The sequence below is a fragment of the Bordetella genomosp. 12 genome (assembly GCF_002261355.1).
Classification (GTDB): domain Bacteria; phylum Pseudomonadota; class Gammaproteobacteria; order Burkholderiales; family Burkholderiaceae_B; genus Bordetella.
Window position 1 is genome coordinate 1,069,996 of record NZ_NEVU01000002.1, and the last position, 113,649, is coordinate 1,183,644.

The window sequence follows — 113,649 nt, forward strand, 5'->3', positions numbered from 1 at the left end:
CGCTGTGGCTTTCGATGATCTTCAGCTTGATACCGGGATAGCGCAGGCGTGTGGTCTGGAGAATCGGCAGTGTGGCCACCAGCGCGACCGTCGTCGGCAAGCCGATGACCACCTCGCCGCGCAGATCCTGTTGGCTTTGCTGGACGGCATCGCGCGCTCTTTCCACATCGGCCAGGACAACCCGGGCGTGTTCAAGCAGAACCTGCCCGGCCGCGGTCAGAGACATGCCCCGATTGGAACGGACAAACAAGCGCGCGCCTAACTCGGCCTCCAGCGCCGCCATGCTCTGGCTCAAGGCCGGCTGGGCCACGTGCAGGATGCGCGAAGCGGCCAGCACGCCGCCGGCTTCATGGATGCCGATCAGATAGCGCAGTTGGCGCAGTTCCATGCTATTGATTCAATCAATATTGAGTAGATATTTAATGTATTTTACATATATCAGCCTATCCCGGACACTGGCGCCAAGGAGCACAAAAATGGAAGAAACCTCTTTGAATGGCGCCGCCCCGGCCATGCTGGCCGACCTGCGTGTCATCGATCTGTCGCGTCTGGTGTCGGGCAACATGCTCACCCACGTTCTGGCCGATCTCGGCGCGGACGTCATCAAGGTCGAGCCGCCCTGCAAAGGCGATGAGTTGCGGGCCTGGCAACGCGCGGGCATGAGCACCTATTGGCTGGCTTACGGCCGCAACAAGGACAGTGTCGAGCTGGATCTGAGATCGGCCGAAGGCATGGCGGCGCTGCGGACGCTGATCGCAGGCGCTGATATCCTGGTGGAGAACTTCCGCCCCGGCACCTTGGAAAAAATGGGCTTGACGCGCCCTGCCCTGCAGGCCCTGCGCCCCGGCCTGGTCTTGGTGCGGATCTCGGGATGGGGCCAGACGGGCAGCTATGCCGGCAAGGGAGGCTTCGGCTCCCTGATCGAAGCCATGAGCGGGTTCGCCGCCATGAACGGCCACGAAGACCGGCCGCCCGTGTTGCCTCCCTTTGCGATGGCCGACTCGGTGGCGGGGATATATGGCGCGACGCTGGCCTTGGCGGCCGTGCGCCGCCGCGACCGCGAGCAAGCGCCGGCCCTGCAGGAAATCGATCTGTCCTTGTTCGAGCCGCTGTTTTCGATCCTGGGGCCTCAGGCTGCCGAGTACCAGTTGACGGGCAAAGTGACGCCACGCTCGGGCAGCCGTTCGCCCACCCATGCGCCGCGCAATGTGTACCGCACCCTGGATGAGCGCTGGGTAGCCCTGTCGGCAGGCATGGAAAACACGCTGGCCCGGCTGTTCGAAGGCGTCGGCTACCCGCAGGGGCTGCAGGATCCGCGCTTCGCCACGCATGAAGCGCGTCTGGCCAACATCGATGCGCTGGACGCGCTTATCCAAAGCCATATCGGCACGCTTACGCTGGAGCAGGCACTGGCGTTTTTCGCCGCGCGCGATATTACCGCCGGGCCGGTGTGCGATATCTCGGATCTCATGGCGCACCCTTACATCACCGAACGCGGCCTGTTGGTGGATCAGCAGGCGCCCGACGGGCGCACGGTCAAAGTGCACGCGGCGCCCTATCGGATTAACGGCCAACGCCCCGCCATCCGCCGGCCCGCACCTGTGCTGGGGCAGGACAACGCCAAATGGCTCAACGCGGCCGCCGCCGACACCCAACCGGCGCCGAGGCAGTCATGACGCACCCGGCCATTATCCGTTCCCTGTTGTTCGTGCCGGCAGCCAGCGACAGGCTCCTGGCAAGCGCGCTGGGCCGCGACTGCGACGGCGTCATCCTCGACCTCGAGGACGGCACCCATCCCACCCTGAAAGAGGAGGCCCGGCGCAAACTGCCCGAAGCGATCGGGCGCCTCAAGGCCGCCGGCAAATGCGCCGCCGTGCGCATCAACGGCGAATGGGTGTCCGCCTGCCGTGACCTTGCCGCGGCCATCACGCCCGGGGTGGATATCGTGGTGCTGCCCAAGGTGGAACACCCCCGCGATGTGCTGATCCTGGCCCGAATGATGAGCACCTTCGAGAGCCAGGCGGGCATGCCGCCGGGCGAGGTGCGCTTGCTGCTGCAGATTGAAAGCGCGGCGGCCTTGCCGCAGCTCTACGACATCGCTTCGGCCTCTCCCAGGGCCATGGGGATGATGTTGGGCAGCGAAGACTACTCGCTCGACGTGGGCGCTCTGCCCACGCCCGATGCCCTCTTCTACCCCAGCATGATGGTGCTCAACGCGGCGCGGGCGGCAGGCATTCAGCCAATGGGTTTCATCGGCTCGATCGCGCAGTTGGGCAGCCCGGAGGAGTTCGCGGTGACGCTGGAGCGGGCCAAATCCCTGGGATTCCGCGGCGCGGTGATCGTGCACCCGAAGTTCATCGACGTGGCCAACTGCTGCTATAGCGCCAGCGACGCCCAATTGGCCGATGCGCGCCAGCTGGTCGCGGCCTTCGAAACCGCGATGGCGCAAGGCCAGGGCGCTATCAAACTGGGCGACATCATGGTCGACAAACCGGTCTATGAGCGCGCGCTGCGGCAATTGGCCGAAGCCGGCCGCTGAACGCGCCAGCCGTCCGCCTACGCGGGCGGCGTGTAGCGGGATGGCGCTCCGAGGCGATGCTCAGAGCACTTCTTTATCGACGTGTTGCACCACCAGATCGATCACCCGCGGCGTGTTTTTGGAGGCCAACGCCTCGATGATGGCGCAGTGCTCCTGGTGCAGCGTCTCGCGGCTCTCCGGCACAAAACCGTAGATGCGCCAGGCCTGCGTCCAGAGTTGATGGATCTGGCGTTGCATCGCGCTCAGGATAGGGTTGCCGGCGAGTTCGGCCACTTTGGCCTCGAAGCTCAGGTCCAGGCCCGCGTTCTCTTCGAACTCATCGTTGGCCGTTTTGTCCTGGGCATTCTCGTCGATCAACTCTTTGAGGACGCGGATACTGCCTTTGTTGGCCTTGACGGCATAAGCCTCGAAGACCGCACGTTCGACCGCGGTGCGTGCCGCGATCAGGTGCTGCATCAAGTCCTTATTCACACCCTGAGACAACATCTCGTTCAGATTGCCGGCGGTCGCTGAGTCGAGTCTTTTCTCGACCAGAAACGTCCCGCTGCCTACACGCGTCTCGATGCGCCCGGCGGCCTCGAACACCTTGAGCGCCTGGCGGATGGACGAGCGGCTTACGCCAAAGCTCTCCGACAGTTCTCGCTCCGAAGGCAGTTTGTCGCCCACTTGCAGTTGGCCACTGTTAAGCAGGTTCTCCAGCTGCTGGCACACCTCCTGGAAGATGTCCGTGCGTTTGATGGGGAGCATTGAAAAAGGCGTCTTGCTCATAAAACCTGCCGTCGACCGTCCGAAATTCCTGAACGCGAACTTTAGCATTCTTTGCTGAATTGGTCCGTCCACTTCTCAATAACGCAAAGCTCTTCCTCGCGCAATTAGGGATTTTCTCGGCAAACTGGATAGTTGTCCGACCACTTTCAGTCGGATAGCATACCAATCATCGCGTGCACCCGATTTGCCAGGTGCTGCGCCAAAGCGAGGATTGGAGACGTGAGTCATGTACAGAAGTAATTTTGAACCCGGGTCTACCCGTTGGGCCGTGCGCCGCAGTCAATGGCGCAGCATGGGCATCCGTGAAGAAGACATGGAAAAGCCCAAAATCGCCATTATCAACACGTCCAACAAGCTGTCGAGCTGTTACGTGCACGTCGACGATATTTGCGCCATTGTCCAGGATGCCATCCGTGACGCCGGCGGCCTGGCCTTCGAAGTGCGTACCGTGGCGCCGAGCGACTTTGTCACCAGCGCGGGTAAGAAGGCGCGTTATCTCATGCCGACGCGCGACCTGATGGTCAACGAGGTCGAAGCCATGATGGAAGGCGCCGTGCTCGATGGCATGATCTGCCTGTCTTCGTGCGACAAGACCACGCCCGCGCACCTGATGGCTGCCGCGCGCCTGGATGTCCCTTCCCTCTTGCTGACCTGTGGCTATCAGATCGGAGGAAAGTGCTCCAATGAAAAGTTCGAGGGCCAGTTCTTCGATATCGATGATGTCTATGAGCAGATCGGCGCGCTGGCGACCCGCAGCATCACGCTCAAGGACCTGACGGACATGACGGACGTGGCGATTCAGTCGCCGGGCGTGTGCGCCGGCCTGGGCACGGCCAACTCCATGCATATCGTCGCCGAAGCCATGGGCATGACGCTGCCTGGCAACTCCCCGATCTGGGCCAACGGACGCCGCCTGCGGGAGTACGCCCAGGCCGCGGGACGGCAGATCGTCGAATTGACGCAGCATGGCGTGTCAGCGCGCAAGATCATCACCGAGCAGGCCATCCGCAACGCGGTGATGATGGTCCTGGCCGTGGGGGGATCCGTCAACACGGTACGCCACATCGCCGCGGTGGCGACCGAGGCGGAGCTGCCGCTGGACGTGGTCAAACTCTATGAAGACTATGGCCAGGCCATCAAGCTGCTGACGGCGGTGCGGCCCAATGGCCCCTTCCGCACTGAGGATCTGGAAGCGGCTGGCGGCACCCCTGCCGTCATGAGCCAGCTGCGCGAGCATCTGCATCTGGATGCCTTGACCGTCACCGGCAAAACCGTGGGCGAGAATATCACCCAGGCGCGTGTCAAGGACGCCAAGATCATCCGCACGCTGGGCGACCCGGTGAGCCAGCGCCCGGGCGTCGGCATTCTGCGCGGCAATCTGGCTCCCAACGGGGCCATCGTGAAGCTGTCGGCCGTGCCCGGCGAGCGCGCCGAGTTCTCCGGCCCCGCCAACATCTATGAGGGCGAAGACGAGGCCATTGCTGCCCTGGGCGAAGACAAGATCAACAAAGGTGACGTCATCGTGCTGCGCAACATGGGCCCCACCGGTGGTCCAGGCACCGTCTTTGCCTGCAGCTTCGTGGCGGCGCTCAATGGCGCAGGCATTGCCGAGCACGTCGCGGTCGTCACCGACGGCGAGCTCTCGGGCCTGAACCGCGGGATCATCGTGGGCCAATTGATGCCCGAATCGGCCGCAGGCGGCCCGTTGGCGGTCGTGCGCCAAGGCGAAACCATCCACATTGATTTCGTCAATCGCAAGATCGACATGGACGTGCCTCAGGCCGAGATCGACCAGCGCCTGAGCGAATGGCGTCCGCGCGAGCTCGAATTGGGCGGCGGCAACAGCACCTATCTCCTGCAGTATGCGCAGTTGGTGCAACCCATCGAACAAGGCGCCGTGCTGGGCAAACGCAAAGTGCACGCTCAACCCACCTGAACCCAGGGGCGCGTCCTGCGCCCCGCTCAAAAATCATAACAACGACGCAAGGAGACAGCCATCATGTCCACGTTGGCAGCGGCGCAGAAGGCCCGCAAAGCGGGTATCGCAGCATTTATCGGCACCGTACTCGAATGGTACGACTTCATCATCTATGGCACCGCCGCGGCGATTGTCCTGAACCGGGTGTTCTTTCCCAACAGTGATCCGACAGTCGGCACGCTGGCCGCTTTTGCGACCTATGCGGTGGGGTTTCTTGCCCGGCCGCTGGGCGGCCTGTTTCTGGGTTACCTCGGCGACAAGGTCGGGCGCAAGTCCGTGCTCGTTCTCACATTGTTCCTGATGGGTGGCGCGACCACGGCCATCGGCCTGCTGCCCGGCTATGACACCATCGGCGTCTGGGCCCCGGCCTTGCTCGTGCTGATGCGCTTGATCCAGGGCTTTGGCGCGGGCGGCGAGTACGCCGGCGCCGTGGTGTTGTCGGTCGAGCATGCGCAAAAGGGTAAGCGCGGCGCGGCAGGCGCCTGGGCGCCGCTCGGGTTCGCCGCGGCCACCCTGTTCGCCAACGCGGTGTTCTTTTTCTTCCTGACGGTGCTGAGCGAGGAACAGTTCATGGCCTGGGGCTGGCGGATTCCCTTCCTGCTGGGCGCGGCCTGCATGCTCGTGGGCTATCTGATCCGGCGCAATATCGAGGAACCCCCGGCTTTCGAGAAGGCACAGCAAGCCGGCCAAGTCAAAAAGATCGGCCTTTTCTCGGCCATCCGGCACAATCCGCGCAGCTTCTTTATCGTGATCGGTACGCGGATGGGCGAAAACGGCTTTGCTTATCTTTACCCGGTTTTCTGCGTCTCGTATGTGGTGACGACGCTGAAGATGGAAAAGTCCATGGCGCTGTGGGCCGTCATCATCGCCTCGGCCATCCAGTTGGTGACGATCCCCTTCTATGGCGCGCTGTCTGACCGCATCGGCCGTAAGAAAGTCTATCTGGGCGGCATCATCTTCTCGGTGCTGTGGCTGGTTCCCTTCTTCATGCTGCTGGATATCCAGGCGTTCTGGGCGATCGTGCTGGGTTTTGCCGTGGGTCTGGGCATTGCCTACCCCGCCATGCTCTCGCCCCAGGCCGCCTGGTACGCAGAACTGTTCGACACCGAGTTCCGGCTGGCCGGCTTTGCCTTCTCCCGTGAACTGGGCTCCTTGCTGGCCGGCGGCCTGGCTCCCTTTATCGCCACGGCGCTGTATACCTACTATCACCATTGGTGGCCCATCGTGGTCTACATGGGAAGCATGGGCGTCCTGACACTGATCGCGCTGGCCCTGGGTCCAGAAACCGTGCACAAAGACATTGAATGACCGGAAGACAGCCGCCTCGAAGGCGGCTTTTCACCGACAAGGAGACAACATGAGCCCCACTCCCGACGTTTTTCCAGGCTGGCGCCTCGAGCACCGCTACGAGTCCTTGCCAGATCTGCCCGTGTTGGCTGAAGTCGATGTGCTGGTGGTGGGCGGCGGCGCCGCCGGCGTGGCGGCGGCCACCACGGCGGCCGAGGCAGGCATGCAGACGCTGATCGTCGAACGCTATGGCTTTTTTGGCGGTGCCGCCGTGGCCGGCATGTCCGGCACCCTATGCGGCATGTATATGGCCAGCGATACGCGCAGCGATCCCGAGCAAGTGGTTACCGGCTTTACCGAACGCTTCCGGGCCGCGCTCGAGGTGCGGGGGGGGGTGACCGGCCCGCAACGCTATGGCAAAACCTGGACCGTGACCCATGATCCGCTCATGTGGCGCGAGGTTGCGGACCAGCTCGTCGAAGCGGCCGGGGCGCGGGTGTTGTTTCATACCAGCGTCAGCGGCGTCATCATGCGCGGCGACGCCTGCATCGGCGTCGTGCTGGAGTCGGCCGCGGGCCAATCCATTGTCCTGGCCCGTTGTGTCATCGACGCCTCGGGCGACGCCGCCGTGGTGGCTCGCGCCGGATTGGGCTATGTTTTTGGCGACCAAGGAAAAATCCAGAATCCCACCATGTTCTTCCGCCTGGGCCAGGTGGATATGGCCAGGTTCCTCGACTATTGGGGCGAGGACACCATCAATCCGCCCAAGGTCAGCGAGGCCATCACGCTAGCGGATGAGCAACACCGTTATGCCCTGCCGCGCAAGAAAATCTGGATCTTTCCCACGACGCGGCCGGGCGAACTCCTGGTCAACGCCACGCGGCTGACCTCGCGCGATGGTCACATGATGAATGTGATCAATCCTGCGGACATCACCGAGGCGGAGATCGATGGACGCAAACAAGTCCGTGAATACGCCGCCTTTCTCAGCGCCTGCGTGCCGGGCTGCGAGGCCAGCTACGTGGTCGATACCGGCACCCAGGTGGGTGTGCGGCAAACGCGCAGCATCGTCGGCGTGGCGACGCTGAGCAATGAAGATGTGCTCCAATGCCGCAAACGCCCCGACGGCATTTGCCGGGTGCCCTGGCCCATTGAGCTGCACGCCGGCGAGAAGCCCAAACTGCATTGGTTGCTGGATGATTACTACGAAGTGCCCTACCTCGCGCTGGTGCCCGAACACGGCGAGAACCTGATCGTGGCGGGCCGCTGCCTCAGCGCCGAACATGAGGCTTTGGCATCGGCCAGGGTCACCGCGCAATGCTTCGAATACGGCCGGGCCGCCGCCTTGGCCGCCGTGTTGTCCCTGCAAACAACGCGCCGCTTGCGGGATATTCCGGGCGAGGAAATCCGTGCTGCCATGCGCCAATTGGGCAGCAGCCTGTAACGGCGCCAGCCTGTCTGGCCGCCCCAACACACCCAAGCTCGGTTAAAGTTGCGGCTATGAGCAGAAATAGCAAGCAAAAACCCGTGAGCAAGGGCGGCGGCCGCTCGCCCAACTCCTTTTATGACGCCGAGGCCATGGAGCACTTCATGGCCCTGATCGGCCTGCAATGGCGCCCGGGCTCCGTCCAGCGCGCCGAAGTGCGGGCCAGTTACCGGCTCGGCCCGGCCCGGCCGCTGATCATCGAGCATACCGAGGTCGAGTTTCATTGCGACGAACGCCGCGCCAAGGTCTGGGTGCCGGAGTTTCAGCGCACGAGCTTTCACCAGTGGTTCGAAGTCCCCTACCAGGAATTCGAATACACGCCCGGCGGCTCCATGCTGAAGATCAAGGCGCCGGCACGCGGCAACGCCCCGCCTTACAGCGTCGGCCTCAAACCGCTGGGCTGAGGCCGGCGCGCTGGCGGCCCGGTCAGAGCGCAATAAGCACTTTGCCGGCGAATCTGCCGCTCTCGACCCGCTCGTGCGCCCGGACGATCTCGTCCAAGGGATACACCTCCACGGCGTGGTGCGCCAGGCGCGGCAGACATTCCTGGAGATCCGCGATCGCGGCCTGGCGCGCCCGGGCCGTGAGGGTATAGACCAGAAAAAAGTGCAGCGAAATCGCCCGCGGCAGCCAGGCGGCAAAATGGATGGGGATGTCGCCCCGGTCATTGGAGCCGTAGCACACAAAACGCGCGTGCTCGGCCAGCGCCCCTTCACGCACCAACTGCGCGCTGCGCGAGAAATCCAGGTCGATCAGGGCATTGGCTCCCCTGCCCGCGGTCCATTCCTGCACGCGCACGGCCACGGCTTCGCGCTTGTAATCGATCAAACGCCGGAATCCCAGCTCATGCAAGGCGGCGGCCTTGCCGTCTCCGCCGACCGTGCCGATCACCTCTGCCCCCGCCAGGCGGGCCATCTGGGCGGCGTAAAAACCCACATTTGACGCCGCGCCCGTCACCAACACGGTATCGCCCGCCGATATGTCGGCCAGCCGCAGGGCGTGGATCGCAGTCAAGGCCGGAATGCCCAGCGCGGCCCCGGCCTCCAGGCTCACACCATCGGGCAAGGGCACGGCCTGAGCGGCCGGCAGGCAGACGTATTGCGCGGCAGTGCCGTCGCGGCGGCCATACTGTGCGTTCCATATCCAGACCCGCTGGCCCAAACGGGCTGGGTCCACGCCGGCGCCCAGCGCGTCGATATGGCCCGCGCCGTCGCTGTGCGGAACGACGTACTCCTGTTCGACGCGGCGGCTGCCCGCCCGGGACTTCACATCCGAGGGGTTGATGCCGGAATAAACGACCCTGACCCTTACCTCTCCCGGACCGGGCTCGGGATCAGGCAAGGTGACAAGCTCGAGCACCTCGCGGGCGCTGCCATTGGATCGATACCGGGCGGCATGCATGTCTGATCTTCCTTGTGCGGACGAAGCGGTCCCTGAGTGTACCCAGTCCCGACCGGTAAGTGCCGGGGTTTCCACCGCCATGGCCACCTTGCGCCTTGGCGCAGGCCGGCGCCGGACTCCCCCGGCGCGGCGGCGCGGCCACGCCTCGGTCATTTGGCCGCGCCGCGTCGCTGGGCTACACTCTGCTGCCTCGCAGACTTGCGGGTACCGCTTCAAGGCCGGCTCCGCCGGCCGTTGCATTTCCGGAATCTCCTCCTTTGCAACACGCGTCAGCACCCCTGACCGCGTTCCCGCTTTGAGCGTGCCCCTGGCCTGCCGGCAGCCTCACGCTCCTACCCGGATCAGGCCGTCGTGCGCCGTCGCGCTTCCACAAGCCGTGCGCCGCCGCATACCCAGAACCTGCGCGCCCCAAGGCGCGCCCCGTTGTTATTGACCGACCGAGCTGCTTTCCCATGTCTTCGCTTCCCGCCGCCGGCGCCGCAACGTCCGCTGGCCGCCGCAATTCCCCCTTTCAGGTTCTCACCGCCAGTCTCATCGGCACCACCATCGAGTTTTTCGATTTCTACGTGTACGCCACCGCGGCCGTCCTGGTGTTTCCGGCGCTGTTCTTCCCCAACAGCGATCCGATGACCGCACTACTGGCCTCTTTCGCCACGTTCTCGATTGCCTTTTTCGCGCGTCCCGTGGGCGCCCTGGTCTTTGGCCACTATGGCGACCGGATCGGCCGCAAGAAAACCCTCATCGCCGCGCTGCTGACGATGGGCATCTCCACCGTGGCCATCGGCCTGCTGCCCACCTATGACGCCGTGGGCGTGGCCGCGCCGCTGCTGCTGGCTTTGTGCCGTTTCGGTCAGGGCTTCGGCCTGGGCGGCGAATGGGGCGGCGCCCTGTTGCTGGCCACGGAGAACGCCAGCGAGAAAAACAAAAGCTGGTACGGCATGTTTCCGCAGTTGGGCGCGCCGGTCGGCCTGTTCCTGGCCTCGGGCGCCTTCTGGGCGTTGATGCACTTCATCTCGCAGGAAGCGCTCTTGTCCTGGGGCTGGCGTGTTCCGTTTCTGGCATCGGCCGCGCTGATCGCCGTCGGCCTGTGGGTGCGCTTCTCGATTACGGAAACCCCCGAGTTTGCGCGCGCCGCCGAGAAGCACGAGCAGGTAGCCGTCCCGGCCATGGAGCTCTTCAGCAAGCACAAGCGCAGCCTCTTTCTGGGCATCTTCCTGGGCCTGATGACCTTCGTCATGTTCTACATCTGCTCGGCCTACTTGCTGTCGTACAACGTCAAGTCGGCCGGCATGCCCTTTATCGAAGCGCTGACCATCCAGCTCTACTCATCCATTTTCTTCGGCGCGGCCACGCTGCTGGCCGGCCTGCTGGGTGATCGCCTGGGGCGGCGCCGCGTGCTCATCGGTACGGCGATTGCCACCGGCGTGTTCTCTTTTCTCGTGGGCCCGCTGCTGACTTCCGGCGAGGTGGGCATCATCGTATTCGCCATGCTGGGCATGACCATCTTTGGCCTGAACTACGGCGTCATGGGTACGGCGCTGGCCGAGCCCTTCCCCACCCGCGTGCGCTACACCGGCTCGTCCATTGCGTTCAACGTGGCCGGTATCCTGGGCGCCTCTCTGGCGCCCTACATCGCCACCTGGCTGCAATTGCACTATGGCATTCAATCTGTCGGCTACTACCTGCTGGCCGCCGCATTGATCAGTCTGTATTGCATGGTGGTGTCGCCCGCCAATAAGCTTTGATATCCGCTACGACACGAGCACTCGGCAATCATCGCGTTGCCGGCGCCTTCGGATGATGTAGCGCTCCCTGCAATAGATTGCCAGGCCGTCTTTGACGGCTTGGCTTTTTTTTGTTTACCGATTGCTCCCGGTGGAACGATCCTGACACCTGTGGCGCATGAGAACCATGCGGATTGCCCTGGCCGCCCGCTCGCGCTTTGTCAGGAAAACCCGAAGTCTTGGCAGTGTCCCCCTATGAGACTTTGGAATATGGAAATAAATAATAGAAAGTTCCCTAGACACGTCGGCGTTGTTACCTTATTGTTCGGATCAAATTCCATTATGTCCGGTCAATTAAATTTGAGGAACGACAATGAAAAAGGGATTGCAAGCTGCATTCGTGGCCGCTGGTTTCTTGACCGCGTTTATGGTGCAGGCGGAGACACTGAAGTTGGGAGTGGTGGGCGGCATGACCGGCCCCGGCGCCCCATGGGGGCTGGCCGTCGATGGGGGCGTCAAGATTGCCGTGGACGAGGTCAACAAGGCTGGCGGCCTAGACGTCAAAGGTAAAAAGTACCAAGTGGAAGTCATTGCCTACGATGACCACTACAAAGCTGCAGACGCGGTGACGGCGACCAATCGACTTATTGATCAGGATGACGTGAAGTTCATTATCGGTCCGATCGGCTCGGCGTCGGTCATGGCCATGAAGCCTATCACCGAGCGCAACAAGGTCGTACTGCTGTCGAACAGCTACTCAACGGAAATCCTGGACGCGAACACCAAGTATCTTTTCCGCGTTCTGCCCACGACGAACGAATACAACGGCCAGTTGATCGGCTGGCTCAAGAAGAACCATCCTGAGCTTAAGCGCGTTGCAATTCTCTCGCCCAACGATGCGACGGGCTGGAGCACACAGAAAACACAGAAAAAGGCTTATGAGGACGCCGGATACACCGTGGCCGAAGCCAAGTTCTTCGAACGCTCCCAGAACGATTTCCGCACGTTGCTAACCAGCATCCTCGCGAAGAACGTCGATTTCATTGAGTTGGATACCGTGCCTCCCGGCCCGGCCGGGATCGTGATCCGGCAGGCGCGCGAGATGGGGTTCAAGGGGAAGTTTACGAAGTTTGGTGGCAACAACGTGGCGGAGACGGTCAAGTCTGCTGGCGCTGACAACGCCGAAGGAACGCTGGTCTATCTTTCGGCGGATCCGGCCAGCGCGCCTTATGCCCGACTGAGCGCGGAGTACGCCAAATTCCATAGCAACAGCATGGATGACTTTGCGTTCTATTTTTACGACGCGACCAAGTTGCTCTTCAAGGCCATGCAAGCAGCTGGTACGGTCACAGACACGTCTGCGATCGTTAACAAGATAGAGTCCAGTCCGAGTTTTGAAGGCATCCAAGGCAGTATCGTCTGGGGCGGTAAAGAGGCGTACGGAGTCAACCACCAGATCGCGACTCCTGCCTATCTCGGCATTATCAAAGGTGGCAAGGCCCAGGTCGTCGAGAAGTTCGACGCACGGTAATCGGGGAAGTAGCCCGCGCTGTCAAAGCGCGGTCGCTTGACTTTATCGGCTCATCACTATGCAGATTACTTTGCAGATCGTCATCATCGCGTTGATGTCGGCCTTCGTCTACGCACTTGTGGCCCTCGGTTTCACACTAGTTTTCGGCATTCTTCGAGTGGTCAATTTCGCGCACGGCGAGTTCTACATGCTGGGTGCCTATGCCATGTTCATTTTCTATGGGGCGCTGTCCTGGCCCTATTTGCCCGCTCTCCTTGCTGCCTCTCTGGCCGTCGGCGTCCTTGGCCTGTTGGTAGAACGCGGGCTGTTCCGTCGCTTCTCCGGCGATGAGATGGGGGGGATGATTATGTCGCTGGCGTTGGCTATCACCCTGCAGGCAGCGATTTCACTGCTGTTCTCCGTGGACGAACAATCGGTAAGGCGTCCCGTCGAAGGTGCCTGGCAGATCGGTCCGGCTTTCTTCGCCAAGGATCAACTGTTGATTGTGGCCGTGAGCGTCATCGCTCTGGCAGCCTTCTACTATCTGATCGAGCGTACGCGCTTGGGCATCACGATCAGGGCAGTGGCGCAGGACCGCGAAGTCGCGCGGCTTCAAGGGGTAAGTTCGCGCAAAATCATGGCGTTCACGTTCGCGCTCAGTTGTGGCCTGGCCGGCCTGTCTGGGGCACTTATGGCACCCGTCTACACCATACATCCCTATATGGGAGAGACAGTGGTGGTCAAGGCTTTCATCATCGTGGTTCTGGGTGGGCTGGGTAGCCTCCCCGGGGCCGTGGTGGCCTCCCTTATCCTGAGCTTTACGGAGGCGATCGCCGCGACGTTCTACAACGCCACGGTCGCCACCATGGTGTCGTTCTTGATAGTCATGGCGGTACTGATTGTCAAACCCAGTGGCCTGATGGGTAAAACAACATGATCTCCTCACGTCACTTGCCGCTCTACCGCAAGGACGGGCCGCTGCAATGGGCCTGGCATAGCCTCGTCGTGGTTCTCTTGTTCTGCTGGCCCTTGTGGTCCGGGCAGCCACGCTTTCATTTGCATCTGGCGATCATGGTGGCCATTTATTCCGCTCTCGCCATGAGCATGAATCTGCTGCTGCGGATTGGACAGTTGTCGCTCGCGCATGGCGCCTTGTTCGGCCTGGGAGCGTATACCTCTGCGATTCTGAGCCGCGACTATGGCTTGTCGTTTCCTGCCGCCTTTGTGGCCGCGGGACTGATGACCGCGCTGGTGGCCGGGCTTGTGGGCCCGGTGTTCATGCGAATAAAGGGCGTGCATTTCGCGCTTCTGACATTTGCGTTAGGGGAAGCCATCGTGCTGTGCTTCATCGAGTTCCACGGCTTGTTCGGCGGAAATAATGGCTTTGGCGATATTCCCCCGGTCTCGGCAAGTCTTCCGGTTCCCGAAGGCCGTTACGGCGTTTATCTCGTGGCGATTTCTTTCGCTTTGATGGTCTATTTTGGCCTGCGTCTGCTGTATCGCCGTGAATGGGGCATGATCGCCGCGTCACTGCAACAGAATGAAGCCCTGGTGACGGCGGGCGGACTGAATGTGCTGGCCTTCCGGGTAAGCGTTTTCGTTCTGAGTGCGGCCATCGCCGGTTGCACTGGCAGTTTGTATGCACATTACCAAGGCTTTATTTCACCGGACGCTTTCGGATTCTGGACTGCCGTCAACGCGGTCATTATGAATGTGCTGGGCGGTGTGGGTGCGCTAGCTGGTGCTGTGGTCGGCGCCGTGATTCTGGTCCCGCTGCCCGAACTGCTGCGTGGTCTGCAACAGTATCAACGTCTCATCTATGGTTTGACATTGATCCTGCTGCTGCTCTTCATGCCGCAAGGCCTGGCCGCTTTGGCGCGAGATGCCATGCAAAAACTGCGGGGAGCACGCACATGAGCGCCGAACTCGACGTTCAGGGCCTCAGCCGCGTCTATGGCGGCATCCGCGCTCTGGAGGGCGTGAGTTTCAGGACGATACCTGGGCAGATCACTGGGGTGATCGGCCCCAACGGCGCTGGAAAGACCACATTGTTCAACCTCATTGCCGGAGCGGTGCGTCCCTCTTCAGGATGCGTGCGCATGAATGGCGAGTTGCTGACCGGAGCTTCGGCAGCGGCCATCGCCCGGCGGGGTTTGGTGCGTACGTTCCAATCCACCAGCGTGTTTGCCGGGCGCAGTGTGTACGAAAACCTGTATCGAGCAGCCCTATTTCGTCAATTTCCGTCGCCGCTGTCTTTGTTCCGTCCTTGGAGCTTGCGGCAAGGACGATGGCGAGCAGCGCGCCAAGCAGATGAGGCACTTGATCGCATAGGCATGAGCAGCTTGGCTGCCGCGGACGCGGGCGCTCTGCCCTACGGGCTGCAGAAGATACTGGGAGTAGGCATGGCTTTGACAGCCATGCCCGCCATGCTGCTGATGGACGAACCCGCCGCCGGCCTGAATCCCGTGGAGACCGTGGCCATGGCGGACCTCATCGAACGTATTCACGCCACCGGTATCGATATCGTCGTCGTCGAGCACGACATGGGCCTCGTCATGCGCCTATGCCAACGCCTGGTTGTACTGGTCAACGGAAAGCTGTTGGCCGACGGTGAGCGCGGCCAGGTGCAACAGGATCCTCAAGTGATCGAAGCTTATCTTGGAGCCGATCTTGACGATGCTTGAAATCGATCAGCTCTCCGTGAATTACGGAGCTGTCCAGGCGCTGGACGAAGTCTCGATGAGCGTTAAAACCGGCGCCGTCTGCGCAGTAATCGGCGCAAACGGCGCAGGAAAGTCGACGTTGATGAAGGCTATCGTCGGTTTGGTCCCGTCGCGAAGCGGAGATATTCGCCTGCAGGGAAGCACGATACAGGCCTTGGGGACGGAAAAGCGAGTGGCCCTCGGTTTGGCGCTCTCTCCGGAGGGCCGGCGACTGTTCCCTGAACTCACTGTCCGAGAGAACCTGGTCATGGGTGCCTACTTGCGCCAGGGGCGGACCGGCATCCATGCCGACATCGCGCGTGTCTACGAATACTTCCCAAGGCTCAAGGAACGCGAGAATAGTCTGGGACGTCACTTGTCGGGCGGCGAACAGCAAATGTGCGCGATCGGTCGCGCGCTCATGTCCAGGCCGCGCCTGCTGTTGCTCGATGAGCCGTCGTTGGGCCTTGCTCCGGCCGTCACGCTGGAAGTCGCGCGAGCTATCCGTCAGATCAGCCAAGACGGCACCACCATTGTTCTGGTCGAGCAGAACGCACGTCTGGCACTCAAGTTGTCGCAACAGGCTGTCGTGCTGGAGACGGGCCGCCTGGTCATGTCGGGCGACAGTACTTGCATCGCGAGCAATCCCCAGATGGCTGCGGCCTACCTGGGCCATGGATCCGAGAACCCCCGCCATGCCTAATATCTATCAGGTCGCCATGTTTAACGCGCAACGGCATCCCGACAAGATCGCCGTCTCCGATGAACGCCATCAACTCACTTTCGAACAACTGTGCGCGCGCGCGCGTGCACTTTCGTACTACTTGGGCAGCTTGGGCGTGCAGCGGGGGGACCGTGTTGCGGTCATGACGGCAAACTCCATCGACTATTTAGCACTGTTGCATGCCACCGCGTTCAGTGGCTTTTCAGTCGTGCCCATTAATACGCGTTACGGCCTGTCGGAATTGAGCCATCTGTTGAGTGATGCTCAACCCAGGGTCTGCCTGTATGACTCGACCTACCAATCTTTGGTGGATGACTTGATACGGCAGAACGCCCTACGGGATCAGCCGCTCTGGATCGATGCTTTCCCTGATGACTTATCTGAACCGGTCAGCACGGACCCGGTGGCACGGCGTTTTGGCTCGGTAGACGATGAAGAAGTGGCCATCATCATGTACACCTCGGGTACCACCTCCACCCCCAAGGGGGCCATGCTCACACACGGCAATCTCTCGGCTAACTCAGTCAATTACATAATGGAACTCGGCATAGATGCCGACGCCCGCTCACTGCTGGCCACGCCGTTGTTTCACATCGGCGGATTTGGTGTCGTGAACGGCCCCATTCTTTATGCCGGCGGCAGCCTGCATATCTTGCCGCGCTTTGACATTGACGTGGTCATTCAGGCATTGGATGAGCACCAACCCACCCATGTCTTTTTGCTCTCTACGATGTGGGTCGGGCTGACCGACCACCCCGATTTTGCTAAGCGCGTCTGGCCGGCGGCCCGTTTCGTGCAAACGGCTGCGGCACCGCTAGGCCAATGGCGTCAGGAGCTCATCCGCAAGGTGTTTCCCAATGCGGAGTTCAGTTGGGGGTTCGGCATGACGGAAAGCTGCGTGACCACCATCAAGAACAGGTACACCCGTGAGATCCTGGAGCATCCTGGCTCCATCGGCTATCTTTGGCGCCATGTGCAGTACCGTCTCGTGGACGGCAATGGTCAGGTGCTGGCCGATCAACGCGGCCCGGGCGAGTTGCAGGTTCGCGGCCCGACGATCTTCAAGGGTTACTGGCGACAGCCGGAGTTGACTGCCCAGGTTCTGGACGCACAGGGCTGGTTGCACACCGGGGATGTCATCCGCATCGACGAGGACGATTTTTCATACTTCATCGGGCGTAGCAAGGATATGGTCAAGACGGGTGGCGAAAATGTCGCCGCACTGGAGGTGGAGAATTGCCTCACCAGCCATACCGATGTGCGCGAAGCTGCGGCCTTCGGCTTGCCGCATGAGTATTGGGGTGAAGAACTCGTGGCGGCCGTGGTGGCGGCCGCCGGGCGCAGCCCGAATGCGGACGCTTTGCGTGACCATTGCCGCAGCCAACTCTCAGGATTCAAAGTCCCCAAACGCATCTTCATCGTTGACGCTCTGCCCCAGTCGTCCTCGGGAAAAGTCCAGAAGTTTCGCCTCAAGGAGCAGTTTTCACTATGAGCGCCACGCCCGATCTGTTTGAACCACGGGTGCTCGAGGCATGGGCAAAAATGGCGTCGAGCGATGCCTTCGTGGCCAAGAACGCAATTCTTGCGGACCTTAGGTTCGGCCTGCGTAACGCTGACACCGACCAGGCGGTGTGGCTAGCGGTGGAGGGCGAGCAAGTGAGCTCTGGCACCGGCTTGGACAGTACGGCCTTCGCTTTCGAGGGGCGAACGGATGCCTTCTCAGAGCTTGCCCGCGGGTTTCCTTTCAACAGGCTGATACGCCAGCACCGGTTAACTATCGTGGGAGATATGCGTCGCTGCGTACAAAACTGGCTGCTGATCTACGCGGTCACCCGTCTGACCGGCCATCTATATCGACAACGCGCAGAGGACTGACATGCCTTATGTCACGACGGCGAGTGGCGTTCGCGCTTACTACGACCACGCGGGTGAAGGGCCGGTCCTGGTTATGGTTCACGGTGCGAGTCAGGACTCTCTCTCCTGGAAGCACGTCCTCGCCCGCTTTTCCCAGCATTACAGTGTGTACGTACTGGATCTGCCTGGACATGGAAAGAGCGATTTGCCTGCGCATGGTGCAAATAAGACGACGCCAGATAATGCGCGGTATGTCGTGCAGTTCCTTCAAGCACTGCATCTTGAACGCGTCACTCTAATGGGGCACTCCATGGGGGGTGGCGTGGTCGCTCAGGTAGCGGTCTTTGCGCCGGAGCGTGTCGCGGGGCTGGTGCTTGTCGATGGCGCGTCGGTAAACGTCGTGAAGTCTTCCGGTTATAACCCCCATATCCTCAGCATGGCTCAGATTAATCCCGGAGATTGGTTTGAGGTCACATTCCGGACGCTTATGGGCAGCGCTGTCAACGATGAGCGAATCGAAGACCTGATCGCAGATGCCCGCCGCTGTAACCCTGCGGTTGCCTTTGCGGATATTTGCGCGTTTGGGGGCTTTCGCATGGAAACGATTCTGGCAGCCATACGCTGCCCTGTCGTTATCGTCGAAGGCGCTCAGGATTGGTCGGTTCCGCCAGAGTCCGCGCGCGAAGTACTGCGCCAGCTGCGCGGCCAGGTAGCGGTGGAATATATAGAATGGCAGAACGTCGGGCATTTCCCTCAGAGCGAGTGCCCCGAGCTCTTCTACCAGGACACGCGCGCGGCCATGGCCCGCCTGTCGCTATAGCCGATCAATGAATGACGCAGAACACGCCAAAAACCACGCCAAAGCCCACGCTTTATCAAAGCATCAGCGACCATCTTCTGGAAATGATCAGGGATGGACACTTCCCCGTGGGCTCCAAATTGCCCACGGAAATGGAGCTATGTGATCAATTTGGCGTGGGACGTCATACCGCACGTGAGGCCGTGCGGAAATTGACGGATCTGGGTGTGGTGGAGCGCCGCCGGCGGGCTGGCACCACCGTGGTACGTCAGCATCCTCGAGCGCAGTTTGGTGTCGAACTTGAAACAACCAACCAGCTGCAGCGATATCTCGAAGCGACAGATCTGCATGTGAATAAGATTGTCATGGACTTGGCCAAGATGCCTCGTGAGACGGCATTGGAGGGAGTGCCTTCAGATTGGTTCAAGGTCGAGACCTACCGTTGCGTTCCTGGCACCAAACGCGCCATTTCCTGGACCGACATCTATCTGCGCAAGGAGTATCAGTCAATTGCCGAGCACATCTCCACCAAGCCAGGTGGCGTCTACCCCTTGCTTGAGACCCAATGCGGCGAAGTCGTCGAGGTGATAGAGATGGAAATTTCGGCGTCGCGGTTTCCTCCTCGCGTCGGCCGTTTTCTCCAGTACGAGGCGGCCGATCCGGCGCTGCTCATCATCCGTTCATTCCGCAACCCGGCCGGGAAACTGCTCGAGGTTGCTGTCAGTTTTTATCCACCTTACGAGTTCCGCTACGCCACTCGTCTGTCGCGCCGCGACGGACAACATAAGACGCGCAGCTGATCGTTTAATGCAGGCAGACAAAAGAAATGAAGCGAAAGTACGGCAAGAGCGTCAGCGTCCGAATTTCGGGTTCGGAGGCATTAGTGCGGTTCGACCGCGGCGTCAATCGCAATGCGATCGACCAAGACACGCTACTGGCGCTGACCCAGGTCGCGCGGGATCTTGCCGAATCCTTGGTGATACACACGGTCGTGCTCACCGGGGCGGCCGACATCTTCTCCGCGGGAATCGACCTCAAGGATCCGCAGAAGTGGCAGGAGGACGATACTCAGCTTCTCTTGCGGCGAGACACAGCCCAGCGCGGCGCCCGGCTCTGCCGTCTTTGGGAAGAGTTGCCCCAGATTACGATCGCGGCTATTGAAGGTGCCGCAGTCGGCGGCTCGGTGGCGCTCGCGCTGGCCTGCGACTGGCGAGTTGCCGCAGACGATGCCATCCTCTATTTGCCCGAAGCGAAGGTGGGTCTGAATATGGGATGGGGCGCAATCCCACGGATGGTCAACCTCATTGGCGCGGCGCGCACCAAACGAGCCATCCTTTTGGCAGAAAAACTTGGGATGGCCCAGGCCCAAGCTTGGGGAATTGTCGACGAAGTGGTCGCGCCTGGCGAGGCCGTGGCTAGCGCTCGAGCGCTAGCGGCGCGTGCTAGTCAAACTCCACCGGCCATCCTGCGCATGACCAAAGAGTCGGTGAATATGCATGCGAACGCGCTAAACCGGCTCGGGATCTATATGGATGCCGATCAAGCTCTAGTCTGCAGAGACAGTGACGAAGGAAGCGCTGCACGCGAACAGTTTCTGAGGAAATGACCTGCACTTTCTGCGCTGAAGCAGTGCGATGACTCGTTGTGGCCGCCGCCGATGTCGGGCAAAGCCGCGCGACACCCTGGCTGGCTATTAGGCACGGCGGCTCAACCCACCGCCGCCACGGGTTCGCGCTGTGGCACTTCTTCATTGGCGGCGATGCTGCGTACCGGCCCGATGGCTGCCAGCACGCTGGCTACCGCCTCGTCCAGGCGTTCCTGAATGGCGTCGGTGATGCGCAAGGCGCCTGCTTCGTCGAAACCGACTTCTTTGTCGGTGGCGTAGACCCCCGCGAGGATGTGACGCGCGCCCAGGGCGGACAGCACCGGTTTGATGCCGTACTCGAGCGCCAGCAGATGGGCGGCGCTGCCGCCCGTGGCGATGGGCAGCACGACTTTGCCCGCCAGCGCTTTTTCGTCCAGCAGATCCAGCAGCGCTTTCAGGCCGCCGGCCAGAGAGGCTTTGTAGATAGGGCTGGCGACGATCAGCACGCGCGCATCGGCCACGCGCGCTCGCAACGCAGCGGCGGCTGGGCTGGCGTAACGGCCTTCGATGAGGTCCTGCGCGGGCACGTCCTGCAGCCCGAGCTCGTCGATGTCATGGCCGTGCCGCGCGAGCGCCTGCCCGACATGGCGCAGCAGCGAGGTGGAACGCGAGCGTTGCGAGGGGCTGCCTGCCAGAGTGATGATGGTCATGGTTGCGAATGACGGGTTCGTGCCCGTTAGAGAGAACGCGATGCCACCCATTCTGGCAGGGCGAGCCGGGCCGAGAAAATACTTCCTCGGCATGTCTTTATGCGAGCGGGCCCGACGCCCCTTCGCGCAAAGACGCCCGGTCAGGCCAGGCCGCGGATGTTCACCGTGACCGGCGCGCCTCGCGACACCGACCCGTAGATGGGGCAGATGTTGAGATAAACGCCAACGAGCGCCCTCGCCTCTTCCTGCGTGGCGCCCTCGAGTTCGAAATCCAGCCGCACGAAGGCGTAATGGCCGGGCCGCGCCTCGTCGGCCTCGGCCTCGCCGTGGACCCGGACGCAACGCAAGACCACGGCCTGCTCGCGTGCGCTGGATTCGATCACTGCCTGGGCGCAAGTGGCCAGGGCGGCCAGTAACAGCTCGGCGGCCAGCCATGCCTGGCCCGGACCACCCCGCGATGGCGTGGCGTCGGCCACCAGATGCTGGTCGCGCGCTGACAGAAGGTAACGGCCTTGCAGGCCGATGGTGGTGCTGCGTAGCGTGGGCATGCAAGTCTCCTTATTCAGGGGCGGGCCAGGCCGAGATGGTCGCGCAGGGTGCTGCCGCTGTACTCGCGGCGAAACAGCCCGCGATCCTGCAGCTCGGGAATGGTCAGGCGCACGAATTGCTCCATGCCGCCCGGCAGATAGGAGGCCTGGATCATGAAGCCATCGCAGGCCTGCCCGCGGTACCAGGCTTCCATGGTATCGGCCACGGCTTTGCCGGAACCCACGAAGTCGCGCAGCGTGCCCACCCCATAGCGATGTCCCAGTTCGGACAAGGTCAGTCCTTGCTTGCGTGTGAGTTCCGCGACCTCTTTGTAATGGCCCTGAACGCCGGGCACATCCATGTCGGGCAGGATCTCATCCTGCGGGAACTGGGCCAGATCGATGTCCAGGTGATAAGAGAGCGTCGACAGCCCTGCCTGCGGCACAGCCAGCGCCTGCAGTTGGCGGTCGGCGGCTTGTGCCTGCGCGTCGCTTTCTGCCACCACCGGCACGATGCCGGGCAGAATCTTCAAGCTGGCGGGGTCACGGCCGTGCGATGCTGCCCTGCCCTTCATTTCCGCATAGAAGGCCTGGGCCGACTCTAGCGAGGAGTGGTTGACGAAGATGACATCGGCCCATTTGGCGGCGAAGTCGCGCCCGCGCCCCGAGGCGCCGGCCTGAATGAAGACGGGCCGGCCCTGGGGGGGGCGGCTTACGTTCAGCGGGCCCTGCACGCGGAAATACTTGCCTTGATGGTTGATGGCGGCCACTTTGGCCGGGTCCGCGAAAAGCGGCGCGGCCTTGTCGCGGGCGACGGCGCCGTCCTCCCAGCTATCCCACAGCTTGCACGCGATCTCCACGAACTCTTCCGCGCGCTCGTATCGGGCTTCACGGGAAAGCTGTTCGGACAGCCCGAAATTGGCGGCCTCGGCCTGCTGGAATGAGGTCACGATGTTCCAGGCGGCACGGCCGGCGCTCAAATGATCGAGCGTCGCCAAGGATCGGGCCACGGCGAACGGCTCGAAGTACGAGGTCGAAATGGTACTGGCCAGGCCCAGATGACGAGTATGCGCGGCAACGGTGGCCAGCGTGATCAAGGGTTCCAGGCGCAGTGCGCCAAGCGCGCCGTAGCGCAACTGGCTGTCGAGGCTGCCTTCGAAACGCTGTGGCACCGCAAGGATGTCGGCCAGAAACAGCAAGTCGAAGCGGCCCTCTTCCAACAGTTTGCCCAGCCGGGCGTAGTAATCGGCCGACAACACGTCGGTGTCGGCGTCAGGATGGCGCCAGCCGCCATGATGGCCGGAGACGGGGCCGGCCTGGACGAAGGCGGCCAGATGCATCTGGCCAGTGCTTAATGAGTCGGACATAGGTTAGAAGGGATCAAGCCCTGAAACTGAGAAATATGAATACAAGCTGCAGGAATTCTAAGAAGGTTTTTTATCGTGTGCGGCTATAAGCGAATAACCATTACGTCCTTGGGTATGGCGTGGTGAGCGCGCAGAATCTTTGGTTTTTCGCACCGCGCCAGGTAAATCAAATGCGCAAGACATTCGCCGCTTTTATCGCCGCCACCGCCTTTGCTGGCGCGGCGCATGCCGCCGACACGATCAAGATCGGTACCATTCTCTCCACCACCGGGCCCGCCGCTTTTCTGGGCGAGGACATGAAAGATGGCATGGAAATTGCCATCGATGAGATCAATGCCGCAGGTGGGGTCAACGGCCGCAAGCTCGAATGGAAGTTCTACGACGCCGAAAGCCAAACGGCCAAAGCGCTGTCGTCGACCCGCCGGCTGCTGTCCCAGGACCGGGTGGATATCCTGGTCGGCGGCGGCAATATGAGCGGTATCGCCCAGGCCATGGTGCCCCTGGCCCAGCAGGCTAAAACGCCCTTCATCTCCACGGAGGGAGCGGCCACCATCGCCAGTCCGGCCGAGCAACGCCCCTGGGTATTCAAAAGCACGGTGGACGACAGCCAGGTTTTCGAGCGCCTGGCCGACTATTTCAAGAAGCAAGGCATCACCCGTGTCGCGCTGCTGCATGACACCAGCGGCTTTGGCCAGGCCGCCGCCGATGCGTTGCGCGCCGTGGCACCCGCGCATGACCTCAAGGTGAGCTATGAAGCCTTCGCGCCTTCTGACACCGATCTCACCTCCCAATTGACCAAGATCCGGGCCAGTGACGCGCAGGCCATCGTGTGCTGGACGGTCACGCCCGCAGGCGTGATCTTCATGCGGCAGGCTCGCCAACTGGGCCTGAATGACCGCAAGCTCATTCATAGCTATGGCTTTGTGTCCCAGCGCTATATGGAGCTGGCCGGCGCCGATGCCCAGGACGTGCTGTTGGTATCGGTGAAGTTTCCCGTCGGCGCCGATCTGCCCGATACCGATCCGCTCAAGCGCAAAATCGCCGATCTGACCACCAAGTTCAAGGCCCGGTATGGGCGCGATCCCAACCAGTTCGTCGCGCAGACCTATGACGCCATCCAATTGGCGGCCAAGGCCCTGGCCGCCGGCCCCGACAAGGACGCGGTCCGCGGCGCGTTGGAACACGTGCAAGGTTATGAGGGCGTGGGTGGCGTCTTCAACTTCTCTGACCAGCGGCACTCCGGTCTGGCCAAGGAAGACATCGTCCTGGTGAACTGGAAGGATGGCCGTTTCCACCTGGCCGATTACCGCTAAGTCATGGACGCAGCGTTTCTGCAATTGGTGTTCGCCGGCCTGGGCACCGGAGGAATCTACGCGCTGATCGCGGTCGGTTTCAACATCATCTTTAAAGCTACGGGCGCGCTGAACTTCGCCCAGGGTGAGTGGGTGATGTTGGGCGGGATGCTGGCCGCCCTGGCCGTGGTCCAGACCGACGCGCCCGTGTGGTTGGTGACCCTGGCGGCCACCTTGGCCGTCGCGCTGGTCGGCTGGCTGTCGGACCGCGTGGTCATCCGGCCGCTGCGCCAACACGGCGCGCTCACCATCACGCTGGTGTCGGTCGGTCTGGCGATCGCCACCAAGAGTCTGGTCATGCTGACCCTGGGCAAGAATCCCCAGGGTTATGCCGGGCTGTCCGGCGAGCGCGTGCTGGCCATTGGCGGCGCGCACGTCAATGCGCAGACACTGTGGATCTTCGCGATCACGCTGGTGCTGATGGCGGCCACGCATCTGTTCTTCGCGCATACCCGCTACGGCATCGCGATGCGGGCAGCCTGCGCCAATGCCGATGCGGCCGCGCTCATGGGCATCAGCCGCCGGCGCGTCGTGGCCGCGTCGTTCAGCATGGCGGCCTTGTTTGGCGGGCTTGCCGGCGCCATCATCACTCCGCTCACGCTCATGTCGTATGACAGCGGCACGGTCCTGGGTTTCAAAGGATTCAGCGCCGCCATGCTGGGCGGCCTGGGCAATCTGTATGGCGCCTTGTTGGGCGGCGTTCTGCTGGGCCTGCTCGAGACGCTTACCGCCGGCTACCTCACCTCGCAATTCAAGGATGGCGTGGCCTTCCTGATCCTGCTGCTGATCCTCATCATTCGCCCGCAAGGCCTGCTTGGACGCGCCGATGTCATTAAAGTCTGACCCGCTCTTGCCCGACCCGGCGAGCCTGCCGCGCCTGGCGGCGGTCTGGCTCATCCTGGCCGCCTGGCCCTGGGTCGCGCCCAACGACTATCTCGTCAGTCTGGGCAGTACCTTCTTCATCAATCTCCTGCTGATCAGCGGGCTGAACCTGCTGGTCGGGTATGCCGGCCAGATCTCGCTGGCTCAGGGCGGCTTCTTCGGGCTCGGCGCCTATACCAGCGGCATTCTGTCCGCGCAATTTGGCCTGAGCCCCTGGCTGGGCTTGGTGGCGGCCATTGCCTGCTGCGCGGGCGTGGCGCTGCTGGTCGGGTTGCCCACGCTGCGACTGCGCGGGCATTACCTGGCCATGGCAACGGTTGGCCTGAACGCTATTCTTTCGGTGCTGTTCGTGGGCTTGGTCGGACTGACCGGCGGGCCCAATGGGCTGTCGGGCGTGCCCTCTTTCAGTCTGGGCCCCTGGGATCTGGGCGAGCCGACCGCTTTCTTTCTGCTTGCCTGGGTGTTCGGCGGCGTGGCGATGCTCGGTTTGCGCAATCTGTTGCGCTCGCGGGCCGGCCGCGGCGTTCGGGCCTTGGCTGCCAGCGATATCGCCGCGGCCTGCATGGGAGTGCCGGTCTTGCGCTACAAGCTGGCGGTGTTTGCACTCAGCGCGGCGCTGGCCGGGCTGGCCGGCTCCTTGCATGTGCATCAGAACAATTACGCCTCGCCCGAAACCTTCTCCTTTTTCACGTCTGTGCTGCTGCTGGTGATGGCGGCCGTCGGCGGCTTCGGGCGCTTCTGGGGCGGTTTTCTCGGCGCCCTGCTCTTTACGGCTTTACCCGAACTCATGCGCGACATGCACGATGCCGAACTCCTGGTGTTTGGCGTGGCAATGATCGTTGTCGTCGGATTCCTGCCAGGTGGCCTGGCGGGCCTGCGTTGGCCCCGCAGGCGGCTGTCATGAGCGCGCTGTTGCATGCGCGGGGCCTGTCGCGCGCCTTCGGTGGGATTCAGGCCGTACAAGACGTGACGCTGTCGGTGGCGCCGGGCGAAATCGTGTCCGTCATCGGCCCCAACGGGGCGGGCAAGTCGACGCTTTTCAATTTGCTGACTGGCGTGACCCAGCCCGACGCCGGCAGGATAGACTTTGCCGGGCAACGCATCGACAGGCAACCGCCGCAGCGGCGCGTGCGCCTGGGCATGGCGCGGACCTTCCAGAATCTGCAGATCTTTCCTGAACTGAGCGTGCTCGAGAATGTGCTGGTGGGCCGCCATGTCCGCACACGCAGCGGCTTTGTCAGCGGGCTGCTCGGCCTGCCGCTGACGCGCCGCGAGCGGGAAAGCGACGCCAGCCTGGGCATGGCGCTGCTTGAAGAACTCGGGCTGGCCGACCAGGCCGGAAAACTTGCGGCAAGCCTGAGCTATGGCGATGCCAAACTCATGGAAATTGCCCGGGCGATGGCCTCGGAGCCCCGTCTGCTGCTGTTGGACGAGCCCATGGCCGGGCTGCCGGCCGAAGCCGTCGCCCGCGTGGTGGCCGCGATCCGGGCGCTTAATACGCGTGGCGTGGCCGTACTGCTGGTCGAACACAATGTGCACGTCGTGATGTCGCTGTCCGAACATATTCTTGTACTGAACAACGGCCGCCCGATCAGCGAAGGGCCCCCGCAGCGGGTCCGGCATGATCCTGCGGTGATCGAAGCCTATCTGGGAGGCCACGGCGATGCGGCTTGAGGTCAAGACGCTGTCTGCCAGCATCGGCCCGATGCGTATCCTGCATGACATCGCCATCGACGTCGCCGAAGGCGAGACGGTGTGCCTGATCGGCAGCAACGGCGCGGGGAAGTCCACGCTCATGCGCAGTGTGGCGGGCCTGCTGCGGCCGGTGCGAGGAGAGATTCTGCTCGATGGGCAGGCCATTCAGACCCTGCCCGCCGAGCGCATTGTGCCGCATGGGCTGGCTCTCGTGCCGGAGGCGCGCCAGATCTTCGCGCCGCTGACAGTACGCGAAAACTTGCTGATGGGGGCTTATGCCCGACACGGCGATCTGGCCGAACTGGATCGGGTACTGACGATTTTCCCGAAGCTGGCGCAGCGCTTGCAGCAGCCCGGCGGGACGCTATCGGGCGGAGAGCAGCAAATGCTCGCGATAGGCCGCGCGCTCATGAGCGCGCCGCGCCTGCTGCTGCTCGATGAGCCCTCTTTGGGCTTGGCGCCCAAAGTGGTGCAGGAAATCTTCGATGTCATCGCCGCCCTGGGCCGCAACGGCACATCGGTGCTCATCGCCGAACAGAATGCCGCCCAGGCGTTGCGCGTTGCCCAGCGCGGCTATGTGCTGCGTGAAGGCCGCATCGTGCTGAGCGGCCAGGCCGCGACGCTGGCTCAAGACCCCGCCGTGCGCCAGGCCTACCTGGGGGTGTGAGCGGCCCGGCACGGGCCGGGCCGCTACGGCGCCTGATGGCTACAGCCCCTTGATTGCGGCAATCGCCGAGGCGGGCAGCATCGGGCCGTGGCCCAAACCGGGAAACTCCCCCCAGCTCACGGTCAGCCCTGGCTTGCCCTTGAGCAACTGGGCGATATCGCGGCTGTCGCCTTTGGTGGCGCGGCCGGCAAGCTTTTCCTCGCCGCCGACCATCAAACGCAGATCGACCTTGCCCGGGGGCTGCCAGGCCGCCAGCCGGTCCTGCATGTAGGGCGCGTTCCACCACAAGGAGGGACTCGCGGCCACATAGCGTTGAAAGCTCTGCGGATGGGTCAGCATCGTTTCCAGAACGAACAAACCGCCGTACGAGTGCCCATAGAGCGTCTGGCGCCGGGTGTCGATCGGCGCTTGGGACTGCACCCAGGGCTTGACCTGCGTTTCGATGAAATCCAGCCAGGCCGCGGCGCCGCCGTTGCGACGGTTGGGGCCGCGCGGATCGGGCGTGCCGTCCGGGCCGGCGCCCGGCAGCCTGGGGGTGTAGTCCCATCCGCGCGCATCGCCATTGACGCGGCCCGGGGTGTCGTAACCGATCCCGACCACCACCGCCTTGGGATCCAGACCCTCGGCGCGCGTGAGTGCCTGGAACACGGCGGTGCCGTCCAGCATATAGATGACCGGCCAACCGTCGGCCGGCGCCGGTCCCGGCGGCACCCAGAGATAGATACGGGCGGTGGTCAGGCCGTCCGGGCGAGGCATGACCTGCTGCTGCACGAGACCCAGCACGCCCAGGCGTGTCCGCTCGGCCGCGGCGTCGAATGCCTCGGGTTGGCGCGGTTGCGCGGCGACGCTGGCGGCGGCCAGCGTCAGCGCCACCGCCAGAAGACGGGGCGCGCGCATCAGTAGCTCACCGTCATCGTGGCGTAGTAAGCACGGCCGGGTTCGTTGTAGGTCGCAGCGCCGGCGGTGGAAGCGTTGCCTTCGCGGTACTGCTTCTTGTCGAACAGATTGCTCACTCCCACCCGGAAGCGCAGATTCTTGTTGACCTCATAGCCCATGCTCAAGCCGGCTAGCGCGTAGGGGCTGACGGTTTGCAGGCCATCGCCCGACAGATCCACGCCCGTGCGTTCATTGATCGAGGGGCCGGTCTGCTTGCCGTAGTACGTCAGGCTGGCCTGGAACGACAGCTTTTCGGTGTAGAACCAATCCAGCGTGCTGTTGATCGTGTACTTCGGAATCACGCTCAGCGGCTGGCCTGTGCTCTTGTTCTTGGATTCGATCATGTACGTGAAGTTGGTGTTCCAATCCACGTTGTGGGCAAGCGGAATGAACAGGTTGCCTTCCAGGCCCTGGACCAGCGCCTTGCCGCTGTTGGTCCACTGCAGCACGCGCGCGCCGTTGCTCAGGCGATAAAGAATGTCCGTGCCCGCGACGATCTTGTTCTGATAGTCGTTACGGAAGTAGGCCATGCTGGTGCGCCACGTTCCGGGGTCGTACTCGAACCCGATTTCCTTGTTGACGCTGATTTCGGGCGAGAGATCCGAATTACCAACCAGGTAGCAGCCGTTGGTGTTGGTCTCCGACGACAGGCAACCCTGGCCACGGCTGTACAGCAGATAGTTCGGGTTCGACTGATACAGGTTAGGTGCTTTGTAGGCGCGCGCGATGCCGCCCTTGATCTTGAAGGTTTCCGTGGCGGCCCAGGAGGCGTTCAGGCTGGGGCTCCAGTTGTTGCCGAATTCGGAGTTGTGATCCAGGCGCAGACCGGGCGTCAGGATGATGCTGTGGGTGGCCTCGATATTGTCTTCGACGAACAGCGCATAGCTGTTCTGTTTGGCCTTGGTGTCGCGGTTGCTGGCATCCGTGCCGGCGATGGTGCCGCCGGTGTAGGTCTGGCGCAGGCCGCTCGGGTCGTCCAGGGTCTCACGCTCGTATTCGACCCCGATCGTGGCGACCTGGCTCACGCCCAGGTGGAACGGCAGGTTCACTTCGCCATCGGCGCGCCAGGTTTTCAGGCGGGCGGTCGAGAATCCGTTGCCGGTCGGCGCGCCTTCCGGGCCACCGGCCAGGCCTTCCTCGCGGCGCGAGTTGCGCGTGTAGTCGTAACCGACGCTGGCGCGGGTCGTGCCCCAGTCGTAGGTGCCATGGTGCGTCAGCGAGAGGTTGTCGCGATACATGATGTTGGTCTCATGATCGTACATCGCGTCAGACACGACAGTGTTGGCATTGTTCATGGTGTCGCCGGCATACAGGTTGCCCTGCCGGCTAAAGCCCATGTCCAGGTCGAAGGTATTGCTCTTGTCCATTTTCCAGGAGAACATGGTGTTCAGATCCTGGTTGGTGACGCCTTCTCGCCCGGCGGTGGAAGTCACCCCGTCCGTGCCGACCGACGCATGGCCCGCGTTGATGTCGCGCGCATCCGGGTTGGTCTTGTTGTAGTTGCCATAAAAGCGCATGGACAGCGTGTCGCTGATCGGCGTGGCTAAGCGGAAGTTCACACGGTTCGTGTTGCCTTCCTTGCTGTCTTCAGGCTGGTTGATGTAGTAGGTCGCGGAGGCTTCGGTTTTTTCCGTGGGGCGTTTGGTGATCACGTTGACCACGCCACCCATGGCGCCCGAGCCATAGCGCGCAGCGGCCGGGCCGCGGATGACCTCGATGCGTTCGACGTCCTCGGCGGGCACCCAGTTGGAGTCGCCGCGGGTGTCACGGTCACCGTTCCAGCCGTAGCGTACCGAGTTGCGCGAGCTGACCGGTTTGCCATCGATCATGATGAGCGTGTTCTCGGGCCCCATGCCGCGGATGTCGATCTGGCGGCTGTTGCCGCGCGCGCCGCTGGCGCTGTTGCCCGTCAGGTTGACGCCCGGTTCGCGGCGGATGATGTCGGCCAGGTCATTAACCGGCGGGTGGCGCTGGATTTCCTCGGCGGTAATGATCGACACGCCCAGCGACTCCTTGACCTCGTCTTCGGCGGTTCCCAGCACCTGGACGGCCTGCATTTCCTGGACGTGGGAGGGTTCCTTGACCTCGGTCTGTGCCAGAGCGGGTCCGGTCATGGCCAATAGGACTGCGGTACGGGCGTAGTGCCGCGAAAAGCGCGCGAACGACATGCGAAAAGCTCCTGAGTAACGCAACGACCCCGAAATATCTAGGGACAGCACTATCTAATTGGGAATGATTTGTAATACCATTTATGCACAAGATTATGTCAGTTTGAAATTTTCGAAATATTTGCCGTGGCACCACAAACCTTTGCTTCCCCATCAATCCAGGGAACCCCTGCCGCTTGTCACTATCTCAGCGCCCTCGCCCAGGAAACCGCCCGCCTGGAGGGTCTGTGCGAGACGCATGAGCTGGGCGCGGGCCTTCACGTACGGCGTATGGACTGGCGCGACGTACAAGGCGCGGCCCTGCGCAGCCAGGAGGGTCCTGGCCTCTACCTGATGCTGGTGCTCAGCGGCGGTGCGGACCTGAGCACGGGCGACACCGTGCTGACCACGCGGGCTGCGATGGCGGGTCACGCCGTGGTCTGGCGTGCCGACAACGGCTATGAGCTGGTCAGGCAATCCCGCCGGGGGGATGCCGAGCGCGGCGTCATGCTGCTTCTGTCGCCGCTCTGGCTGGCCAGCCGCTTTCCCGCCAACCACTTGTTGCGCCAGTTGCCGCCGCTGCAGCCCTATCGCTGGCAACTCTCGCGCAATGGCCTGGCCCGCCTGCAGCAATTGCTGCATCCGCCGCGGCAGCATCCGGATCTGCTGCCCCTCTATATGGAAGCCCGCGCGCTGGAACTGCTGCGCGAGGCTGGCGCCGTGCTGTGCAGTACCGCCGATGAGGTCAGCACGCTGAACCGGCGCAAGTTTCTACGCATGGTCCAGGTGAGAGAACTGCTTGAGAGCGGCGCGGTCGATGAGTGGTCTCTGGCCCAGATCGCCGCGCGCCACCATCTGAGCGTCAACACCCTGCAGCGGCATTTCCGGGCGGCCTGGGATTGCGCCGTGGACGAATACCGGCGCGATGCCCGGCTGCGCCGCGCCCGCGCGGCGCTGGAGCGCGACGGTGTCAGCGTGGCCCGCGCAGCCGAAATCGCCGGCTATCGCAGCCCCGCCAATTTCGCCACGGCCTTTCGGCGCGCTTATGGCATGGCCCCGCGTCAGGCGAGTGCCAGTGCCCGCATGGTCTGAACCGGCCAGGCGCGCTTACAGCAAACGGGTACCCAGCGGGACCTCGGCATCGGGCACGCACAGGGCGACATGGCCATCGGCATTGTGGAAGCCCGTCACCAGGCATTCGGACCGCATCGGCCCGATCTGCTTGGGAGGAAAGTTCAGCACGGCAACGACCAGGCGGCCCTCGAGCTGGCTGGCCTCATACAGATCGGTGATCTGCGCGCTGGATTTGCGCTGGCCGATCTCCGGGCCGAAATCCACCACGAGCTTATAGGCTGGTTTGCGCGCCTGCGGAAACGGCTCGGCTTTGAGGATGCGGCCAACCCGCAGCTCGACTTTGCTGAAATCATCCCAGGTGATGGGTGTCATGCATGCTCTCCCGCCCCGCTATCGAGGCGCGCCCGGATTCTGGCCCGCGGCCTCAAGACAAGGCCGCGCGCCGTTTACGTTTGATCTCGTACATGCGCGCGTCGGCCAGGCGCACCGCTTCGTCGACGTCTGCCTGCGCCCCGGGCGCGTAGGCGATGACGCCCGCGCTGGCGCCGCCATAGCGCACCATGACACCGTCCAAGGCGTAATCGCCCACGGATTCGGCGTGCATGCGCTGCTCCAGCATCTGCGCCAGCCCATGGGCTTGCGTATCGTCGGCCGGGCCAGGCGCCACCAGCATGAACTCATCGCCGCCCAAGCGGCCCAGCACGTCCTCGGGGCGCAGCGCGCCCGCCACCCGGCGGCCCACCGCACAGAGCAAGGCGTCGCCAGCCTGATGGCCATGTACATCGTTGACCTGCTTGAACCCGTCCAGATCCATCAAGCCGACGATCACGCTCTGGCGGCTGCTGGCCGCACGTTCGAGCATGAGCTCCAGGGTGTCGTACAGAGAACGGCGATTGGGCAGGCCGGTCAACGCATCATGCAAGGCCACGACGCGCAGCGATTCATTGGCATCTTGCAGTTGCCGCATCAGCCGCTCGCGCTCGATAAACCCCGAGATCAGGGTCGAGAAAAGCGTGATGACGGTTTGCGCATCCAGCGACATCGGTTTGACCTCGGCGCTCGCGGCGCAAACCGTGCCGAGCAGCTGCCCTTGCTCGGAGCGCACCGGCGCGCTCAGGTAGGTTTGTATACCCAGGGCCCGCGCCGCCTCGGAGTCGCCCCAGCGCCGTCCGACCTCATTGGTGTATTGGCACTCTTCGTCCAGCGCTCGCTTGCACAGTGTGTCCGACCAGGTGACTTCAAGCCCCTCGGGAATCTGCATATCGCCCTGATTGCGCGCAAAACGCACCTGCTGCACGTTGTGCTGCAAATCGATGGCCGTCAGATAGGTCGATTCCATGCCGGTCACCGCACCCAGCATATCGAGTAAGGGGCGAACGAGCTGCTCCAGGGTTTTTGCCGCGGGCAGCGAAGCGGCAAGCTGACTGATAAGGTTGTCCACGTTGGTCAGGGGCACACAAGGGAGTATGCGCACGATCCTATCGTGCCCGCTGCAAGGCGCGCAAGCGCACGCTATTTGCCCTGCGGGTGATAGTCGCCGCGCGCGATGGCCTCGAGAATCTCCGCGCGGCGCTGCGCGGCCTTTTTCAGGTTGGCGGCGGTGGGCTTTAAGCGCAGCCGCTCCACGCACGCACGGCCCTCAAAGAGGAAGCCGATCTCAATGGAGGACTCCGATGCCGGGCGGACGCCCTCGAACCCGGCGCTCATGCCGTGCCCTGCCGCACCACGGCCTGGTCCAGCCGTAAGGCGCGCCGTTGCGTATCGAGCGTCACGCGTGCGCCCAGCGGCAGCATGAGATTGGGATTCCAATGCCCGCTGGGCCAGCCGGTCAGCACGGGGACGTCCAGGCCGAGCAGGGCATCGCGCAGAATCGGCCAGTACAGGCTCTGGCCGGCCGGGTCGCTGCCCGGCGCGCCACGCGTGAAATTCCCCACCAGCACACCAGCCACGCCTTCTAGCTTGGCCGCGCCTGCCAGTTGCGCCAGCATGCGATCGACGCGGGGCGGCAACTCATTGACGTCCTCGATGAACAGAATGGCGCCGCGCGTATCGATCTCGTCATCGGTACCCATGAGCGCACTGATCAAGGCCAGATTGCCGCCTACCAGCCGGCCGCTGGCCTGGCCCGGCGCCATCGCCGCGACCTGGCTGCCGGCGGGCGCCTCGATCCAGCTGCCCTCGCCCAACTGACCGCTCAGCATGGCCCAGGCCAGACTTTCGGTCGGCTCGCTGCGGCCGGGAATGAAGTCCTGGCCCAGCATGGGCCCATGGAAGGTCACGAACCCCACGCGCCGCTGCAAGGCCAGGTGCAAAGCCGTGATGTCGCTATAGCCGATGAAGGGTTTGGGGTTGGCGCGGATCAGCGCGTAGTCGACCTGATCGAGCAGGCGCCAGGAGCCAAAGCCTCCTTGCAGGCACCACACGGCGCCGACATCGGCCGAGGCAAACGCCGTATGCAGACTGGCCAGGCGCAGGCTATCGGGCCCGGCCAGATAGTCATAGGGCGTGTCCATCCGCGTGCCCACCATCAGGCGGGGCTGGTAGCCCCGCCCTTCCAGCCATGCGGCAGCAGCTTGGGCCGCGCCATCGGCCGCCGAGGCCGGTGCGATCACGGCGACCACGGCGCCCGGTTTGAGCGCCGGGACCGGTCGGGCGCCTGGGGAAGGCGGCGTGTTCATCGCGCCGGCATGCGTGCCTCGGGGCGCGCGGCCGGGCCGGGCCGCGCAACCGGCCAGCGCCAAGGCGGCCGACGCGCCGGCCATGCCGAGAAAACGCCGGCGATCCCAGGCTTCGATCATGACAACTCCTCTATTGCGAATGACGCGATTATGGCGAAACGCGGGCGCATTACCAACCGGGGCCGGGGTCGGCTTCACTTTCCGGCCCATCCTCCGTACAATCGCCGCCCATGCCCCTTCTTGCCCTGGCCACTCGCTTCGACTGCACGCCCGCCCTGCTGCGCGGCGCTTTGTTGCGCGGCCGCCAGGCCGGCATTGCTCCCACACTCGCCGCAGATGATTAAGCCCGGCGACCTCAGTACCTCCCCTCAAGCGCATTTCTCTCCAGGTCGTCGGGCATAGCCCGCGCCCACTCGCGTGCCTTCGTGGCGCGCGCATCGTCCCGCCCGCGGCGGGCGATAGGAATACGCATGGATATCACCAAGGCTTTCATTAAAGCCAAACAACCCTGCGCGGACGGTTTTCGCTGGTACGTCCGCCATGCCGCCCAGGACAGCAGCTACCAGGAACTGCTCGATGCCCTGGTCGCCGACGGCCGCGTCGACGATGCCTGCTGGCTATTGGATCAATTCGGCCCCACGGATGCCGTGCTTACGCTGGACCATCTCAGCGCGGAGGCCCTGGTCTTCGCCGGCACCGTGCGCGTGCGCGGCGGCGTCGACACGGCGCGCGTCCTGCGGGCCGGCCGCGATCTCCATGCCGCGGGCGGCATTATCAGCGGCGGCGCGGTCATTGCCGGAGGCGATATTAAATGCGGGGCTTCGCTACGGGCAGAAGGCCGTCTGCAGGCCGGGGGCCTGATCCAGGCCGAGTGGAACATCGAGGCTGGCGCGGAACTGTCCTGCGAGGCGTTGCGCGCGGGTTGGGAACTGCTGTGCCGCGGTGCGGCACGGATAGGCGGAGACTGTGTCGTCGGTGAAAGCTTGACCGCGCTGGAAGACTTCCGTTGCGCCAAAGGCCTGCGCGTGGGCGCCGCCATCGATGCCGCCCGCCGGCTGCACACCGGGCACGGCATCGAGTGCGGCGGTGACGTGCGCGCCGGCGATCATCTGGATGCCGGCTGGGGTATCAAGGCGCGGGGCGACATCCGGGCCGAAGGCAGTATCCGCGCGGGAGAGAGCCTGGCGGCCGAGGGCTGCATCGAAGCCGGCGCTGGCTATGGTGTCTACGCCGGCGTGGAAGTCTGCGAACCGGCCTGGGAGTCCAGTGCACGGGTCCACGCCAACCTGGTGCCGCGCGAACTGCGCAGCGGTTGGTGGGCCGGTCCCCTGCCCGGCCTGGCGCTCGCGGCATGAGGATAGACGTGAGCTGGGACATGAGCCGGGTGGAATCCGAACTCGATGTCCTGCAAGGCCGCTTGCGGCAGGCCGGGCGGCTCGATCCCGCGCAAGCCGTGCCCGCACTGTTGCCCGCACCCCTGCGGGTCTGGCGTCAGGAGGCCGACGGCGAGTTTTTCCTCTATATCGAAGATGCCCGTTCGGGAGTGCTGGCGGGCTGCATCGTTTTCAACCGGCTCATCGAGGTGAACCGCCGCCTGGACCGGGTGCTGCGCTCGCCGCACGCGCGTCTGCGTGCGGCCTACCAGCGCCGGGGCGTCGCGGCCAGCCTCTATCAGCGCGAGCTGCAGGCGGGTTACTGCCTCCTGAGCGGGGCGCGCCAATCATCCGGCGCGCACGCGCTCTGGGAATCGCTGGCCGCCCGCCACGACTCCGGCTATGTCCGGGTCGCGCAGAAGCGTCTCTACGCCCTGCCCGAGTCGCCCGATCAGGCCTGCCTGGACGATTTGTGCACCCGGCGCCTGCTGTGTGGCGGCGGCTGGACGCTGGCGGCCCTGCTGCGCCTGACCCCAAGGCGGGGCCAGGCCGTCACGGGTGAGCCGACGCGGCCGGGCCTGCCGCCCCAGGAGGCAGGTCTGTCGCGCGCGAGTCCTTCCCAGGTATTACAATCGACAGATGTGGCGGCCCCGCAGCTCTCCAACTCATAAGGAGGCGCGTGCCGGCATGGAAGGGACGACGCTGCCTGTTCAGACGGGATGCGCCCGCTTTTCCGCTCCACTAGAGCGGCCAAGCGAGCGCCTCTCGGCCCGCAACGGTTGGCGGCAGCGCGTCGCCCTGCTTAACACTCCCGACAAACTCTACAGCGTATTGCGCAAAGTATGTCCGGATGCGCGCAGCGCACACGGGCAGTCAACATGACTATGTCTAACACTCCGAAGATCATCTACACCTTCACCGACGAGGCCCCGGCCCTGGCCACCCGTTCGCTGCTGCCCATCATCCAGACCTTCGCCAAGCCCGCCGGCATTACGGTGGAAACCCGCGACATCTCCCTGGCCGGCCGCATCATCGCCGTTTTTCCCGAAGCGCTGACCGACGCGCAACGCGTGGGCGACGCGCTCGCCGAGCTCGGCGCCCTGGCGCTCAAGCCCGAAGCCAACATCATCAAGCTGCCCAATATCAGCGCCTCGATGCCCCAGCTCAAGGCCGCGATCAAAGAACTCCAAGGCCAGGGTTACAAGCTGCCCGAGTACCCGGATGAGCCCAAGACCGACGCCGAGCGCGACGTCAAGGCGCGCTACGACAAGGTCAAGGGCAGCGCCGTGAACCCGGTTCTGCGCGAAGGCAACTCCGATCGCCGCGCCCCGCTGTCCGTCAAGAACTACGCCCGCAAGCATCCGCACAAAATGGGCGCCTGGTCGGCCGACTCCAAGTCGCACGTCGCCAGCATGGAAAGCGGTGATTTCTATGGTTCCGAGAAGTCCGTCACGCTGACGGCCGCCGGCGATCTGTCGATCGAACTGATCGCCGCCGATGGCAAAAAGACCGTTCTCAAGGACAAGGTCGCCGTCAAGGCCGGCGAAGTCATCGACGCCGCCGTGCTGTCGACCGGCAAGCTGCGCAGCTTCCTGCAAGCCCAGATCGATGACGCCAAGAAGCAAGGCGTGCTGTTCTCGGTGCACCTGAAGGCCACCATGATGAAGGTCTCCGACCCGGTGATCTTCGGCCACGTCGTGTCCGTGTTCTACAAGGATGTGCTCGGCAAGCATGCCGACGCGCTCAAGCAAGCCGGTTTCGATCCCAACAACGGGATCGGCGATCTGTACGCCAAGCTGGCCAGCCTGCCCGCTGACCAGCAAGCCGCCATCAAGGCCGACATCGAAGCGTTGTACAAGGCACAGCCTGCCTTGGCCATGGTCAATTCGGACAAGGGCATCACCAACCTGCACGTGCCCAGCGACGTCATCGTCGACGCCTCCATGCCGGCCATGATCCGTGACTCCGGCAAGATGTGGAACGCCGCCGGTCAGCTGCAGGACACCAAGGCCGTCATCCCCGACCGTTCGTACGCCGGCGTCTACCAGGCCGTGATCGAGGATTGCAAGCGCAATGGCGCCTTTGATCCGGTCACCATGGGCAGCGTACCCAACGTGGGCCTGATGGCGCAGGCCGCTGAAGAGTACGGTTCGCACAACAAGACCTTCATCATCCCGGCCAACGGCGTGGTGCGCGTGGTCGATGCCGGCGGTGCCGTGGTGCTCGAGCAGGCCGTGGAAACCGGCGACATCTGGCGCATGTGCCAGACCAAGGACGCCGCCGTGCAGGACTGGGTCAAGCTGGCCGTCACCCGCGCCCGCGCCAGCAATACGCCGGCCGTTTTCTGGCTTGACGCCCAACGTGCCCATGATGCTCAACTGATCACCAAGGTCGAGCGTTACCTCAAAGACCACGACACCAACGGCCTGGATCTGCGCATCCTCTCCCCTGTCGAGGCCACCAAGCTGTCGCTCGAGCGCATCCGCGCTGGCAAGGACACCATCTCGGTGACCGGCAACGTGCTGCGTGATTACCTGACCGATCTGTTCCCCATCATGGAACTGGGCACCAGCGCCAAGATGCTGTCCATCGTGCCGCTGATGGCTGGCGGCGCGCTGTTCGAAACCGGTGCCGGCGGTTCGGCTCCCAAGCATGTGCAGCAATTCCTCGAAGAGGGCTTCCTGCGCTGGGATTCGCTGGGCGAGTTCATGGCCCTGGCCGAGTCGCTGGATCACCTGGGCAGCACCTATGGCAATGCACGCGCCCGTGTGCTGGCCAAGACGCTGGACCAGGCTACCGGCAAGTTCCTCGACACCAACAAGTCGCCCGAGCGCAAGGTCGGCGGCCTGGATAACCGGGGCAGCCATTACTACCTGGGCATGTACTGGGCCCAGGCCGTGGCCGAGCAGACCGAAGACAAGGAATTGGCCGCGCTGTTCGCGCCTGCCGCTGCCGCGCTGGCCGCCAATGAGTCCAAGATTCTGGACGAACTGAAGGCCGCTCAAGGCAAGCCGGTCGATATCGGCGGCTACTACCAGCCCGACGCCGACAAAACCAGCAAGGCAATGCGCCCCAGCGCCACGCTCAACAGCATTCTGGCGACCATCGCCTGAACGCTGTAGCAGTGACGGAAAGCGGCCTTCGGGCCGCTTTTTTTTGCGCCTGAGCGCACAAATTCACCCAACAGGGCCTAACTTTCGTCAAAAAGATCCGCCTTCGGCGATGAAACCTTAAAGAAAGCTTAATGAAAGTTATAGGTATTTTCCCGTAATTTAGCGTTATTTAAGCAATGAATGAAAGCGGAACGGAAGTTTCGGCTTTTAGACTGCTGGCCTTTTCAACCTAAATTCAGTTTGGCTTCAGACATACGTCAGCCAAGAAGAAGGAGACAAAAGGATGCAGCAGGAACCAAGACCCGCGCGCCGCGAATGGGCGGCAGGCGGGACCATGATCGTGTTGGGGTTGGGCGCGTTTGCCCTGGCCACGACATATCAGCTCGGTACGTTGGGACGCATGGGACCCGGGATGTTTCCGGCCATTCTGGGTGTGCTCCTGACGCTACTGGGGCTGGCCATTTCCCGCAGCCGCAGTCCGCAGCAGGAGGAGAGCGAAACCTCGGCTGACGAGGCCGCGCCGCAATGGCGTGGCTGGGCGTGCATCACGGGCGGCCTGCTCGCCTTCATTCTGCTGGGCCAGTACGGCGGTCTGGTGCCCGCCACGCTGGGCCTGGTTTTTATCTCCGCACTGGGCGATCGCCAGCACACGCTGAAGACCGCGGCCCTGCTTGCCATCGGTGTGACCGCCCTGGGCGTGGCCATCTTCTCCTGGGGCCTGCAACTGCAGTTCCCGCTCTTTCGCTGGGGTTGACACGACATGGACATCCTTACCAATCTGGCTCACGGATTTTCGGTCGCCTTCGCCCTGGACAATCTGCTGTGGGCTATCTTCGGCGTCTTCATGGGCAACCTGATCGGGGTGCTGCCCGGCATGGGCGTGCTGGCGGCGATCTCGATTCTCCTGCCCCTGACCTACACCATGACCCCGACCGCCGCGCTGGTGATGCTTTCCGGCATTTACTACGGCTCGCAGTACGGGGGTGGGATCACGTCCATCATGCTCAATCTGCCGGGTACGGCCTCGCATGCGGTGGCCTGCCTGGACGGCAACCCCCTGGCCCGCAACGGCAAGGCCGGTTCAGCGCTCTTCATGTTGATGTTCTCGTCCTTCTGCGGCGCGTCAGTCGGGATCCTGGCGATGATCCTGTTTTCGCCCATGCTGGTCGATGTGGCCTTCAAGTTCGGCCCCGCCGAGTACTTCTCGATGATGATGCTGGGCCTGCTCGCGGGCGCGACCCTGGCCAAAGGGTCGGCGCTCAAGGGTGTTGCCATGGTCGTGGTGGGGCTGCTGTTGGGCGTGGTCGGCACTGACGTCAATACGGGCACCATGCGCTTTCACTTCGGGATACTGGAGCTCAGCGATGGCCTGCAGATCGTCGCGCTGGCCATGGGCTTGTTCGGCGTGGCCGACTTCCTCAAGAACATCAACCGTATCGGCGACGGCGGCAGTATCGCCAACACCAAGGTCAGCATGAGCGCGATGCGCCCGCAGCCGGGGGACATCAAGCAGGCGCGGGGTGCGCTGGTGCGCGGTACCGCCATTGGTGCGGCTTTCGGCATCTTGCCGGGCACGGGCCCGACCATTGCGTCATTCATCTCGTATGCCACGGAGAAAAAAGTGGCGCGCGAGCCGCAACGCTTTGGGCGCGGCGCCATCGAAGGGATTGCCGGGCCCGAGGCCGCGACCAGTGCTTCGACGCAGACCAGCTTCATCCCGACCATGAGTCTTGGCATTCCGGGAGACCCGGTCATGGCGCTGATGCTCGGTGCGCTGATCATTCACGGGATCCAGCCCGGTCCGCAGATGATGATCGAGCATGCGGACATGTTCTGGGGGTTGATCGCCAGTTTCTGGGTGGGCAACGTACTGTTGCTGCTGCTGAACCTGCCCCTGATCGGCATGTGGGTACGCATGCTCAGCGTCCCATTCCGCTATCTCTTCCCGGCAGCGCTGTTCTTCGTCTGCGTGGGTGTCTACAGCACCAACAACAACCTGTTCGATGTCGGCATGGTGACCTTCTTCGGCGTGGTCGGCTACATGCTCATGCGACTGCGTTTTGAGCCCGCGCCGCTGTTGCTGGGGTTCGTCCTGGGTCCCATGGTGGAGGAGAACTTCCGGCGTGCGCTGCTGCTCTCGCGTGGAGACCTGTCGATTTTCGTCAGCCGCCCGATCAGCCTGGGCTTCATCGTGGCCTGCCTGGGCCTGATAGCCCTGCTTGCCGTGTCGGCCCTGCGTCAACGTCAACGCCGCCGGGCATTGGCCTTAGAAGGTTGAGATCGCGGCCAAGGCGGCAGCGCCGCCTGGCCGGCTCTCCGCCCGCCGTGGCTGCACCTTGCGGTGCGGTCGCGGCATTTGCTTCAGAGCATCTGGCCCAGGAAGGCGCGGGTGCGCACCTGTTGCGGGGCATCAAAGAAAGCCCGCGCAGGCGCCTGCTCGACGATGCGCCCCTGATCCATAAAGATCACCCGATGAGCCACCTCACGGGCAAAGCCCATTTCATGCGTGACCACCAGCATGGTCATGTGCTCTTCGGCCAACTGCCGCATGGTCCGCAACACTTCGACGGTCAGCTCGGGGTCCAGCGCCGAGGTCGGCTCATCAAACAACATGATGTCCGGTTCCATGGCCAGCGCCCTGGCGATGGCCACGCGCTGCTTCTGGCCGCCGGACAGGCGTGCCGGATAGTTGTCCCGCTTATTGAGCAAACCGACCTTGCGCAGCAATTCCTCGGCTTTGGGCACGATGGCATCCCGCTTCATGCCTTTGACGGTCATGGGCGCTTCGATGACATTCTGCAGCACCGTCATGTGCGGAAACAGATTGAACGACTGAAACACCATGCCCATCTTGCGGCAGATGCGCCGCACCTCGGCGTCCTTGGCATACTCGCTGCGCGCTCCCGCCACCGCCCGGGCCAACGTCTCGCCCTCCACCGCGATCGAACCTTCGTCGATGGTTTCAAGGTGATTGAGGCAGCGCAGGAAGGTGCTCTTGCCCGAGCCGGACGGGCCGATCACAGCCACGACCTCGCCTTTCTGCAAGCTCAGAGACACACCATCGAGCACCTTGACCGAGCCAAACGACTTGACGATGCCTTCGGCTTGGATCATGAGAGGGCTATTCGTCATACTTGGCATAGCGTTTTTCCAGATGCTGGAAGAACCAGGTCAGCACCAAGGTCATGGTGAGATAAAAGGCAGCCGCCACCAGAAAAGGCGTGGTGGTGAAATCGCGTTGCACAATGCCACGCGCCGTACGCAGGATATCGTTGAGCGCCAGCACGTAGATCAATGAGGTGTCCTTGACCAGGGTAATGGTCTCGTTGCTCATCGGCGGCAGCACCCGCTGGACCATCTGCGGCAGCACGATGCGGCGCAGGGTCTGCAGATACGTCATGCCCAGGACCTTGCTGCCCTCGTACTGGCCGCGATCCACGGACAGAATGCCAGCCCGGAAAATCTCGGCGAAATAAGCCGCGTAGTTCAGGGCAAACGCGACGATGGCAGCCGGAAAATCGGGCAGGCGCACGCCAATGACCGGCACAAATGGCAGGGCAAAGTAGATGAAAAGCAGTTGCAGCATCAGGGGTGTGCCGCGCATCAGCCAGATATAGCCGTTGACCAGCCTGGACAACAGCTTGAACTTGGAGATACGCGCCAGCGCCAGAACCAGGCCCAGCGGCACCGCCAGGACCAGGGTGATGAAAAACAGCGAAAGCGTGACCTTGGCGCCATCGGCCATCGGCCCCAACAGGGATATGACGTAGTCCATGCGGTGTGCGGGCAGCCGCCAGGCCGCCCGCCAGCCTTATTTGATGATGTCAGCGCCGAACCACTGGGTAGCGATGCGGCCCGAAGTGCCGTCTTGCTTCATATCGCCCAGGGTTTTGTCCAGCTTGCCCAACAGTTCGGTGTCATCCTTGCGGACACCTACGCCATAATCTTCCGTGCCGAAGTTCTCATCCAGTACGCGATACTGCCCTTCGCGCTTGGAGGCCAGATACCGGCCCACGACTTCGTCCACGACCACGGCGTCCAGGCGCATGGCGGAAAGGTCCATCAGCGCGGTGACGTTGTCGCCGAACATCTTCAGTTCTTTCAGGCTCTTGAAGACCGCGTCATCCTTCTTGATGGCATCGATGGCGCTGCTGCCGTCCTGAGCGCCCACCACATGGCCGGCCAGGTCGGCGCGGGTCTTGATGGGCGAATCCACGGCCACCAGAATGATCTGATGGTTGGCCATGTACGGGGCCGTGAAGGCGATGTTCTTCTTGCGCTCGTCGGTGATGGTCAAACCGTTCCAGAGCACGTCCACACGCTTGCCGTTGAGCTCGGCTTCCTTGGCGCTCCAGTCGATGGGCTTGAATTCGACCTCCACGCCCATGCGTCGGCTGGCTTCGCGCGCCATATCGATATCAAAGCCCACCAGCTCGTTCTTCTCGTTTCTGAATCCCATGGGCGGGAAGTTGTCGTCGAGACCGACCACGACTTTCTTGGCTTGGGCCGCGGCAGGCGCGCTGGCCTGCGGGGCGTTATCGCTTTGGCCGCAGGCAGCGAGCAAGGCGGACATCATCAAAACAGCGCTGAGTTTTTTCATTTGGATAAGGGCGCATGCGCGCAATAAACGCAAAAACGGATAAATGCCGCGGCCCCACGCCACGGCAACGAACCGAATCCGCCATTATATCGGTCCCGTATCCGCCCCGCCCCCGGCGCTCTGCTACGAGCGGCGCAGCGCCTCGACCTGGATCTGCAGCTCCACCTTGGGCTTGAAACCCATGTCCAGGCCAAAATCCAAGCCAAAATCACGCCGGTTGATCTCGGCAGACACATCGGCGCCGCACACCTCACGCTTTTCCATGGGGTGCATCATGCACTTGAAATCATCGATATCCAGCGTCACATCGCGGGTCACGCCGCGCAGCGTCAGTTCGCCTCGCGCCTTCTCGGGCTTGTCGCCGTCAAACTTCGTGAAGCGTCCCTTGAACGTGGCCGTCGGATACTTCTTGGCATCGAAAATGTCGGCGGCCAGCGCGTGCTGGTTCATTTCGTCGTGCCCGAAGTCCACGGAATTGATGTCGACCGTGATATCGATCGTGCCCGACCTGGCCTGGCGGTCCAGGATGATCACGCCGTTGGTGCGATTGAATTTGCCGCGCCACGTGGACAGCCCGCCCATGTGGTCGGCTTCGAAACTGGGGTAGGTATGGGACGGATCAACGTCATACGTCACGGGGGCAGCTTGCGCCGACAACGCCGCGAAGGCCAGGCCGGCGGCCAGCAAACTCAGGGATCTCATACTGACTCCTTATAGGAATAGGCCAGCCCGGCGGCTGGCCTTTACCTGTTCAGTTTATCGTCAGACTCGTCCCAAAGGCCAATGTGCCGTCAATCCAGCACATCGATCATCATGCCGGCGCCAGCCCCGATCATGGCGCCGGCCGTACCGTCGCCCCCGGAGGCGCGGTCCACCCCGCCGCCGATGAGCCCGCCGGCTGCCGTCGCGCAGCCCGCCAGCATCAGCACCAGGAGGGCCGCCGCAAATTTGGCTTTCCTGTTCATAGTCCGTCCTCCTTGATCAGTGAGATTTCTTGACGAGGTCACGCCAGATCACGCCCATGACCGGCGTGGCCTGCTTGTCGGGGTTGGCTCGGTACCAGGCCGTCACGCGCTCGCTCCATTGCCACAGGTTCATCCCGGCCAACGCTTCGGTAATCGCCTTGGCCGCGCCGGGCACCTGTTGATTGCGTCGCTTCGCATAAGCATTCTCGGCCACGATCATGTTGGACACCCCGACCAGAAAAGCGCGCCGCTCTTGATCTGAGGCTGCCAACCACCCCGTGCCGTCGACGACGATGGCGCTGCGCGGCGCGGGCTGGGCTGCCGCGGCTGGCGGCGCCATTTGCGCTTGCGCCGCCCCCAACGCACCGGCTAAACACGCGCCAGCCAACCAGCATTGCATTCGTTTATGCATGTGGACCTCCCTCTGTGGACGTTCCCGGAGTAGGAACGTTTAGGCCATTCAATTGGCCGTATGTGATCCGCGGCGAACCGCGGATCCCTTTGAACAAAAGTCTTACCCAAGAGATGGTCCTACTATGCCATAGCCCGCCCTGCGCGCCAAAGCCGGGGGCAGATCACCGCTTCGGTCATCCCTGCATGCACGGCCGTCCTTAACTGCGCCGCCTGCGCGCGCACCCGCTCGACTCCAGGCGGAGACCCGATCTCTTTCCATGGCAGCGCGATTGCCAAGGCGGGTGGGCTCGCTCACCGGCGCAAGCGTGATCGGCCCCTGCGCGAATCGGCGCGTTTACGTTCGCTGGACTGCCTCGACGATCGGGGGCTTCCCACCTGGGCGCCCATCGGGCGTGCTGGCTTCCTATCCGGCGCCCTGGTGGCTGGGCTACTATTGGAAAAACAGACGTCAAATAAGCTTATTACATCCATATATGGAATAATCTTTTCAGTTTTACCGGGTTTATCCTAGGTTTGATACGGCGCACAATGCAGTCATTGGGAAACACAAACGAACTTTGACGGCACCTCCGCCAGGTCCGCTCCCAGGAACCTAGACCTAAAGGAAACCGCTATGAAAACCCTGACTTCCGCCCTATTGATGTCGATGGCCATGCTGAGCGCTGGTGCTTACGCCTCGCAGAACGTCGAACCGAACAACGTGCCCTTCCAAGGCGTCTACGGCCAGCAACAGCAAGGCAAGAGCAGCGCCCAGGTGCAGGATGAGCTGGCCCATGCCAAGGCTACCGGCCAGTACACCTTCGGTGAGAACGACTATCCGCCCGCCGTTGCCACGGTGACCTCGGGCAAGACGCGCCAACAAGTCAAGGACGAGCTGGCCCAGGCCAAGGCCAATGGTGACTACACCTTTGGTGAGCTGGACTACCCGCCCCATGCCAACTAAGTAAGTAAGCGCGAGCCACGCGTGACGCAGTAGCAGTACCAGCAAGTGCAGTACCAAGCAGTTGCAATACCAGGTAGTAGCAGTGACGGGCCAGAACATCGGCCCGAGCGACAAACCGGGCCAGAGCATCGGCCCGGTGCAGTAGAGGCCAGAACATCGGCCTTAGCCGGAGTTGCTTCGGCTGGAAACGCCGGCTCCCTCCAGCCGGCGTTTCCGTTTTGGCGATCTGGTCTACTATGCGCGCTCGCCCGGATTTCCCCGACCTGATGCCGTCTTCCCCCACCCCGAATGCCCGGGCCACCGCCATTGGCCTGCTTGCTGTCGTCTGCTGGAGCGCCGTCGTTGGCCTCATGCGCAGTATTGCCGAGGCCCTCGGGCCCGCAGGCGGCGCTGCCTGCCTGTTTTCTGTCAGCGCCCTGCTGGTCTGCCTCGTGCGCGGCTTGCCCGCCCTGTCGCGCTTTCATCCCGTCTATCTCTACGGCTGTGGCGCGCTGTTCGCCGCCTATGAAATCTGCCTCGCGCTGGCCATCGGTTCTGCCCATACACGCGCCGAGGCGCTTGAGCTGGGGATGATCAACTATCTGTGGCCCAGCCTGACGATTGTCGTGGCCGTATTGGCCCGTCAGGCACGAGGCAATGGGCTGTTGTGGCCAGGCGCCGCCCTCTCCTTCTTTGGCATTATCTGGATCACCGGCGCGGGCCAGGCGCTGTCGCTGAGCCGCTTGCAGGATAACGTCGCCAGCAATCCGATCGCTTATGCGCTCGCGTTCGCGGCGGCAGGCCTCTGGGCGGCCTACTCGGTGCTTACGCGCCTCTATGGGCGGGGCGAGAACGGGGTGTCGGTCTTTCTGCTGCTCACGGCGCTGGCCTTGTGGATCAAACACGGCATCAGTGGCGAGCCCAGCGTCGCCACCAGCTTGCTCGCGCATCCCACCGCCGGGCTGCAAGTCCTGGTGCTCGGCGCCTTGGTGGCCATCGGCTATAGCTGCTGGAACCTGGGCATTCAGAAGGGCAACATGGCCTTTCTCGCTGCGGCTTCCTATTTCACGCCCGTGCTGTCGGCGCTGCTGGCGGCCGTGTGGTTGCAGCAAGAGCCCGGTACTGCCTTCTGGCAGGGCGTGGCGATGGTGACCCTCGGCTCGCTGATCTGCTGGTACGCGACCCGGGCGCGGGCCTGAGTCAAATGCTCAGATAGGCCCGGCCGGCCACCGGGTCGGCAGCGAGGTCGCGCATGCTGCCTTCATAGCAGATCTGGCCTTTCTCGAGCACATAGGCGCGATCGGCCACCAGAGCGGCAAAGTGCAGGTTCTGCTCCGACAGCAGAATGCTCGCGCCTTCGGCTTTTAAACGCAGAATCATCTGGGCCATTTGCTCGACGATGATGGGTGCCACTCCTTCGGACGGCTCATCGAGCAAGACCAGATAGGGGTTGCCCATCAAGGTGCGCGCCACGGCCAGCATCTGTTGTTCTCCGCCACTCATCTGTCCGCCGGGCCGCTCACGCAGGCTGCCCAGATTGGGAAACAGCTGATAGAGCGCTTGCGGCTGCCAACTCGGCGCGGCGCTGCCATCGGGCCATCGGCGCGTCGGCTGGCGTCCCATGTCCAGGTTCTCCGCAACGCTCAGGTCAGTGAAGATACGCCGGTCTTCTGGCACATATCCCAGCCCCAGGCGAGCCACCTCAAAGGGCCGCATGGTCGAGACGTCCTGTCCCATGAAGCGGATCCCGCCGCGCCGTTTGGCGACCAGCCCCATAAGACTTTTGAGCGTGGTGGATTTCCCTGCGCCATTGCGGCCCATCAGGGCAATCACTTCGCCCCGGCCCACACGCAGACTGACGTCAAACAGAATATGGGCGGCGCCATACCAGGCATTGAGGCGATCGACCTCCAACAAGGCCTGGCTCACCGCTGTTCTCCAGTTGCCGCAAAGGTACTGCCGCTGCCGAAATACACTTCCTGCACCTTGGGATGATTGCGTATCGCCTCGGCCGCGCCTTCGGCGATGAGCCTGCCGCGTGCCAGCACGAGGATGCGATCCGCATAGCCAAAGACCACGTCCATACTATGCTCGGTAAAGAGCACGGCCATGTTGCGCTCGGTGACGAGCCGCCGGGTGAGCGCCATCAGCGCCAGGCGTTCGGCCGGCGCCATGCCAGCCGTCGGTTCGTCCATCAGCAACAGCGCGGGGTCGCCGCCCAGGGCAATGGCCAGCTCCACCCGCTTGATATCCCCGTAAGCCAGTTCACTGCACGGACGCTCTGTCTGCTCCTGCATGCCAACTTCGGCCAGCAGCGCCAGCGCCTGCCCACGGTAGCGGCGCGCAGCCGCCTTGCCAACCGCAAAGATCTGCCCATGCCGAGACAACAGCGCCAATTGCACGTTCTCCGCCACGGTCAGGGATGCGAAGGTGGCGGCGATCTGGAATGTCCGCCCTACCCCCAGCCGGTATATTTCGCGCGGTTTGCGCCCGATCAACGCCTTTCCCGCCAACTGGATGGAGCCTGAGCTGGCTCGCAGCTGACCGCCCAGCATATTGAACACGGTGGACTTACCCGCGCCATTGGGGCCGATGAGCGCCAGCAACTCGCCAGCGCGCAGATCGAAGCTCACGCCGTCGACGGCGCGCACACCGCCAAACGCTTTGGACAGATCCCTGACTTGCAGCATCATGACCTCGCCTTGCGCTGCGCCCACTGGCGCCATACTCCGGCAATGCCCTGCGGAAACACCAATACCAGCAGCACAATGACGGCGCCAAAGAGCGCACGCCAGTACTCCGTGGCACGCATGACGTAATCCTGCAGCACGGTAAAGCTGGCTGCGCCGACAATCGGGCCGGCCAGGCTTTGGATGCCGCCTAGCAAGACCATGACCAGGCCGTCGACCGATTTGCCCACGGCCATCACATCGGGCGACACACTACCTTTGGAGAAAACGAACAGCGCACCGGCCACGCCGCCAAACATGCCCGCCACGACAAACGCCGCCCACTGCACCGCTTTGACATCGATTCCGATCGCCTCGGCGCGCAGCGCGGAGTCGCGCGCTGCCCGAAGCGCATAGCCAAAAGGCGAAAAGAGCAGGTGCCGCAAGAGCCACAGCGATAGCGCAGCCAAGATGAGCACGAGGTAATAGAAGGCGGCGCCGCTCAACCATTGCGCGGGCCACACACCAATAATGCCGTTGGATCCTCCCGTCAGACCGTCCCATTGGAATACGACCGACCAGGCAATCTGCGCAAACGCCAGTGTCAGCATGGCGAGATACACCCCCGACAGTCGTACGCAGAACCAGCCAAAAACCAGTGCGCCCAGCGCCGCGGCAAGCGGCGCGAAAAGCAACGCGGCTTCCATCGGCAAGGCGGCCGCCTTGAGCAGCAGCGCCGCGCCATAAGCGCCGAGACCGAAATAGGCGGCATGGCCAAAAGAATGCATGCCGCCCGGCCCCATGATGAAGTGCAGGCTGGCGGCAAACAACACGGCAATCAAAATATCCTGCGCCAGCACCATGGCGTATGGCCACGCCTGGGCGGCTAGCGGCAATAGCGCCAGCAGCAGCAATACGCCGCCCAGGCAGGCCAGCATACGGCGCGAGGCGAAACGCAACGGCGCTTCAATCGGCGCGCCGGCCCGGCTGACGGATTGGGGCTTGCCGAACAACCCCCAGGGCCTGAGGACCAGCACGACCGCCATGACGAGGAATTCCACCACCAGGGTCAGTTTGGAGAATGACAGCGTCCAGCCCATCCACTGAACCGTGCCCAGGGCGATGCACATCGCTTTGATCTCGGCAATGAGCAAGGCCGCCACGTAGGCTCCCGGCAAAGAGCCCAGGCCGCCCACGACCACGACCACGAAGGCGTCGCCGATAATGCGCAGATCCAGGCCAAGACTGGCCGGTTCGCGCGGCAATTGCAGTGCGCCGCCCAGGCCGGCGAGCATGGCGCCCAAGGCGAACACCCCCGTAAACAGCCAGGCTTGATTCACGCCCAAGGCACCCAGCATCTCTCTATCCTGGGCGGCAGCGCGCACCAGTCTGCCCCAGCGCGTGCGGGTCAACAGCAGCCACAGCCCCCCCAACACGACCGGGCCGGCGGCGATCAGCACCAGGTTGTAGACGGGGTAACGACGCCCCAGCAGGTCGATCGCGCCTTCGAGCCCCGGCGCCCTTGGACCGAGCAGATCTTCGGCGCCCCAAAGCCACAGGCAAGCGTCATTGATCAACAACACGAGGGCGAAGGTGGCCAGAAGCTGGAACAGCTCCGGCGCGCGGTACAGACGGCGCAGCAGGCAGACCTCGATCAGCGCGCCCAGCGCGCCGACCGCCAGCGCCGCGGCCAACACCGCGAACCAATAGCCGACGGCTCCTCCGCCGATTCCCTGGACCAGGGAATACGCGACGTAGACGCCCAACATATAGAGCGACCCGTGCGCGAAGTTGACCAGCCGGGTGACGCCAAAGATCAGCGACAGGCCCGCGGCGACCAGAAAGAGCGAAGAGGCCTCAGCCAGGCCGTTGAGCAGTTGCGCCAGAAAGGCCATGACATCCATGCCCCTGGCGGACTCAATCCGGCCGACGCAGCTTGCTTACCTCGGCATCCGGCGGCATCACCTCGGCGCCGCCGACGTAACGAAAGTCCGTCATGATGCCCTTGCCGTCCTTGGTCGCCAGCCGGCCGACGTAAGCCCCCATGGTCGACTGATGGTCCAGCGCCCGGTACTCGATCGGCCCGAACGGAATGGTGAGCTGCAAACCGCCAAATGCCTTGATCAAGGCCTCTGTCTCTGCGGATCCCGCCCGCCTCATCCCTTCGGCCAGCGACTTGATGGCGCTATAGCCCACCACCGATCCCAGGCGCGGATAGTCATGGAATTTGCTCTCATAGGCCTTGAGAAAAGCCTGGTGCTCGGGCGTATCAATGAACTGCCACGGATAGCCGGTGACGATCCAGCCCGCAGGCGTCTCATCACGGAAAGTGTCGAGGTACTCCGGCTCGCCCGTCAGCACACTGACGACAGGTCGGTCTTTGAACAGCCCCCGGGTGTTGCCCTCGCGCACGAACTTGGTCACGTCGGTGGCAAACAGCACATTGAAGATCGCATCGGGCCGGGCGTCATCCAGAGCCTGGACCACACTGCCCGCATCCACTTTGCCCAGCGGCACCGCTTGTTCGGTGACGAACTCGATATCCGGCTGGCCAGCCTTCATGAGCGCCTTGAAGGTGGCCACCGCCGACTGGCCGTATTCATAGTTCGGATAGACGATCGCCCAGCGCTTTTTATTCAGCTTGAGCGCCTCGGGCACCAGCATGGCCACCTGCATATAGGTCGAGGTGCGCAGACGATAGGTGTAGCGGTTTCCCTCTTGCCAGACGATTTTGTCGGTCAGCGGCTCGCTGGCGAGGAAGAAAACCTTCTTCTGGCGGGCAAAATCACTTAATGCCAGCCCTATGTGCGACAGAAAAGATCCGGTCAGGACATCGACCTTTTCGCGCGTGAGCAGCTCCTCGGCAGCGCGCACGGCCTCGCCCGGATTGGCATTGTCGTCCCGGATCACCAGTTCGAGCGGCCTGCCGGCGATGCCGCCGGCGGCGTTGACTTCGTCCACGGCCAGCTGCATGCCCTTTTTATAGGGTTCAAGAAACGCGGGTTGCGCTTTATAGCTGTTGATCTCGCCGATCCGGATGGCGCCCTGCGCGCCCGCCAGAGCCGAAAAGGCGGCCATGCCCGCTGCCGCCAGCAGCCGTACGCATCCCGAGCCAAGCTTCATGTTCTTCCCCATTGGTGATTCTGCTGCGCGCCCGCGCGCGAGCCACAGAGTACACCGAGGGCCCGCCCTCAGGCGAGCGGCGAACGTCCCTTGAGGCGATACCACTGGGCAAACGCCTCGGCCCGTAAGGGCTGAGAGACAAGAAAGCCCTGCACATAGCCCACCCCGCGCGCGCGCAGGTAGTCCATCTGAGTCTGTGTGCTCACGCCCTCGGCCACCACCGCCAGGCCGAGCCGCTTGGCCAGGGCCAGGATGAGGTCCAGAATCGGCGACTCCTGCCCCGCTTCCGTGATGGCGTCGATGAACACCTTGTCCACCTTCAGATAATCGACGGGAAACTGCTGCAGGTACGACAAAGAGCAGTATCCCGCCCCAAAATCGTCGATGGCCACGCTCAGCCCGGCAGCGCGCAAGTCGCGGATATGTTGTTGCACCCTGCCGCTGGTGTCCACCAGGCTGCGCTCGGTGAGCTCCAGCACCAAATGCGGCGCATTTGGCGCGACCTGCTCGGCAAAAGCCTCGATATCGGCCGGAAAATCCTCCCGCAACAGGTGCTCGGCCGCCACATTGACGCTCAAATGGAAACCCGGAGGCAACCCCAGGAGTGGCAGATCGCGCTCAATCAGGCGCAGCGCATGACGGGTCAGCGGCACAATGACGCCTTCGGCCTCCGCCGCCGCAATGAAGACCTCCGGGCTGATGACTCCCACGCCCGGCCGCTCCCATCGCATGAGGGCCTCCACGCCTTCCCAGCGCTCGCTGCCGATGCCCTGTATCGGCTGATACTCCATATGGAATTCACCCGCGCGCATGCCACGATGGATCTGGTCGTGAAACGACATGCGCTGCATCTGCAGCCGAAACACGGCCCAGCTCATCAGGCAGCCCAACACCAGCGCTACCGGCAGCGATACCAGCAGCAGATGTTGCCATTCGTCCTGAACCTGGCTCACCGGCAAAAACACGCTGATGTCGATCGGCACGCTTTGCGACAGGAAAGACACGTTCGCGCTCACGGCCCCATAGTCGCGCTGCTCATAGATCAAATCGCGCGCCGGCCGGCTGGCCAGGGCCATGCCGCCGTTTATCTTCAGCTCGATGCGGTGATTGCTCAGGGCCGCCATGGAATCGAGCAAGTCCTGCAGATACTGGCTGTCGATTACCGCGATCGCGTGACGGTCGCCCGGCCCGGCCGTGCCGGCCAGCAGCGCCGGACGCTCCTGCACGAAAGATGAGCCGTTGACCAGGCGTAGCCAACGCCCCGGAGGAATGGCCCAGGGCCAATCTCTGCCGTGGCCGCCCGCCTGAAAGGGTAAGGACGAACAATAAGCCTGGCGCCCCTCAAACAGCGTCAGCGAACGAAAATAAGGCCGCATGCTCATGGTGCGCGTCAGCACAGGCCGGGCCTGATCGCAGCCGATACGCAGCAAGGGCTCCATGGCATCGATGCCGAGCCAGGCCTCGCGCAGAATCCGCTCGACCTGGATGCGCGTGATGTTGGCCTCCGTCTCGGCCTGGGCACGGCTGAGCCGCTGGGCGTTCATCCAGGTCAGCGCCAGGCACGCCACCAGCGGCAGAAACAGCGCGAAGGCCAGCGCGATATACCGCCAATGCCTGCCGCTGCCGCCCGTCAAATCCGCTTTATGCACGCTGTCCTACCGCCCCTGTATCTCGGCAACCTGAAGTTGTGCCGCCAGCGTACCCGAGATTGGCGCACTCAGGCAGCCTCTGAGCGGCGCGAGAGCAGCCAAGCCACAAATATCAGCCCGCCAGCCCCCAGCAGTGCCGCCGCGGCGTAATAAATCGGGCGTGCGCGCAGAATGTGCTCGGCCTGCACGCTGGCGCGCGCAATCATCTTCGCGTCAGCGCCGGCCGCCAGCGGCGTGGGGTCCAGCGGCGCGACGATATAGGCAAACGCCAGCAGGATGGCGCCGAGCAACATCACAAACAGCGCCGCCCAGCCTAGCGCGGCCACCCTGGGCGGGCGAGCCACGGATCGGGCTGACGCCTTGGGCGCCTTGCTATCTTTCTTGGCCGGGCTCTTCTTGGCCGCTTTGGGAGCCCGCGCTGGTTCACGCGCCTGCTCCGCGCGTGGCGTGCGTAGCCGGCGCCACAATCCCGGGGCGGCCGCGGCCAAACCGAGCGCGACGGTCGCGCCCATCAGCGCCGCCGCGGACACATGGCTGTTGCCAGCCAACCATTGCGCCTGCCCGGCGACCAGCGCACTTTTGCCCAGCCAGGCATGCAAGGCATGGCCGCTGGCATAACAGGCGGCCAGCGCAACCATCACCGCCACGAATACCGCCAGTCCGCTGGCCAGGTCCTGTTGGCGTTCGGTCTCGAACGACTGCACGGATCGCCGCACAAGGCCCAGACAAATGACGGCCAGCCCCAGAAAAATCGCCGCGGCGATCCAGGCCAGTGCAAATCCATAGGCAAAACGCGCCAAAACCACCGTCATCGAAGCAATCCTGTCTCTACCAGAAGGCGCCCCCGCTGCGCGAGCACCTAAATTCAATTAAATCAGCGGCTTATTTACCACAATCAAAGTCAAAAATCTAAGAAATCACATCAATATTGCGCATGCCCCGTGGCAGCGCCCCGGCGCTGCCTGGCCGGCCGGCCTGCGAGGGCGTAGACTGGCGCCTTTGCCCGCCATGACAGAAACCATTCAGTTCTATCCGGGCGCGCCAATGGCCGCGCGCTTGCTGCGTCAGGCCCGACGCCACCCGGCAGACCGCCTGCCCGAGACCTGCCGCCCCGCCACCCAGGGCCAGGCGCTGGCCGTCCAACAGGCCCAGGCGGCCTTGCGATTGGTCGAGGGTGACCCCATCGCGGGCTGGAAATGTGGCCTGCCTCAAGACGGCCGGCTGAAACTGGCGCCCATCTATGTCAGCGGGTTGCGCCAGGCCGGCGCCTTGACGCTGGGCCAGGACACGATACGCATCGAGCCCGAAATCGCCTTTGCGCTGATTGCCGATCTGCCGCCGCGCGCTGAAGCCTATACCGCACCCGAGATCGATGCCGCCGTCGGTCAGGCCCGCCTGGCGCTGGAGGTCCTCGGCAGCCGTTATCGCCAGCCCGACACCTTGCCTCACGCTGAACTGCTGGCCGATCATCTCTACAACGCCGGCATGGTGCTGGGCCCGGCCATCGACCGGGCCGCGCCGCTGACGATGACGCTGACCCTGGACGTTGCCGGGCAAGCGGCCCGCGTGCTGGAAGGCCGGCACCCCGATGGCGCCCCGCGCGCCGGCCTGTATTGGTTGGTCAATTTTCTACGTGAAAACGGTATCGGTCTGGTGAGCGGCCAGCACATCATCACCGGTTCTTACGCCGGCTATCTGGACATCCCCGCCCAGGGCCAGGTCAGCCTGAGCTATGGCGACCTGGGTCGGATCACCCTCGATCTGACGGCCGGCCCGCCCCTCTAGGCCGCTCGGGCGGCGCGTTCTCAGCTCAGCTGGCGCGCCTGGACCTGGGCGATGCGGCGCCCATCCAGGCGCCTGACCTCGAATTCCCAGTCGCGCCAGCGCACGCGCACTCCCACTTGCGGCAGGCTATCGGCGGCGCGCAAGACGCAGCCGGCCAGCGTCGCATCGTCGGGGAAGTCCTGCCCCAAGTGGACAGCGCCGATGATCCGTGCCGCTTCGGGCGTCGCCAGACGTCCATCGAGCAGCCAGGAACCATCGGCCAGGCGCGCCGCGCCCGTAATCTGCCCTTCGGCCTGATCGGGCAGGTCGCCCGCCACGGCGGTCAGCAGATCCATCGGCGTGACCAGGCCCTCGCAGACCCCGTGCTCATCGACCACGATCAACAGATGATCGCGCGACTCGCGCATGACTTCCAGCAGTTTGATGACCGGTACGGTCTCGGGCACGTAATGCGGCTCCTGGGCCAGTTCCACCAGGTCGACCGCGCCGGGCGTGCGCAGCGGCACCAGAATGTCCTTAAAGTGCAGCACGCCCACGACGTTGGCGGGGTCGCCGTCACACAAGGGCAAGCGCGAATGGCCGGAAGCGAACTTGTTCAGGACGGTCTGGGTGTCGTCACGCACATCCAGCCACACCATCTCGCCGCGCGGCACCATGATGCTGCGCAGATCACGCTGCCCCATGGACAGCACCCCCTCGATCAGGCTGCTTTCCTCGGGAGCGAAGGCCGCCTCATCGTCGCGCGCCAGCGGTTCGGCCGCGGCGCCCGCGTCCTCGCCCTGGGCCCGCAACAGCTTGAGCACCATCCGGGCGGTACGCTCGCGCCGGCCCAGGCCGTGCTCGTCGCGCTGACGGTTACGCTGCGCCAACTGATTGAAGAGCTCGATCAGAATCGCGAAGCCGATCGCGGCATACAGATAGCCCTTGGGGATGTCGAAGCCCAGGCCTTCGGCCACCAGGCTGAAACCGATCATCAGCAGCAGGCCCAGGCAGAGGATGACCACGGTCGGATGCCGCCCCACGAAGGCCATGAGCGGGCGGCTGGCCAGCATCATTACCGCCATCGCAATGATGACGGCGGTCATCATGATGCTCAGGTCCTGCACCATCCCCACGGCGGTGATGACCGAATCCAGCGAAAACACCGCGTCCAGCACGACGATCTGCGCGATCACTTGCCAGAAGACCGCATACTGCTGCCGACCGCTGGTGGCCTGCGCGTGCCCTTCGACCCGCTCATGCAACTCCATCGTTCCCTTGAAAAGCAGGAACAGGCCGCCGAGGATCAAAATGAGGTCGCGGCCGGAGATTTCCGCGCCGAACACGCTGAACAAGGGTTGCGTCAGCGTCACCACCCACGCAATGCTGGCCAGCAGACCCAGGCGCATGAGCAGCGCCAGCGTCAAGCCCAGCATGCGCGCTTTGTTGCGCTGATGTGCCGGCAGTTTATCGGCCAGGATGGCAATGAACACCAGGTTGTCGATGCCAAGCACGATCTCCAGCACGATCAAGGTGGCCAGGCCCACCCAGGCAGTCGGGTCGGACATCCAGTCAAAAAGCATCCACTATCCTCGAAATAAAAACGCCCATGGCCTCGGGATGAGGCATGGGCGCATGACGAAAAGGCAACGGCCGCAGCAGGCGGCGTAGGGTCGAACGATGAGGTCCGCGCGGGGACCAAGGGGCGCGGCATCGGCCGCGTCTAGACGGAGGTTCTTCGGTCATAAGAGGGGAAGGGCTTCGCGACGACCACCTTCCCGGGTATCTGACAATAAACTGAATAATAGCAAAACTCGGATGCCTCTCAGGGCAGCCTCTCGGGTAAGTCCGCGATCCCACCCCCTGCCCGGCCTGACCAGACCCCGCGGCCCTAAAGTTATGTCGCTTGCGGCCGTTAACGGCGTAATACGCCGTTGCACCCCCTGGCCCGCCGCTTCGCATGGGATCGGTCTTGGATAACGGCATTGCCGATAGAACCCCAAGATTTATCTGATAGTTTGCACGATAGAGGGCAGCCATAGCGGTAATTAGCACGCTTGCTGCCTGGATATTTTCTCGATTCGACACCGCGCCGGAGCCGTATTGTTCCCGCAGTGTCGGGTCCCTCCAACGAGGCATGGCCACGGTGCCAAAAAAATCGGGACACTATCTTGGAAATTTGTGCTCAAACGGATATAAAAACGGATATAAATCGAAGGAATTCTGTCCTAGGCGGCCAGATCTGGCAGCCGGTGACGCCTTTTGTCCCGGTCTGTCCCCTTTCGGCCCCCTCTGCTCTTCCCACCATTGATCGTCAATTTTCCGTATGAAACAGCCGGCCGTCCTCGTGATCGAAGACCATCCCGTGCAGCGGTTGGTTATCGTCCGAGCCCTCGAAATGCTGGGGTACACCCGCATTCTTCAGGCCCAGGAAGGCAGCCAAGCGCTCGAACAACTTGAATTGCACGGCGTGGCCGACATCGTGATCTGCGACGTCCGCACGCCCGGCATGGACGGCACCCAGTTCCTGCGCGAGTCCAGCCAGCGCAATCTCGTCAAATCGGTCATCCTCAGCAGCGACGTTCCCAGCGACCTGACGGCCGCCATTTTGCACATGGCCAGCCTGTGCGGCATCCAGGTGCTGGGAGATCTTGGCAAACCGCTCAAGCTCGGGCGTCTGGAATCCCTCTTGCGGCGCTACGAAACCGACGCCGACATCGCGCGGGGCGACGCGCAGACGCCCACGCAAGCGCTCCCTTCCGCCGAAGAAATCCGCATCGGTCTGGATCGGGGGGAGTTCATTCCCTATTACCAGCCCAAGTTCGACGTGCGCACCCTGCAACCGGCCGGCGCGGAGATCCTGGCTCGCTGGCATCACCCCGAGCGTGGCCTGCTGTCACCGGGCTGCTTCATCGAGGCCGTCAAAGACTGCAACGAGCTCGACCGCATGACCTGGGCCTTAGCCGATCAGGCCATGGCACAAACGGCACGTTCCGTCCCCACGGGCAGCGGCGCCAGCCTGGCGCTCAACGTCGAAACCTGCCAGTTGGGCAGCGCGCAGCTCTTGACGCATCTGATCTCCGCGCTGGAGCGGCATGCCTTGCCCGCTACGGCCCTGACCATCGAGGTCACTGAAACCGGCCTGTTGTCCGTACAGGCCAGCACGCTTGAAACCCTCGTCCGCTTGCGGTTGCTGGGCTGCACGGTGTCTATCGATGACTTCGGAACGGGCTTTTCCTCCATGGAAAGGCTGTGCAACCTGCCCTTTAACCAGCTCAAGATCGATGCCTCTTTCGTCAGCCGGCTGCCTGGCGATGCCCGTAGCGAAAGCGTCATTGCCGCCACCCTGTCGCTGGCCGAAAGCCTGGGGATCACCGTCGTCGCCGAAGGCATCGAAACGGCCGATCAACGCAATGCCTTGCTCGATATGCGCTGCGCCCTGGGCCAGGGGTTTTGGTATGCCCGCCCCATGTCCGGTGACGAATATGCATCGTGGTTGTTCAATCCTATGGTCGCCAATACCTGAGCGCATGATCTGGCAGCACGCAGGCAGGAGCTTATCGACTCAGCTCGGATTGCCCCTGCGCGCCGTTATATCGTCTTATTCGATCTTGCTTAGCGGCGCCGCCGGAGTCTCCCGCGAGGCGGGCGCGCCGCCCTAGCGCCGGGAGCTTCAGCAGATAAGACGAAAAGAACACGGTTGGTCTGAGAACCCGGCCTTGCCCTTGGGGCAGATACTTAAACTAGCCTGATTTTTATTGGGTTCACCGTGACGCGCAGTCTCGCAATACACAGTAGCCAAACGGCGGACTATGCTCTAACTTGTCACCGAATTGGCAGCTTTAGATGTTTAACTTTCAATCTGATCCTGGCCTCGTCCCCAATCCGCCGCTGGCTGACTACATCTTTTCAAACATAATAACGATCATTAAAACTGAAGATTTGTGAGGCAGCAGACGGCCATGCAAAAGCTACTAATTATTGATGATCATCCCGTCATCCGCTATGCGGTCAAAGGCTTGATGGAGAAAGAGGGTTTCGAAGTGGTGGGCGAAACCGACAATGGCCTGGACGGCATCACCATGGCGCGGGAATTGCTTCCCAATCTGGTGATCCTCGATATCGCCATCCCCAAGCTGGATGGCCTGGAAGTCCTGACCCGCCTGCAGGCCCTCGGGCTGCCCATGCATGTTCTCATCCTTACCGGCCAGCAGCCTGCCCTTTTTGCGCGCCGCTGTCTGAACGCGGGGGCCGCCGGGTTTGTCTCCAAACATGGCAATCTGCAGGAGGTCGTGGACGCGGCCAAGGCGGTGGTCGCCGGCTACACCTATTTCCCCAAAACCACGCTGACCGACATTCGTGGCGTCGAGAACCAGGACGACGCCATGATGATCTCCTCGCTTTCCAATCGCGAGTTGGCCGTGCTGCAGCTCCTGGCGCAGGGCCTGACCAATAAAGACATTGCCGACAGTATGTTTCTGAGCAATAAAACCATCAGTACCTATAAAACCCGATTGTTGCAAAAACTCAATGCAACCACATTGGTGGAACTGATAGACATGGCCAAACGCAATAATCTGGGATGACGCGCATGCCGCCCTCGCTGGCCTGGCGCCGCCTGCTCTGGCGGGTGGGCCTGGCTGTCGCGCTTGCAATGGGCTGGGGGCCAGCGGCGTGGTCGTCCCCCGGTGGCCAACCGCTGCCGGAAGGCTCCACGGCCCAAGTGCCCAAGCTCGATGTGGAACTCGACGGCGACGACTGGCGCTGGCTGGCCGCCAAGCGTGAACTCAGGCTGGGCATTTACGCGCCGGATTACGCCCCCTTTCAGTTCACACAGAGCCGCCGTTTTCAGGGCATCAATGCCGATTACCTGAAGGCCATCAGCCACAACCTGGGGCTGATTCCGGTGGTGATCCATTTTCCAGACCGTGACACGGCGCTGCGCGCGCTGGCCGAGGGCCAGATCGATGCGGTCGATGACGTCGCCGGCGGCGCGCTGCAGGGCGACCTGTTCGCGACCACCCTGCCCTATATCAACAACGAGGCGGTCGCCGTCGCGCGGCGCGAACTGGGCAAGATCCCGGCCGATCTCGGCGCCTTGCGCGTGGCCGTCAATCCCCGGTCTCAGCCCGCCGCGCTGCAGCAGGATGCCTCCCATCTGCACTGGACCCGCTATCCGAGCCCGCTGTTGGGCTTGAGTGCAGTGGCCTATGGGCAGGCCGAGGTCTATCTGGGCGATCCGCTGGCCGTGGCCTACTACCTGACGGCCGGCATCTTCAGCGACCTTCAGGTCCAGCGCCGCGACGATCTCGGCCGGCGGGGCAATGTGTACACCGTGCAGCGCGGCAATACACGCCTGCGCCACATTCTGGATCAGACCATCGCCAGCATCCCGCTGGCCTGGCGCCAGAATGTCATCTATCGCTGGGGGCTGCCCACCGGCGCTTTCTTGCCGCCCCAACCCATTGCCCTGACCGACAAAGAGCAGCGCTGGGTGCACAAGCATCCCGTCGTGAAGGTGCAGGCCTTGAATCTTTTCCCGCCCTTCTCCATGCACAGCCAGGGGGATCCCGAGTTATCGGGCCTGTCCATTGCCCTGCTGCAACGCATCGGGCAGCTGACGGGCTTGCAGTTCCGCGTCGAGGGTGCGGACACCTCCGCGGCGATGCAGCAGGCCTTGCTCAATCATGAAGCCGACATGAGTGCCGGGCTGTTCTGGAGCGAAAAGCGCGAGGACGTGCTGGATTTCAGCACCCCCTATCTGAGCACCGCTTTTGTCCTGGTGGGCAAGCAGGACAGCCCGGCGCAGCAGGCGGGGACGGATTTCGCCCGCATGCGTATAGCCAGTGTGCCTGGCAGTACCGCCTCGGATGCCTTAGGCCAGCACTATCCGCAGGCCGAACTGGTGGCGGCGGCCAGCCCCAACGACGCCCTGTTGAAGGTACTTGCCGGGCAAGCGGACTTTGCGGTGCAAACTCAGGTCGCCGCGAATTTCTATCTGCGCCATTATTTCCGCGACGAACTGCGCGTGGTCACGGCGTTGGACACTGCGCCTGCCCGGCTGGCCTTTGCCTTTGCGCGCGACCAGGACGAGCTGCAAAGCATCGTGGACAAGGCGCTGGCCGCGCTGCCGGCCGACGAGCCGCTCTATCTCATGAATCGCTGGCGCCCCGAATCCGCACCGGCCATCAATACCTGGTACGCCTATCGCCAGGAAATCTATCTGCTGATTGCCGCGGCCGTGGCCACGGCGGGGATTTTCCTTGCCTGGGTTATCTATCTGCGGCGGCAGATTCGTAAACGCCGCCAGGCCGAACGGGCCTTGAGCGACCAGTTGGCCTTTATGCGGGTGCTGATCGATGGCATCCCCAATCCGGTTTTTGTCCGTGACACGCAAGGCCGCATGGTGATCTGCAACCGCAGTTATCTCGACACCTTCGGCATCCAGGCCGAGGATGTCGTGGGCCGCACCCTGCTCGAGTCGCCCATGAACGCGGAAAACCCGGCGCAGACCGCCCGGGTGCATGCCCAGTATCTGGACGTGATGGGCCAGGCTGGCGGGCCGGTGTTCCAGGATCTGGAACTCGTACTGCGGGGCCAAACGCACTACCTCTACCACTGGCTGCTGCCCTATTCCGACTCCGTGGGCCAGGTCAGCGGGTTGATTGGCGGCTGGACCGATCTGACCGAGCGCACCCGGCTGCTGCACGACCTGCACGAAGCCAAGGAAGAAGCCGACGCCGCCAATCGGGCCAAAACCACATTCCTGGCCACCATGAGCCATGAAATCCGCACCCCGATGAACGCCATCATCGGCATGCTCGAGCTGGTGTTGCGCCGGCCGCCCGACCCCGCGGCCGATCGCGAAGCCCTGACGGTGGCTTACGACTCGGCCCGTTCCCTGCTCGATCTCATCGGCGACATCCTGGATATTTCCAAGATCGAGGCCGACAAGCTCGAGCTCACCCCCGTGCCGACCGATCTGCGCCAACTGCTCGAAGGCGTGGTCAATGTGTTTCAGGGCATGGCGCGGCAAAACGGGTTGAGCCTCAAACTGCTCATGACGCCTGAGCAACCACCCGGGGTCGCGGTCGACGCGCCGCGTCTCAAGCAAGTGGTCTCCAACCTCGTGAGCAATGCCCTGAAATTCACCGACATCGGCGGGGTGACCGTGTCGCTGCGGGTCGACCCGGCCGAAGCGGGTCAGGCCCGCATCGAGATCGCCGTTGACGACAGCGGGCCGGGCATCAGCGCGGCAGACCGCCGTCGGCTGTTCGAACCCTTTACCCAGGTCCATCAGGAGGCCAGCGCCGACAAGGCCCGGATCGCGGGTACCGGGCTGGGCTTGGCCATCAGCCGCCGCATCATCGAGACCATGGGCGGCAGCTTCGATCTGAGCAGTATCCCCGGCAAAGGCACACGGATCGACGTGCAACTGACTGCCCCCTTGCTGGCGGCCGAGGCCCCGGCGCCTGTCGCGCCGCAGGCGGCCGCACCGGATGACGCCCCTATCGCCCGGCTGCGCGTGCTGGTCATCGACGACCACGCGCCCAACCGCATGCTGCTCGGCCAGCAACTGGCCTATATCGGGCACGATGTTCTGCAAGCTGCGGATGGGCCCCAGGGCCTGGCGCTCTGGCAGCAGCAGGTCTTGGATGTGGTTCTCACGGATTGCAATATGCCCGGGATGAGCGGCTACGACGTCGCGCGCGAGATCCGGCGCCTCGAGCGTGAGGCGGGCCGCGCCCCGACCGTCATCTATGCCATCACGGCCTCGGCGCAGGCCGAGGAGTTCGCGCGTTGCGAAGCCGCCGGCATGGATGGTTGCCTGTTCAAGCCGCTGGATATCGACACCCTGCAGCAACGGCTGCATCCGCTGGCCGTTCTCAAGGCCCAAACTCGTCCCATGCCCGCTTCTCCCACGCACTTCCGGCCTCAGGCCCTGCTCGAACTGACCCGCGGCGATGCCGCCATGACGCGGCGCATCATTGAGGCGCTCATCAAGACCAATCGCGAGGACGCCGTGGCGCTGGCGCAAGCGGCCCAGATCGGGGACAATCCGGCCGTGGCCGATTTGGCGCATCGTATTGCTGGCGGCGCGCGCGTGGTGGCTGCCGACCCGGCCGTCGCCCAAGCCCAGGCGCTGGAAGCGGCCGCGCGGCAAAGCCAGGATGACATGCAAGCTCAGGCCACCGCCCTGACCCAGGCGCTCAGCGCCCTGGAAAGTGAATTACAGGCCTGGTTGGCAAGCCAGGACTGAGCGCTGTACCCAACCGGCTGACGCCAGGCCGTTATTCCACCTGAAGGTGAACAAGATGTTGCGACTCTGGCAACGCTGGAAGGCGTCCCGTACCGCCGGCCACCAATTGGACAGCCTGCTGGCGGCCGCCAGGCCCGAAGCCGATCTGGTCGAGCGCAATCTTTGGGTGATCGAACTCGCGCACTGGATCCGGCGCGGCCGCAGTGCGCCGGGCAGCGCCAGTGAAGGGCACCCGCAATTGGCGCGCTTGCGTTATCTGCTGCACGTCCTTGACCGCCAGCCCGAGACCCGCGAACGGTTCGCGCAGACCTTGCGGTCCGTGGTGGCCGATAACGATGCGCTTTCACTTTTTTGCGACACCGGCGTGGCGTCGCACCCCGGTTTCTGGGGCGAAGTGGTCGAGCGCCTGCAGGCCCGCTATCTGCCCTCCCCGCCCAACCGCAGCGATATGTTCGCGGTGTTTTCGCTGGTATTCACCAGCGAGGATGATGCGCAATGGCTGCGCGCCATCGACGAAGACACCCTCGAGCGCCTGCGTGCGCTGCTACAGGTGCCCGACAGCCGCCGCGACCCCGCCCTGGGTCTGGACGAAGACCGGCTGCCCGGCTTCGAGCAGGCCTTGATCAACAGCCTGCAAGTCTTGGTCAGCCAGGTGCGCGCCACAGGGCTGAGCCAGGCCATCCGCTCGCGCCTGCCCGGCCCGGTCAACGAAACCCCGTTCTTTAAGCTGGCCGCCGCGGCGGCCGAACTCAGCAACCCGACCATCTGGCGCATGCCGGAAGCCTTCGCGCATTCCCTGGCCTATTTTCGTGCGCTGCTCGACGATTGCCGCCTGCAGGCCCGCAAGGTCTACGCGGAATTGGAGCAAAACGGCGTGTCGGTGGAAGTGGTGTTCCAGATCGAACGCATGAAGTCGCGCCTGCGCCGCATAGAACTGCTGCTGGGCGTGTGGGTGGATCCCACCCAGAAGCACAAGCATCTGCACCTGATGGCCGAGCTCATCCAATCCACCCAGGCTCGGCGCAGTGTGCGGCATCTGGCGGCATCCTCCTTCGCGCATCTGGCACGCCGTGTCATGGAGCGCACGGCACAGACCGGCGAGCACTACATCGCGCGCGACAGCCGCGAATACCGGGAAATGCTCACGGCAGCGCTGGGCGGCGGGCTCATCACGGTGGTGACGGTGTATGTCAAGTTCGGCATCTACACCCTGCACGCCGGCCGCTTCATGGAAGGCATTCTGGCCTCGCTGAACTATGCGTGCAGCTTTCTGGCCATCCACTTTGCGCACTTCACGCTGGCGACCAAACAGCCCGCCATGACGGGCCCGGCGCTGGCCCATCGTCTCGACGACACGGGCACACCACAGGGACGGCAAACCTTTGTCGACGACACGGTGGCCATGATCCGCTCCAATACGGCGGCCATTTTCGGCAACCTGGCCGCGGTGTTTCCCGTGGCCTATGCCGTGCAATGGCTGGCTGTCCACCTGTTCAAGCATCCCTTGCTCACGCCGGAAAAAGCGCAACAAACGATAGACTCTTTTTCCATCTGGGGACCCACGCCGCTGTTCGCGATCGCCACCGGCGTCCTGCTGTGGCTGTCCAGCCTGATCGCCGGCTGGGCGGACAACTGGTTTGCGCTGCATCGCGTGCACGATGCCATGGTGTACAACCGCCGCCTGCGTTATGCCCTGGGCGATCGCGGCGCGCAGCGCTGGGCCGCGTTCTGGCAGCGCAATATTTCCGGCATTGCCGGCAATGTTGCGCTGGGCTTTCTGCTGGGATTGGGGCCCGAACTCGTCAGTTTCTTCGGCCCCCAGGTCGAAGTCAGGCACGTCACGCTGAGCACGGGGGCCATGGGTGCGGCCATCGGCGTCTTGGGCTGGAATGTCGTCCACACGAGCGCATTCTGGCAAGCCGTCGCGGGCATTGCCGCAATGGGCGTGCTCAATGTGGCGGTCAGCTTTGCGCTGTCGTTCAATCTGGCGCTGCGCTCCCGGGCACTCAAGCGCAGCGACCGCCGCCAGATCAGCAGCGCCGTGCGGCATGCCATTCTGCGCGCTCCGGGTTCCTTGATTCTGCCTCCCCGGCGCAGGGCGCCCTGAGGCGACAGGCGATGGCGGGGCTGACTTGACAGCCCCGGGCGTGACGGGCGACTCTCGTGTTTCCGGTGGCTCAATGGCTGCCCAGGCAGGAGAGTCATTCCCCCATGTTGCAAGCGCCCTCCGGACAAAACGACCTTCCCCCGGGCACCACGCCCCAAATGGACACCGCGTCGGCAAGCGTGGCCGCCCCGCTGCGGCACCCCGCGTTCCGCACCATCTGGATCGCCAACCTATTCGCCAACCTCGGCATCTGGGCCCAGTCCGTGGCCGCCGCGTGGATCGTCACCACGCAGCAGAGCAGCCCCGTGATGGTCGCCATGATTCAGGTGGCCGCGGCCTTGCCGCTGGTGCTGCTGTCCATCCTCACCGGCGTGATCGCAGACAACTACGATCGCCGCAAGGTCATGCTGGCGGGCATGAGCATGGAGCTCGTCATCGGGGTGATCATCACCACGCTCGCCTTTCTCGGAGTGTTACATCCGGTCAGCCTGATCGTCGCCGTCTTTTTCATGTCGGTGGGCAGCGCCATTGTCACGCCCGCCTGGCAGGCCGCTGTCGGCGAACAAGTGCCCAAATCCGAAGTCAGCCGGGCCATCCTGCTCAATTCCGTCAACTTCAACGTGGCCCGGGCCCTGGGGCCGGCGCTGGGCGGGCTGCTATTGGGCATGTTCGGCGCGCCCTGGGTCTTCCTGTTCAACTGTGTTTGTTACGCCTCGCTGATCTGGGCCATATGGGTGTGGCGGCGGGATCTGCCCAAACGGTCCTTGCCGCCTGAGCGGATATTCGAGGGGATGGTGGCTGCCTGGCGGTTCACCGAGTATTCCAGCGTGACCAGGCTGGTCATGTTGCGCTCCTTCAGCTTTGGGATTTCGGCCAGCGCACTCTGGGCCCTGCTGCCCTTGCTCGCCCATGACCATGTCTCGGGCAGTGCGTCGCTATACGGTTATATGTTGGGCGCCTTGGGGCTGGGCGCCATCAGCGGCAGTTTCTGGATCAGCGGGGCGCAACGCCGCTTTGGCACCAGCCGGCTGATCAGTGCCGGTGCGCTCGTGATGGCCGCATGTCTACTACTTTTGGGCACGGTGGACAGCCTGGCGCTGCTCTTTCCCGCCTTGCTGGTCGCGGGCAGTTGCTGGATCGCCGTGCTGGCGACCTACAACACGTCCATCCAGGTGCTGGTGCCCGATTGGGTCAAGGCGCGCGCCTTGGCGCTCTATCAGATGTCGATGTTTGGCGGCCTGGCACTGGGGTCCTTTACCTGGGGCCATTTCGCCGAAACCCTCGGCGTCAAAGGCAGCCTGGCGGCCGCAGGCGTGACTTTGGCATTTACGGCGCTGTTGTTTTTCCGTTCCCATCTGCCGAGCCTGAACGACACGCAGGATCTGGCTGCCTGGCCTTCGGCCTCGCAATCCCCCGCCCGACAGGATTTCAATCCGCAGCGCGGCGCCATCATCATTCATGTCCATTACCACATAGAAGAAGACAAACAAGCTGGTTTTCTGAGCAGTTTGCGCCCCTTGCGGCGCATGCGCATGCGCAATGGCGCCGATCAATGGCAGGTGTTCCGCGATTTGGCCGACCTGTCATTGTGGACAGAAGTATTCGTCGTGGATAACTGGTTCCAGTATCTACGCATGATGGACAGGATGACGCTGGCCGACAAAATGGTACTGGAAGCCGTTCAGGCCTTTCACGACGGGCCACAGCCTCCACAGGTGAGCCAGGCGGTGAGTTATCTGGCCATACGCAGCCGTGCCGAAGTTAATGAGCCGCCACAACAGGACATACGAGCCGGCACTTGAAGAAACTCAATCCGTAATGAGATCGCGGCGCAGTTGTGATAATTTCGTACCTCAGGCATTATGAATAAATCGGTACCGCAACGGTACCCGGCGTTGTGGCAAACCCCGCGCCATCGCAAGAGACAGTAGACATCGGGAACCGCCGCGCATCGCGTAAATGGCGGTTTGCATAAATCGGCGTTTATGTGAGCCTTACCCTATGAAAGTCAATGCGCTTGTCTGCTTGCCCTCCGCATTCTGCGGGCTCACACCCATGCTGCGCGCCCGCTGTGCGCGGCTGACTCCCTGTACCAAGAATTAAACAGCGCCAGGCTCGAGCCTGGCGTTTGACGTCCGCCCCGGGCGGACATGATCCGGGATTCTCTTTTGCGGCAGCCGCCGAGCAGATCCCTAAACTTGTAGAGCGTGAGCCCTTTCGGAGAATCGAGCATGAGTCAATCCCCTGACCTCTTGACCCCCTACGATCAATTCAATTTTGAAGTCCCTGAAGATCATTTCCCCAAGACGGGGATGAGTTCGCGGGCCGCTCAGGCGATCGTGCTCAGCGATGAGTGGACCGATACCAACCCGATGTTAAACATGTCGTCGTTCGTGACCACCTATGCCGAGCCCGAGGCTCGCGCGGTGGCGCACCAGAACATGTTCAAGAACTACATCGACCACGACATGTATCCGCAGCTCTTCGCCATGGAAACCCGCATGGTCAAGTGGCTGCACGAACTCTGGAATGGCCCCAAAGGGGTCGAACCCTACGGCACGGCCACCGTCGGCTCTTCCGAGGCGTGCATGCTGGCGGGACTGGCGCACAAGTGGAACTGGCGTCAGCGCCGCCAGAAGGAAGGCAAGGACGCCAGCCGTCCGAACATGGTGACGGGCGGCAATGTGCAGATCGTGTGGAAGAAGTTTCTGCGCTATTTCGACGTCGAGCCGCGCATTGTGCCGCTCAAGCCCGGCCAATACACCCTGACGGCCGAAGAGCTCGACCAATACGTCGACGAGAACACCATCGCGGTGGTGGCCATCGCCGGCCAGACCTTCACCGGAGAGGATGACGACATCCAGGGCATCCACGATTGGCTCGACGCCTACGAAAAGAAGACGGGCGTCTCCATCCCGATGCACATCGACGGCGCCTCGGGCGGTTTCGTCAACCCCTTCCTTTATCCCGACTACAAGTGGGACTTCCGGCTGCCGCGCGTGCAATCCATCAACGCTTCGGGCCACAAGTATGGCCTGACGCCGCCGGGGCTGGGCTGGGTGATCTTCCGTGAACGCGAGATCTTCAACGAAGAACTGGTGTTCTACGTCAACTACCTGGGCGGCGAGATGCCGACGGCCACGTTGAATTTCAGCCGCAACTCCATGCAGGTCGCGGCGCAGTACTACCAGTTCCTGCGCCTGGGCTTCGAGGGCTACCGCCGCATCATGCAGCGCACCCTGGACAATGCCGTGGCGCTGCGTAAACGCCTGATCGACAGCGGCTACTTCACCATCATGAACGACACCCAGCGTATCCCGGTCGTGGCCGTGACCCTGGACAAGAAGGTGAAGAAGTTCAGTGAGTTCGACGTGTCGAACAAGGTGCGCGAAAAGGGCTGGGTGTTGTCTGCCTATCAGATGCCGGCCAATGCCGAGTCCGTCAACAGCCTGCGCGTCGTGGTGCGCCCGCATATCAACCACAACGTGTCGATGAAACTGGCCGACGACATCATCAATGCATGCAAGTGGCTCGACCAGCACGGCGGTACCGCCACGCCGCCGGAACTGCATGGCCATCCCGACGAGAAGACCACTCCGGCCAAGTGCTGATGCCGGTGTCGTTACTCGCGTAACCCACAACGCGCTCCCCGTTGATACGGGGGCGCGTTGTTGCAGTCTGGTGCTATCTGGAGCGCAACATGCACTCAGCAATGCAATTCCTTGCGGATAATCCGTATATTTTGCTCTTTTTGACCATCGGCCTGGCCGTATGGGTGGGCAAACTCAACATCAAGGGCTATGGCCTGGGCTCGGTCGCCGCGGCCATCGTCGTGGGCTGCCTGCTGGCCACCGCTGCGGCGAGTTACGGCGTGAAGTTCCATCTGGACGACTTCGCCAAGTCGCTGCTGTATTACCTGTTCATGTACGGCGTGGGTCTGCGTGTCGGACCGTCCTTTCTCAACGCCCTGAACAAAGAATCCATCAATTACGCCATCCTCGCCGTGATTGCCCCGGTGCTCGGGCTGGTGATCGTGGTCTACGGCGTGAATTTCTTCGACCTGCCCCAAGGTGCAGCAGGCGGCGTGTTGGCCGGCTCGCAGACCATGTCGGCGGCCATCGGCTCGGCCGAACAGGCCATCAGTTCGGGGGCCCTGCCTTTGCGCGACAACATGACCGCGCAACAGGTCGACGCCATGATTGCCCTGTCCTATGGGATTACCTATATCTGGGGCACGGTCGGCATCATTCTGCTGTGCAAATACCTTCCCCGAATCTGGGGCGTGGACGCCAAGAAGGCCGCGCATGAGTTCGAAAAGGATCATGGCGTGCCCAATGTGGACGACGCCGGCATCACCGCCTTCCACCCCTTCGACGTGCGGGCTTATCGGATCGTCAACGACGCGCCCATAGGCAAGAGCATCAAGGATTTCCGCAATCGCTGGCCCGAGTACCAGGTCATCAACGTCGAGCGCGACAACCAGTTGCTGGGGGCCGATGAGGCCATCGTCTTCCAGAAGAACGATGTCGTGGCGCTGGGCGGCAATCTGCAGTCCATGACCGACAACATGGGTATCCTGGGTCCGGAAGTCCCGGATGCCAAGGCCTTGAATGTGCCGTTGGATCAAGCCGAGATTCTGGTGATGAACAAGGACACCATGGGCATTCCGCTCAAGGACTTCCGCAGCCATCCCCTGGCCGGCCAGATTCAGCTGCAACGCATCGAGCGCGGCGGCGTGCCTATCCCCATGGGCCTGGAAACCAAGCTGCAAAAGCGCGACGTGCTTTTCGTCACGGGCTTGAAGGTCGCCGTGGACAAAGCGGGCGACATTTTTGGCGTGATCGCGCGCCACAGCTCGGCAACTGACCTGCTGACCCTGTCGGCCGGCATGATCCTAGGCTTTCTGATCGGGTTGATCGAGGTCCCGGCGTTCGGCGCCAAGGTGGGTCTGGGCAATGCCGGCGGCCTGCTGCTTTCGGGCATCATTGTTTCCTCCATCTCTTCGCGCTTGCGCTTTTTCGGTAATACGCCCAACGCCGCACGCAACATCCTGGAGGATCTCGGGCTTATCGGCTTTGTCGCCATCGTCGGCATCAACGCCGGCGCCGAGCTGCTCAGCCAGCTGACCGGCACGATCGCGCTGAAGATCTTCGCGGTGGGCTTCCTGGCGTCGACCATCCCGCCCATCATCATCTGGGCGATCGGGTTCCACATCATGAAGATCAATCCCGCGCTGCTCATGGGTGCCACCGCCGGGGCGCGCAGCCACTCGGGCCCGGCCCGCGAGGCGGCCAAAGAGGTGGGCTCCAGCGTGCCGTGGCTCAGCTTCCCGGTGGGTTACGCCGTGTCGGGTGTCTTGCTGACCGTATTCGGCTACTTCGCGATGATGATGGCCAAGTAAGGCAAAGCGCTGCCCGCAACGGCAGGGCATGAAGAAGGGGCGGACTTTGCGGTCCGCCCTTTTTTCTTGTCGCGTCGGGTCCGGGCCGGCCGCCGTGTTCAACGAATGCTGGCTTTGCGCGCAGGCCTGGGTACAATGCCGCGCTTTCCGCTTACAAGCCCCGCCATGCGCGCAGCCCCTTTCCCGCCATCGATATTTCTCTACACCGAAGAGCAACGCGGCAACCAGCTCGTCGAATCGGAAGTCGTCGGCATGCTTTCGGATATTTCCGGCGCGGAGAAATTCGTGGTGATCCGTGACCCGCACGCCGATCTGCAATATGTCTATCGTGTCGATCATGCCAGCAGCAATCTGGATGCGGTGGCCATGACCCAGGCCGATGCCGCGCATTTCGATGGCAAGCACAGCATCCAGATCAATGCCATGAGCTATCGTCTGGGCACCCCAGCGGCGGCGCTCGCCTTGCTGCGTGGCACGACGCATTGGATTCAGGACAAAGGAGCGCTGTTGTCCGTGCTTTTGCACAATGCGGCCAGCCGCGGCGCCGGCTTCAGCCCTCGGCGTATCCACCGCGAACGCGTGTACGCGGTGCCGCCCGGCGTGCCGATCGAACGCCTGTCCCGGCACGACCCTGGCGAGCAAGACGGCAGTCTCTGGCTCATGCCCGAGGGCGATGAGCGTTAAGACGCCCCAGACGTTACACTTCAGCCTTGTTTTGACCCGCCGGCCCGCAGCGCGCCGGCTATTCAGGGTACCCATGACGATCAAAGACCAGATTTTCCTCGCCAGCCAGTATCTCGCACCGCACCATCTCGTTTCGCGTGCCATGGGCGCGTTGGCCGACAGCCGCGCCCCTGAACTGAAAAACGCCATGATTTCGCGTTTCGTGCGGCGCTACCAGGTCAATATGAGCGAGGCCCTGGTCGAGGATCCACGCGCCTACGCCAGCTTCAACGATTTCTTCACTCGCGCGCTCAAGCCCGATGCCCGTCCGCTGGACGATGATCCGGCCAATATCGTGTCCCCGGCCGATGGCGCCATCAGCCAACTCGGGCCTATTCAGGCCGGCCGTATCTTCCAGGCCAAGGGCCACAGCTTTGGGTTGAGCGCTTTGCTGGGCGGCGATGACGCGCGCGCCGCGCCTTTCGAGGGCGGGGATTTCGCCACGATCTATCTTTCTCCGCGTGACTATCATCGCGTGCATATGCCCGTCACGGGCACCTTGCGTGAGATGGTTCACATCCCGGGCCGGCTGTTCTCCGTCAATCCGCTCACGGCCAGCCATGTGCCGGAGCTGTTTGCCCGCAACGAACGGGTCGCCTGCATCTTCGATACGGAACATGGCCCCATGGCCCTGGTCCTGGTTGGCGCGATGATCGTGGCCTCCATAGAGACCACCTGGGCTGGCCTGGTGACCCCGCACAAACGTCAGACACGCAGCGTGCGTTATGACAGCCCGGCGCGCGAACCCATCACGCTGGCGCGCGGCGCGGAGATGGGCCGTTTCAGGCTGGGCTCGACCGTCGTCGTATTGTTCGGACCGCGGCGCATCCGCTGGCTGGATACGCCCTCGGTGCGCGGCCCGATCCGCATGGGTGAGACCCTGGCGCTGCCCGCGCCGCCTAGCGCCGACGTGCTCGCGATCTGACTATCGTCGTTTCCAGAAAGCGAAAATTCCTTTATTGATTTATTCGCTTTCCGGGCACTGAAGGCACTGATAGATTGCCGGGTTTGGCGCAGATCGCGCCTGTCCGGAGTTCCCATGCCCCTGCCCCGCGCCCTGCCGTCCATCTTGTCGCTGGATGACTTCGAAGACGCGGCACGCCGCCGCTTGCCGCGCCCGATTTTCGGCTACATCGCGGGCGCGGCGGAAACCAATCTCTCGCGTGATGACAACCGGCAGGCGTTCTCGGAATTAGGCTTTGTGCCACGGGTGCTGCGCCAGGTGTCCGGCCGCGATCAGGGCGTCGACCTCTTCGGCACCCGTTACGCGACCCCCTTTGGCATCGCCCCCATGGGCATCAGTGCGCTGTCGGCCTATCGTGGCGACATCGTGCTGGCACGCGCGGCGCGGCAGGCTGGCATAGCCGCCATCATGAGCGCGACCTCCTTGATCCGTCTGGAGGAAGTCGCTGAAGCGGCGCCTGGCACCTGGTTTCAAGCCTATCTGCCTGGCGACATCGAGCGCATCGATGCCCTGGTCGATCGGGTCGCCGCTGCGGGCTTCAAGCAATTGGTGCTGACGGTAGACATCCCGGTATCCGCCAATCGCGAAAACAATATTCGCACCGGCTTTTCCACCCCGCTCAAACCCAGTTTGCGTCTTGCCTGGGACGGGCTGACGCATCCCCGCTGGACGGCAGGCGTGTTTCTGCGCACGCTGGCGCGCCACGGCATGCCGCACTTCGAGAACTCCTTCGCCACCCGCGGCGCGCCCATCATGTCGGCCAGCGTCCTGCGTGACTTCAGTGCGCGCGACCACCTGAACTGGGAACACGTCGCCCGCATACGGGCCCGTTGGCAGGGACAACTGATCATCAAGGGCATCATGCACCCGGCCGATGCGGCCTTGGCGCGCGAGCACGGCGCCGACGGCATCATCGTGTCCAACCATGGGGGCCGTCAGCTCGATGGCGCGGTCTCCCCCTTGCGCGTGCTGCCGGAAGTGGCACGCGCATCGGGCGGCATGGTGGTGATGATGGATAGCGGCATCCGGCGGGGTACCGACGTGCTCAAAGCCCTGGCGCTGGGCGCACACTTCGTTTTCGTCGGCCGGCCCTTTAACTATGCCGCCGCGGTAGGCGCAGACGCCGGGGTGGCCCACGCGATCGGCCTGTTGCGCGATGAGATCGATCGGGATATGGCCATGCTGGGGATCGTAACGCCGGCCGAGATGGGGCCCGGGCTATTGGCCGCGCGCGGCCAACCCGGCCAGGCGCTCATTCCCAGGGAAAACGGATGAGATCGCCGTAAAGCCGCTTAAGCGTGGCTTTGACCTCGGGCGACTGCTGGTAGATATCGATAAAGCGCAACAAACGCGGATCCTGCGCCTTTTGCGGCGTGGTCACCCACCGTATGGCGTAACGTTTGATGGTGTCCGGATCGGTGTTATCGAACGCCAGACCATCTTTCTCATCGATGCCCGCGTGTTTGGCAAACGTGGTGTAGGTCACCGAGGCGGTAACGTCATCAAACGTACGGGCCGATTGCGATCCCTCGACTTGCACCAGGCGAATATTGCGCGGATTGGCGACGATATCCTGCAAGGTAGCCCGGTGGCCGACGCCCGGCTTGAGCTTGAGCAGGCCGATCCGCTCCAGCAGCAGCAAGGCCCGGCCTGTGTTGACCGGATCGTTGGGAACCGCGATGGTGGCGCCCTGCGGAATCTCGTCGCCGCGCTTGAGCTTCTTCGAGAACAGGCCGATGGTGGTCGAATAACCGTAATCGATGGCTTGAAGCTGGCTGCCGCGGCTTTGATTGAAAAGCTGCAGAAACGGCTCATGCTGAAAGAAGTTGGCGTCGATGGAGCCATCCGCCACGGCGATGTTGGGCAGCACCCAATCACTGAACTCCACCAGCTTGACGTCCAGCCCCTGGGCGGCGGCCTGGCGGATGGCGATTTCCGTCGCTTCGTTGGCCACGCTGGCGATCACGCCGATACGCAAGGGTTGGCTGGAGGCGGCCAGGGCCGAGCCCGTCAGCGCCAGCAGACCCAAGCCGAATACCCATGCCCGCAAGCTGCCTTTCATGCTTTTTTTCATATTGGATTCTGCCCCAAGACCCGGCCATATCGGTGGCCAATGGCCGAATTGTGCCCCAAGCTCCGTAGCGCCTGCGCTTTATCCCTGGCATTTTTGAGGGAATGACACAGGCCCGCCACATCAAGCCGGCCGAGGACCCAGGCGCGGGTCATAGATGAACTTTTCGCAGCGCAAGACCCGCACTTTGGCGGCATCGGCGTGGCGAGGATTGATCAGGATATTGCCATCGGGCAGGCCCTGATGCGGCAAGATGGCGCTGGGCAGCGCGAGTAATGCGGATTTGCCTGCCCGCACCCAGTCGTCGCCAATGCGCTGCGACGCCTCGGCAAACGGCACCGCATCCCAGAACGGATGCTGACGGCGCAATTGAGCAACGGAGAGCACTTGCCGCGCGTCATAGACCGCTTGCGGCACCTGCAGCTCGACCAGATAGCGGTTGGCGTGCTCGCTGGCCTTGATGCCGAAATGCACCAAGGTCTCCAGAACGGCCAAGGCCACACTGCTGCTGGTGTAGAGCACTGCCGTACCGGCGCTGTTGTAGCGCCCGCCCACTGCGGCGGCCCCGGCTCCGCTCAGATCATCGGCGCGGTACTTCCCGACGGTGGCGGCTATCCGCCACAAGGATACCGTGTTCAAGCCAGGACTCCGGCCGCCGCGCGAGCCAGAGTGTCTTCGACCATGCGGCTGCCCGCGTCGGAGGTCAGCAGGGTCAAGGGGCGTTGATGGCCCAAGGCCGGCACCGGCGTATTCAGCCACTGCACGGCGTCCTCGACGCTACCGAGCAGTTGCCGCGCCAGACGCGTCACGCGGGCCACCCGCGCCAACCTGTCGGACTCTCCCATGGGCAAGGGCTGGCCCTCACGATGCCAACGCGACAGCGAGGCCGCCTTGACCTCGGTAATCGCCATGATCTCGGCTTTGCTGACCTGCAGAAAATCCGCCGCGTCATCTACCAGCGTGGTGGCCAGACCCCGGCCGACCTCGTGGGCCAGATGGGGCAGATCCGCGTCGATCAGGGCAAGAAAGGTCTTAGGCGCGGCCCGGCCCGCGCGGCGGCGGGCGGGATGCTCCGTGGTGCTGGCAAGCGCGATGGACATGGTCGTCTCCGGCTAAGGTCAATTCATTCCGATTGGAATTTATTTTATACCAAACGGAATGAATTGCGCATCGCGTCACGATTTGCCGCGCCAGGCATCGATCAGGCGGCGGTCACGTTTCGTGGGACGGCCATCGGCAATGTCCTGCGCCGGCTCGGGCGCCAGCCGGCGCATTTCGGCCGCACGCTCGCGAGCCTGTTGGCTCTCGGGCGTTTCCTCATACAACTGCCGTGCCACGGGCGCGGGCCCCCGCACGGCACTGATGCCGCGCACCCAGACTTCCATGGGCGGGTCCTCCTTGCGTACGCGGACCTTGTCACCCGGGGCCACCTCGCGCGCCGGTTTGGCCAATTGATCATTGACCAGCACGCGGCCGCGGCCGATCTCATCGGCGGCAAGGCTGCGCGTTTTGTAAAACCGCGCCGCCCACAGCCATTTGTCCAATCTCAGCTTCTCGGTCACACTGCTATCCTTACACGCGATAACCCTATGATAGCTGTACCGTCGCGGCCCGCCGCCACTGCAACACCCCGAGGATTCCATGCCTGACCGCCCCTTCGTCATTCTTGCCGCGCTCAATATGATCCTCGCCGTGGGCGCGGGTGCGTTCGGGGCGCATGGTCTCAAGCGGGTGCTCGAGCCGGATATGCTGGCCGTCTGGCAGACGGGGGTGCTGTATCAGCTGATTCATGCGCTCGGCCTGCTGGCCGTGGCCTGGCTTACCACCCGCTATAGCTCGGCCCTGCTGCCGACGGCGGGTTGGTTGATGTTCGCCGGCATCGTGCTGTTCAGTGGCAGTCTCTATCTGCTTGCCGGCACCGGCACCCGCATCCTGGGCGCCATCACGCCCATCGGCGGCGTGGCCTTTCTGCTTTCCTGGGCGCTGATCGCCTGGGCCGTGTTGCGCAGCCCGCAGTAACCATGGCCCGCGTAACGACCCACGCGCCCGATGCCGGCGCGGGCCCGCTAGCGGGCATTCTCTGTGTGGTGGCGGGGATTTTCTGCCTGACGCTCAGCGACGCCCAGGCCAAGTGGCTAAGCGCGTCCTATTCGCCCATCCAGATCCTCTTTCTGCGTGCCCTCATCGCCGCTCCCGTGGTGCTGGTGCTGGCCGCCAGCCTGGGCGGGCGTCGCAGCCTGCGCACCCGCCATCCGGGCATCCACCTCCTGCGTGGCGCCATCAATATCATCTCGGCGAGTTGTTTTTACCTGGGTTTGAGTTATCTGCCCCTGGCCGAAAACACCGCCATTGCATTTGCCGCGCCCCTGTTTGTGACCGCCCTATCGGTGTTCGTGCTCAAAGAGCGGGTCGACGGCCGCCGTTGGCTGGCCGTGGCCGCCGGATTTGCCGGTGTTCTGGTGATCGTGCGCCCCGGCTCGGCCAGTTTTCAGGTCGCGGCCCTCTTGCCGCTGGTGACCGCCCTGCTCTACGCGGTGATGATGATCACCGCGCGGGCGATCGGCCACGGAGAAGGCATGCTGACGACGATGTTCTATATCGTGGCCGGCCAGCTTGTCTGCAGCGCGGTGGCCATCCCGTGGTTCTGGCACACGCCCCACCTGGCGGACCTGCCCTTGTTTGCCGGCGTGGCGCTGTTCAGCACCCTGGGGCTGACGCTCATCACGCAGGGTTTTCGCATCGGACCGGCTTCCGTGGTGGCTCCTTTCGACTACACAGGCTTGCTGTGGGCCACCTTGCTGGGCTGGCTCATCTGGGGCGAAAAACCGGCATTTTCCGCCACCCTGGGTGCGGTATTCATCGCGGGCAGCGGCCTGTACATCGCCTGGCGGGAAACCGGCAAGCGCCGCCGCCGATGAGCGCTACTTTGGCGCAGCCGGTGTCACGCGCAGCAAGGCGCCCTCCCGGGCATCCGTGAGAACATAGACCGCGCCATCCGGCCCGACACGCACGTCACGGATGCGCGCGCCCAGGTCCTTGAGCAGACGCTCTTCGGCCACGATGTCGTCGCCGTCGAGCGTCAGGCGGATGAGCGACTCGTCAGCCAAAGCGCCAATGAAAAGCGAGTGTTTCCATTGCGGATAGGTGGGCGCGTCATAAAAGGCCATGCCTGAAATCGCTGGCGACTTCGCCCACCAATACCGCGCCGGCTCTCCCGAAGGCAGGTCCGCGCCTTTGGCCTCGGGAATCTTCAGACCAGAGTAATTGATGCCATGGGTGGCCAAGGGCCAACCATAGTTCGCACCGCGCTTGACGATGTTGATCTCATCGCCGCCGCGCGGGCCGTGTTCGTGCTCCCACAGCGCGCCGCTCCAGGGATTGACGGCCAGGCCCTGGGGATTCCGGTGGCCATACGACCAGATCTCGGGACGGGCCTGTTTCTGTGCCGTAAAAGGATTGTCCTGCGGCACCCCGCCATCCGGCCTCAGGCGCACGATCTTGCCTTGCAGCTTGTCCAGATCCTGAGCGGTGGGCCGTTGGTTGTTCTCGCCCAGCGCTATGAAAAGATGCCCCGTCTTGTCGAAGGCCAGACGCGAGCCGTAGTGGTTGCCGGTGGAGAGTTTGGGCAACTGGCGGAAAATCTCGCGAAAGCCGGTCAAGGCTGTGCCATCGGGCGAGAGTTGTGCGCGGCCGACCGCCGTGCCGCTCTTGCCTTCGCCCGATTGCGCATAGGCCAGATAGACCAGCCGGTCTTGCGCAAATCCGGGCGAGAGCGCGACATCCAGCAGGCCGCCCTGACCCTGGGCATAGACCTCGGGCACGCCGCTGATCGGCGGCGACAGCTTGCCGTCGCGCAACAGGCGCAAGGTGCCCGGCCGCTCGGTGATGAGCGCCGACCCATCGGGCAGGAAGGCCAAGGCCCAGGGATGCTGCAGGCCGCCGACGACCTCACTGACTTGCACGCTTGCGGTGGTGGGGGGCCGGCTGCTGGCGGCCTGAGACAGGCCGAGCGGCGCTAGCGCCGCCACCAGGGCCAGGCTGGGTAACGGATGACACGACATGGGACCTCCCCGCGACAGGTGTCGGATGTGTGTGAACACGTTGTCTCCGCCAGGCGTACCATATGCGCTGGACAAGATACGTCCTCTTTTCGGAGACCACGCTCAATGAAACTGTACTACATGCCTGGCGCCTGCTCGCTGGCGGACCACATCGTCCTCGAGTGGATCGGCAAGCCCTATGAGACCCATATGCTCAGCCGTGAAGCCCTGAAGGAACCGGCGTTCCTGAAGATCAATCCCCTGGGCGCGGTCCCCGCCCTGGTCGATGGCGACCTGGTGCTGACGCAGAACACCGCCATTCTCGAGTATCTGGCCGAAGCCGCACCGCAAGCCGGGCTCATGGGCGACGGCACGGCCGCCGGGCGCGCTGAAACGCGCCGCTGGTTGGGATTGATCAACTCCGATGTGCACAAGACGTTCTCCCTGGTCTTTGGCGCGCAACGCTATGTCGAAGACGAAGCCGCCCAGAATGCCCTGCGCGCCAGCGCCGCGCGGCAACTGCGCGCGCTGTTCGGCATCATTGATCAGCGCCTCGGTGGCCGCGCCTATCTGACCGGCGATCGCCCCGGCATCGCGGACGCCTACCTGTACGTCGTCCTGCGTTGGGCGCACGCCAAGGACATCGATCTGAGCGGCTACGAGGGCCTGGCTGCCTTCTTCAAGCGCATGGAAGCCGACCCCAAGGTTCAGGCTGCGCTCAAGGCCGAAGGCCTGGCCTGAGTCAGAGGGACAGGGGCGGGCCATCCGGCCCGCTCCGGCGACGACGGCGCGGCGGGTCTGCGCTGGGGGAGCGCTACATGAGCTATCAACTCTGGTATTGGAGCGATATCCCCGGACGCGGCGAGTTCGTCCGGCTGGCCCTGGAGGCAGGAAACATCCCTTACCGGGATTGTGCCCGCGAGCCGGATATCGGCAGCAAGGGGCTGATCGACGACATGCTGCGCCCGCGCCAGCATCCGCCTTTTGCTCCGCCCTATCTCGTGGCCGACGGCATGACGCTGGGGCAGACGGCCAATATCCTGTATTTCCTGGGCGAGCGCCACGGCCTGGCGCCCGACGATGTGGCTGGCAGGCTGTGGGTCAACCAGTTGCAGTTGACGATTGCCGATATCGTCGCCGAAGCGCACGATGTGCATCACCCGATCGCGACCAGCCTGTACTACGAAGACCAGCAAACTGAAGCCAAGCGGCGGGCCAGTTATTTCCGCCAGGAAAGAATCCCCAAGTATCTGGCCTATTTTGAGCGCGTGCTGCAAGACGGCGATGGCTGGCTGGCGGGCGGGGCCCGCTGGAGCTATGCAGATCTGTCCCTTTATCACCTGATCTTCGGCCTGCTCTATGCCTTCCCGCACCGGATGGCACGCATCGCGCGCGACTATCCGCGGGTCTTCGCCGTGCACGATCGCGTGGCCAACCTGCCAGCATTGCAGACTTATCTCACCAGCCCGCGGCGCCTGGCCATGGGCATGGATCTCTTTCGGCATTACGCCGAGCTGGATGACGGGCCCTCTGGCGACAGCCTAGGGTAAACCCTGGAAAAATAAGTCACGCCGCAGTATCATTAGGCAAACGTTTCTTAATCGGCTTTGCCCTTCTCCCTGGGAGACCCGGGCCGGCCGACCTGGCCCGGCTGCTCGGATGGCCGTCTCGAGGCGCGCGCGATGCCGCCCTGGTTTCACCGCTTTGTCATGAATCACACCGCTTCTTGTTACTTGGGCATCCTAGGGGGCATGGGCCCGCTTGCCGGTGCCGCCTTTGCCATGCGCCTGGCAGCGCTCACCCCGGCCAGCATCGATCAGCAACACATCCCCGCCCTGCTGCTGAATGACCCGCGCATCCCCGACCGCAGCACGGCCCGCCTGTACGGCGGCACCGACCCCTGGCCGGCGATGCTGCGCGGCATCCGCATGCTCAACGACGCGGGCGCACGGCTGATTGCCGTTCCCTGCAATACCGCGCATCTCTGGTACGAGCAGATGGCTCAGGCCTCCGATTGCGAGGTGCTGCACATCATCGAAGCCGTCGCGCAAGATCTGCAGCGTCAGGGCATCACCCGCGGGCGGATCGGCCTTATGGGCACGGCCGCCACGCTGGGCCTGGGCCTGTACCAGCAAACCCTCGAAAAACACGGCTACACCTGCATCGTTCCCACCGAAGAAGAGATCGACACGCTCTGCATGGGTTCGATCCGGGCCGTCAAAGGCAACCAGGTCGAAGCGTCCTTCGCGCCCGCGGCGGAGTGCATCGAACGACTGCGCATGCGCGGCGCCGATGCCGTCGTGCTGGGTTGCACCGAGTTGCCCCTGGCCGTGCCGCACGCGCTGCGCAAAAGCCTGGGTATCCCCTTGACGGATTCGATCGACGCCCTGGCCCTGGCGGCAATCGCCCATTACCAGCTGCATAGCCTCGAAAGCGAAGCCGTTCCTGCCTGAGGGCGGCCGGATTTGCTGGCGAACCTGCCCGGCGCGGGCGTCAGCGCCAGCTGACACCCGCCGCCCGCGCGGCGCTCAGCCACCCAGATAGGCTTTGCGCACCTCGTCATTGACCAGAAGGTTGGCGCCGGTGTCTTGCAGCACCACGCGGCCGTTCTCCAGCACATAGCCGCGATCGGCCACCTGCAAGGCCTTGTTGGCGTTCTGCTCCACCAGAAAAACCGTCACCCCTTCGTCGCGGATGGTGCGGATGATCTCGAAGATCTGCGCAATGATGAGCGGCGCCAGGCCCAGGGTCGGTTCGTCGAGCAGCAGCAGCCTCGGGCGGGTCATCAGCGCCCGGCCGATCGCCAGCATCTGCTGTTCGCCGCCCGACATGGTGCCCGCCCGCTGAGCGGCCCGCTCTTTCAGGCGCGGAAAGAGCTTGAATACATGCTCCAGCCCGGCCTCGATGTCGGCGCGCTTGGAGAAAAACCCGCCCATCTGCAGGTTCTCCGTCACGGTCAGGTCTTTGAAGACACGCCGCCCCTCGGGCGAAATGGCGATGCCATTGCGCATGATGAGGTGGGTGGGCTCTTGCGTGATGTCCTTGCCTTCGAAGGTGATGCGCCCTTCGCGTGCGCGCGGGTCGCCGCAGACCGTCATCAGCAGAGTCGTCTTGCCGGCGCCATTGGCACCGATCAGGGTAACGATCTCGCCTTGATTGACCTCTACCGACACGCCGTTCAACGCCTGGATGGCGCCGTAATAGGTGTGGATGTTTTCCAGCTTGAGCATTTATTCTTCCCCCAGATAGGCCTTGATGACGCGCGGATCATTGCGCACCTCGTCGGGGGTGCCCGTGGTGATGGGCTTGCCGTGTTCCATGACCAGAATGCGGTCGGAAATACCCATGATCAAGCTCATGTCGTGTTCGATCAGCAACACCGCCACGCCAAACTCGCGCCGTAACTGGTCGATCAAATGTTGCAGGTCGCGTTTTTCCTGGGGGTTGAGGCCGGCGGCCGGCTCGTCGAGCATGAGCAGCCGGGGCTTGGTGATCATGCAGCGCGCGATTTCCAGACGGCGCTGGTGGCCGTACGCCAGATTGCCGGCTTCACGATTGGCCAGATCACGCAAACCCATGAAATCCAGCCATTGTGCCGCGCGTGCCAAGGCCTCGGCCTCCGACTGCCGGTAGGATTTCAGCTTGAGCAAACCGGGGATAAGCCGCGACTCCACCTGGGTATGCTGAGCCACCAGCAAATTCTCCAGCACGGTGAGCTGCTTGAATAGCCGGACGTTCTGGAAGGTACGCACCAAGCCATGACGCGCGACCTTATGGCTGGGCAGGCCGGTAATGGGCTTGCCGTCCATCAGGATCTCGCCAGCGCTGGGCTTGTAAAAACCGCCTACGCAGTTAAAGACTGTGGTCTTGCCCGCCCCGTTAGGGCCGATGATGGCAAACACCTCGTCACGCTTGACCTCGAAGGCGACACTGTCGACGGCCAGCAAGCCGCCGAAACGCATCGTCAGGCCGGAGACTTTAAGCAAGGTTGCACTCATTTGCTCAGCTCCACGTGAGGACGCTTCATGGGCAGCAGACCCTGCGGACGCCACATCATCATCAATACCATTACCAGACCGAACATCAACATGCGGTATTCAGCGAACTCCCGCGCCAGCTCAGGCAGAACCGTCAGCAAGATGGCGGCCAGGATGACACCGAACTGAGAACCCATTCCGCCCAGCACCACGATGGCCAGAATCAGGGCCGACTCGATGAAGGTGAAGGACTCCGGATTGACCATGCCCTGGCGGGCAGCGAAGAATGCGCCGCCAAAACCGGCGAACATCGCGCCCAGCGTAAAGGCCGAGAGCTTGATGCGCGTGGGGTTCAGCCCCAGCGAGCGGCACGCGATCTCGTCTTCGCGCAAGGCCTCCCACGCGCGCCCGACCGGCATGCGGATCAAACGCGTCGACACAAAGAGCGTGACCAGGGCCAGCACCAGGGCCATCAGGTAGAGATAAATCACCATGTGCTGGTTCTGAAATGTCAGGCCGAAGAACTGGTGAAAGGTCTCGCTGCCCTCCTGGCTGGCGCGCCGGGTGAGTTCCATGCCCAGAAAAGTGGGTTTGGGGATACCGGAGATGCCGTCCGGGCCGCCCGTCAGGGCAGTCAGGTTGATCAGCAGCAGGCGGATGATCTCGCCAAAGCCCAGCGTCACGATAGCCAGATAATCGCCGCGCAAGCGCAGCACCGGAAAGCCCAGCACGAAGCCGAACAAGGCGGCCATCGCGCCCGAGAAGGGCAAGGCCTCCCAGAAACTCCAGCCACCCCAGTGGTACAGCAAGGCGTAGGTATAGGCGCCCACGGCGTAAAAGCCCACGAAACCCAGATCGAGCAGGCCAGCAAAGCCCACCACGATATTCAGGCCCAGACCGAGCATGACGTAGATCAGAACCAGCGTGGCGATATCCACGGAACTGCGTCCGGCGAAAAATGGCCAGATCACCGCCGCCAGCAGGATCAGCACGAACAGCCATTTCCGGCCGCCGGCCGTCGGCGCGGACGGCAAGGTGGGCAGCCCGGTTTTCAGGCGCCGAAAGGGTTTAGCCAGCCAAGGGCGCAGCAGTTGAAAAATAAAGACCACGGCAGCGGCCAGCGCCACCAGATCCCAACGGGACTCCAGACTGGTGCGGGCGCCTTGCCGGATGAGCTGCAAGCCAAAGACGGGAGTGACGATCACGGCCGTCAGCACGGCCGCCATGGTGGCGTTTTTGAGCGAATGATTAGCCATCAGACTTTCTCAACCTCAGGTTTACCGAGCAGTCCGGTGGGACGGAACAGCAGAATCAACACGAGCAGCGCGAAGGCAACGATGTCCTTGTACTGCGAGGAGATGTAGGCCGCGGCAAACGTTTCGGCAAGACCCAACAGCACGCCGCCCAGCATGGCGCCGGGGATGCTGCCAATACCGCCGAGCACGGCGGCCGTAAATGCCTTGATACCGGCCAGAAAGCCGATGAAAGGATTGAGCTTGCCGATGGTGATGGCGATGAGCACGCCTCCCACGGCCGCCAGGCCGGCGCCAAGCACGAAGGTGAAGGAAATCACCTTATTGGTATCGATGCCCAGCAGATTGGCCATGTGCATGTCTTGCGAGCAGGCACGCGATGCGCGCCCCATGCGCGAATACTTGATGAACAGCGTGAGCGCCACCATCAGCACGACCGTCACCAGAATGATCATGACGCGTGAATAAGGGACGGTCACTTCGAAGTCCGAGCCCATATGAAACTGCATGGCCCCGGTGACGAGGGAAGGCACGGCCATGTCGCGGGCGCCCTGCCCCAATGCCACCCAGTTCTGCAAGAAGATGGACATGCCGATCGCGGAAATGAGCGCCACCAGCCGGGGGCTGCCCCGCACGGGGCGATAAGCCACACGCTCGACGCTGAAGCCGTAAACGCAGGTCACCACGATGGACACGACCAGCATGGCCGCGATGACGAAGGGCAGCGGCATGCCGCTGCCGGTACCGATGGCGGTCAGTGTGACCAGGCCCACGTAGGCGCCGATCATATAGATCTCGCCGTGGGCGAAGTTGATCATGCCGATGATGCCGTAGACCATTGTGTAGCCAATGGCGATCAGGGCGTAGATCGCGCCCAGGGACAGTCCGTTGAAGAACTGCTGGGTCAGCTGGGGGATAAGATCATGCATATTGCGAATGCTCCAAATAGCTCCGGCTCCGGTAATGTCACCCGGAGCCGGAAACCTTGGCTCTGCGAGGGTGCTGGCGGTTGGCCAGTCCCGCGGAGTGTTTACAGCTGGGTCTTCTTACCGTTCTTGTCCCACTTGAAGACGGCGAACTCGAAGTCCTTCAAATCGCCCTTGGCGTCGTACTCGACCTTGCCGATGGCGGTATCGAAGGCCGTCTTGTGCAGATGGTCGGCCACCTTGGCGGGATCTTCGCCCACGGCATTGATGCTGTCGGCGATCAACTGCACGGCGGCATAAGCCGGCATCTGGAAGGCACCGTCCGGATCACGCTTGGCATCCTTGAAAGCCTTGACGATGCCTTCGTTGCCGGGCAACTTGGTGAAATCCGAGGGCAGCGTCACAAGCAGGCCCTCGATAGCCGGGCCGGCGATAGCGACCAGATCCTGGTTGGCCGTGCCTTCCGGACCCATGAACTGGACGTTCAGGCCCTGTTCACGAGATTGGCGCAGCAGCAGGCCAAGCTCGGGGTGATAGCCGCCAAAGTAGACGAAATCCACGCCGGCCGATTTCAGCTTGGTGATGATAGCGGAATAATCGCTATCGCCCACGTTGATGCCTTCGAACAGGGCAACGTTGACTTTTTCCTTTTCCAGCGTGGCCTTGACCTGGTTGGCCACGCCCGAACCGTAGGTCTGCTTGTCATGCAGGACGGCGACTTTCTTCGGCTTGAGGGTGTTGGCGATATAGCGCGCCGCGAACGGGCCCTGCTGGTCATCGCGGCCGATCGTGCGGAAGAAATAGTGCGGCTTGGTCGTGTCGGTCACCAGCGGCGAAGTCGCTCCCGGGGTGATGGCGACAATGCCTTCCTGCTCGTAGACGTTGACGGCGGGCACGGTCACGCCCGAGCAGGCATGGGCCACGGCAAACTTGGCGCCGGAATTGACCACGCGGTTGGCGGCGGGCACGGCCTGTTTGGGCTCGCAGCCGTCATCGATCAGGATGGGTTCGAGTTTCTTGCCTTTCACACCGCCTTTGGCGTTGATGGACTCGATGGCAGTCAGCGCGCCGGCCTGAATCTGGTCCCCGTATTGGGTATTGGGACCGGTCATGGGCTGGGGAATACCGATTTTGATGGTATCGGCAGCGTGCACGGCGCCGGCAAAGGCCAGAGCGCCAATCGCGACGGCTAGCGGGGTAAAGCGTTGCGACAACTTCATGCAAATTCTCCCGGCAAGAGTATTGGAGCGGACTTATTAGTGGGTAGGCGAAACATCGTTATTCCGCATGCCTTGCTTACACGGCGCCGCAAACTCACGGCAGCGTCAATGTCGCGGCTATTCTGGAAGCAAGGCCCCGGGGTGTCACTGCGTGGAATCCCCAATAGTCTTAGCGCCGCTCCAATGCGGGACAGATAACAGCAATATCCGTCGATTTAGCCGGCGTAAGCCCCATGTAAGCGCAAAACCCCGTGAGCAGGAAGGCGCCATTTGGCCGAGGTTGGCCGCATTTATTATTGTTTGAAGCCTGAAACGTGCGCCGCCCGCAAGGGGCGGCGCCGCCGTGGCTCAGCGGGCCTGTGGAACCGGGCGCGCCAGATTCCACATCAGCGCGCGGAACGGCGCCAACATGCTGATGTTGACCACGAGCTTGATCGCCAGATCGCCCAGCATCCAGGTCACCCAGGGCGTACCGGTGGCGGCGAAGGCGACGCTGAAGAAAATCGCCGTGTCGGCCACGGCCCCGATAACGCCGGAGATCAAGGGCGCGCGCCACCAGCGCTGGTCGCGCAAGCGGTCGAACACCTGGATATCGATCAATTGCGCGCAGATATAGGCCAGCCCGGAGGCCAGCGCAATGCGCGGCGAAGCGACCCATACCGAGACGGCCAGGGCTGCCGCAAAGCCGAACCAGGCCACGCGGCGGGCGGCAGCCGGGCCGAAACGGCGGTTCAGGACATCGGTCACCAGAAAGGCCACGGGGTAGGACAGCCCGCCCCAGGTCAGCCAATTATTGAGGGGCACCTGGACCAGGATGTTGGAGCCCACCACCACGGCCCCCATGCAGAACACGGCAATCAGGAATTGATAGCCGCGCATGGACTCGAAACGCCTCACTTGCCGAACTCCTCACCCAATTCTTGAGAGCGGCGCGCTGCCGCTTCGACAGCCTGGGCCACGATGCCGCGCAGGTCGGATTGTTCGAAAACCGCCAGCGCGGCGGCCGTGGTGCCACCCTTGGAGGTCACCCGCTCGCGCAGCACCGACGGCGGCTCCTCGGCCGCGCGGGCCAGTGACGTGGCGCCGGCGAACGTGCCCAGCGCGAGCTGCCGCGCTTGCTCCGGCGTCAGGCCCTGGGCCTGGCCGGCGGCGATCAGGGACTCGAGAAAGAGAAACACATAGGCGGGCCCGCTGCCGGACAAGGCCGTCACGGCATCCAGCGCGGCATCGTCGGCCACCCAGACGACCTCGCCCACCGCGCCCAACAAGGTCTGGGCAAGCTGCCGGTCGGCGGCGCTCACGCCGTCGAGCGCGGCCATGCCCGTCATGCCCTGGCCCACCAGCGCGGGCGTATTGGGCATGCAACGCACCAGGCGGCCCCAGGGCTGATCGGGCTGGCCGAGCCAGCCGGCCAGCGTGTCGGCCCGCAGGCCAGCAGCCACGCTGATGACCAGCGTGTCGGGTTCCAGCCAGGGCCGCACGGCCTGCACGACATCGCGCATGACTTGCGGCTTGACGGCGAAGATCCAGACGCGGCAACGCGACAAGGCGGCGTCCGGCGCGCTGGCGACGGTCATGCCGCGCGCCAGCCAGGCCGCATGCGTCTGGTCGTTGGTATCCAGCACGTGGATGTTGTGGGCGGGACACACTTTGTCGGCCAAGCCGACCGCCAGGGCGGAGGCCATATTGCCGCCGCCGATGAAGGCGATAGAGAGAGGGTTTTCCATGGCACGCCATTGTAAACCGGCCGGGCCGGATGCAGAATGCAGCAAGCAAGGTCCGGGCCGAGGACAGCAGCGCCATTTGACAGCCCAGGCAGGCGGTGTAAAAGTCACGCCTCTGTCACAAACAATTCATAAGGTGTAACGCCTCGCGCGCGCAACCCGCCGCGCAGTCGCTCAAACCGGAGGAACACTTCATGCAACCCCAACGTATCGCCCTGGCCGCGGCGCTGATCGCCGCCTTTGCAAGCGTCTCGGCCCACGCCGCCACGGAAATTCAATTCTGGCACTCCATGGAAGGCGCCCTGGGCGACCGCGTCAATGCGCTGGTTGAAGAGTTCAACAAGCAAAACCCTGACTATCAGGTCAAGGCCGTCTACAAGGGCAATTACGGCGAATCCATGAACGCCGGCATCGCTGCCTTCCGCGCCGGCAATGCCCCGGACGTCCTGCAGGTATTCGAAGTCGGCACCGCCACGATGATGCATGCCAAGGGCGCGATCAAGCCCGTGCAGCAAATGTCGGAGGAAGCCGGCGACCCGATCGACCCCAAGGCTTTCATCGGCGCGGTGGCCGGCTATTACTCCTCGCCCGAGGGCAAGCTGGTGTCCATGCCGTTCAACAGTTCGACGGTCGTCTTCTACTACAACAAGGATGCCTTCAAGAAGGCAGGCCTGGATCCCGAGAAGCCCCCCAAGACCTGGGAAGAAGTGGTTGCTGCCGGCCAGAAGCTCAAGGCCGCCGGCCAGGAGTGCGGCTACACCACCTCTTGGCCGTCGTGGGTACAGCTGGAGACGTTCTCGGCCTGGCATAACGTGCCCTACGCCACCAAGGACAATGGCTTTGGCGGCCTGGATGCCCGCCTGGCCGTCGACACGCCTTTGCATCAGCGCCATCTGGAAAACCTTGCCAAGCTCGGCAAGGACGGGATCTTCATGTATGGCGGCCGCGGCGATGAGCCCAATTCGCTGTTCATCAGCGGCAAGTGCGCGATGATCACGGGTTCGAGCGGCCTGCGCGCCAACATCATGAAGAATGCCAAGTTCGACTTTGGCACGTCGACCGTTCCCTATTACGCCGATGTGCAGGGCGCGCCGCAAAACACCATCATCGGCGGCGCCTCGCTGTGGGTCTTCGCCAACAAAAAGCCTGACGTCTACAAGGGCGTGACCAAGTTCTTCAAGTTCCTGGCCAGCCCCGAGGTCGCCGCGCGCTGGCACCAGCAGACCGGTTATGTGCCGGTCACGGTGGACGCCTACGAGCTGACCAAGAAACAGGGCTTCTATGACAAGAACCCTGGCACCGAAGTCGGCGTCAAGCAGCTCAACGTGCAGACCACCGCCCAATCGCGCGGCCTGCGCCTCGGTTATCTGCCGCAGATCCGCGAAATCGAGGATGCCGAGATCGAGCGCATCGTCTCGGGCAAGACCACGGCCAAAGAGGGTCTGCAGACCATCGTCAAGCGCGGCAATGACCTGCTCGAGAAGTTCGAAAAGAGCGTGAAGTAAAATGCCCCTGACGGCTCCCGGACGGGCGGTGTCTGCTCCGGGGCCGCAGCCCCGATGTACGCCCGGGTCTGGCGGCATCCCCGTATCCGCAGTTGTCCTGATCCAGCCCCGCCCGGCGTTTTTTCAGGACAGTCTGCGGCGTTTGCGTTTCAGCAGGCCGGACGGCGGCAGCCCTGATGCCGCCGTAGCTGGCCCGGATGGGGGCCCCGCCCTATTCTCCCGTCGGTGTTTTTGACGGTTTTTGTCCTTGCGGCTTTTGCCGCCATTCGTATCCAGTGCCATGGAAAAACGTGTCGTATTTGGCCACAAGACGCTGCCCTACCTGCTACTCGCGCCGCAGCTGATCATTACCGTGGTCTTTTTCTTCCTGCCCGCCGGGCAGGCGATGTGGCAGTCCATGCGTCTGGAAGATGCTTTTGGCCTGTCTTCCGAGTTTGTCGGCCTGGATAACTTTATCGAGCTGTTCTCGCAGCAGGCCTATCTGGAATCCTTCAAGGTCACCGCGGTTTTCTCCGTGCTCGTGGCCTTCGTCGGCCTGTCAGTATCGCTGCTGCTGGCCGTGATGGCCGACCGCGTGATTCGCGGCGCCGGCATGTACAAGACCCTGCTGATCTGGCCCTACGCCGTCGCGCCGGCGGTGGTCGGTGTGCTGTGGCTGTTCATGTTCTCGCCTTCGGTAGGCATTCTGGCCGTGGCCTTGCGCAGCCTGGGTGTGGACTGGAACCCGCGTCTCGACGGCACTCAGGCCATGATGCTGGTGCTCGTGGCCGCCGTGTGGAAGCAGATTTCGTACAACTTCCTGTTCTTCCTGGCCGGGCTGCAATCCATCCCCCGCTCGCTGATCGAGGCGGCCGCCATCGATGGCGCATCGCCCGCGCGCCGCTTCTGGAGCATCGTCTTTCCGCTCCTGTCGCCCACGACGTTCTTCCTGCTCGTAGTCAACGTCATCTACGCCTTTTTCGATACTTTCGCCGTCGTCGACACGACCACGCAGGGCGGCCCGGGCACCTCCACCGCCATCCTCGTCTACAAGGTCTACAGCGACGGGTTCCGTGGCCTGGATCTGGGCTCATCGGCTGCACAGTCCGTGGTGCTGATGTTCATCGTGGTCATGTTGACGGTCGTGCAGTTCCGCTACATCGACCGCAAAGTGCAGTACTGATTTCCGAATACAAGGTTAGCAACCATGGTAGAACGCCGTCCCTGGCTCGACGCGCTGGCCCACGTCATCCTCCTCATGGGGGTGGCGCTGGTCGCCTTCCCGATTTATGTCACCTTCGTGGCCTCCACCCAGACCGCCCAGGAAGTTGCTTCCGCGCCGATGTCGCTGATACCGGGCAAGCACTTCGTCGACAACTATATGCAGGCCCTGTTTGCCGGCTCCGGCGGCGGCTCGTCGGGCGCGCCGGTCGCCCGCATGATGTATGTCAGCCTGATCATGGCGCTGGCCATTTCGCTGGGCAAGATCGCCATTTCCCTGCTGTCGGCTTTTGCCGTGGTGTATTTCCGCTTTCCCGGGCGCATGTTTTTCTTCTGGATGATTTTCGTCACCCTGATGCTGCCGGTCGAAGTGCGCATCGCGCCGACGTATAAAGTGGTGGCCGACCTTGGCTTGCTCAATAGTTACGCCGGCTTGACGCTGCCCTTGATTGCCTCGGCCACCGCGACTTTCCTGTTCAGGCAGTTCTTTCTCACCGTACCGGACGAGCTGATCGAAGCCGCCCGCATCGATGGCGCCGGCCCGGTCAGGTTCTTCTTCGACGTCCTGATGCCGCTGGCGCGCACCAGCATCGCCGCGCTGTTCGTAATCCAGTTCATCTATGGCTGGAACCAATACCTCTGGCCCTTGCTGATCACCACCCAGGAAGACATGTATCCCGTGGTCATCGGCATCAAGCGCATGATCAGCGGTGGCGACAGCGTCACCGAATGGAATATCACCATGGCAACCGCCCTGCTGGCCATGATCCCGCCCGCCCTGGTCGTGATCCTGATGCAGAAATGGTTCGTCAAGGGCCTGGTCGACACGGAAAAGTGACCGGCACCCGCCCTCCCGACAAGCTACCGCAGACGAATAACACGTATGGCTACTCTAAGTTTCCGCAACGTCAAGAAAACCTACGCCGGCAATGTGCCGGTGATCCATGGCATTGACATGGATATCAAGGATGGCGAGTTCATCGTCATCGTCGGCCCATCGGGCTGCGGCAAATCCACGCTCATGCGCATGGTGGCCGGCCTGGAGACCGTGACCAGCGGCGAAATCATCATCGATGGCAAACCAGTCAACGACCTCGAGCCGGCCGAACGTGATATCGCCATGGTGTTCCAGAACTATGCGCTCTACCCTCACATGAGCGTGTTCGAGAACATGGCCTACGGTCTGAAGATCCGCAAAGTGCCCAAGGCAGAGATTCAAAAGCGCGTCGAAGCGGCTGCGCAGATCCTGGAGTTGGGCAAGCTGCTGGATCGCCGTCCGCGCCAACTCTCGGGCGGCCAGCGCCAGCGGGTCGCGATGGGCCGGGCCATCGTGCGCGAACCCAAGGTCTTTCTCTTTGACGAGCCGCTTTCCAACCTGGATGCCAAGCTGCGCGTGGCGATGCGTCTGGAGATCCTCAAGCTTCACCGTCGCCTGAACACCACCAGCCTGTATGTCACGCACGATCAGGTCGAGGCCATGACGTTGGCGCACCGCATGGTCGTCATGTATCAGGGCGTGCCGGAACAGATCGGTACGCCGATGGAGGTGTTCGACAAACCCGCCTCGACCTTCGTGGCCGGCTTCATCGGTTCGCCGCCCATGAATCTGGTGGAGGTCGATGTCGCCGGCGATGGCACCATGCAGACGACCGAGGGTACGGCATTGCAGATTTCGCCGCTGCAGGTGCCGCCGGCGGTGCGCGGCCGTAAAGTCGTGATGGGTTTGCGGCCCGAGCACATGCTGCTCAACGCCCAGGGTATTCCGGTCGTGATCGAGATGATCGAGACGCTGGGCTCGGAGCAACTCGTACACGGGCGCAACGGCAAGAATATGGTGGTGGTGCGCTGCACGACCCGCCAACTGTCGGAATCGACGGTCAAGGTTGGCGACAGCATGAATATCGGCCCCGATGGCCGCCATGACCTACACTGGTTCGAGATCGACACCGGGCGCCGCGTTGCCGGCCTCTGAATCCGGAGACTATCCCCCAACAAAACTGCCCGCGATCAAGCGGGCAGTTTTGTTTTACGTCATGCTGACTTACTTGAAGGCGGACTTGCTGCCGTCCTTGTGCCAGGTGAAGACTTCGAACTCGAAGTTGTTCAGATCGCCCTGCTTGTTCCAGGCCGTCTTGCCAATAGGCGTTTCAAAGCTGTTGGCATGCATGTATTTGGCCACCTTGGCCGGATCCGTGCTGCCCGCGGCCTTGATGCCGTCGGCGATGGCTTGCGTGGCCGCGTAGGCCGTCAGTTGGAAGGCGCCGTTGGGATTGCGCTTCTTGTCCTGGAAGGCCTTCACTACCGCGGCATTAGCCGGGTTCTGCGCGAAGTCTGCCGGCAAGGTCAGCAACATCCCTTCTGCGGCATCGCCGGCGATGGCATTGATGTCGGGATTGCCCACACCCTCGGGCCCCATGAAACGGGCCTTGACGCCCTGCTCGGCGGCCTGGCGCAACAGCAGGCCCATCTCGGGGTGGTAGCCGCCGTAGTAGACGAAGTCCACGCCATTGCTCTTGAGCTTGGTAATGACGGCCGAGTAATCGCTGTCGCCCGCATTGATCCCCTCGAACACCGACACTTTGACGCCGGCTTTCTCGAGATCCTTCTTGACGGCGGTGGCGATGCCCTGCCCATAGGACTGCTTATCGTGCAGCACCGCGACATTGGTCGGCTTGATCTTTTGCTCGATGAACTTGGCGGCCGCCGGGCCTTGCTGGTCATCCCGCCCGATGGTGCGGAAAATGAACTCGTAATTCTTGCCGTCCGTCACCGCAGGGGCCGTTGCGGAGGGCGTGACCATCACCACGCCTTCGTTGTTGTAGATGTCGGTGGCGGCGATGGTCGCACCCGAGCAGACGTGACCCACGACAAAGCCGATCTTCTGATTGACGACGCGATTGGCCGCCACGGGCCCCTGCTTGGGTTCGCAGGCGTCATCGATCACCACGGCTTCGAGCTTCTTGCCATTGACCCCGCCGGCGGCGTTGATCTGTTCGATCGCCGTATCGACGCCCTCGCGGACCATGTCCCCATATTGCGTCACGGGGCCCGTCGTCGGACCGACCACCGCGATTTTGATGTTCTGCGCCTGGGCGCCGGACCAGGCCAGGCTCATTGCCACGCCCATTGCGGCCAGAATCGGTGTCAGGCGAAAGTGCTTATTCATGGGGTTACTCCTTCTTTGGCTTGTCTTCGTTGATCTACGCGCAGGGGCCAACCCGCGCCTTATGCAGGGCAAGCATAACCGAAGCCTTGCCGCCTTTGGCACTGTGGCCGGCGGGCCAGGCATATATCCCACGCGATATATGCAATGAAATAGATATTCGTTTGGGTTGGATAGCCCGGCAGGCAATATGGCGGACATGAGACTCCAACCGATCATCATTCCTGGGTGGAAAGACTCCGGGCCCGGGCACTGGCAGACGTTGTGGGCGGACAGCCTGCCCTATGCGCAGCGCCTGCGCCAACAAGACTGGCAGAATCCGCAACGGGCGCAATGGGTGGCCACCTTGTCGGCCTCGGTGGGCGAGGCAGCCTCACCGGTGCTCCTCATCGCCCACAGTCTGGGCTGCCTGGTCGCCGCTTCGCTGCCGGTGGCGCTGCGCACACGTGTGGCCGGCGCCTTGCTGGTGGCGCCAGCCGATGTCGAGCAATCCGGTACGCCGGCCTGCCTGCAGGATTTCTCGCCCATCCCCCGGCAGCCCTTGCCCTTCCAGAGTGTCGTGGTCGCCAGCGACAACGACCCTTATTGCTCGCTGGCACGCGCACGCAGCTTTGCGCTGGACTGGGGCAGCCGCTTTGTCGTGTTGCCCGATGCCGGGCATATCAATGCAGACAGCGGCCTGGGCGACTGGCCACACGGCTTGAAACTGTTGGGCGCCTTGCGCCGACGGGCGGCTTGGCGCGTCTCACCGCCGATGCAGCGCATCTCGCCCGTGCCGCCGCTGGCCAGCGGCTCACGGGCCGGCTGAGGCTTACAGGCGCAGATCCGACGCTTCGGCCGTCAGCACATACTTCAGATCACACAGCACATGGTCGGGCTTGCCCAGCTTGCGGATGGCTGCGGCCCCCATGTCCACGAACTGCTGGTGCGACACCGCCAGGATGATGGCGTCGTAGCTGCCCTCGGCAGGCTGGGCCACCGGCGTGATGCCATACTCGTGGCGGGCTTCTTCGGCATCGACCCAGGGATCGTAGACATCGACATCGACGCTGTACTCGCCCAGCTCCTTGATGATGTCGACCACGCGGGTGTTGCGCAGATCGGGGCAGTTTTCCTTGAAGGTCAGGCCCATCACCAGCACGCGCGCGCCCTGCATGTGCAGGCGTTTCTTGGTCATGCACTTGACCAGCTGCGACACGACATAGCCGCCCATGGCGTCGTTCAGGCGCCGGCCAGCCAGAATGATCTCGGGGTGGTAGCCGATGGACTGCGCTTTGTGCGTCAGGTAGTAGGGATCCACGCCGATGCAGTGCCCGCCCACCAGGCCCGGACGGAAAGGCAGGAAGTTCCACTTCGTGCCGGCGGCTTGCAGCACGGCCTCGGTGTCGATACCCATCTTGTTGAAGATCAGGGCCAGCTCGTTGATGAGCGCGATGTTGACGTCGCGCTGGGTGTTCTCGATCACCTTGGCGGCCTCGGCCACGCGGATGCTCGAGGCCTTGTGGGTGCCGGCGACGATGATCTCTTTGTAGAGCTGGTCCACCAGCTCGGCGACCTCGTCGGTCGAGCCCGAGGTCACCTTCTTGATGGTCGAGACGCGGTGCGTCCTGTCGCCCGGATTGATGCGCTCGGGGCTGTAGCCGGCAAAAAAATCCTCGTTGAACTTCAGGCCCGACACGCGCTCGAGCACCGGCACGCAGTCTTCTTCGGTGGCGCCCGGATAAACGGTCGATTCGTAGATGACGATGTCGCCGCGCTTGAGCACCGCGCCGATGGTTTCGCTGGCCTTGATGAGCGGTGTGAGGTCCGGCTGCCTGTACGCGTCGATCGGCGTGGGCACCGTCACGATAAAGACATTGGCGCGGCCCAGTTGTTCGAGTTCGGTGGTATAGCGCAGCTGGCTGGCCTGGGTCAGTTCCTTGCTGTCGACTTCCCGCGTATGGTCGTGGCCCCGGCGCAGCGCATCAACGCGGCGCGCGTTGATGTCAAACCCGATGACCGAGCGCTTCTTGCCGAACTCCACCGCCAGCGGCAGGCCGACATAGCCCAGTCCGACGACGGCGATCTGCAGATCGGAAAGCGTGGGAAGCAAGCTCATGAATACCTCTACTTAAAAAATCAATTCGCGCCGACACGCTGGCCGACGATCAGGACTTGCACAATGGGAGTGATGATCTTCTCCCATTCGTACATGGGCGCGTTGCTGACATAGATGACGTCTTCGGGCCGCAGCTCAAACTGTTTGGCCAGAAACATCGATTCCGGGTTGCGCATATTCAGGCGGAACACCGTCGGGCGGGTTTGTCCCGCGGCGTCCAGACCGTCCAGACGAAAAACGAAGACCCCCGTGGCGTCGGCGGCCCGGTCATTCAGGCCGCCCGCCACGCCCAAGGCATCGAGCAGGTTGCTGCGTTTGGACGGCAGTTCATGCAAGCCGGGTTTGGTGATGGCTCCCATGGCGACAAAGCGCTTGAGGTTGGGCTCGACCACCACCTCCGAACGCGGGTCCAGGGCGACATTGCGGCCATTGAGCAATTGTTGATATGGCACGCGCGTCATGCGCGTCCCGTTGCGAATGATCACGTCCACCTGATAGGGCGGCAAGGTGGTGCCGCCCGCTTGCGCCACGGCGTCCAAAGCCGTCAGCGGACTTTTGTTGCCGCCAAAACGACCCGGTTGCGGCACGGCACCTGTCACCAGCACGGAGTTGGAACGGTCATCGGCCAGGTCCACCATGACCTGCGGCTGCACGGCGGCCGTATTGCGCAATGCGTTCTTGATCATCTGCTCGATCGCGCCGAGCGTTTTATTGCGTACCCGCAGATGTCCGGCGTAAGGCAGCGAGATCATGCCGTCGGCATCGATCCGCACGGCGTCGAACACCGTGCCCCCGGCGTTGAGCGGCGCGAACAGCCCGCCCTCCATGCTGTCAGCCACCATAATGCGCAGGACATCGCCGGCGCGCACGCGCATATTGCCGGCGTAGCCGTCCGAGGTGTTGCCCTCGACCTCCTCGACGCGCCTGAGCACGTACGGCGCTATCGTGGTGGCACTCAAGTCCACGACATCGTAGGCGCCAGGGGTGGCCGCGCCCTGCGCTGATCCGGCGTCCATGATGGCGCCGCGCGTCGGGCCGGAGCCGGCCAGAATACTGCAACCGGACAGGCCCATCAGTATCACCAAGGGCAGAAAGCGAAGCACGGGAAGGAAGGGTTTTCTCATGAGGGATCTCAGGACTCCGAATGGGTGGGGCTCTTGCGAGAGCCAATCCGGGCAGCGGCGTGCAGCTGCTGGTGCAGGTGCTCGGCCAGCACCGCCTCAAACGCCGGGCAATAGTGATTGAGGTCTTCGCCGTCACGGTCCAGCACCTGCTCGCGGGTCATGTCCCGGGCGCAATCGAGGGGATCGATGACATGCACGCCAGGCAGCGCCGCGGCCGCGGCCTTCACGCGCGCGACGTGCTGGCTGCGCGACACCATGAGGCGTCCGTCCGGGCGCGGCAGGTCCACATGTGTGACGGCAACGACCGGTTTACCTATGAGCCGGGCGGCATACTGCAGGTCGTCGCGCACGGCCTGTTCACTATCCAGCGCGCAACGCGCCCGCCGCAGCACCCGCTCGCCGGAGGCCAGCAGCGCCGGTTCGGCCAGCTGCCGGTACTCCCCCATCGCGCGCGCATAATCGTCGGGGTGAACCGATCCGCTGCGGATCAGGCCGCGCCACCATTGCATGCCGGGCTCGCCCAGTTCACGCACCAGGTGACGCACAACCAGATTCTTCTGCAGGAATACCCCGTCGACCTCCACGCTGCGCTCGGCCGCGGCTTCGATCACCACGACGTCGGCCTGCGCCAGTTCGCGGCGATGCGTCTCCTCCAGGCGCGGCAGGACCGATCGCGCAAAGAGAAAGGGCAGCAACTGCCGGTCCAGCCCCTGGCCCTCGGAAAGCCAACGCAATCGCTGGCGCGCTTCGCGCGTGCTGTGGATATAGCCCGGGATACCAGCTGTACACAGCAGCGCCCGCCCCTGCTCCTGAAGCAGGCGGATGGGCCGATGTACCCGGCAACTGCCAAGGACGAACAGTTTGAGTGGCTCTCTCATGTCGAACGTTCAGGGCCCTTGGTAGCACCGCACGGTGGCGGCGATCATTTGCGATAAGGAAAAGCGCGCCCGTGCCCATTGGCGTGCTTTGTCTGCGATCGCGGCATCCTCTTGCCGCATCTCATACAAGCGGGTCAAGGCGGCGCTGACTTCCTCGGCCGTCACGCCTTCGGCAGGCAGGGTCAGGCCCGTGACGCCTTCCTGCACGGCCTCGCCCGCGCCGCCGGCCAAGGTGGTCACCACCGGCACCCCCGAGAACTGCGCTTCGATCAAGACATTGGGTAGCCCCTCGAAGCGCGATAGCAGCAAAAACGCATCGAACTGCCCCAGCCAGTAGCCCACACGCCGGGACAGACCGGTGAACAGGATGCGGTCGGCCATGCCCAGACGTTCGGCAAACTCTTTGACCGGTTCGAGCAAGGGTCCTGCGCCGACCATGACGAAACGGGCGCGTGGATGAGTGCGGGCGAAATGCTGCGCCGCTTCCACCCACAAGAACGGCCGCTTGTTTTCGTCGACACGCATGACGGTGCCGATGGTGAAATCCTGCTCAGGGGTTTTATCCGCAAAAGCGGACATCATGTTCTCGGCGGCCTCATCGCTGACGGCTTTCAACGGGGCCAGGCCGTTGTAGACCACGGGAATCCGGCGCGCATCCAACTGCAGCCACTCGGCGTAGCGACGCGCGGCGAAACCGGAGTTGGAACTCAACACCACGCCCCGCATCTTCAACAGCTCCGAGTAAATGATGTCGTACTCGACGCGGTAACGATCGGGACGGTCCACCGGCGGCATGGTGCGCACCGACAGCACGATGCGCGGCACGCCCGCCAGCAACGCCGCCAAAGCGGTGGCGAAGATAGAACCGTCTTGCCAGATGTGGACAATGCGCGGTGCGCCCGAGCGCATCACATCGGTCAATTTACTGGTGCCTTCGATGATCTGCTTGGGCAGAAATCGCAGGTACTCACGATACGGTGCCAGCAGCGAAGCAAACTCCGAGCCTCCCCAGGCGTGCATGTCCGCATACACCGCCACCGGGATGCTGTGCTCGCGCAAGGTGGCAGCGAAGAAGTCCGCACCCTCGCGGCTGCGCAAGGAACGGCAGACGACCTGAATCGGTCCCAACACGTCATGGCCGGCGATGGTTCGCCCCTCCTGCAGGGCAGTCTGCAAGGCGACCGCCGTATTGACGAACTGCCGCTCTGCGCCGCCCGCGCCCAGGGAGCCATTGATCATCAACACCTTCCCGACGAAGCTGTCCGGTTCGGCATCCAGCTCCTCGTTACGGCGCCGCCCGATCTCTTGAAACAGCCGTTGCAGCACCAGTACGCTGACCGGCACATTGCTCTGCGACCAGGACACCCCGAGGGCTGTCAACGCCGCCAGGTCTGCCTCCAGATCGGCAAGGCGGCGGGTCAACTTACGTCCGCGCTCGCCCAGCCGTTTGAGTCCGAGCTGCAAGATTTCCCGGCCGCGCCAGAGGACGCCGCGCCGGTTCTGCGACTGCGCCCACACGACATAGCCGTCCTCGAACTCCGGATGCGTGTCCACCAATCGAGCGAAGGCTGCGTCGGCCAACTGCGGCTGGCCGATCTCATCCCAGCTTTTGGCTTCCAGCAGAATGTCGCGCGCGGCCGTGCTGCCGCCGGCGAAGAACTGTTCGATTTCCTCCCGCGCGGCTTCGACACCCAGTTGCCGCTTGACGCCGCGCAGCGTCAGGATGAAGGCGTCCGCCGAGTCGGGAAAGCGCATCTGAATCCCACGCCATACCGCCAGGCTGTCATCGGGGCGATGCGCGGCCTCCAGGCTGCGTGCCACCAACACCTGAAAGAGCTCCGTATCCGGGTAGCGGCGCACGTACTCGAGCAAACGCGGCACCGCATTGAGTGCGTCATTGGCCGCGACATGCCGCTGCATGACCGCCCGGGCCTCCTCCTCGACTTCGCGGCCCGGAGCCTCCTCCTGCACGGCCCCCACGAGCACCTCGTCCAATTGCACCGAGAAAGCGGGCGGCGCAAAGGCGGCGGCGCTGCCGCTTCGCTGCGGCGCCTGCTCCTGCCTGCGCAAACGAGATAGGAAAGAAAACATGGTTGAAGTCGTCTCCGGGTGGATGCGCGTCAGGCGTGATCGCGTATGGCGTACACCACCAGAACGACCACGATCCAGAGAATCAGAAAGCCCAGCAAGCCCAACGCCGTATCGACCCAGCGGCGCGGGTATTGCGATTCGTCGGCCAAGGTGGGTTGCGAGGCGATAACGGTGTAGAGCACTTGCCGCGCCGCAAGACTGCGGGCGTCTTCCAGCCCTTTGAGCGCGCCGGTGTAATAGACCTCGGCGAACTGACGTTCGGTTTCCGCCGACTCGTACTCGCGCAATACGGTGGACAGGCTATCGGCCTTGTCCGCCCCGCGCCCGACACTGATCTGCTGGTCATTGAGCTCGCGCAACTGGCCCTGCAATGCCCGCAGGCGGGCCTGCGCGCGCTCCAGCCCAGGGCCGCCGCGCACGCCGCCTGCGCGCAAGGTGGCAACTTCGGCCGCCGTGGCGGCGATATCGCCGCGCACCTTGGCGGCCAACTGCAGATTGGCTTCGGCCTCCTTGACGGGGTCGAGTACGCCAGTGCGCGCACGCAAGTCCTGCACCTTCAGCCGCGCGGCCGATAGCCGCTGCTCTGCGCCCTCGACTTCCAGATGGGCGAAGCGAACGCTGTCCTCCCGCGCCTTCTTGGACATCTGGTTGACCAGCGTCTCGCTGGCCTGCAGAATCGCCTGCGACAGCCGCAAGGAGTCTTGCGGCGTGAAGGCCCTGACGCGCAGAATGATGGCCCCGGTCGACATATCGAACTGGATGTCGACCATACGGTTCCAGTGACGCCACAAAGACTCTTCAGACGCATCGCCCGATACGCGGTACCAGAAGTCGATCGCCGGCTTGGACCACATCTCGCGCAGGTTGAGTGTCTTGTCCAGCTCGCGCACGATCTGCCGCGACTTCACATAGTCAACGACCGCAAAGGAATCCACGAACAGCTCGGCCGTCATTTCGGCGCCACCCAGCGTCGCGTGCCCCTCGCGACTGGCCGCGGAGGCCTGCGTCACGGACCCCGCCCGCAGGCCAAAGCGGGCCTCCGACACGTACTGGTCCGCGGCAATCAGCAGCAGATACAACGCCAGCAACAGGCCAGGCAAAACAATCAGCAGCACGGCTGAATGCCGCAGCCAGCGCGACGGACGCCGCGGGGCGGTTCCGGGCAAGGCTGGACCGCGATAAGGTGTCTCCGAAGTCGTCATAAAGGCACAGGCTCTCATCTAAAAAATCACGTTTCGCTGTTGGCGGCTTGCGGGTCGGGGTCTTCTACCCGGCCGACGGCCTGGGTGAAGCGTTCGCTCACTGCCGTGAGCTCACCAAACCCTTGCAGACGGCCATCTCTCAATATCAATCCGTGGGTACAAAAGCGCCGCACGGTGGTCGTGGAACTGGAGGTCATCAGAATGGTCGCGCCGCGAGATCGCTCGGCGAACACCTCCAGGCACTTGCGCTTGAAGTCCATATCCCCGACCGCGAGCATTTCATCGACCACATAGACGTCACAGGCCAGCGCCATGGAGACCCCGTAAGAAAGCCGGGCCCGCATACTGTTGGCATAGGTCGACACAGGCAGGTCGTAGGCCCTTCCCAGTTCGGAGAACTCCTGCACGAAGCGCTCGACTTCGGCAACGTCACAGCCATAGACGCGGGCGATGAAACGCACGTTGTCGCGTCCGGTCATGGAGGAGCTGATGGCGCCGGCGAAACCCAAGGGATAGGACACGCGCGCACGCCGCCGTACGACTCCGCTGTCGGGCAACTCCATGGCGCTGATCATGCGCAGCAGCGTGGACTTGCCGCTGCCATTGGCCCCGAGAATGGCGACGTTCTGCCCGGCCACGAAGTCGAATCGCACCCGGTCGAGGACCGTCTTCACACCTTTCTTGGACCGGAAGGCTTTGCTGACGTCGTACAGGGAAATCAGGACGGAGGCGTCTGTCATGGCAGGGGCTCAGCGCGTATGCAGGCGGCGCCGCATGGCCCGCTCCAGGCACAGCCCGAGCACGGTCACGGCAATCGACCACTCAATCAGATAGGAGCGATCCAGGGTCAGCGAGCTGAAATTGGCGAAATAACCCTCTCGGAACCACTCGATGGCATGGACCATGGGGTTGTAGACCAGGACGGCACGTGCCTTTTCCGGCAGCGCGTCGACCAGATAGAACACTCCCGACAGGAGATAGAGCGGGCGGGTCACCGCGCTGTAGAGGTGCTCCCATGACTTGAACATCATGTTCAGCACGGCATTGATCAAGCCCACGCCGAAACCGAGCAGGAACGTGAAGCAGGCAGCCAGTGCGCAAGTCTCCACATTCTCCGGCAGGATCAATTGGCCGCCGAGCAGGGTAAGAAAGAGCAGGATGCCGAAGACGGCGATCCACGTCAGCGCCTGGAGCAGCGCTTTGGCGAAGATCACGTCCATGTTGGTGATCGCCGGCAGCCGCAGCAACTGCGTGTTCGAGGTGATGGCCCGCGACAGGCGCGATGAGGTGTGGCTGAACAGAAAGAACGGCATGATGCCGGTGATGAAGAACATCTGCAGGTTGCCCAGGGGCGCCTGCCTGCCCCAAACCACGTAGATCGTCGACAGCACGGCCACGTGCATGATGGGCTCGATCAAGGCCCACAGATAGCCCAACCGGGTGCCACCAAAGCGCACCCGCGTCTCTCGGTAGACCAGTGCCGCAACGACTCTGGCTTGCGTGGCAAGCAACTGCGCGCTCAATGCGCCGACCCTGCGTGAATGTCCATTTCCTCTCCGATCCGGGCGCCTGGACGCCAATTGATGCCAAGGCCGCCTGGCCGTGGTGCTGGAAACGGGAGGGATGATACGGGCCAGAAACTCGCGCCGATATTTCAACACTTATCAAATAAAACCAAGTGCGAATATTTTCCGGCTTGAAAATGGATGATTTGGCTGTTTTCTATAATTTTATTATCAGCCAGACGATCTTCCGGCTGCCACCCTGGGGAGCAGCCCGTGGATGAAGCGTCAATTTTCAAGTATCCATAGCCGAGCCGGATAAATGATCGGAACCATTCTGTTAAATATTTGCCAGAAACGCGCACATAAAACCGTCAATTTGTTGCAGAACTGGGAGGTGATGCATCGCTACCCCAACGATGCAACGCGGTTGAATCGCGTGGGTCTGTTCGATATCGCGCGGTGCAGCAATCGGCGCGGGCGCGATCAGGCCCTGGCCCGAGCCCGCGCAGCATTGGAATGGAGCGGCTCAGATCCGGGGCTGCGGCCCGAAGACTTCCTGGGGAAAGTGTCCGACTACGAGCGCCAGCAGTATGCCCTTGCCCTCGGAAGGCTGGACCCCGCCCGTGCGCATGCCTGGCTCAGGCGTTCGGAGAGCGCGCTGGCCTTGGGCTTGGCGCTGGCCGCCGGCGACGCCCAGGCCGCACAGTGGCACGCATCGGCACTGGCGCCCTCACGGCGAGATGATCTTAAAAAAGCGAATAATTTGCATGCAGTTGTTGCTGCGCAGCATTGCTTTTCCGGACTGCATGGTCAAGCGCGAAAACATTTAACTTATCTCCTCACAAACGCCGGCTTTGGCCTTGCCGAGAATAATCTTCCTCTAAGGATGGACGATTTCATTCCCGCTGATTCCCCATCTTCGGCCGCGCAGATCCAGGATGCGGGTTTGGTCAGTGTAATAATCTGTGCGCACAATGCGGCGGCTTTCATAGATAAAGCCATATTATCCATTGCGCGGCAAAGCTATCGAAATATTGAAATCGTAGCGATTGATGACGGATCGGAAGATAACACTTACGCACATATATGCTCCGCCGCTGAAATTAATCCGCGTATAACTGCGCTGCGGATAGAAAACCGCGGAACATATGCCGCGAGAAATTTCGCGCTGAGCCAGGCAAGCGGCCGATTCATTACGTTTCTCGACGCCGACGACGTCATGCTGCCCCGACGCATCGAGCAGCAGGTCGAGCCGTTGCAATACGCCGGGATCGTGGCCAGTACCAGCCGCCTGCTGCGGCTCACCGGCCAGGGCCGGATCGTTTCTCCGCGCATCTATCCGCTGATCCGCCACAACCCCGCGTCGCTGATGATGCGCCGCGAGGTCCTTGAACGCCTCGGTCCCTACGAGGAAGTGCGTTTCGGAGCAGACGACGAGTATGAACACCGTATACGACTTCATTGCGGCCCCACCAGCGTGCGACGCGACGCCCAGGTGCAGACCATTGCCCTGCACCACCCCGACTCCCTGACGCAGTCCGCCGCAACCGGCCTGGACTCAGCGGCAGGCCGGCAGGCTCGCATCCGCTACCGCGAAGCGTGGACCAGACGCCATATGGAACAGGGCCTGTCCGCCAAGCCCCCACTCTCTTTTGAGTAAAGGTCATGACCGCCAGCAACGTAATTCGTCCTTTCAGCTTTGGCCGACCGACGGCCGCAACCCATGAAGCAGAGCAGATTCTCGCGCGTCTCGAGCAAGAGCATGCCGCCCGCGTCCAGGCCGAGAAAGATCTGGCCAACGCCCGCGCCCTGCTGCGTGAAACCACTCAGCAACTGGCAAAGCAGCGCCTGACGCTGACCTGGAAGTTCGGCGAAGCCGTCATCCGGGCTCGCAATGTGGCCGACTACTTGCTCCTGCCCTATACCCTGCTGAGGCTGTCGCACGCGCATCGCCGCGAACATCGGCACAATCCGGTTGCGCGCAAACCGGGCGCCGCCGTTCTGCCCGCCGAGACGGCGAGCGCCATCAAGGACGCGTTGGACTACGTCAAACGCGTGCGCAGCCCGGAGGTGCTGCTGTGGTGCGCTCGCCAAAACTGGCCGACCGAAGTCCGCAGCAAGGTCTATTGCGAGATTGCGCGGTGGGCGCGCACGAGCTATCCCGACATCGCCGAGCAAGTCGCCCAACAGTTGCTGGAAATCGATCCGGGCGCGCCACACAGCCGTCAACTGGCATTCAGCCTGTTCGACGCGGGGCTGGTCACGATCGCGTCGCGCCTGCTCAAGGCCGCCAGCGCCAGCGGCGTGCGCCTCAACACTGCGGAGTCCCAGCGGTATGAGCGTATCGCTGCCGCACATGCTGTTCTGAACGCCACGGATACCGGCCCAGGTCCAGCAGGACACCGCTATGACTTTTCCGGTAGCGGCCCGGTTGTGATACTGGCCACGCACAGCCTGCTGCAGCGGCGCGGCGCCAACGAGAATGCCCTGCACCGTTATGCCACCAGCCTGGCTGCACGTGTCGGTGAAGTGCAAGTGATCAGCCTCGAAACCAGCGAGGAGGATCCCGCCGAAGCCGAACGGGCCGGCGCTTCGAGCTTGCGTGTGGACGGCGTCATCTATCAGGCCGTGACGCCGGAGCAGGCGCGACAGGCACGCCTTCGACCCGCCGCCTTCGCCGACGCAGTGCTCGCCCATACGGTGGAGCGGCGCCCACGCGCGGTTCTGGCTTGGGACGACGCACGTTGCGGCCTCGGCGCCCATGCCGCCGCCACGAGCCTGCGCGTGCCCTACGGTTTCATCGTGCAAGGACTGAATTTCTTTCAGAAGACTGCTGCCAATCATCGGCTCTCCGAGCGCGCCATGGCCGATTTACGCTTGCTCAAGCGCGCGCTGCGCCAGGCCGACATGCTGGCATTGGGCACCCCCGCGCTGGCCGCGGCCTTGCACCCCCTGATGCCCTCCGAGCCCGCCGTCAGCCTGTTGCCGCCTCTGCCTCTGCCCGCGGCCAACCTGCGCACCCCGAACAGCGACGCGGCGCTTGCGGGCACGCTCGCGCGCCTGCGCGACCGCAAGGTAATCGTTTGGAGCGAAGACGAGCCGCCGGCCATGTTGGCCCGCGTGGTGATAGACCTCTATGCGGAACTGGCCTTGCACGACGCGAACGCCGTCCTGCTGGTGCTATCCGATGGGCGTGCCGCCGCCGCCATGCGCCAGCACGCCGTGGCAATCGGCCTATCCGAGGACCAGGTCATCTTCGCGCCGGCCATCACCGATGCCGTGTCGCGCGAACAGCTGTTGCGGCAAGCGCATCTCGCACTCTTTCCCTACTGGCCCACCCGGGCCGAGCAGGCGGCCATGCCGGGCGTGGCCGCCTTGCTCGAAGCCATGGCGCTGGGCCTTTGCCCTGCGGTCGGGCCGAATCCCGCCTATACCGACATCGTCAGCCACGGCGAGAACGGCATCCACCTCGATCTGGCCGACGCCGCCGCCGACGGCGCGCAGAACCTGCACGAGCTGCTCGGCGACGCCGCCCGGCTGGCGCAGTATGGCCGCAAGGCCCGCGAATCCGTTCAACGTCACCTGCCCTGGCAGGCTTATGAAGACGCCATTACCGCCATGCTGATGCAGGCGGCCACTCCCGATCCCGCCAACCCGGCGCAACGCGCCGAACCGCAGTTCGCTGGCGTGCGCGCACGCTGAGATCCCATGCAGATGCAACAAAGACTCAAGCCCGACGCGCGCACGTCCATGCGCCAGGCCGCGCAGCCATTGCACTGTCGTTACGTAAGCACACCCCCTGCATAAGGCTTGAAGCCAGGCCTGCGCTATCTTCAAACCGCTGTTGAACAAGACGGAGTCTCTCACCGTGAATATCACTACGATCGGATCCTGCCGTGTGGCCGGGCCCATGGCCAAAGTCCAGGCCCGCCGCAATTTCGTGCTCGATAACCGCCTTTTGTATGGCTACACGCACAACACGAAAGAGGCCATACAGGCCATTCGCTACATGCGCGGCGACCTGAGCATTCCGGCGAGTCTTTGGCCCTTCATCTCCGGCCAAAGCCATCGCGAGGGCAACCCCAAACTGGGGCAAGGCAGCATTCCCGCCGAAGACCGGCACGTGGTCGAGATCAGCTCCATCAAGGTTCTGGAGCTCGACGGCTATCAATTGCAGCTGGTGCGCTTCAAAGAGGCCTTGGCCTTCTGCCCCGATCTGCGCAAAATATTCTTTGAGCATGGGTCGGCCGAGGCACGGGCTGAGCGTCTGCGACAGTTGCAGGCCAGCCCCACCTATGCGCGGGTGCCCGAATCCGTGCAGCATGTCCTGGCCCAAACCGTGCTGCGCACGCAAACGGCGGCCGAGATCGAAGGCGACCTCAAGCAGATTGCCCTGTTGCTGGGGCCCGCCTTTGTGCTTGTCACCCATTGCAATGCCATGAACGCCCACGGCGAGCTCATCGCCGACCGCGCCAAGATGGTGGATCGCGTCTCGCGCGCCTGCGCTCGCGCTGGCATCACGCTGGTCGACCCGGGCTCTTTGCTGGCGGCCTATGGCCAGGAGCGCGGCATGCCCGATGACGGACGCGACACCGCGCATTACACGCCTGCCTTTGCGCGTCTGGTAGGTAAAGAAATCTGCGACAAACTGCTAGGCGTGCAGGAAACCGCCGCTTTGCCGGAGGGCGAGGCGGCGCTGGATTGGAAACAAAGCCTGGAGCGCGCCAAGGCCTGCGGCCAGACCCAGGCCTGGGATCTTGCCCTGCTCTATGCCAACCGCGCGATCGAACTCAAGCCCAACGTTTCGGCCGCCTACGTACTGCGCGCCCGGGCCATGACGGCGCTGAGCCAGAATGATGAGATTCTCGACGCCTGGGGCGCTGCCTTGGCCATCGATGCCAATCGCAATGCCTATATTCTGCGCCAGGCCGCCGAGTGCGCCTTGGGCCAGGGGCAGATTGACATGGCGCGCGAATGGGCTCAGGAATCCCTGCAACGCGAGAGCAGCGAGAAAACGGCGCTCTTGCTGGGCCGCATCCTTGCTCGGCTCGGTCACAACCAGGATGCCGAACAGGCCTTTCGCGTCAGCGCGCAGGCCGCGCCGGAACGGTCCTTGCGTCATGCCTTGCGTAGCAGCACGCCGCTCGAGGAAGGCGCCAGCATGGTCAGCGCCTTGGCCGCCACCCACGCCGTGGATGGCGCCAGCTTGCAAGGCGCGCGCGAGCAGGTGCTCAAAAGAGCCCGCCGCGAAGTGCGGCACGCGGGACGCGCAGGCGCTCTGCTGCCCAGCCTCGGCGCCTTCTATGCGCTGCAGACCCTGGCCGGCGAGCATAAGAGCGAGCTCGACGACGACATCAATCAAGCCTATCGGCGCATGCTCAAAGCCTATGAGGCCAACGCGGAGTATCGCAACAGCGAGATGGCCATCCAGTTGCTGGCGGATCTAGCCGCGCTGGATGCCGTCGACGTCCGCTATGTCCAGCGGGCTGCCAAACAATTGCAAAGCGATGGCCATGCCGACGCAGCAATCGCCTGCTGGCATCGTCTGGCCGGCGCCACACTGCCGGCGGAGTCGGACAGCGTGCTGCTGGCAGCGGCCCGCCTGGTGCAGCTCGGCGCGCATGCCGATGCCGTCGCGGTGTATCGCAGGCTGGCCCAAAGCGGCGTGCTGCAACCCGAACAAACCAAAGCCATGATCGAGAAAAGCTTGCGGGCCCTGGCGCGCGCCATGCGCCGCCATCTCACGGAGGGCAATCTGAGAATGGCCGAGCAGGAGGTGCGCGCCATTCGCGCCATCGACCCGGCCTATGCCGGCCTGCCGTCGCTGCAACGCACGCTGTCCGATGCGCACAAGCGCGAGTTCCAGGATCAGCGGCAGCAGTCCAAAGACCAGGGTGAGGTGATCGCCAGTGCCAGGCGTGTCATCGAGAGCAATCCCATGGACCGCGAGGCCAACGTGGAACTGGTGATGCAGAGCCTGCGTACCGGCAACCTCAACGAAGGCCGCCGGCTGCTGGAGCGCTTCATGGAAAACGCCCCGGCTTGATGCATAAGGCCGGTCAGCCCGCCTGCGGGCGGGTTGACCGGCCGTTGCCCTGCCCTGCGCACAGGGCGGCAGGTGCGGCGAAGGCCGCTACACCGGCGTAATTGCCGTACAGCTCATTGCAGCAGGCTGCGCAGCATCCACGCGTTTTTCTCGTGGACGTCCAGGCGCTGGGTGAGCAGATCGGCGGTAGGCTGATCGTTGGCGGCATCGGCTTTCTCGAAGGCCGCGCGGGCGGTCTTGGCGACGGCCTCATTGCCCTTGACCAACATGCGGATCATCTCGAGCGCTTCGGGCACATTGCTCGGCTCTTCGATGGACGTGAGCTGGCCATACTCGCGATACGTGCCGGGCGCGTAATGACCCAACGCACGGATGCGTTCGGCGATGGCGTCGAGCGCACCCCACTCTTCCGTGTACTGCGTCATGAACATATTGTGCAGGGTGTTGAACAACGGCCCGGTCACGTTCCAGTGGAAGTTGTGCGTCATCAGGTACAGCGAGTACGAATCAGCCAGCAGCTTGGCCAGCTCGCCTGCGACAGCCGCCCGATCCTTGTCGGAGATACCGATATTGATGCGCGGTGCGGCAGTGCTGTTCTTGGTCGATTTTGCCATGTAGTGCTCCTTCTCTAAAGGCGACGGAAACACATCAAGAATACCACCGAGAGACACCCCGTCGCATCGGCGCAGGCCTGGGGTCTTGCGGCGGCGGCCGCACGCCGGATCCCCGTACGGCCACCGGCGCTCGGCTCGCCGCGCGGCTTGCCTCAACCCGAGCGCGGCATGGCGAAGGACATCCCCGCGGACTGGGCCGCCCAACGCTGCATCACGCTCTTTTGCCGCGTGTAGAAGCGCACGCCTTCTTCGCCGTAGACATGCAGATCGCCAAATAGCGATTGCTTCCAGCCGCCAAATCCTTGCCAGGCCGCCGGCACGGGAATCGGCACATTGACGCCGACCATACCGACCTCGATGCCTTGCACGAACTCGCGCGCCGCCGTGCCGCTGTCGGTGTACAGACTCACCCCGTTGGCAAACTCGTGGCGGTTGATCAGCGCGATGGCCTCCTCCAACGTATCCACGTGCACGCAGGCGAGCACCGGGCCGAAGATCTCCTCGCGATAGATGCGCATGTCCGGCTGGACGTGGTCAAACACCGTCGGGCCCAACCAATAGCCCTGCTCGCAACCGGCTCCGCAGGCGGACGGGTCGATCTGCCGCCCATCGAGCAGCAGGCTGGCGCCTTCCTGCACGCCGGCGTCGATATACGCGGCGATGCGAGCGCGCGCCGCCGCGCTGATAATGGCGCCCATTTCGGCGTCTTCCTGCATGCCGCGGCGAACCTTGAGTTCGCGCGTCTTGCTCAAAATGTGCGGCATGACGGCCTGACCGGCGCCCGCCACGAACACGGCCACGGAGATCGCCATGCAGCGCTCGCCAGCACTGCCGAACGCCGCGCCCACCAGTGCATCGGCCGCTGCCTGCGCATCGGCGTCCGGCATCACCGCCAGATGGTTCTTGGCGCCGCCCAATGCCTGCACGCGCTTGCCTTCGCGGGCGCTGCGCTCGTAGATCTGGCGGGCCACCGCCGTCGAACCCACGAAGGAAATGGCCTTCACGTCCGGGTGGTCAATCAGGGCATTGACCGCCTCGACGCCGCCCTGCACGACACTGGCCACCCCGGCGGGCAGGCCGGCCTGAGCCAGCATCTGCGCCAGGGCAATGGAGGGGCTGGCGTCCAAGGGGCTGGGCTTGAGCACGAAGGCATTGCCGGTGGCCAAAGCGACCGGCATCATCCATAGCGGCACCATGACCGGAAAGTTGAACGGCGTGATCCCCGCGACCACGCCCAGAGGCTCGCGCTGCACCCAGTTGTCAATATTGCCGCCCACATTGATGGACATGGCGCTTTTCATCAGTTGCGGTGCGCCGCAGGCGAACTCGACCACTTCAATACCGCGCATGACCTCGCCACGCGCATCGGAGATCACCTTGCCGTGTTCACGCGAAATCAGGCGTGCGAGCTCCTCCTTGTTCTGGTCCAGAATGGCCAGGAAGCGATTCAGCACCCGGGCCCGATGCAAGGGGCTTTTTGCTGCCCAGGCCGGCTGCGCCGCGCGCGCCGCGGCCACGGCCGACGCGACGGTCTGCACGCCGCCCATATCCACTTGCGCCACGACTTCGCCGGTGGCGGGATCGTGAATGGCTTGTGTGCCCAGTTCGGGGCCGCCCGCGGCCTGCCCCGCGATCCAATGACCCAGATGTCCGTGCTGTTGGTCCATGTTTTGCTCCGGTAACGAGAAAACGCCAGTCTAGAAAACCCCGGGCCGCGCAGTAATCCCTTATATTTGAATAGACTGTTTACATGGATCAACAATCATGAGCACGCCCGTGTTTGACCGGCTGGCCGACCTGAAGATGCTCGCCGTCCTGGCCGACACCCGGAGTTTTACGGCGGCCGCCCAACGCCTGGGCGTATCCAAGTCCCTGATCAGCCTGCGCATGAAAGCACTGGAGCAGGAGCTCGGCGTGAGCCTGCTGCTGCGCACCACGCGCTCCGTGCGTACGACGGAAGCCGGCGCCCTGCTGGCCGAGCGCGCCCGCCCGGCCCTGGAGATGCTGGAAGACAGCTTGGGCGAAGTCCGCAATCTGACGCGCGCGCCTCGCGGCCGATTGCGCCTGACCGCCCCCGTGGCCCTGGGCCGGCAGCACCTTGGCCCCGTGCTGCGCGAGCTCGGCCAGCAGTACCCCGATATCGCTCTGGAAGTCTATCTATCGGATCGCTTCGTCAATCTGCGCCAGGAAGGCTTTGACTTCGCGCTGCGGCATGCCGATCAGGTCTCGGATGCCTATGTCAGCAAGCGCCTGTGCGCCACCGGCGCACAGCTGGTCACCAGCGCGGATTACCTGGAACGGAATGGCCACCCCGCCCATCCGAGCGAACTGGCCCGGCATCGCTGTTTGCTCTACCGGGGGGACGAACGCAATCCGCAATGGTCTTTCGCGCCGCGCCAGGGGCGCGGCGCGGCGGTGCACGTCAAACCCGTGGATTGCCTGAGCATCAACAATAGCGAGCTGCTGCGCGAGTGCGCGGCAAACAGCCTGGGCATCGCCATGGTGCCAGACTTCAGTTTGAGTCCGCGCGCCGGCCTGGTTGCCGTGTTGCCGCAGTGGGAGTGCTACGCCGGCTTTGGCCGTGCGCTCTATCTGCTCAAGCCGTTTTCCGCCACGCCCACCGAAGCGCATCGGGTGGTCGAAAAAGCCCTGGCCAGCCATTTCCGGCCAGGTTTTTCGCCATGACCCCAGGGCTCAGGCCGCTTCGTCCTGTGAGCGGGCGGTCTCGTCGTTGAGCATCGTCACGCCCGGCAGGCCGCAGGCATACACGGCCTGGGCCAGGGCCTCGACCGCGCTCATGCGCGGAAAACTGCGCCGCCAGGCCAGCACCACGCGGCGCGTCGGGGCCTGGCCCTCGAACGGGACATAGGTAAGCAAACTCTTGCCGGAGGGTTGCTCCGGCACGGCCGTCACCGGCAGGACGGTCACGCCGATCCCCGCGGCGACCATATGCCGGATGGTTTCCAGCGAAGAGCCCTCGAAGGTGCGTTGAATGCCATCGCTCGTTGCAGAAAAACGCGATAGCTCCGGACAGACTTCCAGGACCTGATCCCGGAAACAGTGCCCACTACCCAGCAGCAACATGGTCTGTTGCTTCAGATCCTGAGCATCGATGGACTTGCGCGATGCCCATTCATGGTCGTGGGGCACCGCTACCAGAAAAGGTTCGTCGTACAGCGGTTGGGTGACCAGACCGGCCTCAGGCAAGGGCAAGGCCATGATGGCGCAATCGATCTCGCCCTGACGCAGCAACTCGACCAGCCGCACGGTGAAGTTTTCTTGCAGCAACAGGGGCATTTGCGGCGTGCGGGCTATCTGCTCCGGCACCAGGCGCGGCAAGAGATAGGGGCCGATAGTGTGGATCACGCCGACACGCAGCGGCCCGGCCAACGGGTCGTGACCCTGGCGAGCGATTTCCTTGATGCTGGCGCTTTCTTCGAGCACCTTCTGCGCCTGGGCGACGATGCGCTGGCCGATGGGTGTCACACCCACCTCCGCGCCACCGCGCTCGAACAACGTGACGCCCAACTCGTCTTCCAGCTTGCGTATCGCAACGGACAGCGTCGGCTGGCTGACGAAACAGGCCTCGGCGGCGCGGCCGAAGTGACGCTCACGCGCCACTGCCACGATGTATTTCAGTTCAGTCAGGGTCATCGTGCCCGCTCCTGGAAAAAAGACCGCCTGTGGCGATCCACGCAATGATGAGAATTCATGTTCTCAGAAAATCCTCTCGTCCGCGCATCCAACGCGCAAGATGCGCCTGAACGGCTTGGGGATCATGCTGGCGCAACCATACCGCGGTATCGCGTGCCGCTTCGGCCAGCGCGATATCACGATCGATATCGGCAAAGCGCAGCAGCGCCATACCGGACTGCCGCGTACCGAGAAATTCACCTGGCCCGCGCAGTTCAAGGTCCCGCCGGGCAATTTCAAACCCGTCGCTGGTCTCGAACATGGCGCGCAAGCGCTCGCGCGCGACCTGTGACAAGGGCGTTTGGTACAGCAGCACACAGACCGATTCCGCTTCCCCCCGGCCGACGCGCCCGCGCAACTGATGCAGTTGCGCCAGCCCGAAGCGCTCGGCATGCTCGATCACCATGAGGGAGGCATTGGGGACGTCCACCCCGACCTCGATCACGGTGGTGGCCACCAGCAAGTCCACCTCGCCGGCTCTGAAAGCCTGCATCACCGCCGCCTTTTCGGCCTGCGGCAGCCGCCCATGCACCAGCCCGACCCGCAGGTCCGGCAATTCGACACACATGGCCTCGTAGGTATCGACCGCCGTCTGCAATTGCAGCGCTTCGCTCTCCTCGACCAGCGGACAGACCCAGTAGGCCTGCCGTCCCGAGCGCGCGGCTTGCGCGATGTGCGCAATCAGCTCATCGCGCCGCGCCTCGGACAGCAATTTGGTCAGAACCGGGGTCCGCCCGGGCGGCAACTCGTCGATGACGGACACGTCCAGATCCGCAAAGAAAGTCATGGCCAGAGTACGGGGAATGGGCGTGGCGCTCATGCTCAACTGATGCGGCACGACCAGGCCCGCGGCCTCCTCGCCTTTTCGGCTCAGCGCCAG

104 protein-coding genes (2 of these 104 cut by a window edge) are annotated in these 113,649 nt (G+C 63.4%); 55 read left to right on the top strand and 49 right to left on the bottom strand.

Annotated elements, in window-relative coordinates; genetic code table 11:
- A protein-coding gene (locus CAL22_RS10475; RefSeq protein WP_094812876.1) for a LysR substrate-binding domain-containing protein crosses the window boundary here: on the bottom strand, positions 1–388 show its 5' portion. The gene continues 554 nt to the left of window position 1, outside the view; 388 of the gene's 942 nt are visible here — the first part of the coding sequence; its start codon is at positions 386–388; its stop codon lies off the left edge, out of view.
- An 88-nt stretch (positions 389–476) separates the two neighbouring features.
- Between CAL22_RS10475 and CAL22_RS10480 the strand changes: the two genes are divergently transcribed.
- Positions 477–1,676 (top strand): CaiB/BaiF CoA transferase family protein, encoded by a 1,200-nt coding sequence (locus CAL22_RS10480; protein ID WP_167383590.1) that lies wholly within the window; start codon positions 477–479, stop codon positions 1,674–1,676.
- Positions 1,673–2,539, top strand: coding sequence for an HpcH/HpaI aldolase/citrate lyase family protein (locus CAL22_RS10485; RefSeq protein ID WP_094812880.1), 867 nt, complete (start codon positions 1,673–1,675; stop codon positions 2,537–2,539). Before CAL22_RS10480 ends, CAL22_RS10485 begins: the two co-directional genes overlap by 4 nt.
- Positions 2,540–2,599: 60 nt before the next feature.
- On the opposite strand, the gene CAL22_RS10490 is transcribed toward CAL22_RS10485, so the two are convergent.
- Entirely contained in the window at positions 2,600–3,307 is a 708-nt protein-coding gene (locus tag CAL22_RS10490) for a FadR/GntR family transcriptional regulator (protein WP_167383591.1), read from the bottom strand.
- Between the two features lie 226 nt (positions 3,308–3,533).
- On the opposite strand from CAL22_RS10490, the gene CAL22_RS10495 reads away from it, so the two are divergent.
- From CAL22_RS10495 to CAL22_RS10510, 4 genes are all read left to right on the top strand, one after another.
- A complete protein-coding gene (locus tag CAL22_RS10495) occupies positions 3,534–5,243 on the top strand; it encodes a dihydroxy-acid dehydratase (RefSeq protein WP_094812884.1) in 1,710 nt (569 codons plus the stop codon).
- Positions 5,244–5,306: 63 nt separating this feature from the next.
- Positions 5,307–6,593 (top strand): MFS transporter, encoded by a 1,287-nt coding sequence (locus CAL22_RS10500; RefSeq protein ID WP_094812886.1) that lies wholly within the window; start codon positions 5,307–5,309, stop codon positions 6,591–6,593.
- A gap of 49 nt (positions 6,594–6,642) precedes the next feature.
- Positions 6,643–8,016, top strand: a complete 1,374-nt coding sequence (locus CAL22_RS10505; RefSeq protein WP_094812888.1) for an FAD-dependent oxidoreductase — start codon at positions 6,643–6,645, stop codon at positions 8,014–8,016.
- Positions 8,017–8,099: 83 nt separating this feature from the next.
- On the top strand, positions 8,100–8,462 hold the full coding sequence (locus CAL22_RS10510) for a hypothetical protein (protein ID WP_244193832.1): 363 nt from the start codon (positions 8,100–8,102) through the stop codon (positions 8,460–8,462).
- A 22-nt stretch (positions 8,463–8,484) separates the two neighbouring features.
- Here CAL22_RS10510 and CAL22_RS10515 read toward each other — a convergent pair whose 3' ends face one another.
- Positions 8,485–9,459, bottom strand: coding sequence for an NADPH:quinone reductase (locus CAL22_RS10515; protein WP_094812890.1), 975 nt, complete (start codon positions 9,457–9,459; stop codon positions 8,485–8,487).
- Positions 9,460–9,911: 452 nt separating this feature from the next.
- Here CAL22_RS10515 and CAL22_RS10520 point away from each other — a divergent pair, with 452 nt between their 5' ends.
- The 11 genes from CAL22_RS10520 to CAL22_RS10570 all read left to right on the top strand — a co-directional run bounded on the left by CAL22_RS10520 (position 9,912) and on the right by CAL22_RS10570 (position 20,378).
- Positions 9,912–11,204 carry an MFS transporter gene (locus CAL22_RS10520; protein ID WP_094812892.1) on the top strand — a complete coding sequence of 431 codons (1,293 nt, stop codon included), beginning with the start codon at positions 9,912–9,914 and terminating at the stop codon, positions 11,202–11,204.
- A gap of 352 nt (positions 11,205–11,556) precedes the next feature.
- Positions 11,557–12,714 (top strand): ABC transporter substrate-binding protein, encoded by a 1,158-nt coding sequence (locus CAL22_RS10525; RefSeq protein WP_094812894.1) that lies wholly within the window; start codon positions 11,557–11,559, stop codon positions 12,712–12,714.
- Between the two features lie 58 nt (positions 12,715–12,772).
- Entirely contained in the window at positions 12,773–13,630 is an 858-nt protein-coding gene (locus CAL22_RS10530; RefSeq protein WP_094812896.1) for a branched-chain amino acid ABC transporter permease, read from the top strand.
- Positions 13,627–14,610, top strand: coding sequence for a branched-chain amino acid ABC transporter permease (locus CAL22_RS10535; protein ID WP_094812898.1), 984 nt, complete (start codon positions 13,627–13,629; stop codon positions 14,608–14,610). The genes CAL22_RS10530 and CAL22_RS10535 overlap by 4 nt, the downstream gene beginning before the upstream one ends.
- Positions 14,607–15,377 carry an ABC transporter ATP-binding protein gene (locus CAL22_RS10540; RefSeq protein ID WP_094812900.1) on the top strand — a complete coding sequence of 257 codons (771 nt, stop codon included), beginning with the start codon at positions 14,607–14,609 and terminating at the stop codon, positions 15,375–15,377. Before CAL22_RS10535 ends, CAL22_RS10540 begins: the two co-directional genes overlap by 4 nt.
- Positions 15,370–16,098: an ABC transporter ATP-binding protein gene (locus CAL22_RS10545; protein WP_094812901.1), complete on the top strand. Its 729-nt coding sequence runs from the start codon at positions 15,370–15,372 to the stop codon at positions 16,096–16,098. The genes CAL22_RS10540 and CAL22_RS10545 overlap by 8 nt, the downstream gene beginning before the upstream one ends.
- Positions 16,091–17,611 (top strand): class I adenylate-forming enzyme family protein, encoded by a 1,521-nt coding sequence (locus CAL22_RS10550; RefSeq protein ID WP_094812903.1) that lies wholly within the window; start codon positions 16,091–16,093, stop codon positions 17,609–17,611. Before CAL22_RS10545 ends, CAL22_RS10550 begins: the two co-directional genes overlap by 8 nt.
- Positions 17,608–17,994 (top strand): hypothetical protein, encoded by a 387-nt coding sequence (locus tag CAL22_RS10555; RefSeq protein WP_094812905.1) that lies wholly within the window; start codon positions 17,608–17,610, stop codon positions 17,992–17,994. Before CAL22_RS10550 ends, CAL22_RS10555 begins: the two co-directional genes overlap by 4 nt.
- A 1-nt stretch (position 17,995) precedes the next feature.
- Positions 17,996–18,793 carry an alpha/beta hydrolase gene (locus tag CAL22_RS10560; protein WP_094812907.1) on the top strand — a complete coding sequence of 266 codons (798 nt, stop codon included), beginning with the start codon at positions 17,996–17,998 and terminating at the stop codon, positions 18,791–18,793.
- Positions 18,794–18,804: 11 nt separating this feature from the next.
- Complete coding sequence (locus tag CAL22_RS10565) at positions 18,805–19,572, top strand: GntR family transcriptional regulator (RefSeq protein WP_094812909.1); 768 nt, start codon at positions 18,805–18,807, stop codon at positions 19,570–19,572.
- A gap of 26 nt (positions 19,573–19,598) precedes the next feature.
- Positions 19,599–20,378, top strand: a complete 780-nt coding sequence (locus CAL22_RS10570; protein WP_094812911.1) for an enoyl-CoA hydratase/isomerase family protein — start codon at positions 19,599–19,601, stop codon at positions 20,376–20,378.
- Positions 20,379–20,479: 101 nt separating this feature from the next.
- On the opposite strand, the gene ssuE is transcribed toward CAL22_RS10570, so the two are convergent.
- The 3 genes from ssuE to CAL22_RS10585 form a co-directional block, all read right to left on the bottom strand.
- The gene (gene ssuE, locus CAL22_RS10575) at positions 20,480–21,067 is read right to left on the bottom strand and encodes an NADPH-dependent FMN reductase (protein ID WP_094812913.1); all 588 of its coding nucleotides are present in this window, start codon (positions 21,065–21,067) and stop codon (positions 20,480–20,482) included.
- Positions 21,068–21,207: 140 nt separating this feature from the next.
- A complete protein-coding gene (locus CAL22_RS10580) occupies positions 21,208–21,615 on the bottom strand; it encodes an OsmC family protein (RefSeq protein WP_094812915.1) in 408 nt (135 codons plus the stop codon).
- 14 nt (positions 21,616–21,629) lie between these two features.
- Complete coding sequence (locus CAL22_RS10585; protein ID WP_244193833.1) at positions 21,630–22,961, bottom strand: LLM class flavin-dependent oxidoreductase; 1,332 nt, start codon at positions 22,959–22,961, stop codon at positions 21,630–21,632.
- Between the two features lie 170 nt (positions 22,962–23,131).
- On the opposite strand from CAL22_RS10585, the gene CAL22_RS10590 reads away from it, so the two are divergent.
- The 5 genes from CAL22_RS10590 to CAL22_RS10610 are packed head-to-tail and all read left to right on the top strand — an operon-like array spanning position 23,132 to position 27,557.
- Positions 23,132–24,274 (top strand): ABC transporter substrate-binding protein, encoded by a 1,143-nt coding sequence (locus CAL22_RS10590; protein WP_143276958.1) that lies wholly within the window; start codon positions 23,132–23,134, stop codon positions 24,272–24,274.
- A 3-nt stretch (positions 24,275–24,277) separates the two neighbouring features.
- The gene (locus CAL22_RS10595; protein WP_094812921.1) at positions 24,278–25,156 is read left to right on the top strand and encodes a branched-chain amino acid ABC transporter permease; all 879 of its coding nucleotides are present in this window, start codon (positions 24,278–24,280) and stop codon (positions 25,154–25,156) included.
- The gene (locus CAL22_RS10600) at positions 25,140–26,099 is read left to right on the top strand and encodes a branched-chain amino acid ABC transporter permease (RefSeq protein WP_094812922.1); all 960 of its coding nucleotides are present in this window, start codon (positions 25,140–25,142) and stop codon (positions 26,097–26,099) included. The genes CAL22_RS10595 and CAL22_RS10600 overlap by 17 nt, the downstream gene beginning before the upstream one ends.
- A complete protein-coding gene (locus tag CAL22_RS10605) occupies positions 26,096–26,869 on the top strand; it encodes an ABC transporter ATP-binding protein (protein ID WP_094812924.1) in 774 nt (257 codons plus the stop codon). The genes CAL22_RS10600 and CAL22_RS10605 overlap by 4 nt, the downstream gene beginning before the upstream one ends.
- Positions 26,870–26,900: 31 nt before the next feature.
- Positions 26,901–27,557 carry an ABC transporter ATP-binding protein gene (locus CAL22_RS10610; protein WP_244193834.1) on the top strand — a complete coding sequence of 219 codons (657 nt, stop codon included), beginning with the start codon at positions 26,901–26,903 and terminating at the stop codon, positions 27,555–27,557.
- A 39-nt stretch (positions 27,558–27,596) separates the two neighbouring features.
- Here CAL22_RS10610 and CAL22_RS10615 read toward each other — a convergent pair whose 3' ends face one another.
- The gene (locus tag CAL22_RS10615) at positions 27,597–28,454 is read right to left on the bottom strand and encodes an alpha/beta hydrolase (RefSeq protein WP_094812927.1); all 858 of its coding nucleotides are present in this window, start codon (positions 28,452–28,454) and stop codon (positions 27,597–27,599) included.
- Positions 28,454–30,661 carry a TonB-dependent siderophore receptor gene (locus CAL22_RS10620; RefSeq protein ID WP_094812929.1) on the bottom strand — a complete coding sequence of 736 codons (2,208 nt, stop codon included), beginning with the start codon at positions 30,659–30,661 and terminating at the stop codon, positions 28,454–28,456. The genes CAL22_RS10615 and CAL22_RS10620 overlap by 1 nt, the downstream gene beginning before the upstream one ends.
- A gap of 270 nt (positions 30,662–30,931) precedes the next feature.
- Here CAL22_RS10620 and CAL22_RS10625 point away from each other — a divergent pair, with 270 nt between their 5' ends.
- A complete protein-coding gene (locus tag CAL22_RS10625) occupies positions 30,932–31,732 on the top strand; it encodes a helix-turn-helix transcriptional regulator (RefSeq protein WP_094812931.1) in 801 nt (266 codons plus the stop codon).
- 15 nt (positions 31,733–31,747) lie between these two features.
- Here CAL22_RS10625 and CAL22_RS10630 read toward each other — a convergent pair whose 3' ends face one another.
- The 4 genes from CAL22_RS10630 to CAL22_RS10645 are packed head-to-tail and all read right to left on the bottom strand — an operon-like array spanning position 31,748 to position 34,392.
- A complete protein-coding gene (locus CAL22_RS10630) occupies positions 31,748–32,086 on the bottom strand; it encodes a tRNA-binding protein (protein ID WP_094812933.1) in 339 nt (112 codons plus the stop codon).
- A 52-nt stretch (positions 32,087–32,138) separates the two neighbouring features.
- Positions 32,139–33,188: a sensor domain-containing diguanylate cyclase gene (locus CAL22_RS10635; protein ID WP_348271677.1), complete on the bottom strand. Its 1,050-nt coding sequence runs from the start codon at positions 33,186–33,188 to the stop codon at positions 32,139–32,141.
- A gap of 38 nt (positions 33,189–33,226) precedes the next feature.
- Positions 33,227–33,421 (bottom strand): Arm DNA-binding domain-containing protein, encoded by a 195-nt coding sequence (locus CAL22_RS10640; RefSeq protein ID WP_094812936.1) that lies wholly within the window; start codon positions 33,419–33,421, stop codon positions 33,227–33,229.
- Positions 33,418–34,392, bottom strand: coding sequence for a S66 peptidase family protein (locus tag CAL22_RS10645; RefSeq protein ID WP_094813597.1), 975 nt, complete (start codon positions 34,390–34,392; stop codon positions 33,418–33,420). Before CAL22_RS10645 ends, CAL22_RS10640 begins: the two co-directional genes overlap by 4 nt.
- A gap of 470 nt (positions 34,393–34,862) precedes the next feature.
- On the opposite strand from CAL22_RS10645, the gene CAL22_RS10650 reads away from it, so the two are divergent.
- The 5 genes from CAL22_RS10650 (at position 34,863) to CAL22_RS10670 (ending at position 41,156) form a co-directional block, all read left to right on the top strand.
- On the top strand, positions 34,863–35,747 hold the full coding sequence (locus tag CAL22_RS10650) for a hypothetical protein (protein WP_094812938.1): 885 nt from the start codon (positions 34,863–34,865) through the stop codon (positions 35,745–35,747).
- Complete coding sequence (locus CAL22_RS10655; RefSeq protein WP_348271678.1) at positions 35,744–36,436, top strand: N-acetyltransferase; 693 nt, start codon at positions 35,744–35,746, stop codon at positions 36,434–36,436. Before CAL22_RS10650 ends, CAL22_RS10655 begins: the two co-directional genes overlap by 4 nt.
- 213 nt (positions 36,437–36,649) lie before the next feature.
- The gene (locus CAL22_RS10660; RefSeq protein ID WP_094812940.1) at positions 36,650–38,878 is read left to right on the top strand and encodes an NADP-dependent isocitrate dehydrogenase; all 2,229 of its coding nucleotides are present in this window, start codon (positions 36,650–36,652) and stop codon (positions 38,876–38,878) included.
- A gap of 283 nt (positions 38,879–39,161) precedes the next feature.
- A complete protein-coding gene (locus CAL22_RS10665; protein WP_094812942.1) occupies positions 39,162–39,632 on the top strand; it encodes a tripartite tricarboxylate transporter TctB family protein in 471 nt (156 codons plus the stop codon).
- A 6-nt stretch (positions 39,633–39,638) separates the two neighbouring features.
- On the top strand, positions 39,639–41,156 hold the full coding sequence (locus CAL22_RS10670) for a tripartite tricarboxylate transporter permease (RefSeq protein ID WP_094812944.1): 1,518 nt from the start codon (positions 39,639–39,641) through the stop codon (positions 41,154–41,156).
- An 83-nt stretch (positions 41,157–41,239) separates the two neighbouring features.
- Here the strand turns inward: CAL22_RS10670 and CAL22_RS10675 are convergent, their stop codons facing one another.
- From CAL22_RS10675 to CAL22_RS10695, 6 genes are all read right to left on the bottom strand, one after another.
- Complete coding sequence (locus CAL22_RS10675; RefSeq protein WP_094812946.1) at positions 41,240–41,992, bottom strand: amino acid ABC transporter ATP-binding protein; 753 nt, start codon at positions 41,990–41,992, stop codon at positions 41,240–41,242.
- Positions 41,993–41,999: 7 nt separating this feature from the next.
- Positions 42,000–42,653, bottom strand: coding sequence for an amino acid ABC transporter permease (locus CAL22_RS10680; RefSeq protein ID WP_094812948.1), 654 nt, complete (start codon positions 42,651–42,653; stop codon positions 42,000–42,002).
- Positions 42,654–42,689: 36 nt separating this feature from the next.
- Positions 42,690–43,478, bottom strand: a complete 789-nt coding sequence (locus CAL22_RS10685; RefSeq protein ID WP_094812950.1) for an amino acid ABC transporter substrate-binding protein — start codon at positions 43,476–43,478, stop codon at positions 42,690–42,692.
- A gap of 123 nt (positions 43,479–43,601) precedes the next feature.
- Positions 43,602–44,180, bottom strand: coding sequence for a YceI family protein (locus tag CAL22_RS10690; protein WP_094812952.1), 579 nt, complete (start codon positions 44,178–44,180; stop codon positions 43,602–43,604).
- A gap of 89 nt (positions 44,181–44,269) precedes the next feature.
- Complete coding sequence (locus tag CAL22_RS21140) at positions 44,270–44,443, bottom strand: hypothetical protein (RefSeq protein ID WP_167383592.1); 174 nt, start codon at positions 44,441–44,443, stop codon at positions 44,270–44,272.
- Between the two features lie 16 nt (positions 44,444–44,459).
- Positions 44,460–44,783 (bottom strand): hypothetical protein, encoded by a 324-nt coding sequence (locus CAL22_RS10695; RefSeq protein ID WP_208621951.1) that lies wholly within the window; start codon positions 44,781–44,783, stop codon positions 44,460–44,462.
- A gap of 687 nt (positions 44,784–45,470) precedes the next feature.
- Here CAL22_RS10695 and CAL22_RS10700 point away from each other — a divergent pair.
- Together CAL22_RS10700 and yddG are read left to right on the top strand one after the other, a co-directional pair.
- Positions 45,471–45,800, top strand: a complete 330-nt coding sequence (locus CAL22_RS10700) for a DUF4148 domain-containing protein (RefSeq protein WP_094812956.1) — start codon at positions 45,471–45,473, stop codon at positions 45,798–45,800.
- Positions 45,801–46,066: 266 nt separating this feature from the next.
- Positions 46,067–46,978, top strand: a complete 912-nt coding sequence (gene yddG, locus CAL22_RS10705) for an aromatic amino acid DMT transporter YddG (RefSeq protein WP_094813599.1) — start codon at positions 46,067–46,069, stop codon at positions 46,976–46,978.
- 1 nt (position 46,979) lies between these two features.
- Here yddG and CAL22_RS10710 read toward each other — a convergent pair whose 3' ends face one another.
- From CAL22_RS10710 to CAL22_RS10735, 6 genes are all read right to left on the bottom strand, one after another.
- Positions 46,980–47,708, bottom strand: coding sequence for an ABC transporter ATP-binding protein (locus CAL22_RS10710; protein ID WP_094812958.1), 729 nt, complete (start codon positions 47,706–47,708; stop codon positions 46,980–46,982).
- The gene (locus CAL22_RS10715) at positions 47,705–48,469 is read right to left on the bottom strand and encodes an ABC transporter ATP-binding protein (protein ID WP_094813601.1); all 765 of its coding nucleotides are present in this window, start codon (positions 48,467–48,469) and stop codon (positions 47,705–47,707) included. The genes CAL22_RS10710 and CAL22_RS10715 overlap by 4 nt, the downstream gene beginning before the upstream one ends.
- Entirely contained in the window at positions 48,469–50,352 is a 1,884-nt protein-coding gene (locus CAL22_RS10720) for an ABC transporter permease (protein WP_094812960.1), read from the bottom strand. The genes CAL22_RS10715 and CAL22_RS10720 overlap by 1 nt, the downstream gene beginning before the upstream one ends.
- 13 nt (positions 50,353–50,365) lie before the next feature.
- Positions 50,366–51,571, bottom strand: a complete 1,206-nt coding sequence (locus tag CAL22_RS10725) for an ABC transporter substrate-binding protein (RefSeq protein WP_094813603.1) — start codon at positions 51,569–51,571, stop codon at positions 50,366–50,368.
- Between the two features lie 68 nt (positions 51,572–51,639).
- Positions 51,640–53,220, bottom strand: coding sequence for an EAL domain-containing protein (locus CAL22_RS10730; RefSeq protein WP_143276959.1), 1,581 nt, complete (start codon positions 53,218–53,220; stop codon positions 51,640–51,642).
- Between the two features lie 68 nt (positions 53,221–53,288).
- On the bottom strand, positions 53,289–54,032 hold the full coding sequence (locus CAL22_RS10735) for a hypothetical protein (RefSeq protein ID WP_094812964.1): 744 nt from the start codon (positions 54,030–54,032) through the stop codon (positions 53,289–53,291).
- Between the two features lie 196 nt (positions 54,033–54,228).
- Between CAL22_RS10735 and CAL22_RS10740 the strand changes: the two genes are divergently transcribed.
- Complete coding sequence (locus CAL22_RS10740; RefSeq protein ID WP_094812966.1) at positions 54,229–55,005, top strand: hydratase; 777 nt, start codon at positions 54,229–54,231, stop codon at positions 55,003–55,005.
- Between the two features lie 20 nt (positions 55,006–55,025).
- On the opposite strand, the gene CAL22_RS10745 is transcribed toward CAL22_RS10740, so the two are convergent.
- Positions 55,026–56,567 carry a TerC family protein gene (locus CAL22_RS10745; RefSeq protein ID WP_094812967.1) on the bottom strand — a complete coding sequence of 514 codons (1,542 nt, stop codon included), beginning with the start codon at positions 56,565–56,567 and terminating at the stop codon, positions 55,026–55,028.
- 743 nt (positions 56,568–57,310) lie between these two features.
- Between CAL22_RS10745 and CAL22_RS10750 the strand changes: the two genes are divergently transcribed.
- From CAL22_RS10750 to CAL22_RS10795, 10 genes are all read left to right on the top strand, one after another.
- Positions 57,311–58,510: an EAL domain-containing response regulator gene (locus CAL22_RS10750; RefSeq protein ID WP_094812969.1), complete on the top strand. Its 1,200-nt coding sequence runs from the start codon at positions 57,311–57,313 to the stop codon at positions 58,508–58,510.
- A gap of 436 nt (positions 58,511–58,946) precedes the next feature.
- Positions 58,947–59,570, top strand: a complete 624-nt coding sequence (gene bvgA / locus CAL22_RS10755; RefSeq protein WP_017685577.1) for a virulence response regulator transcription factor BvgA — start codon at positions 58,947–58,949, stop codon at positions 59,568–59,570.
- Between the two features lie 5 nt (positions 59,571–59,575).
- Entirely contained in the window at positions 59,576–63,244 is a 3,669-nt protein-coding gene (locus CAL22_RS10760) for a transporter substrate-binding domain-containing protein (protein WP_094813605.1), read from the top strand.
- Between the two features lie 55 nt (positions 63,245–63,299).
- On the top strand, positions 63,300–65,351 hold the full coding sequence (locus CAL22_RS10765) for a site-specific recombinase (RefSeq protein ID WP_094812971.1): 2,052 nt from the start codon (positions 63,300–63,302) through the stop codon (positions 65,349–65,351).
- Positions 65,352–65,455: 104 nt separating this feature from the next.
- On the top strand, positions 65,456–67,153 hold the full coding sequence (locus CAL22_RS10770) for an MFS transporter (protein ID WP_094812973.1): 1,698 nt from the start codon (positions 65,456–65,458) through the stop codon (positions 67,151–67,153).
- 429 nt (positions 67,154–67,582) lie between these two features.
- Positions 67,583–68,962 carry a glutamate decarboxylase gene (locus CAL22_RS10775; protein WP_094812975.1) on the top strand — a complete coding sequence of 460 codons (1,380 nt, stop codon included), beginning with the start codon at positions 67,583–67,585 and terminating at the stop codon, positions 68,960–68,962.
- Between the two features lie 89 nt (positions 68,963–69,051).
- Positions 69,052–70,752: an aspartate:alanine exchanger family transporter gene (locus CAL22_RS10780; protein WP_094812977.1), complete on the top strand. Its 1,701-nt coding sequence runs from the start codon at positions 69,052–69,054 to the stop codon at positions 70,750–70,752.
- Positions 70,753–70,917: 165 nt separating this feature from the next.
- Complete coding sequence (locus CAL22_RS10785) at positions 70,918–71,436, top strand: hypothetical protein (RefSeq protein WP_094813607.1); 519 nt, start codon at positions 70,918–70,920, stop codon at positions 71,434–71,436.
- Positions 71,437–71,509: 73 nt separating this feature from the next.
- Positions 71,510–72,400, top strand: coding sequence for an archaetidylserine decarboxylase (gene asd / locus CAL22_RS10790; protein ID WP_094812980.1), 891 nt, complete (start codon positions 71,510–71,512; stop codon positions 72,398–72,400).
- 114 nt (positions 72,401–72,514) lie between these two features.
- Complete coding sequence (locus CAL22_RS10795) at positions 72,515–73,714, top strand: alpha-hydroxy acid oxidase (protein WP_094812982.1); 1,200 nt, start codon at positions 72,515–72,517, stop codon at positions 73,712–73,714.
- On the opposite strand, the gene CAL22_RS10800 is transcribed toward CAL22_RS10795, so the two are convergent.
- The 4 genes from CAL22_RS10800 to CAL22_RS10815 form a co-directional block, all read right to left on the bottom strand.
- Positions 73,692–74,501, bottom strand: a complete 810-nt coding sequence (locus tag CAL22_RS10800; RefSeq protein WP_094812984.1) for a MetQ/NlpA family ABC transporter substrate-binding protein — start codon at positions 74,499–74,501, stop codon at positions 73,692–73,694. The two genes, CAL22_RS10795 and CAL22_RS10800, sit on opposite strands and share 23 nt — an antisense overlap.
- 132 nt (positions 74,502–74,633) lie before the next feature.
- Positions 74,634–75,149 carry an RES family NAD+ phosphorylase gene (locus tag CAL22_RS10805; protein WP_094812986.1) on the bottom strand — a complete coding sequence of 172 codons (516 nt, stop codon included), beginning with the start codon at positions 75,147–75,149 and terminating at the stop codon, positions 74,634–74,636.
- A complete protein-coding gene (parS, locus tag CAL22_RS10810; RefSeq protein WP_094812988.1) occupies positions 75,146–75,610 on the bottom strand; it encodes a type II RES/Xre toxin-antitoxin system antitoxin in 465 nt (154 codons plus the stop codon). The genes CAL22_RS10805 and parS overlap by 4 nt, the downstream gene beginning before the upstream one ends.
- Before the next feature lie 75 nt (positions 75,611–75,685).
- Entirely contained in the window at positions 75,686–76,072 is a 387-nt protein-coding gene (locus tag CAL22_RS10815; protein ID WP_244193835.1) for an RNA-binding S4 domain-containing protein, read from the bottom strand.
- A 79-nt stretch (positions 76,073–76,151) separates the two neighbouring features.
- Between CAL22_RS10815 and CAL22_RS10820 the strand changes: the two genes are divergently transcribed.
- Together CAL22_RS10820 and CAL22_RS10825 are read left to right on the top strand one after the other, a co-directional pair.
- On the top strand, positions 76,152–76,529 hold the full coding sequence (locus tag CAL22_RS10820; protein WP_094812992.1) for a DUF423 domain-containing protein: 378 nt from the start codon (positions 76,152–76,154) through the stop codon (positions 76,527–76,529).
- Between the two features lie 2 nt (positions 76,530–76,531).
- Positions 76,532–77,428: a DMT family transporter gene (locus CAL22_RS10825; RefSeq protein WP_094812994.1), complete on the top strand. Its 897-nt coding sequence runs from the start codon at positions 76,532–76,534 to the stop codon at positions 77,426–77,428.
- 3 nt (positions 77,429–77,431) lie between these two features.
- Here CAL22_RS10825 and CAL22_RS10830 read toward each other — a convergent pair whose 3' ends face one another.
- Positions 77,432–78,571 (bottom strand): PQQ-dependent sugar dehydrogenase, encoded by a 1,140-nt coding sequence (locus CAL22_RS10830; RefSeq protein WP_094812996.1) that lies wholly within the window; start codon positions 78,569–78,571, stop codon positions 77,432–77,434.
- Positions 78,572–78,676: 105 nt separating this feature from the next.
- Here CAL22_RS10830 and CAL22_RS10835 point away from each other — a divergent pair, with 105 nt between their 5' ends.
- The 3 genes from CAL22_RS10835 (at position 78,677) to CAL22_RS10845 (ending at position 81,003) form a co-directional block, all read left to right on the top strand.
- Entirely contained in the window at positions 78,677–79,291 is a 615-nt protein-coding gene (locus tag CAL22_RS10835; protein ID WP_094812998.1) for a glutathione S-transferase family protein, read from the top strand.
- A gap of 77 nt (positions 79,292–79,368) precedes the next feature.
- Complete coding sequence (locus CAL22_RS10840) at positions 79,369–80,100, top strand: glutathione S-transferase (protein ID WP_094813000.1); 732 nt, start codon at positions 79,369–79,371, stop codon at positions 80,098–80,100.
- A 159-nt stretch (positions 80,101–80,259) separates the two neighbouring features.
- Positions 80,260–81,003, top strand: coding sequence for an aspartate/glutamate racemase family protein (locus CAL22_RS10845; protein WP_208621954.1), 744 nt, complete (start codon positions 80,260–80,262; stop codon positions 81,001–81,003).
- A gap of 75 nt (positions 81,004–81,078) precedes the next feature.
- Here the strand turns inward: CAL22_RS10845 and CAL22_RS10850 are convergent, their stop codons facing one another.
- The 7 genes from CAL22_RS10850 to proC all read right to left on the bottom strand — a co-directional run bounded on the left by CAL22_RS10850 (position 81,079) and on the right by proC (position 87,653).
- Positions 81,079–81,780, bottom strand: coding sequence for an ABC transporter ATP-binding protein (locus CAL22_RS10850; RefSeq protein ID WP_094813004.1), 702 nt, complete (start codon positions 81,778–81,780; stop codon positions 81,079–81,081).
- Entirely contained in the window at positions 81,781–82,548 is a 768-nt protein-coding gene (livG, locus tag CAL22_RS10855) for a high-affinity branched-chain amino acid ABC transporter ATP-binding protein LivG (protein WP_094813006.1), read from the bottom strand.
- A complete protein-coding gene (locus tag CAL22_RS10860; RefSeq protein ID WP_094813008.1) occupies positions 82,545–83,783 on the bottom strand; it encodes a high-affinity branched-chain amino acid ABC transporter permease LivM in 1,239 nt (412 codons plus the stop codon). The genes livG and CAL22_RS10860 overlap by 4 nt, the downstream gene beginning before the upstream one ends.
- On the bottom strand, positions 83,783–84,709 hold the full coding sequence (gene livH / locus CAL22_RS10865) for a high-affinity branched-chain amino acid ABC transporter permease LivH (protein WP_094813009.1): 927 nt from the start codon (positions 84,707–84,709) through the stop codon (positions 83,783–83,785). The genes CAL22_RS10860 and livH overlap by 1 nt, the downstream gene beginning before the upstream one ends.
- Positions 84,710–84,810: 101 nt before the next feature.
- A complete protein-coding gene (locus CAL22_RS10870; RefSeq protein ID WP_094813011.1) occupies positions 84,811–85,926 on the bottom strand; it encodes a branched-chain amino acid ABC transporter substrate-binding protein in 1,116 nt (371 codons plus the stop codon).
- Between the two features lie 348 nt (positions 85,927–86,274).
- On the bottom strand, positions 86,275–86,805 hold the full coding sequence (locus CAL22_RS10875; RefSeq protein ID WP_094813012.1) for a queuosine precursor transporter: 531 nt from the start codon (positions 86,803–86,805) through the stop codon (positions 86,275–86,277).
- A 14-nt stretch (positions 86,806–86,819) separates the two neighbouring features.
- Positions 86,820–87,653: a pyrroline-5-carboxylate reductase gene (proC, locus tag CAL22_RS10880; RefSeq protein WP_094813014.1), complete on the bottom strand. Its 834-nt coding sequence runs from the start codon at positions 87,651–87,653 to the stop codon at positions 86,820–86,822.
- 191 nt (positions 87,654–87,844) lie between these two features.
- Here proC and ugpB point away from each other — a divergent pair, with 191 nt between their 5' ends.
- The 4 genes from ugpB (at position 87,845) to CAL22_RS10900 (ending at position 92,327) form a co-directional block, all read left to right on the top strand.
- Positions 87,845–89,155: a sn-glycerol-3-phosphate ABC transporter substrate-binding protein UgpB gene (gene ugpB / locus CAL22_RS10885; RefSeq protein ID WP_094813016.1), complete on the top strand. Its 1,311-nt coding sequence runs from the start codon at positions 87,845–87,847 to the stop codon at positions 89,153–89,155.
- A 280-nt stretch (positions 89,156–89,435) separates the two neighbouring features.
- On the top strand, positions 89,436–90,317 hold the full coding sequence (gene ugpA, locus CAL22_RS10890; RefSeq protein ID WP_094813018.1) for a sn-glycerol-3-phosphate ABC transporter permease UgpA: 882 nt from the start codon (positions 89,436–89,438) through the stop codon (positions 90,315–90,317).
- Positions 90,318–90,341: 24 nt separating this feature from the next.
- Positions 90,342–91,193, top strand: coding sequence for a sn-glycerol-3-phosphate ABC transporter permease UgpE (ugpE, locus tag CAL22_RS10895; RefSeq protein WP_094813020.1), 852 nt, complete (start codon positions 90,342–90,344; stop codon positions 91,191–91,193).
- A 45-nt stretch (positions 91,194–91,238) separates the two neighbouring features.
- On the top strand, positions 91,239–92,327 hold the full coding sequence (locus tag CAL22_RS10900; protein WP_094813022.1) for a sn-glycerol-3-phosphate import ATP-binding protein UgpC: 1,089 nt from the start codon (positions 91,239–91,241) through the stop codon (positions 92,325–92,327).
- A gap of 69 nt (positions 92,328–92,396) precedes the next feature.
- Here CAL22_RS10900 and CAL22_RS10905 read toward each other — a convergent pair whose 3' ends face one another.
- Positions 92,397–93,521 (bottom strand): branched-chain amino acid ABC transporter substrate-binding protein, encoded by a 1,125-nt coding sequence (locus tag CAL22_RS10905; RefSeq protein WP_094813025.1) that lies wholly within the window; start codon positions 93,519–93,521, stop codon positions 92,397–92,399.
- A gap of 196 nt (positions 93,522–93,717) precedes the next feature.
- On the opposite strand from CAL22_RS10905, the gene CAL22_RS10910 reads away from it, so the two are divergent.
- Positions 93,718–94,326, top strand: coding sequence for an RBBP9/YdeN family alpha/beta hydrolase (locus tag CAL22_RS10910; RefSeq protein ID WP_094813609.1), 609 nt, complete (start codon positions 93,718–93,720; stop codon positions 94,324–94,326).
- Between the two features lie 3 nt (positions 94,327–94,329).
- Here CAL22_RS10910 and tviB read toward each other — a convergent pair whose 3' ends face one another.
- From tviB to CAL22_RS10945, 7 genes are all read right to left on the bottom strand, one after another.
- Positions 94,330–95,616, bottom strand: a complete 1,287-nt coding sequence (gene tviB, locus CAL22_RS10915) for a Vi polysaccharide biosynthesis UDP-N-acetylglucosamine C-6 dehydrogenase TviB (protein ID WP_094813027.1) — start codon at positions 95,614–95,616, stop codon at positions 94,330–94,332.
- Between the two features lie 20 nt (positions 95,617–95,636).
- Positions 95,637–96,740, bottom strand: a complete 1,104-nt coding sequence (locus CAL22_RS10920) for a polysaccharide biosynthesis/export family protein (protein WP_094813029.1) — start codon at positions 96,738–96,740, stop codon at positions 95,637–95,639.
- Positions 96,741–96,748: 8 nt separating this feature from the next.
- The gene (locus tag CAL22_RS10925) at positions 96,749–97,618 is read right to left on the bottom strand and encodes a capsular biosynthesis protein (RefSeq protein WP_094813031.1); all 870 of its coding nucleotides are present in this window, start codon (positions 97,616–97,618) and stop codon (positions 96,749–96,751) included.
- A 9-nt stretch (positions 97,619–97,627) separates the two neighbouring features.
- A complete protein-coding gene (locus CAL22_RS10930) occupies positions 97,628–99,709 on the bottom strand; it encodes a glycosyltransferase (RefSeq protein ID WP_094813033.1) in 2,082 nt (693 codons plus the stop codon).
- A 29-nt stretch (positions 99,710–99,738) separates the two neighbouring features.
- The gene (locus CAL22_RS10935; protein ID WP_244193836.1) at positions 99,739–100,824 is read right to left on the bottom strand and encodes a capsule biosynthesis protein; all 1,086 of its coding nucleotides are present in this window, start codon (positions 100,822–100,824) and stop codon (positions 99,739–99,741) included.
- A gap of 113 nt (positions 100,825–100,937) precedes the next feature.
- Complete coding sequence (locus CAL22_RS10940; protein WP_094813037.1) at positions 100,938–101,651, bottom strand: ABC transporter ATP-binding protein; 714 nt, start codon at positions 101,649–101,651, stop codon at positions 100,938–100,940.
- A gap of 9 nt (positions 101,652–101,660) precedes the next feature.
- The gene (locus tag CAL22_RS10945; protein WP_094813039.1) at positions 101,661–102,434 is read right to left on the bottom strand and encodes an ABC transporter permease; all 774 of its coding nucleotides are present in this window, start codon (positions 102,432–102,434) and stop codon (positions 101,661–101,663) included.
- A gap of 301 nt (positions 102,435–102,735) precedes the next feature.
- Between CAL22_RS10945 and CAL22_RS21305 the strand changes: the two genes are divergently transcribed.
- The 3 genes from CAL22_RS21305 (at position 102,736) to CAL22_RS10960 (ending at position 108,462) form a co-directional block, all read left to right on the top strand.
- The gene (locus CAL22_RS21305) at positions 102,736–104,076 is read left to right on the top strand and encodes a glycosyltransferase family 2 protein (RefSeq protein WP_244193837.1); all 1,341 of its coding nucleotides are present in this window, start codon (positions 102,736–102,738) and stop codon (positions 104,074–104,076) included.
- Between the two features lie 5 nt (positions 104,077–104,081).
- A complete protein-coding gene (locus CAL22_RS10955; protein WP_094813042.1) occupies positions 104,082–106,118 on the top strand; it encodes a glycosyltransferase in 2,037 nt (678 codons plus the stop codon).
- A gap of 166 nt (positions 106,119–106,284) precedes the next feature.
- Positions 106,285–108,462 (top strand): capsular biosynthesis protein, encoded by a 2,178-nt coding sequence (locus tag CAL22_RS10960; protein WP_094813611.1) that lies wholly within the window; start codon positions 106,285–106,287, stop codon positions 108,460–108,462.
- 113 nt (positions 108,463–108,575) lie between these two features.
- Here CAL22_RS10960 and CAL22_RS10965 read toward each other — a convergent pair whose 3' ends face one another.
- Together CAL22_RS10965 and CAL22_RS10970 are read right to left on the bottom strand one after the other, a co-directional pair.
- The gene (locus tag CAL22_RS10965) at positions 108,576–109,076 is read right to left on the bottom strand and encodes a Dps family protein (RefSeq protein ID WP_094813044.1); all 501 of its coding nucleotides are present in this window, start codon (positions 109,074–109,076) and stop codon (positions 108,576–108,578) included.
- Positions 109,077–109,228: 152 nt separating this feature from the next.
- Positions 109,229–110,743, bottom strand: coding sequence for a CoA-acylating methylmalonate-semialdehyde dehydrogenase (locus CAL22_RS10970; protein ID WP_094813046.1), 1,515 nt, complete (start codon positions 110,741–110,743; stop codon positions 109,229–109,231).
- 136 nt (positions 110,744–110,879) lie between these two features.
- Between CAL22_RS10970 and CAL22_RS10975 the strand changes: the two genes are divergently transcribed.
- On the top strand, positions 110,880–111,761 hold the full coding sequence (locus CAL22_RS10975; protein ID WP_094813613.1) for a LysR family transcriptional regulator: 882 nt from the start codon (positions 110,880–110,882) through the stop codon (positions 111,759–111,761).
- Positions 111,762–111,770: 9 nt separating this feature from the next.
- Here the strand turns inward: CAL22_RS10975 and CAL22_RS10980 are convergent, their stop codons facing one another.
- A complete protein-coding gene (locus CAL22_RS10980; protein WP_094813048.1) occupies positions 111,771–112,730 on the bottom strand; it encodes a LysR substrate-binding domain-containing protein in 960 nt (319 codons plus the stop codon).
- A 55-nt stretch (positions 112,731–112,785) separates the two neighbouring features.
- On the bottom strand, positions 112,786–113,649 hold the 3' portion of the coding sequence (recG, locus tag CAL22_RS10985) for an ATP-dependent DNA helicase RecG (RefSeq protein ID WP_094813050.1). 1,206 nt of this gene lie beyond the right edge of the window; the window shows 864 of its 2,070 coding nt (coding positions 1,207–2,070); the start codon falls outside the window, past its right edge; the stop codon is at positions 112,786–112,788.

Excerpts from the sequence above, each read along its gene's own strand:
- CAL22_RS10590 (WP_143276958.1), top strand. The coding sequence starts at position 23,132 with ATGCGCAAGACATTCGCCGCTTTTATCGCCGCCACCGCCTTTGCTGGC.
- CAL22_RS10645 (WP_094813597.1), bottom strand. The coding sequence starts at position 34,392 with ATGAACACGCCGCCTTCCCCAGGCGCCCGACCGGTCCCGGCGCTCAAA.
- CAL22_RS10685 (WP_094812950.1), bottom strand. The coding sequence starts at position 43,478 with ATGAAAAAACTCAGCGCTGTTTTGATGATGTCCGCCTTGCTCGCTGCC.
- CAL22_RS10700 (WP_094812956.1), top strand. The coding sequence starts at position 45,471 with ATGAAAACCCTGACTTCCGCCCTATTGATGTCGATGGCCATGCTGAGC.
- CAL22_RS10745 (WP_094812967.1), bottom strand. The coding sequence starts at position 56,567 with ATGCTTTTTGACTGGATGTCCGACCCGACTGCCTGGGTGGGCCTGGCC.
- CAL22_RS10980 (WP_094813048.1), bottom strand. The coding sequence starts at position 112,730 with ATGACCCTGACTGAACTGAAATACATCGTGGCAGTGGCGCGTGAGCGT.
- CAL22_RS10505 (WP_094812888.1), top strand. The coding sequence starts at position 6,643 with ATGAGCCCCACTCCCGACGTTTTTCCAGGCTGGCGCCTCGAGCACCGC.
- CAL22_RS10910 (WP_094813609.1), top strand. The coding sequence starts at position 93,718 with ATGAGACTCCAACCGATCATCATTCCTGGGTGGAAAGACTCCGGGCCC.
- CAL22_RS10520 (WP_094812892.1), top strand. The coding sequence starts at position 9,912 with ATGTCTTCGCTTCCCGCCGCCGGCGCCGCAACGTCCGCTGGCCGCCGC.
- CAL22_RS10690 (WP_094812952.1), bottom strand. The coding sequence starts at position 44,180 with ATGAGATCCCTGAGTTTGCTGGCCGCCGGCCTGGCCTTCGCGGCGTTG.
- CAL22_RS10695 (WP_208621951.1), bottom strand. The coding sequence starts at position 44,783 with ATGGCGCCGCCAGCCGCGGCAGCCCAGCCCGCGCCGCGCAGCGCCATC.
- CAL22_RS21305 (WP_244193837.1), top strand. The coding sequence starts at position 102,736 with ATGATCGGAACCATTCTGTTAAATATTTGCCAGAAACGCGCACATAAA.
- CAL22_RS10775 (WP_094812975.1), top strand. The coding sequence starts at position 67,583 with ATGAGTCAATCCCCTGACCTCTTGACCCCCTACGATCAATTCAATTTT.
- CAL22_RS10545 (WP_094812901.1), top strand. The coding sequence starts at position 15,370 with ATGCTTGAAATCGATCAGCTCTCCGTGAATTACGGAGCTGTCCAGGCG.
- CAL22_RS10780 (WP_094812977.1), top strand. The coding sequence starts at position 69,052 with ATGCACTCAGCAATGCAATTCCTTGCGGATAATCCGTATATTTTGCTC.
- CAL22_RS10770 (WP_094812973.1), top strand. The coding sequence starts at position 65,456 with ATGTTGCAAGCGCCCTCCGGACAAAACGACCTTCCCCCGGGCACCACG.
- livG (WP_094813006.1), bottom strand. The coding sequence starts at position 82,548 with ATGAGTGCAACCTTGCTTAAAGTCTCCGGCCTGACGATGCGTTTCGGC.
- CAL22_RS10555 (WP_094812905.1), top strand. The coding sequence starts at position 17,608 with ATGAGCGCCACGCCCGATCTGTTTGAACCACGGGTGCTCGAGGCATGG.
- CAL22_RS10830 (WP_094812996.1), bottom strand. The coding sequence starts at position 78,571 with ATGTCGTGTCATCCGTTACCCAGCCTGGCCCTGGTGGCGGCGCTAGCG.
- CAL22_RS10580 (WP_094812915.1), bottom strand. The coding sequence starts at position 21,615 with ATGCCCACGCTACGCAGCACCACCATCGGCCTGCAAGGCCGTTACCTT.
- CAL22_RS10540 (WP_094812900.1), top strand. The coding sequence starts at position 14,607 with ATGAGCGCCGAACTCGACGTTCAGGGCCTCAGCCGCGTCTATGGCGGC.
- CAL22_RS10875 (WP_094813012.1), bottom strand. The coding sequence starts at position 86,805 with ATGCGCGGCTATCAATTCCTGATTGCCGTGTTCTGCATGGGGGCCGTG.
- CAL22_RS21140 (WP_167383592.1), bottom strand. The coding sequence starts at position 44,443 with ATGAACAGGAAAGCCAAATTTGCGGCGGCCCTCCTGGTGCTGATGCTG.
- CAL22_RS10485 (WP_094812880.1), top strand. The coding sequence starts at position 1,673 with ATGACGCACCCGGCCATTATCCGTTCCCTGTTGTTCGTGCCGGCAGCC.
- CAL22_RS10735 (WP_094812964.1), bottom strand. The coding sequence starts at position 54,032 with ATGACGGTGGTTTTGGCGCGTTTTGCCTATGGATTTGCACTGGCCTGG.
- CAL22_RS10795 (WP_094812982.1), top strand. The coding sequence starts at position 72,515 with ATGCCCCTGCCCCGCGCCCTGCCGTCCATCTTGTCGCTGGATGACTTC.
- ugpA (WP_094813018.1), top strand. The coding sequence starts at position 89,436 with ATGGAAAAACGTGTCGTATTTGGCCACAAGACGCTGCCCTACCTGCTA.
- bvgA (WP_017685577.1), top strand. The coding sequence starts at position 58,947 with ATGCAAAAGCTACTAATTATTGATGATCATCCCGTCATCCGCTATGCG.
- CAL22_RS10975 (WP_094813613.1), top strand. The coding sequence starts at position 110,880 with ATGCTCGCCGTCCTGGCCGACACCCGGAGTTTTACGGCGGCCGCCCAA.
- CAL22_RS10495 (WP_094812884.1), top strand. The coding sequence starts at position 3,534 with ATGTACAGAAGTAATTTTGAACCCGGGTCTACCCGTTGGGCCGTGCGC.
- CAL22_RS10860 (WP_094813008.1), bottom strand. The coding sequence starts at position 83,783 with ATGGCTAATCATTCGCTCAAAAACGCCACCATGGCGGCCGTGCTGACG.
- CAL22_RS10870 (WP_094813011.1), bottom strand. The coding sequence starts at position 85,926 with ATGAAGTTGTCGCAACGCTTTACCCCGCTAGCCGTCGCGATTGGCGCT.
- CAL22_RS10480 (WP_167383590.1), top strand. The coding sequence starts at position 477 with ATGGAAGAAACCTCTTTGAATGGCGCCGCCCCGGCCATGCTGGCCGAC.
- CAL22_RS10800 (WP_094812984.1), bottom strand. The coding sequence starts at position 74,501 with ATGAAAGGCAGCTTGCGGGCATGGGTATTCGGCTTGGGTCTGCTGGCG.
- CAL22_RS10825 (WP_094812994.1), top strand. The coding sequence starts at position 76,532 with ATGGCCCGCGTAACGACCCACGCGCCCGATGCCGGCGCGGGCCCGCTA.
- CAL22_RS10715 (WP_094813601.1), bottom strand. The coding sequence starts at position 48,469 with ATGCTGCAAGTCAGGGATCTGTCCAAAGCGTTTGGCGGTGTGCGCGCC.
- CAL22_RS10835 (WP_094812998.1), top strand. The coding sequence starts at position 78,677 with ATGAAACTGTACTACATGCCTGGCGCCTGCTCGCTGGCGGACCACATC.
- CAL22_RS10970 (WP_094813046.1), bottom strand. The coding sequence starts at position 110,743 with ATGGACCAACAGCACGGACATCTGGGTCATTGGATCGCGGGGCAGGCC.
- yddG (WP_094813599.1), top strand. The coding sequence starts at position 46,067 with ATGCCGTCTTCCCCCACCCCGAATGCCCGGGCCACCGCCATTGGCCTG.
- ugpE (WP_094813020.1), top strand. The coding sequence starts at position 90,342 with ATGGTAGAACGCCGTCCCTGGCTCGACGCGCTGGCCCACGTCATCCTC.
- tviB (WP_094813027.1), bottom strand. The coding sequence starts at position 95,616 with ATGAGCTTGCTTCCCACGCTTTCCGATCTGCAGATCGCCGTCGTCGGA.
- CAL22_RS10740 (WP_094812966.1), top strand. The coding sequence starts at position 54,229 with ATGACAGAAACCATTCAGTTCTATCCGGGCGCGCCAATGGCCGCGCGC.
- CAL22_RS10665 (WP_094812942.1), top strand. The coding sequence starts at position 39,162 with ATGCAGCAGGAACCAAGACCCGCGCGCCGCGAATGGGCGGCAGGCGGG.
- CAL22_RS10640 (WP_094812936.1), bottom strand. The coding sequence starts at position 33,421 with ATGAGCGCCGGGTTCGAGGGCGTCCGCCCGGCATCGGAGTCCTCCATT.
- parS (WP_094812988.1), bottom strand. The coding sequence starts at position 75,610 with ATGTCCATCGCGCTTGCCAGCACCACGGAGCATCCCGCCCGCCGCCGC.
- CAL22_RS10625 (WP_094812931.1), top strand. The coding sequence starts at position 30,932 with ATGGACTGGCGCGACGTACAAGGCGCGGCCCTGCGCAGCCAGGAGGGT.
- CAL22_RS10610 (WP_244193834.1), top strand. The coding sequence starts at position 26,901 with ATGCGTATCCTGCATGACATCGCCATCGACGTCGCCGAAGGCGAGACG.
- CAL22_RS10595 (WP_094812921.1), top strand. The coding sequence starts at position 24,278 with ATGGACGCAGCGTTTCTGCAATTGGTGTTCGCCGGCCTGGGCACCGGA.
- CAL22_RS10660 (WP_094812940.1), top strand. The coding sequence starts at position 36,650 with ATGTCTAACACTCCGAAGATCATCTACACCTTCACCGACGAGGCCCCG.
- ugpB (WP_094813016.1), top strand. The coding sequence starts at position 87,845 with ATGCAACCCCAACGTATCGCCCTGGCCGCGGCGCTGATCGCCGCCTTT.
- CAL22_RS10820 (WP_094812992.1), top strand. The coding sequence starts at position 76,152 with ATGCCTGACCGCCCCTTCGTCATTCTTGCCGCGCTCAATATGATCCTC.
- CAL22_RS10560 (WP_094812907.1), top strand. The coding sequence starts at position 17,996 with ATGCCTTATGTCACGACGGCGAGTGGCGTTCGCGCTTACTACGACCAC.
- proC (WP_094813014.1), bottom strand. The coding sequence starts at position 87,653 with ATGGAAAACCCTCTCTCTATCGCCTTCATCGGCGGCGGCAATATGGCC.
- CAL22_RS10725 (WP_094813603.1), bottom strand. The coding sequence starts at position 51,571 with ATGAAGCTTGGCTCGGGATGCGTACGGCTGCTGGCGGCAGCGGGCATG.
- CAL22_RS10615 (WP_094812927.1), bottom strand. The coding sequence starts at position 28,454 with ATGCGCGCGCCCCGTCTTCTGGCGGTGGCGCTGACGCTGGCCGCCGCC.
- CAL22_RS10965 (WP_094813044.1), bottom strand. The coding sequence starts at position 109,076 with ATGGCAAAATCGACCAAGAACAGCACTGCCGCACCGCGCATCAATATC.
- CAL22_RS10840 (WP_094813000.1), top strand. The coding sequence starts at position 79,369 with ATGAGCTATCAACTCTGGTATTGGAGCGATATCCCCGGACGCGGCGAG.
- CAL22_RS10530 (WP_094812896.1), top strand. The coding sequence starts at position 12,773 with ATGCAGATTACTTTGCAGATCGTCATCATCGCGTTGATGTCGGCCTTC.
- CAL22_RS10500 (WP_094812886.1), top strand. The coding sequence starts at position 5,307 with ATGTCCACGTTGGCAGCGGCGCAGAAGGCCCGCAAAGCGGGTATCGCA.
- CAL22_RS10620 (WP_094812929.1), bottom strand. The coding sequence starts at position 30,661 with ATGTCGTTCGCGCGCTTTTCGCGGCACTACGCCCGTACCGCAGTCCTA.
- CAL22_RS10900 (WP_094813022.1), top strand. The coding sequence starts at position 91,239 with ATGGCTACTCTAAGTTTCCGCAACGTCAAGAAAACCTACGCCGGCAAT.
- CAL22_RS10750 (WP_094812969.1), top strand. The coding sequence starts at position 57,311 with ATGAAACAGCCGGCCGTCCTCGTGATCGAAGACCATCCCGTGCAGCGG.
- CAL22_RS10585 (WP_244193833.1), bottom strand. The coding sequence starts at position 22,961 with ATGTCCGACTCATTAAGCACTGGCCAGATGCATCTGGCCGCCTTCGTC.
- CAL22_RS10630 (WP_094812933.1), bottom strand. The coding sequence starts at position 32,086 with ATGACACCCATCACCTGGGATGATTTCAGCAAAGTCGAGCTGCGGGTT.
- CAL22_RS10680 (WP_094812948.1), bottom strand. The coding sequence starts at position 42,653 with ATGGACTACGTCATATCCCTGTTGGGGCCGATGGCCGATGGCGCCAAG.
- CAL22_RS10655 (WP_348271678.1), top strand. The coding sequence starts at position 35,744 with ATGAGGATAGACGTGAGCTGGGACATGAGCCGGGTGGAATCCGAACTC.
- CAL22_RS10515 (WP_094812890.1), bottom strand. The coding sequence starts at position 9,459 with ATGCATGCCGCCCGGTATCGATCCAATGGCAGCGCCCGCGAGGTGCTC.
- CAL22_RS10605 (WP_094812924.1), top strand. The coding sequence starts at position 26,096 with ATGAGCGCGCTGTTGCATGCGCGGGGCCTGTCGCGCGCCTTCGGTGGG.
- CAL22_RS10650 (WP_094812938.1), top strand. The coding sequence starts at position 34,863 with ATGGATATCACCAAGGCTTTCATTAAAGCCAAACAACCCTGCGCGGAC.
- CAL22_RS10600 (WP_094812922.1), top strand. The coding sequence starts at position 25,140 with ATGTCATTAAAGTCTGACCCGCTCTTGCCCGACCCGGCGAGCCTGCCG.
- CAL22_RS10940 (WP_094813037.1), bottom strand. The coding sequence starts at position 101,651 with ATGACAGACGCCTCCGTCCTGATTTCCCTGTACGACGTCAGCAAAGCC.
- livH (WP_094813009.1), bottom strand. The coding sequence starts at position 84,709 with ATGCATGATCTTATCCCCCAGCTGACCCAGCAGTTCTTCAACGGACTG.
- CAL22_RS10925 (WP_094813031.1), bottom strand. The coding sequence starts at position 97,618 with ATGAGAGAGCCACTCAAACTGTTCGTCCTTGGCAGTTGCCGGGTACAT.
- CAL22_RS10720 (WP_094812960.1), bottom strand. The coding sequence starts at position 50,352 with ATGGATGTCATGGCCTTTCTGGCGCAACTGCTCAACGGCCTGGCTGAG.
- asd (WP_094812980.1), top strand. The coding sequence starts at position 71,510 with ATGACGATCAAAGACCAGATTTTCCTCGCCAGCCAGTATCTCGCACCG.
- CAL22_RS10760 (WP_094813605.1), top strand. The coding sequence starts at position 59,576 with ATGCCGCCCTCGCTGGCCTGGCGCCGCCTGCTCTGGCGGGTGGGCCTG.
- CAL22_RS10920 (WP_094813029.1), bottom strand. The coding sequence starts at position 96,740 with ATGAGAAAACCCTTCCTTCCCGTGCTTCGCTTTCTGCCCTTGGTGATA.
- CAL22_RS10785 (WP_094813607.1), top strand. The coding sequence starts at position 70,918 with ATGCGCGCAGCCCCTTTCCCGCCATCGATATTTCTCTACACCGAAGAG.
- CAL22_RS10675 (WP_094812946.1), bottom strand. The coding sequence starts at position 41,992 with ATGATCCAAGCCGAAGGCATCGTCAAGTCGTTTGGCTCGGTCAAGGTG.
- ssuE (WP_094812913.1), bottom strand. The coding sequence starts at position 21,067 with ATGACCATCATCACTCTGGCAGGCAGCCCCTCGCAACGCTCGCGTTCC.
- CAL22_RS10490 (WP_167383591.1), bottom strand. The coding sequence starts at position 3,307 with ATGAGCAAGACGCCTTTTTCAATGCTCCCCATCAAACGCACGGACATC.
- CAL22_RS10570 (WP_094812911.1), top strand. The coding sequence starts at position 19,599 with ATGAAGCGAAAGTACGGCAAGAGCGTCAGCGTCCGAATTTCGGGTTCG.
- CAL22_RS10550 (WP_094812903.1), top strand. The coding sequence starts at position 16,091 with ATGCCTAATATCTATCAGGTCGCCATGTTTAACGCGCAACGGCATCCC.
- CAL22_RS10955 (WP_094813042.1), top strand. The coding sequence starts at position 104,082 with ATGACCGCCAGCAACGTAATTCGTCCTTTCAGCTTTGGCCGACCGACG.
- CAL22_RS10535 (WP_094812898.1), top strand. The coding sequence starts at position 13,627 with ATGATCTCCTCACGTCACTTGCCGCTCTACCGCAAGGACGGGCCGCTG.
- CAL22_RS10765 (WP_094812971.1), top strand. The coding sequence starts at position 63,300 with ATGTTGCGACTCTGGCAACGCTGGAAGGCGTCCCGTACCGCCGGCCAC.
- CAL22_RS10565 (WP_094812909.1), top strand. The coding sequence starts at position 18,805 with ATGACGCAGAACACGCCAAAAACCACGCCAAAGCCCACGCTTTATCAA.
- CAL22_RS10850 (WP_094813004.1), bottom strand. The coding sequence starts at position 81,780 with ATGCTCAAGCTGGAAAACATCCACACCTATTACGGCGCCATCCAGGCG.
- CAL22_RS10905 (WP_094813025.1), bottom strand. The coding sequence starts at position 93,521 with ATGAATAAGCACTTTCGCCTGACACCGATTCTGGCCGCAATGGGCGTG.
- CAL22_RS10670 (WP_094812944.1), top strand. The coding sequence starts at position 39,639 with ATGGACATCCTTACCAATCTGGCTCACGGATTTTCGGTCGCCTTCGCC.
- CAL22_RS10930 (WP_094813033.1), bottom strand. The coding sequence starts at position 99,709 with ATGTTTTCTTTCCTATCTCGTTTGCGCAGGCAGGAGCAGGCGCCGCAG.
- CAL22_RS10845 (WP_208621954.1), top strand. The coding sequence starts at position 80,260 with ATGAATCACACCGCTTCTTGTTACTTGGGCATCCTAGGGGGCATGGGC.
- CAL22_RS10525 (WP_094812894.1), top strand. The coding sequence starts at position 11,557 with ATGAAAAAGGGATTGCAAGCTGCATTCGTGGCCGCTGGTTTCTTGACC.